We start from the raw sequence: 109411 nt of genomic DNA, 5'->3' as shown, positions 1-109411 counted from the left end.
CGTGCAACCGGGTGATCAGGGTGTCCGGATGCGCCGGATCCTGTGAGGTCACCCGCAGGTCGAGGGCGGGCGCGTCCGGCTTCCCGCGCAGCGAGGCCCGTGCGCTCCGCACGCCCTCGTAGGCGCTGACCTGACCGGCCAGCGTTTCGCCGGCCTGCCTGCCGCCGATCTCGGTGACCCCGGACGGACCGGCCTCCAGCCGCACCCGATCCAGACGGTCGAGCCGGAACTGGGCGATCAGCCAGCCGAGTCCGATGGCGCCCACCACGGCGCCCGCGGCGGCGACGGCCGGCCAGAACCAGGAGGTGGAGGCGGCGAAGGCGGAGACGGCACCGGGCAGCAGGGGCGCCCGGGCCGCGTTCGCGCCGAAGAGTCCCAGGCCGCACAGCAAGGCGGCGGCGCCCGCCGCGAGAAGGATCAGACCGAGCAGCACCAGGCCGGTCCGGTTGCCCCACGCGATGCCCCGGCCGAAGGCCCTACCTGCTGTCATGGCGCACCTCTCACCTTGGTCTTGACCGTGTAACGGCCGACCGGCGCGAGCTTGGCCAGCTCGTCCTCCACGGCGACCCGCACGCGCTCGCGCACTGCGGCCGTGTCGCGCAGGTCGGTGCCCGCGTGTACGGTCACCCGCCGCCCGCGTACCCGCGCCCGTGCCCGGCGCACCCCGTCCACCTGAGCCGCGACCGTGCCGAGCACCCGGGCCAGCATGCGCCGCGGCGTACTGATGATCATGTCGGGGTCGCCGCTGCGCAGCGCCACCAGCCGGGGCCGCCCGGGGACCGTCCCGATCAGGATGAGCAGCACGCCCACGATCGCCACCGCCCCGGCCGACGCCATGACCGCGTTGTCCTGCCAGGTCGCGGCACGCGCCCAGTCCGCCACCCGGTCGTAGGGCACGATCCGCGCCGGGTGGCCGAACAGCGCCGAGAGCGCCTGCACCGCGATCAGCAGCCCGGCGGCCAACAGGACGAGCGCGGCGATCGCCGCGGGCACCTTCCGCTTGGGACGCAGGAAGCGCGCCCCGCCCCTCCCTCGTGCGGACACGCGGGAAGCCGGTTCCGGACCTTCAGCCCCCGTGTGGAGAGTCGTCATAGCCGCTCCTCGGTTCTGACGAGCCGGACGATGTCGACGTCGACGTTCTCAACGGTGATGCCGGTCAGGTCGCCCATCCGGCTCATGAGCCGCTCGCGCGCCTCCGCCGCGACCTGAAGCAGTGGCGCCGGGTAGCGGACGGCGAGGCCGAGGCGCACGGCGGCGACGGCTCCGCTGACGGACGCCGCCACTCGCGGCGTTCCCGCGAGCCGGTCGTCGTCGGCGGCCACCTCTGTCGCGATCTTCACGAACGCGCGCTCCGAGACCGTGGTGGCGCCGTGCCCAGCCATGGCCGTCACTGCCGCCTGGCCCGAAGCCTGGGGATCTGGACGCCGCCCTCGATCATGAGCCCGACGAAGAAGCCGACGACTCCCAGGACGAGCACGATGAGGAAGGCGTTGAGGCCGCCGAAGGCGCCCACGATTCCGAGGATCGTGCCGAACACGAGCCCGACGATGGACCAAACTGGGAACTGGTTCATGATGAACCTTCCTTCCTGGCTTCTTCGGTGTCGGTGACGTCTTCGACCATCACGTCCACCCGCCTGTCGCCGGACAGCGGGCTTACGGCTTCGCGAACCTCGTCCACGATCTCGGGTATCGGCCTGCCGTACCGGACCGCCACATGAATCTCGACCGCCTCGTCGCGCAGGGACACCCCCGGCACGAATCCGCCGGGCTGATACGTGGCGACCGTCCCGAACGGACCACGGGTGAGCCCGGCGACGCCCGGACACGAGACCACCGTCTCGGCGATCCGCCCCGCGTCCGGAGCGGTCCGGGGCCGCGTGACCCCCGGGTTCGGCGGAGCCGCCGGATCGAACCGGGGGGCCGTGCGGCCCCTGCCCCTGGTCATTGGACCCGCGCACCTTCCCTCATGCCCGAGGACTCGTCCTGACTCGGCAGGTAGACGTCATCGACCGCGACGTTCACCTCGGTCACCTCGAGCCCGCACATCTGCCCGACGGCCGTCGTCACGTGTTCTCGGACCGCTGCCGCGAGGTCCGGAATGGCCACGCCGTAGTCGACGACCAGATCGATGTCCACGGCCGCCTGGCGCTCGCCGACCTCGACCGCGATGCCACGCGTGACGCCGTCCTCGCCGACGAGTCTGCCCTTGAACGCGCCGAACGCGCGGGCCGGCGCGGTGCCGAAGTCGTGGACCCCGGAGATCTCCCGGGCGGCCACGCCGGCGATCTTCGCGACGACGTCCCCCGCGATGGTGGTGCGTCCGTGGTCGTGGGCGCGATCTCGCGGGACGGGCGCACCCTGGGCAGATGGCGCATGGGTCTCCGTCATATGAATCCCCCACTTTGACCGTTTTGACGGCCTTATCGGTTTCTGGCCGCCTTCATCCCTTAGTACCCATTTCGATGAAGGAAGGGATGAAAATCAGGGTTAGGTTGCGTCATGGGCCTGCCTCGACTTGCCAAAGCGCCTTTCTCGGGTGTCCGCACCGCTGGGCCGTGTTTTTGAAGTGATCTAGGTTGTGCGGGATCAAGGGCGGACGATTCGTCGTCATGACCTGACCGATAAGGAGTGCGACGCGCTCAAGAGTTACTTCCACCCCGGGCGGACGAGGCGTGCGAACGGTCGGCGGGCGCCGAAGGGGATCGTGTGGAAGATCCGCACGAGCAGCGCCTGGCATGACGTCCCCCCGAACGGTATGGACCGTGGTGGACGCTCTACACCTGCTTCCGGCGAAGCCCTGGGCGGCGGACGGCCACCATCCTTCGACCGGGACATCAACGACAAAGTCGTGACTCCAACAGGTAATTGTCCTGTTACGGGATGACATTTACCTCTACCGTCGCCACATGTCGGCTTCCACAGTTCTGTCCAACAGCACGCGTTATCTGTCAGCGGGCGCGTACATCGATGCCGAGTTCCGAGACGCCGTCATCGACGAGCTTCTCGGCGACCGATATCGGGCCGTGGCACCGTCACATGGCCGAACCGACGCTCGCACGGTGCTGATGCACTGCCTGCGAGCCAGGCGGGTGACGCTGATCAGGGACGGAGTGATCACACTGCTGCTCGTGCTGGCACTCGGCCTTGACATCGGGACGACGCTGGGGCTGCTGATCGGCATCGTGCCGTTGGCCTTGTTGTCGCGGCGGACGGCTCGCGGCAACCCGGTTTTACGAGCACTCTTGATCATTTGGGCGGCACTGGTTGTGTTCGGCTTCATAGCCCAACTGATGATCATCCTGCTTTATCAGGCAGTAGTCACCGGCATGGGTCTCCCTCAGACAACCAGCGTAGGAGTCGTTCGGCCGGGATACGTTCTGCTGCTGTTGGCGCTCATCGTGGCGGTCTCCTACTGGGTCTTCCAGTACATCCAACTGTCCACCACCTTCGACTTCGGCCGCCCACATACGGTCCCGCAAGAGTCCATCCCCGCCGAGCGTGACTGGTACATCGACCAGGCGCAGCGAGGCAACCTAGCGCTTTACGGTGGTGAAGACCCTTTCATCGGGGCGGGGCAGCCTCACCAGACCTGGTCGATCGTGGTCGAACTCGACCGGAGGCCGCCCAATCCCGGAGCGGCGGCGGGGGAGCGCCGCAACGCCACCATCGACCCGATCGAACTGCATGCCTTCATTCGCGAGCGGTTGGAGCAGATGCGCATCGGCGTCCTGAACGAGCGGGAGAGCATCGCCAAACTCACCGTCTCCGACCATTTGACCGCGCCAGGAACGCTTCATCTGGGCATGGGAACGCATCCACTACTCGGGCCTGCCGGTATGCCGATCTTCTCGCTCGACCCGATGGCCGTCGACGCGGTCAAGCAGAATCCGCAGGGCGCTATGCGCTATTACCAGCGGGTGACCGTGGGGACTGAAGGACCTCCCATCATCTCCAGCGCGGGAGCGCTCGTCGTACCGGCCTCGGACCGCGAGATCGACATCTCGGCGTTCATTCACCTGGCCGTCGAGGGCCGCATGATGTACACCCAGTGCCTGATCACCGCGTTGCCGCCGTGCCGACGGAGTTTCCATGTGATTGACGTGCTGCCGGCGCTGTCCCCCGTTGCCGTCGTCGGCAAGGCGTTGGCGGCGTTGCGTTTGCGGCTGTTCGAGGAAGTTCTCTTCGCGCCCGTTCGTCTGGTCAAGATGGTGTTCGAGCAGAACCGCCAGCAGCGCCCCGGCCGATTTCTCGCCTACCCCTTTGGTGCCCGCGCCAGCGTCCGGGAGCTCGGGGCAGAATCCGAGCCGACGTCGTTCATGCAGGTGCTGGACATCGACAAGTACAGCAAGCTGATCTCGCAGCGGCTCAACGAGGCGGTTCTCGACTACCTGGAGGCCCGCGACATCGACACCACGTCCTATCGCCAGCAGGCGATCGTCAACTACGGCGCGTGGGTGAGCGGGGGGACGGTCAACGGACCGATCGCCGCCGGTCATCAGGCACAGGCGACTCAGCAGGGAGCTTCGTGAACAACAACTACGGCATCCACATCACGGGGGGCACCGTGTCAGGGCCGATGGCGGCGGGGCCGAACGCGAAGGCGGTGCAGGTCAATGAGCTCGCGAACCTCCTCGAGCAGCACGATCTGCCGCCGGAGGCCCAGGCTGACCTGGTCGCCGTGACCGAGGAACTGGCCCGGCCCGAGCCTGACCGGGAGATACTGCGGGCCAAGCTGGAACGACTGGGCTCCTACGCGGTGCTGGCCGAGTCGGCGGCGGCGCTGGCATCCCTGATCTTCGGTTAGCAACCGTCCCATTGTTCGGTCAACTCTTCCGGAGTCACCGACCAGATCCGTTTAGGCCGCGCACCAGTTCCGGCGAGAAACCACGAGACGATCAGACATCCGAGCGCCGGAAAGGCGAGCCGACCGGCCGCCTTCGGCGGGAGTTCCGTCAATGACCTCTTCGTCTTGGACGAATGCTCGCCCTCAGCGAAGATTCGTCCCGCGAAGTCGAGTATGTTCTCGCGCATGCCGCTGCACCCGCAGTCCCAGTTCTTCCTCGACCGTTTCCCGCCCGTCGCCGGGGCCGACCTCGACGCGCTCACCGACGACGAGGTGGCCGTGCTCCGGAACCTCGACAACAAGACCGCCGAGCGCGGGGCCCCCGTCGAGGTCTTCTCGGCCGTCGACACGACGGCCGCCGGAGTTCCCGTACGCGTCTACCGCCCCACCGGCGAGGAGTCGCTTCCCGTCGTGGTCTACCTCCACGGCGGCGGCTGGGTCTACGGCACCCTCCCCCAGCTCGATCCTCTCGGCCGCGACCTGGCCGTTCGCAGCGGGGCGGTGGTCGTGATGGCCGACTACCGGCTGGCGCCCGAGCACGTCTTCCCGGCCGCCGTCGACGACGCCTGGGCGGTCGTCCGCGACGTCTTCGACCGTCCCTCCTTCTACCACGCCGTTCCGGGCATGGTCGCCGTCGCGGGCGACAGCGCCGGGGGCAACCTGGCCGCCGTGGCCGCCTGGCTGGCCCGCGACGCCGGGTTGCCGCTCGTCCATCAGGCCCTGATCTACCCGGTCACCGACGTGGCCATGGACACCCCGAGCTACACCGAGTTCGCCCACGGCTTCGGCCTCAGCGTGACCGACATGGCATGGGTCGTCCGCAAGTACGCCCCCGGCGTCGACCCCCGCGACCCCCGCCTGTCCCCTCTCCACCTGGCCGACAAGTCGGGGCTGGCCCCCGCGACCGTCATCACCGCCGAGTACGACGTGCTCCGGGACGAGGGCCGGGCGTACGCCAAGGCGCTGGCGGACGCCGGGGTGCCGGTCGACCACCACGACTACGCGGGCGCGCTGCACGGGTTCGTCTCCTACCCGGGGTTCTTCGACGTGGCCGACGAGGCCAGGGAGCACGTCGCGCGGAACCTGCGGGCGGCCTTCAGACGTCCCTGAGCTCCCCGAGTTCCTCCGCCGTCACCGGCCGGATCTGGGCGAAGCCGCGCACCAGCACCTCTTCCGGCACGTCATGGGCGATCATCTGCATGGTCGCCCCGCCGGCCCGGCCGAGCGCCCGGGTGAAGCCGCCAGCGGTCCTGACCCACACCCCCGGCGCGGCCTGGCGGCAGGCGGCGTCCGCGTCGATCGGATATCGGGGGACCGGGTCGAGGCACATCTCCTCGGGATCGCTGGCCCCGGGATGGAGGTAGACCTCGACCTCGGTCCTCCCGTCGGGCGACGCGTAGGTCAGCGCGATCTCCCCGTCGACCGGGAAGCTGCTCGACGAGACCAGGTCGTGCCCGGGGATGACCGGCGCGACCAGCGGCACTCCGGAGGAGGCGATCATCTCCTCGAACTCGCGGTCGTACTTGAGCTCCTCCACCGGGCCGGTGGCGGCGAACCCCGCGATCAGGAGGGCGCTCACGCCGATCTTCGGCCATGGGAACCCAGGGGAGAAGAACCAGGAGACGATCAGGAAACCCAGCGCCGGATACGCCATGAGGACCGGCCACGGCACGTCATGGTCGAGCAGCACGTGCCAGTCCGCCGCAGTGGACATGAGCACATAGGCGGCGGGGAAGGCGAGCAGGCCTGCGGGCAACCACCAGGGCAGACGCGCCAGCCAGCCGAGGATCAGACCGAGCGTGAGGGGAGCCGCGAGCACCAGGACCAGGTCGCCCGAGTCTTGGTCCATCAGCGCCCACATGCTGAACGCGAACGTGGCGACCCAGATCGCCATGGCGACCAGCAGGCGTCTCCCCCATAACGGCATGCGCCTAGTCTGGCAGCGCCGTCCAATCCCGCCATAGATGTACGTCAATCACGATGAACGGCCCGGCAGGCGGAATTTCCCGATATTGCGGATATTTTGCCGTCAACGCGTCGACCGGCCATTCATCGACGACCCGGGCGGTCCCGTCCGCCCGTACCCACCACAACCTCTCCCAGTTCTCCTCGTAGTGGTCGGCGAGCACGCTCACCCGGGGATCGGCCGCGATGTTCTCCAGGCGGCGCAGCCGCCGGGTCGTCTTGGGCTTGTGGTCGACGGCGGTCACGATCACGTCGCCCTCCAGGGCGAACGTCACCGGCACCACGTGCGGGCCCGCGGTCGCCAGCCGGGCCACCCGGGCCGCCGCGAAGCGCTCACGCGGTGATGACGATCTTGCCCTGTGCGTGCCCGTTCTCGACCTCCCTCAACGCCCGGTCGGCCTGGTCGAGCGGATAGGTCGCGGTCACGTGCGGGTCGAGCACGCCGTCGGCCACCAGGTCGGCGACCGCGCCCAGCACCTCCTTGGTGCGGGCCCGCGCGACCGGCTTGCCGCCGAGGTCCCTGGCCGTGGTCTGGTCTCCGGCGGAGATCAGCTTCGAGTGGTCCTTCAGCACCGGCGCGACCTCGCGGAGCGCGTCGCCGCCGACCAGGTCGTAGATGCCGTCGACGCCCTGCGGGGCCACCGCGCGCACCCGCTCGGCGACGCCGGGGCCCGGTTCCACGTACGCCGCCCCGAGCGACTCGACGAACCCCCGTTTGGCCGGGTCGGCGGTGCCGATCACGCGCACCCCGGCGTGCCGGGCGATCTGCGCGGCGGCCGTGCCGACGCCCCCGCCGATGCCGGTGATCAGCAGGGTGCCGCCACGCGGCAGGCCGAGCTGGCGGACGCCGTCGTAGGCCGTGGCGGCGGCGACCGGCAGGGTGGCGGCGTCCTCGAACGAGACCACGTCGGGCTTGCGGGCCAGGCCGGACGCCGGGAGGACGGCGTACTCGGCGTAGCCGCCCTTCAGCGGGCTGCCGAAGACGGCCTCCCCCGGCTTGAGCCCGGTGACGCCGGGGCCGATCTCGGCGATGACCCCGGCGACCTCGTTGCCGAAGACTGCCGGGAAGTGGTCGGGGTTGACGCCCGGCCCGCGCCAGCCGGTGCGGCGCTTCCAGTCGGCCGGGTTGACCCCGGCGGCCTTGACCCTGACGACGACCTGGCCCGGTCCGGCGGTCGGTTTGGGCAGGTCGGCGAACTCCTCGACCTCGGGGCCGCCGTACTCCCGGTACACGTAGGCTTTCGGCATCTCGCCCTCCTCGGCTTACCGTTCCTGCTCCGTCGGCCGGATGAGCACCTCGTTGATCGCGACGTGCCGGGGCCGGGTCACGACGTACACGATGGCGTCGGCGATGTCCTCCGGCTGCATGCGCTCGACGTCGCCGAAGGTGCTCCTGATGCCCTCCAGCACCTCGGGCCGGTTGTGCCCGGCCAGCTCGGTCTCCACCGCGCCTGGCTCTATCAGCGAGATCCGCACGTGCTTGCGGGCGACCTCCTGCCGCAGCGCCTCGCTGAACGCGCCGACGCCGTGCTTGGTGAGGTTGTAGACGCCGCTCCCGCTGCGGGCGATGCGCCCGGCGACCGAGGAGACGTTGACCATGTCGGCCACGTAGCGGGGCCCGTCGTCGGCGGCCCTGATCAGGTGCGGCAGGGCGGCGTGCGCGCAGTAGAGCAGCCCCAGGACGTTGACCTCGACCATCCGCTGCCATTCGGAGACGGGCGCGTCCTGCGCGGGCCCGAGCAGCATGACGCCGGCGTTGTTGACCAGGGTGTCGATCCGGCCGAGCTCGGAGGCGGTGCGCTCGACGGCCGCGCGGGCCTGCGCCTCGTCGGTCACGTCGGCCTCGATGACCAGGACCCGGCCGCCGTCCTTGCCGATCCGGGCGGCCAGGTCCTCAAGACGTTCCCGCCGCCGGGCGACCACCGCGACCGCGGCGCCCTGGTGGGCGAGCGCCACAGCGGCGGCCTCCCCGATTCCGCTCGACGCCCCCGTGACCAGGGCGACCGTGCCGTCAAGGCGCATGACTTACCCCTTTCGTCCGTTCCCCAGTCTACGGACAGGGTGTTTTCCGCCCCCGCGAGCCCGGGCACAGGACGATCATGAAACTGAGTGCACGGAACGCGATCCCGGCCGAGGTCACCGGGGTCACGCGGGGCGAGGCCACCGCCAACGTCGAGTTGTCGGCGGGTGGCCTCCGGCTGGTCGCGTCGATCACCGCCGAGGCGGCCGAGGAACTCGGACTGGCGGTCGGCAGCCGGGTCACGGCGATCGTGAAGGCCTCCGACGTGATCCTGGCGACCGGCTGACGCCCCGTGGGCGGTCAGCCTCGTGAGGAGATCTGCTGCACCGCCCACCCGTTCCCGTCGGGGTCGTCGAAGAACACGAACCCGACGTTGTCGAGGGGATCGGCCACCGGATCGGGGTTCTCCCCGATCGTCTGTACGCCGGTCACCTCGACCCCTCGCTCCACCAGCAGCGCGTGCGCCTTCCGGATGTCCGGCACCACAAGCTGGAGCCCCCGCAGCGACCCCGGCGGCATCTGCGGCACCGCCCCCTTCCCGATCACGATCGAGCAGCCCGACCCGGGCGGGGTGAGCTGCACGATCCTGACGTCGTCGCCGAACGCCGTGTCGTGGTCGACGGCGAAGCCCAGCCGGTCGGCGTAGAAGGCCTTGGCCCGGTCGACGTCCGACACGGGCACGACGACCACTTCGAGGGTCCAGTTCATGCCTGTCCTTCCAACAGCAGATCGATTCTCGTGTACGCCTCCGCCATGCCCCTGGCCATCGGGTAGCGCAGCGCAGTGGCCCGGCCGGCGGGGGTGGCGTAGCGGATCGTGGTGGTGAGCAGGGTCGCGGCCCCCTCCTCGGCGAGGTCGTGGGTGATCACGGTGACCCCGGGATACGACTGCTCGTCGAAGACCTCGCTGATCGTGATCGAGACGGGCGGCTCGACGGCCCGCACCTCCCCGCGCTGCGTCATCCGCGCCCCGCCCGGCCCTTCGGAGACGAACAGGTAGGCGGCCCCCACAGCGGCCTCGAACGAACACTCCACCAGCCGCCACCCCCCCGCCCCGTACCACTGGACGAGCAGGCCGGGCACGGTGAGCGCGGCGAACACCCGGTCGCGGGGCGCGGCGAACCGGCGGGTGACCACCAGCTCCCGGTCGCCCCGGGTGACGACGTCGGTCATTCCATGCCCTTCAGCAGGGCGTCGAGCCGCTGGAAGCTCTCCTCCCAGTAGTCGCGGTAACCGGCCAGCCATTCGGTCGCCTCACGGAGCGGTTCGGCGGCCAGGCGGCAGGGCCGGCGCTGGGCGTCTCTCCCGCGGGTGATCAGGCCCGCCTTCTCCAGGACCTTGAGGTGCTTGGAGACGGCCGGCTGGCTCATCGCGAACGGGGCGGCCAGTTCGGTCACCGTGGCCTCGCCCTGCGCGAGCCGGGCCAGGATCGCCCGGCGAGTGGGGTCGGCCAGGGCGGCGAACGTGGCGTCCAGCATGGGCAGATAACCTTCCAGTTATTTAACAGGATGGTTTTATACCACTCCGTCGACGGGGCTTGCCAGGGTCGCCGCCCATGTTCTGCCGGCCGCGGTGGTGCCGGCCGCAGCGGCGACTACCGGATCAGGGCCCGCTTCCGGCCGACCGACGGCTACCAGCCGCAGCTCCTGCTGCTGATGATCTCCCCGGGAAGGGCGGCCGCCGCCGGGAGTTCCCTGTCCGCCGCCACCGCTAGATTGTGCGCCCATGTCCTGGAGATCCCTGATCTACTTCGCCCTGGCGTTCTGCGTGTCGATGGCCAACCTGGTCGCGGGCGGGGGCACGCTGACCGGGCCGCTCGCCTACGTCGACCCCGACGGCGAGTGCGCCTACACCCCGGAGGAGACGGGTACCGGGCCTTCCGCCGATCAGGTGGTGTCCGTCTCCGCCGCACCCGCGATCGTGGTGGTCGGCCTCCTCGTCCTGGCCCTGGCCACCACCCACGGCCGGGCCCGGCTCGGCCGGGTGACGGTCCGGGCGCTGGCGGGGGTGCTGCTGCTGACGGGCGGCTACGGCACCGTGACCTTCCTCGTCAATGTGATCGCCTACTCCGACTGCTACTACGGCCTGGGCGGCGACGTGAGCGAACTGGTCTACTTCGTGGCCCCGGCAGTGCCCCCGGCGGTCGCCGCGACCGCCATGTTCCTGGCCGCCGCCCGCGACGAACGGGCATGAGCGTCGCCCTGTCAGGCCCCCGAAGTGCCCCGGCAGTCACCGCCACAGCCATGTGCGTGGCCTCGACCCGCGACGAACGGTCGCGAGCGTCGTCCTGTCAGGTCCCCGCACCGGGGGTGAGCCATCTATCTCGCGCCAGCCTTCGTCGTGCCGGAACCTTAGTTCAACCCTTTGACATAAGCATCAACTGGCGGCGTGCAGCCGCAGTGGAGCGCTCGCGTCGAGGAACTCCTCCAGCACCAGCGTGGCCGCCCCCATGGCGACCGCGTCGGGGCCCAGTTCGCCCAGCACGATCGAGGTCGCGTTGTAGGGCTGGGTGAGGGAGTTCTCCCCCACCACGACGCGGATCTGGTCGAGGTGCCGTTCGCCGATCATCAGGCCGGCCCAGCCGCCGATCAGTATGCGCTCCGGGTTCAGCATGTTGATCAGGTTCGCCAGACCGGTCCCCAGGTAGGTGAGCGTCTCGTCGACGACCGGACCGCCGTCGGCGAGCACCCGGCCGAGCGCCGACGGCCAGTCGGTCGTCTGGGCCGGCACGCCAGCCCTGGCCAGCAGTCCTTCTGCCCCGATGTAGGCCTCCAGGCAGCCGCGCGAGCCGCAGCGGCACGGGCGGCCGTTCATCTCGATCTTGGTGTGGCCCCATTCTCCGGCGGAGTTGGAGGTCCCGCGCACGGCCTGGCCGTCGGCCACCACCGTGGCCCCGACGCCCGAGCCGATCAGCACGATCACCGCGTGGTCGGCCCCCCGGCCGGCCCCGAACCACAACTCGGCCTGTCCCATCGTCTTGGCGCCGTTGTCGATGAAGACGGGCAGGGAGGTGCCGGCCCGCATCAGCGCGCCCAGCGGGACGCCGTCCCAGCCGAAGGTCTTGGCGTGGATGAGCGCGTCGGAGGCGCCGCGCTCGACGATCCCGGGCACCCCGATGCCGACGCCGAGCACCTGGGCGGCGGTCACCTGGCCGTCGGCCAGCACGACGTCGATCCCGGCCAGGATCCGCCGCGCGACCAGCTCGATGTCGTGGTGGGAGGGCCGGAGGGTGTAGTCAACCCGGGCCTTCTCGGTCATCTCCAGGTCGAAGAGCTCGACCCTCACGTGGGTCTCGGCGACGTCGACGCCGATGAGGTAGGCGTACACGGGATTGACCCGGAGCAGCACCCTCGGCCGGCCGCCGTCGCTGTCGACCTGACCGGCCTCCATGAGGATCTTCTCGGTCAGAAGGTCGCCGGTCATGGTGCTGATGGTGGCCGCGCTCAGGCCGGTGAGGCCGGTCAGCTCATGTCGGCTGCGGGGTCCGCCGAAGTACAGCGTCCGCAGCAGCATGCCGCGGTTCCCCTTCCGGACGTCCCTGACCGTCTTGCGCTCCGGCCTTGCCATGGGCCTGTCCTCCCGTTTTCTGCCGACATGTTAGTTCAATGCGTGAACGAAACGGCTACCAGGCAAGTGCCGCCGCACAGGGTAGCGGGTGCCGCGTTACCAAAGCGTTTCCGACGAGGGACTGATCTTTTTTTGCGTCTTACATTATCGTCTGTTCAACCCCCCGAGAAGGAGATGGAAATGATCAGGAGAGTCACTGGGGCGGCTGCCGCAGCGGTGCTGCTCGCCGGGCTCGCCGCCTGCGGCGGCGGCTCCGAGGAGGGCGGCGCGGGCTCTGCCACGGAGTTGACCTACTGGATGTTCCAGGACCGCACCCCTCAGGCCGGCGAGGTGGTCGAGAAGATCCGCACGGACTTCGAGAAGGCCAACCCCGGGGTCAAGGTGAACATCGTCAAGATCCCCAAGGACGACTACAACACCAAGCTCGGCTCCGCCCTCGCCGGCAACACGGTCCCCGACGTCGGGATCCTCGACCAGCCCCTGGTCTCCCGCTTCGCGCAGGAGGGCACCATCAAGGAGGTCCCGGCCGGCACGCTCAACGAGGCCGACTTCTGGGAGGGCGCGCTCAACACCAACAAGGTGGGCGGCAAGCTCTACGGCTTCCCGATCGACCACACCGCGGTCGCCCTCTTCTACAACAAGGCGCTGGTCCCGACCCCGCCGAAGACGTGGGACGAGCTCAAGTCGATCAGCGCCGCGATCCACCAGAAGGACCCGAAGGTGGCCGGCATCGTGGTGCCGAAGGGCGACGGCTACGGCGCCTGGATGTGGCCGGGCGTGGTCGGCGGAGCCGGCGGCCAGATGGTCGACGAGGCGAACAAGAAGATCCTGTTCGACCAGGCGCCGGCGGTCGAGGCGCTCCAGCTCTGGGTCGACCTGCTGCCGTCCTCGCCCCGTGAGATCACCGACTCCGACCAGGCGTTCGCCAACGGCCTCGCGGGCATGATGATCTCCGGTCCGTGGGACGTCGCCACGATCAAGGACCAGTTCCCCGACCTCGACTTCAACGTCGCCCCGCTGCCGTACAAGACCACCCCGGCGGGCAACATCGGCGGCGAGAACGCGGTCGTGTTCACGAAGGGCAAGAACGAGCAGCTCGCGTGGAAGTGGCTGCAGCACCTGACCAACTCCACCAACAACACCGTGCTGGCCCAGGCCCTGGGCGGCTTCCCGGTCAACAAGGAGGCCGCCGAGCGCGACGCCGCCACCTTCGGCGAGCAGCAGCAGGCCTTCCTGGAGCAGCTCAAGGTGGCGCAGGCCCGTCCGGCCCTCCCGCAGTGGATCCAGATCAACGACGAGATCATCGCCCCGGCCCTGGAGTCGGCGCTGAGCGGCAAGATGACCGCCCAGGAGGCGCTCACCGACGCGGCCAACAAGACCCGCGCCCTGCTCGGCTGGAACAGCTAGCCCAGTCATCACGGAAGCGAGGCAACCGTGGCATCTCCGGTCGTGGCCCAGCGGCCCGCCGAGACGCCGGCCAGGCCCGGACGGCGCCGCCGTCCGGGCATCGGCAGGCGTGACCACCTGATCGGGTGGCTCCTCATCGCCCCCGCGCTGGTGTACTTCATCATCTTCCTGCTCTATCCGGCCCTGGCCGCCCTGTACTACAGCTTCACCGAGTGGGACCTGCACTCCGCGCCGATCTGGGTGGGGCTGCAGAACTACACCGACCTGTTCTTCGACGACGTGAAGTATCCGCACTTCTGGAAGTCGATCCAGGTCACCCTGCAGTACACGCTCGTCGCGGTGCCGCTGACGCTGGTGGCGGCGCTGGGCCAGGCGCTGCTGATCAACGCCATCCGGCGCGGCTCGAACCTGTTCCGGCTGCTGCTGTTCCTGCCCGTCGTGACCGCGGAGGCGGCGGTCGGCGCCATCTGGCGCTGGCTCTACGACCCGCAGTACGGCCTGGTCAACGCCGTGCTTGGCCTGGTGGGCATCCCCCGGCAGAACTGGCTGAACACCCCGGAGCTGGTCATCCCGGCGCTGGCCTTCATCGCCGCCTGGCAGTGCGGCATCTCGATGATCATCTACCTGGCCGGCCTGAAGAGCATCCCCCAGTCGATCAGGGAGGCGGCGGTCATCGACGGCGCGGGCCCGGTGCAGCGCTTCTTCAAGGTGACGGTCCCGATGCTCCGCCCGACCACGTTCTACCTCGTCGTGACCGGCATCATCGCCGCGCTCCAGGTCTTCGGGCTCGTGTACGTCATCTTCAGCGGCGGCGGCAACCGGAGCGTCACCGGCGGCCCCGAGCAGTCGGGCCTGGCCTACGTGCTGCACATCTACCTGTACGCGTTCCGCTACAACGCGATGGGCGCCGCCTGCGCGATGTCGTTCATCCTCCTGGTCTTCATCATGATCATCACGTTCGTGCAGTTCAAGTTCATGAAGCAGGAGGCGTCGTGAACCAGAAGACGGTGCGCCGCCTGCCCATCTACATCGCGCTGATCCTGCTGGCGCTGGTGTCGGTCGTCCCGTTCGTGTGGATGCTCGCGACGTCGTTCAAGAACGGCCCCGACGTCTACACCCAGGTGCCGCAGCTCCTCCCGCTGGACAAGAAGACCGGCGAGTGGAACCCCACGCTGGGGAACTACGAGTACGTCTTCACCATCAGCGGCCTGGGCACGGCGTTCTGGAACAGCGTGTGGATCACCTGCGTGCTGGTCCCGCTGAAGCTGCTGATCGACGCCCTGGCGGCCTACGCGTTCGCGCGCATCCCGTTCCCGGGCCGGGACAAGATCTTCGTCCTGATGCTGGCCGGCATGATGGTGCCGACGATCACCCTGCTGGTGCCGCGCCTGCACGTCACGCAGCTGCTCGGCGTCTACGACTCGCCGTGGGGCATCATCCTGCCCAACGTGGCCTCGGTGCTGGACATCTTCCTCATGCGCCAGTTCTTCCGCACACTTCCGGTCGAACTGGAGGAAGCCGCCCGCATCGACGGCGCGGGCCGGATGGCCATCTTCTGGCGGGTGATCCTGCCGCTGTCGAAGCCGGTGCTGGCCGTCGTGACGATCACCAGCTTCATCTTCCACTGGAACGACCTGGTGTGGCCGCTGATCGTGCTCAACAGCCCCGACCTCTACACGCTGCCGCTGGCGTTGCAGCAGCTCGCGAGCACGGAGTCGGGCCGGGCCTACTACATCATGGCGGGCGCGGCGCTCGCGGTGATCCCGGTCATGGTCGTGCTGCTGATCTTCCAGCGGCGCATCATGCAGGGCATCGCGTTCTCGGGCCTGAAGAGCTAGCGGCTTCTCAGACGTGCGGAGGGTGTCCGGCATCGGGTCGTGACCACCGAAACAGACACCCTCTCAACGCCCGTCGGACATCCGGCTCCTTTGGAACACGACATCGGCGGCCCGGCCAAGATATCCGGAAATATCCCGACGGGGCTCGTTCACGCTCCCGGGGAGACCCGGTGGAGGGTCCGGGTCGTCGAGAACCAGGGCCGGTCGATGAAACGGCCGGTTATCCGTCCCATCATGACCAGGAAGCGGTCGAACGTCTCGGCGTCGCTCAGCTCCCCCAGGAGTTCGAGCCCGCGTCCGTGGGCCGCGAACTCCTCGACCTCCACCTTGCCTCCCGGCTCAGACGGTGGGTACACGTCTCCGATGTAGTCGCCGTCTCGCAGGTAGATCAGGTGGCCGCGGTGGACGACCTCATGGAAATAGGCCTCCAGGACACGCCGCCCACCCGAACTCAACGCCTCGACGATCTCCGGCGGCACCGACCCACGGTTGACGGTGAGGACGACCGACCAGCCCGGCGCGTGCTCCCCGACCCAGACGACCAGCGTCTTCCGGCCTACGCCGGACGCCCGCATGGCCGTGGGGAAGTCGCACGGCGTGCCGGAATCCGGCTCGGCACCGAGGCGGCGGGCGATCTCGCCGACGTCTTCGGTGTCCACCCACAGGCAGTTGAACGACTCCAGACAGTGCTCCACCAGGAGGTCCCACTGGCTCTCCTCAGGAAGAGCATTCTCTGCGATCTGCATCGTCATCCTTTCACTCGTATTCGACGGAATGACGACGGTGCGGCACACCTCGTCCGGGAGAGCCGCTGCTGAGGGGTCGATGTCCGGATGGTTCAGCGGATCCTGGCACCGACCTGCGCGATCTGGCAAAACCGCAGCGGAAACTACTCGTCTAGGCCTGACGCGACAGCACGCGCGGGTCCACCTCGTACCTGAGGGCGACACCGCGCCTCAGCCGTGCCACCTCCTCCAGCGCCGTCCGCCCCAGCCGCCCGACCTCCGACCCCAGGGCCCCCGCGACGTGCGGGGTGAGCACCACGTTGGGCAGGTCCCAGAGCGGCGAGTCGGGCGCGGGGGGCTCGGGATCGGTGACGTCCAGGATCGCGGAGATCCGGCCGGTGCGGAGCTCCGCGATGAGCGCGGCCTCGTCCACGAGAGAACCCCGGGCGGTGTTGATGAGGGTCGCGCCGTCCTTGAGCGCCCGCAGGCGCTCCGCGCCGATGAGCCGGTACGTCTCCGGCGTGGCCGGGGCGTGGATCGACACCACGTCGCTGCGGCCGATCACGACGTCGAGGTCGTGGGTGACCAGGTCGTCGGCGTAGGGGTCGGCGACCAGCACCTCCAGGTCGAACGGCCGGAGCAGCTCGATGACCCGCCGGCCGACGCGGGAGGCGCCGACGACGCCGACGGTCTTGCGGTAGTTGCCGAGGTCGTTGTCCTGCGTCAGCAGGCCCAGGTCGCTACGGGCCGCGCGGTAGTCGCGGGCCAGTCGCGGCACGGCCTTGTTGGCCAGCAGGATCATCGCGAGGGTGTACTCGGCGACCGGGATCGCGTTGGCGTCGGCGGCCGAGCTGACCACGATGCCGCGCGCGAACACCTCGGGCGTGACGTGCCCCTTGATGCTCCCGGCGGCGTGCACGACGGCCTTCAGGTTCGGCGCGGCCTCCAGCGCCCCGCCGTCGAGGACGGGGCAGCCCCAGCCGGTCACCAGGATCTCCGTGCGGGCCAGCCGGGCCCGGGCCGCCGCGCTGCGGAACTCGGTCAGCGGCGGCTCGGGCAGGTCGAACAGCCGGACCGCGAGCTCCGGGTACATCGCGTAGTCGACGATCACCGCCGGGTCCATTCGGGCAGGTCGAGCGGCCCGCGCTGCACCCCGATCCACTGGCGGCGGGTGAACCCGGGCATCTGGTTCTCGGCGCCGTGCCGGGCGTGCGCGTCGTTGACGTGCACCTCCCCCGCGTTCAGCCGTTCGGCGACGGCCATGCCGCGCATCAGGTCGCGGCTGAAGACGGAGTTCATCAGCATCGGATAGCCGTTGACCAGCCCGATCGCCTCCTCCTCTGTCGCCGCGACGGTGACCGGCAGCACCGGCCCGAAGATCTCCTCGGCGAACGCCGGCATGTCCGGGGTGACCCCGGTGAGCACGGTCGGCCGGTAGAACAGCCCGTCGTAGGTCGCGCCGGTGGCGACCACCGCCCCCTTCTCGACGGAGGGCAACACGATGCGCTCGTGCACGCGGTCGCGCTGCGCCTCGCTGATCAGCGGCCCGAGGTCGACGCCGTCGAAGGGGTTCCCGACGGTCAGCGCGGCGGCCTTGCGGGTGAGCGCGGCGACGTAGGCGTCGGCGACCGGTTCGAGCACGATGTGGCGGCTCGCGCTGATGCACGTCTGCCCCTGGAACTCCAGCGACGCGATCAGCGCGCACGACGCGGCCAGTTCGACGTCGGCGTCGTCGAGCACCACGAACGCGTTGCTCCCGCCGAGCTCCAGCCGCACCGGCCGCAGGTCCCGCGCGGCCGACACCGCGATGGCCGTGCCGACCTCGCGTGACCCGGTGAAGTCGAGCAGGTCGAGCCCCCGGTGCTCGGCCAGCGCGTGCCCCGCCTCCGGCCCGTCGCCCTCGACGACGTTGAAGACGCCCGGCGGCAGCCCGGCCGCGTCGGCCGCCTCGGCCAGCACCCGCCCGCCGATGATCGGCGTCAGCTCGGCCGGCTTGAGCACGATCGTGTTCCCGAACGCCAGCCCCGGCGCGACCGCCCGCATGGCCAGATTGACCGGATAGTTCCAGGGCGTGATGATCCCGAGCACCCCGAGAGGCACCGCCCGCGACAACGACAGCTTTCCTGCCTTGTACGGCTGGAGGACGTCCCCCGCCGTCCCGCACGCCTCCACAGCGGAGATGGCGAGCTGCTTCAGCCCGGCCGACACCTCGTCGACGGCCTTGGCCCGCACTCCCCCGGTCTCCCGCATGGACAACTCGACGAGCTCGTCGTAGCGCGACCGCAGGTGGTCGGCGAACGCCGTCAGGTAGGCGGCCCTCTCTGGCGCCCCGAGGGCGGCCCATCCCGGCTGGGCCCGGCGGGCGGCCGCGACGGCCCGGTCGACGTCGGCGGCGGTGCCGAGGGCGTATCGGCCGATCTCGGCTCCGGTGGCCTTCTCGTGCACGGGAGCGGTCTCAACGGCCGGGACGAAAGCCCCATCGATGTAGTGCATAGGCTATATTCTATACTTAAGCGTATATATAAAAATAAGTATTGACAGGAGCGAGATGGCAGCGGATCGTGCGTCGATGGCCCAGCTCGTCCGGGATCTCGTCACCCCGCTCCACCCCTTCTTCAGCCCCGGCCGGGCCCGCCTGAGACTCGGCGTCAACACCGCCCACTACGACGACGCCGCCGCCGAACTGGAGGCCTTCGCCCGCCCCCTGTGGGGCCTGGCGCCCTTGGGTGAGGACCTGGACCCGTGGCGCGAGGGCCTGGCGAACGGCACCGACCCCGGCCACCCCGAATACTGGGGCGACATCGCCGAGGTCGACCAGCGCCTGGTGGAGACGGCCGCGCTCGGCTTCGCCCTCGCCCTGGCGCCCGACCGGTTGTGGGACGGCCTGAGCGGAGCCCAGCGCGACCGCGTGGCGACGTGGCTCTCCCAGGCCTTGGCCCGCTCGGGCGTGGACAACAACTGGCAGTTCTTCCCCGTCCTGGTCGGCCTGGGCCTGCGCCGTGTCGGCGTGCCCTTCGACGAGCCGCCGGTCGAGGCCCGGCTCGACCGGCTGGAGTCGTTCGCCCTGGGCCGCGGCTGGTACTCCGACGGCCCGACCGCCCAGCGGGACTACTACGTGCCGTTCGCGATGCACTACTACGGCCTCATCTACGCCGGTCTGAGCGACAACGCCCGAGCCGAGCGCTTCCGCACCCGTGCGGGGGAGTTCGCCCTCGACTTCCGCCACTGGTTCGCCGCCGACGGCGCGGCCGTGCCCTTCGGCCGGTCGATGACCTACCGGCACGCCCAGGCCGCGTTCTGGGGCGCCCTGGCCTTCGCCGGGGTCGACGCGCTGCCGTGGGGCGAGACCAAGGGCTACCTGCTCCGCCACCTGCGCTGGTGGGACGGCCGCGACGTGGCCACCCGCGACGGCGTCCTGACGATCGGCTACGCCTATCCGCAGCCGCTGCTCGCCGAGCAGTACAACGCCCCCGGGTCGCCCTACTGGGCCATGAAGGCGTTCCTGCCGCTGGCCCTGCCGGACCACCACCCGTTCTGGACCACTCCCGAAACCCCCGCGCCGATGCCCGACGGCGTCGTCCACCAGCCCGAGGCCGGCACGGCCGTGATCCGGTCGGACGAAGGCCGCCACGTGATCGTGCTGAGCACGGCGCAGCACAACATGTGGGCCCGCGGCGGCGCGGCGAAATACGCCAAGTTCGCCTACTCGACGGTCTTCGGCTTCAGCGTCCCCGCCGGAAGCCACGGCCTGGACCAGGGCGCCTTCGACAACACCCTGGCGCTGAGCGACGACGGCGTGCACTGGCGCTGCTGCGAGGTCCCGGAGTCCGTCGGCGACCTCCAGCTGCGCTGGTCCCCGTGGGACGACGTCGAGATCGAGACGTGGCTGATCCCGGGCGTAGCCGACCACCTGCGCGTCCACCGGGTCGTGTCGGCCCGCCGCCTTTTCACCGCGGAGGCCGCCTTCGCCGTGAACCGCGACACCGAAACAGGCCGTGACAGCGGCAAGGGCTACGCGTGGGCGATCTCGGACCAGGGCCTGTCCCGCATCGAGGACGTGACGGAATCCGAATGGCCGACGGGGGTCCGGCGGGAGGGGGAGGTCGTGCAGCCGCACCCCGGGACGAACGTCCTGGTGCCGCGCACGATCCTCCCCACCCTGCGGGGTGAGCACGACCCGGGCGAGTTCTGGCTGACCGGCAGGATCACCGGCTCGCCCGGTCGATGACCTCCTCGGTGGTGAGCGGCGCCCGGGGGTGGTGGCTCAGGCACAGGGGTGTCCGCACCTTCGCGAACCCCGCCCCCTCGGGGGCGACGTAGAACTGGCCGCTGCGCAGCGACCCGATGTCGTCGGCCCTGCCGCCCTTGACCCGGGCCATCTCCTTGGCCGCCTCGATCTGCACCTGCGCGTTGAGCAGCCCGTAGAACTGGGTGGCCGCGTTGCCGGGGATCCGGTTGTGCAGCCCCTTGGGCGCCTGCGTCGCGAACACCAGCCCCAGCCCGTACTTCCGGGCCTGGGAGGCGAGCGCGAGCGTGCTCTGCGTGCACACGGTGGAGGCTCCGGAGGGCGCGAAGTTCTGCGCCTCGTCCATGACGAACAACCCGCCCAGCGGCCGGTCACCCGCCGGGTTCTTCTTGATCCAGGCGAACAGCGCCATCTGCAGCTGGTTCACGAACGACTGCCGCTCGGAGTCGCTCTGCAGCCCCACGAACGAGATGACCGAGACCCGCGCCCGCTTGCCGGCTGCCGGGGTGAGCAACCGCCCGGGATCGACCGGCTGCCCCTCGCCGCCGAACAGCGGATCGTTGACCATCGCGGCCCTGAGCACCTGCGCCAGCCCATCGGCGATCTTGACCGCGCCGCTGATCCGGCTGATGTCCTCGGGAAAGTCGGCCAGCAGCCCGACGAGCCCGTTGAGCCCCCCGCTCCCGTATCTCCCGAAGTGGACGACGGCCTCCTTGAGCACCGCCCGCGCCACTTCGGCCTTGCTCGTGTTGCCCTCGGCCTTGGCCCTGGGAACCAGCGCCGCCACGGCGGCGTCGACGGCCTCGTTGAACTCGTCGACGTCGTCCCGGACACCGGCGAAGTCCGGCAGCGGCCGGAACGCCAGCGGCCGCCCCTTCTCCCGGCGCGGGGTCCAGATGACGACGTCGGTGTCGGCGATGTAGCGTGCCGCCCGCGCGGCGTCGCCGGGCCCCCAGGCGGAGGGCTCCTCGGGCCAGGCGTCACCGAGCCGGGCGAGGTCGTTGTTGGTGTCGAGCACGATCGAGGAGACGCCCTGCAACGCGCACTCTTCGATGATCCGCCTGATCAGGACGGTCTTGCCCGAGCCGGAACCGGCGAAGATCGCGGTGTGCTTCCGCAGCGCCTCCAGCTCGACCGAGACGGGCAGCCCACGCTCATAAGACCGGCCGACGACCAGGGTGGGCGCCTTGGCGGGCAGGTCCACCGGCCCGACGAGGGTCACGGGCGAGTGCCCCGAAGTGCCCGCCTCGCGGGTCGGCAGTGCGGGCGGCTCCTCAAGGATGTCGCCCTCAGGTGCTTTTGGGACGTGGTGCACCTGCGGAGCGGCCTGCGGCTCGTCGGACCAGCCTTCGAGGACGTCCCTGAGCAGCTTGATCGCGCTGGCCGGCCGCTTGAGGACCAGCCACTTGTTGAGGCTGGGCGGGTTCTGCGCCATCAGGTCACGGAGAGCGCTGAGGGTCCTCAGGTCGTCCTCGTCGACGGTGACGACCCGGCCGCCCCGGGCCCGGAAGTCGGCCAGGGCCTGCTGGGTCTTCGGCCCGGCGGCCCACGGAACGTTCCGGAGCACGATGAGCCTGCGCTTGGGCGTCTCGGCTTCGAGACCCGCCGCGATGGCCGCCCGCTTCAGCCGGGTCAGCGCCGCGTTCGGATGCTTGGCGCTGATGCCGCGGATCGCCCAGTGGATCTCGTCCTCCCTGGCCTCGTCGAGGATCTGGCGGAGCCGCGCGTGCAGGGAGGTCTTCTGGCCGAAGGTCGGGTCGACCTTGTAGGTCGTCGAGTCGTCGCCCTTCTCGATGGCCCAGGCCTGCAGCCCGGCGGCGAGCAGGCCGGGCAGGACGGCGTCCTCCTGCGTCGCGTCGAGGGCTCCGGTGACGTGGGCGGCGTCTTCCAGCAGGGCGAACTTGGTCTCGATGCCGTGGACTTCGCTGAGCGTCGTCTGTATCGCGGTGACCGGTTCGACGTGGTGCGTCTCGACCCCGTCGAACCGGAAGAGCTCTTTCACCTCGCCCCGCGCGACGCAGGCCCCGATGTGGTCGGTGAGGGCGCGGAGGATGTTCCGCGGCGTGTAGAACGGCGCTTCGGCGAACGCCTCCGGCCGGACCGGCCACGTCGGGTAGGGCGGCTCGAACCCGATGCTCTTGAAGTGCTCCGCGAGCCGCCGGATCACCAGCTCGCGGCCCACCTCGGGCGACGGGACGCGCTTCAGGACGGTGGTCTGCTCGAACCGGTCCTTGAAGCTGGCGACCGACAGTTGCCTGAGCAGGATCCACGTGTCCGGGAGGCATGACACGACCGAGAGGGTCCTGCTGGTCACCTCGCGCAGCGAGGTCAGCCCGTGGGCGATCTGCAGAGCCGTGGCCCGCGTGCGAGGGTCGACCTCGCCGTTCCCGAACAGCGCCATCGAGTTGATGAGCGGGTCGAGCTGGTCGAAGGCCATGACGCTGGGCCCGGTCATCGCGAGCAGCCGGGAGATGTCCCGGACCAGCTCCTGGGGGGTCCGGATGACCGGCCGGAATCCCCAATCCCGGCGGCTTCCGTCGAAGTCCTCCATCCCGTACATGTAGCCGTCGCCCAGGCTGGCCAGGTTGTAGTCGCTGGAGGCGAGCAGGACCAGCGCGCGAGCGGTGTCCTGCGCCTCCATGAACACCCGGGAGTCCCGCTTGTGCAGCCCCTGCAGGAACTCCTTCAGGTGTTCCTTCTCCAGAGGCTGGTTGCCGATCACGGCCTGCTGGGTCCGGCGGGGCAGTGACATCGGCTCTGTCAGGTTGCGGAGGAAGCGCTTGAGCTGGCTCTCCTCGTCGGCCCCGATCCTGGCGAGACCGTCCTGGATGGACACCAGGGCGCTCTCCCAGAAGTTGCGCGCGTCGAGCACGCTCATCAGGAAGAAGTAACCGTCGCGCCGGATGACCTGCTCGCGCAGCCAGCTCATCAGGTGCGTCTTGCCGCTGCCCGCCGTCCCTTCGAGGACGACGCCGATCGGGCTGGAGGTGCCCACGCTGAGGGCGGCGGCGTCCAGGCCCGAGGTGAGCGCCTTCGACGCCTGGGGATGCATCCCCTCGACGTGGAACGGCACCGGGTGCCACACGTCCTCGGCGCCGTTGACCGTCGAGATGATGTTCAGCGAGCTGATCGCGTACCAGTCTGTGATCATCAGCGGGCGCCGATCCGCAGCTGATGGTTCGGCTCGTTGCCGATCATGACGGCGGCGGCGTGGTCCTCGGGCGACAGGTGGCCGACGATCGCCGCGGCGAGGATGTGGACCTCGGGCGCGTTCAGCAACATCCGGCGCAGGGCGTTGTCCTGCTCGGACCGGTCGATGTCGCTCAGCAGCGGCCGCAACTTCGTCAGCGACACCCACTCCCCCACTCCGGGAGTGATCTTCGCGTAGGCCTCGCGGATGCGGTCCTCCACCTCGTCGTCCGTGCGCCCGGCCGGAGCCGCCACCGGTTCGGGCACCGACTCCACGGCGACCGGCGTCTCGGGCCTCAGCAGGGTGCGCAGGTAGAGCAACGCCAGAGTCTTGCCCGACCGCGAGGTCACCGCGACCCCCTTCTGCACCTCTTCCAGCGCCCTCTCCTCACCGTCGGGCGTGACCGAATACCAGATGGTGCCGCGCTCCCGCTTCTCCGACTCGATCAGCTTGGCGTCGACCAACCCCGCACGGTTCTTGGCGTCGAGGTCCAGGCCCCAGTTCTCCTTCAAATCCTTGTGACCCACGGCGGTGCCCAGCTCCTTGAGCACAAGGAGGGCCGCAACCTGCCGGTATGTGAGTCTTTCTTCGGACATCAACCTGCTCCTTCGTTCAGTCCGAGGCGTCGCCCCAGGAGGAATTCCTTGATCCGGCGGAGCACCGCCGGCAGATCGTCGAGCACCTGCTCGTTGGTGAAGCGCAACACGGTGAACCCGTCACGTTCCAAACGCCGGTCCCGAATTCGGTCCATCTCGGCCTTGGCCGCTGTCCGGTGCTCGGGACCGTCGAGTTCGACGACGCACTTCTCCCGCGCCCACATCAGATCCGTGCGGATCGTCACGAACAGCGAGTCGGTCGACGCGTAGGTCTGGTTCCATTCGCGCCCGTGGGCCCAGGGGCAGTCGAGCAGGGCCTTCTCCACGGCCTGCTCGACCTCGCTGTAGCGGGCGGGCTCACCACGGAGCGGCGGCACCCGGAGGACCTCGACGGGCGTCTCGGACGGCGGAAGTTCGCGGGCCAGCCGGGCGACCGCCTCCGGGACCTTCAGGTGAACGGTCTCGACCCGCTTCACCTCGGGGCCGACCAGCCAGACGCCCATCCCGCTCTGATGGGCCAGCCATTCAGATCCGGCGACCAGCACCGTCTCGCCGTGGGAGCTCAGCTTCTCCGGCACGTGGACGACGAGCGCCACCTCACAACGCCGGAAAGCGGCCCCGACGACCCGGGCCAGCCCGGCCGCGCGGACCTCCGCGGGAAACGCCCGGCTCCGTGTGGACCGGAGCCCGAGGGCGAACGGGTCCCGGTGCTGAATCGCGTGCGCGGCGAGTTCCGCCAGGAACGGTCCGAAATGACGGGTGCCTGTCGCCATGCGCATCGCGAGAACACGCGCCGCCGCCATTCCGCCGCCACCCGGGCCGTCGAGTTTCCCGCCCTCGGGCAGCCAGTCGGGAAAGAGCTTGACGGCCAGCGTCTCCAGTTCCTGGAGGATGGATCCGACCAGCTCAGGCACCGAGTCGCACTCCGCGGCCGCATACGTGACGACCGCCGGCCCGGTCTCCGGTAAAGGGTCCAGCAACAATTCCATGACATTGGCGTCAATAGTGGAATCGACTCCGGCAATGCGGAGCACCCTCCCCACCGGGAGATCGCCCCACGAGAATGGCATGCCGGTTCCCTCTGGACAGTCATCTGAAAACGTGACGCCGCAGAGGGTATAGGGCACACCGCATGATGCGCAGGAATTCCAGAGATATCACTGTTTCCGGAGTAACAAAACCATCGAAACAGTCATCCTGACAATCCATCAAATCCCGCTATATCCGAACAAATCCGGGTCGCTCCCGTACAGGAAAACCCACACCACCCCGGACCGCCATCAGATCCGACCTATGTCCGATTTCGAGGCACTCGAACGTGTACTTTGTCACGTTCCCAACGCCCAGACATCCAACCTATCTGTTGACGACAAAGACCTGTCAGCTTAATCTCGCCCTGATCACGAGCGTGGTCTCGTACAGGCAGAAGGACACGATGCAACGGTTAATCCGGGCGCTCGCCGCCGCTCTCGTCGCGGTTCTCGTCGCGGCGAACCTCCCCGCCCCGGCCTCCGCCGCCACCTGGCTCGGCACGTGGGCGGCCTCGCCCCAGAGTGGAAGCCGCGAGTTCAACAACCAGACCCTGCGCCAGATCGTCCGCACCAGCATCGGCGGGTCGGCCGTGCGGGTGCAGCTCTCCAACGCCTTCGGCACCCGTGCCATCACCGTCTCCAACGTGCACGTCGCCAGAAGGACCACCGGGTCGTCGGTCGACCCGGCCACCGACCGGACGCTGACGTTCGGCGGGCAGAGGTCGGTGACCATCCCCATCGGGGGGCTGGCCGTCAGCGACGCGGCGAGTGTGCCGGTCGCGGCCTCCTCCGACCTGGCGGTGAGTTTCCACCTGCCGTCCGCCACCGGGCCGGCGACCTATCACCAGACGGCGCTGCAGACCAGTTACATCGCGAGCGGCAACGTCGCGGGCAACGCATCAATCACGCCGACCGGGGAGACGGGAGACACCTTCGTCCTCTCGGGCGTCGACGTCGACAACGCGGCCGGGACCGGCACCGTCGTGGCGCTGGGGGCCTCGATCGTCGACGGGGTCGCCTCCAGTCACAACGCCAACCGGCGGTGGCCGAACCTGCTGTCGAACCGGCTCAACGCGTCCGGACGGACGGTCGGTGTCGTCAACCAGGGCATCAGCGGCAACCAGCTGCTCCGTGACGGCGCGGGGCAGAGCGCCATCAACCGGTTCGAGCGCGACGTGCTTAATCAGACCGGGGTGAAGTGGGTGGTCTTCGCCGACAACCCCATCAACGACGTCGGTTCGAACCGGCCCGTGCCCACGGCGCAGCAGCTCATCACCGGGGCTCAGAACCTCATCGACCGGGCGCACGCCCGGGGCATCCAGTTCATCTGCGCCACGCTCACCCCCTTCCAGGGGGCGAACTACTGGACGCAGGAAGGCGAGAACAGCCGCGCCGCCTACAACGCGTGGGTGCGCGGCGCGGGCAGCGGGTGTGACCGGGTCGTCGACTTCGACGCCGCCACGCGCGATCCCGCCAACCCGACCCGGTTCCTGCCGGCCTACGACCCGGGCGACCACCTCCACCCGAACGACGCCGGGTTCCAGGCCATGGCCGACGCGTTCGACCTCGCCTGGTTCGGGGCCACCAGCGGGACCCCGGGCATCCAGCTCCGCTCGCGCGCCAACAACCAGCTCGTCAACGCCGGGCCGACCCTGGTCGCGAACGGCAACGCGACCACGTTCGACCGCGTCGACCTGGGCAACGGCACCATCGCCCTCCGATCGCGGGCCAACAACATGTACGTCGCCGCCGAGGCCGCCGGGGCGCAGCCGCTCGTCGCCAACCGGACCGCCGTCGGGCCGTGGGAGACCTTCCAGGTGATCAACAATCCCAACGGCACGATCAGCCTCCGTGCCCAGGCCAACGGCAACCTGGTCTGCGCCGACGGCGGGGGCGCGCAGCCCCTCATCGCCAACCGGACCGCGATCGGGCCCTGGGAGCAGTTCGACGTGGTGAACGTCTGACCCCAGCGGGAACAATGCGGCCATGCGGATCATCGTGGTCAAGGGTGACATCACCGATCAGCGGGCCGACGCGATCGTCAACGCCGCCAACTCCTCATTGCTGGGAGGGGGCGGCGTCGACGGCGCGATCCACCGGAAGGGCGGCAGCGAAATTCTGGAGGCGTGCCGCAGGCTGCGGGCCTCCGCCTACGGCAAGGGGCTGCCCCCCGGGCAGGCGGTGGCCACCACGGCGGGGCGGCTTCCGGCGAAGTGGGTGATCCACACCGTCGGGCCGGTGCACAGCAGGAGCGAAGACCGGTCGAAGACGCTGGCGTCGTGTTATCGCGAGGCGCTGCGAGTGGCCGACGAGCTGGGGGCCACGACGGTCGCCTTCCCGGCGGTGTCGGCGGGCATCTACGGCTGGCCGATGGACGACGCGGCCCGGATCGCCGTCGAGACCGTCAGGGGGACCCCCACGAAGGTGGAGGAGGTGCGGTTCGTGTTGTTCACCGACGAGGCCTACGAGCACTTCCAGGCTCAGATGTGAGGGGCGATCCCGTCGACGATGGCGCGCTTGGGGCGGGCGCCCTTGATCTGGTGGACGACCTCGCCGTCGCGGTAGAGGTTCAGGGTGGGCAGGCCGATGACGTCGTAGCGCAGCGCGATCGACGGGTGCTCGTCAGCGTTGATCTTGGCGATGACGACCTTGTCGCCGTACTCGCGCTCGATCTCCTCCAGGATGGGGGAGATCATCTTGCAGGGCGGGCACCACTCGGCCCAGAAGTCGAGCAGCACCGGGCGGTCGCTGCCCAGCACGTCGCGCTCGAACGTCTCCGCGGTGACCTCGATCATGTGTTCCTCCGTAGCATCTCGTCGCGGCGGGCCATCAGGTCCCGGATCTCGGTGTCGATCTCGGCGAGCTTGCGGCGGACGACGTCGACCGACTCGGGGCAGACCCCGCCCGACTCGTTGCCGGCGCGCAGGCAGGCCACGAACGGGCGGGCGTCCTCCAGGGTGAAGCCGACGGCCATCAGCGCCCGGATCTCCTGGACGAGCCGCACGTCGGCCTCGTCGTACTCGCGGTATCCGTTGGCGCCCCGGCGGGCGGCCAGCAGGCCCTTCTCCTCGTAATGGCGCAGCGAGCGGGTGCTCACACCCGATCGCCGTGCCAGCTCACCGATCCGCATATCCGCAGGCTAAACCTTCACATCAGCGTCAGGGTCAAGCCCGGCAGAGGACTTCGCCGTGCACGATCGTCAGGAAGCCGTCGGGGTCGGCGGCCCAGGTGAGCCAGCCGTCGGCGATGCGCCGCAGATCCTCCGGCGTGGCCAGCCCCGCGTCCAGGGCCTGGCGGCCCAGCGACGACTTCACGACGCGGTCGGCCCACATGCCGCCCCAGAACGCCCGGTCGTCGGGGGTGGCGAAGGTCCAGGTGGAGGTGGACACCTCGATGTCGGCGAACCCGGCGGCGCGGGCCCACGAGAGCATCCGGCGGCCGGCGTCGGGCTCGCCGTCGTTGCGCCGGGCCACGGCGTAGTAGAGCGCGAGCCACTCGTCGAGCTCCGGCAGCGCCGGAAACCAGGTGAACGCGCCGTAGTCGCTGTCGCGGGCGGCGACCAGCCGGGCGACCCTGCCCATCTCGCGGAGCGCCCCGACCGGGTCGGCGAGGTGCTGCAGGACCTGGTGGGCGTGCGCGACGTCGAAGGCCTTGTCGCCGTACGGCAGCGCGTGCGCGTCGGCCACCTCGAAGGCGATGTTCGGCGTGCCCCGCCGCTCCGCCTCGGCGCGGGCGAGACCGAGCTCGCCGGGCCCGATCTCGGTGGCGGTGACGTGGGCGACCCGGGCCGCCAGGTCGGCGGTGATGGTGCCGGGGCCGCAGCCCACGTCGAGCAAAGTGGTGTCGGGGGTCAGGTGCGGCAGCAGGTGGGCCGCGGAGTTCTCGGCGGTGCGCCAGCGGTGGGACCGCAGCACGCTCTCATGGTGCCCATGCGTGTAGTGCATGGGCACGAGAGTAGTACCGTCTCGCGATACGAGAAGATACGTATCGAATAGTGAGACTAGAACGTCTTGCCGAGGTGGAACCCGCCGGGCAGCCGCACGGTCACGTGGCGACGCCCGTCAGGGGTGCGATAGACGTGGAAACGACGGCCCCCGTAGCTGCGGGAGACGCCGTGACGTGAAAGGTGAAAGCGCAGCGGTCCGACTTTTACCGACTTCCGGTAGTCCCATCCCATGCCCGGAGAACGAGCGGAATCGGGGGGAAAGTTCCTAGCCGAGCCAGATATAGGCCCCGAAGCGCCCGGTCTGCCCTTCGCGGCGGTATGAGTAGAGATCGCCGGATTCGATGGTGCACCGGGCGTCGTGCCGGACGTCGCCCACCCCGGCCCGGGAGAGCTGCGCCGAGATGGCCGCCCGCAGGTCGACCGACGGGGTGCCGCGCGATGTCGTGGCCCAGGCCTCGGGGACGACGGCGGCGACCTCCTCGCGCATCTCGGCGGGCACCTCGTAGCACCGCCCGCAGGCGGCCGGACCGACCAGCGCGACCATCCGGCCCGGGTCTCCCCCACGCCCGGCCATGGCCTCGACCAGGGCGGGCACCACTCCGGCGAGCGTGCCGGGCCGCCCCGAGTGGGCGGCGCCCACCAGCCGGGCGACCGGATCGGCCACCAGCACCTGGGCGCAGTCGGCGGCCAGCGAGACCAGCGCCAGCCCTTCCTCTGCGGTGAAGATCGCGTCGAGGCCGGGCGGGTCGTCGCCGAACGGCCGGTCGACGTAGGCGACCTCGCGCCCGTGGACCTGGCGCATGAGCACCACACGCGAGGGGTCGACGCCGACCTCGAGAGCGGTCATCCGCCGGTTGGCCGCGACGTTGCCGGGGTCGTCGCCGACGGCCCCGCCGAGGTTCCGGCCGCCGAACGGGGCCGGGCTCACGCCGCCACGGCGATCGGTGATCACGGCGTGTACGCCCTCGGCCAGCAGCACCCTCACACCCTACCGGTGATCACCGCGACGGCCGTGGGACCGAGGCCGAGGGCGCGGATGCCGTACATCATCTTGGCTGTGTAGACGTGGTCGAGCCGGAGGCCGTGCCGGGTCTCGAAATCACCGATGAACGCGCTCAGTTCCGGTGTGGTGCGGGCGTAGCCCCCGAAATGGAACCCGGTCTCGACGCGCCAGTTGGGTGTGACGTGGCCGAGCGCCTCGGTCTGGAGGCGGGCGACCTCGTCGTACAGGAACGAACCGCCTTTCAGCACGGAGAACCCGACGGCCGTGAACCCCGGCGGCAGCCCGGCCGCGAGGCCGGCCAGCGTGCCCCCGGTCCCGACGGGGCAGCACACCACCGCCTCCCCGAGATGGGCCAGCTCGGGCCCGATCTCCATGCACCCGCGCACCGCCTCGGCGTTCGACCCGCCCTCGGGCAGCACGCGGTGGCCGGGGAACTCCTCGCGCACGAGCCGCAGCACCTCGGGCGAGGTCTTCGCCCGGTAGCGCGTGCGGTCGAGGAACATCAGCCGCATCCCGCACGCCACCGCGAAGTCGAGCACCTCGTTCCTGACCGGCTCGCCCCGGATCACCCCGCCGGTCGGGAAGCCGAACTCGCGCCCGGCCGCCGCGACGGCCCTGATGTGGTTCGAGTAGGCCCCGCCGAAGGTCACGATCGGCTCGCCCGTGAGGTTGTACTTGAGCTTGCGCCACTTGTTGCCGGGGATGTCGGGATGCAGAAGATCGTCGCGCTTCAGCAGGACCCCGTCGGCGCGGGTGAGAGGCGAGACCACAGCGATAACCTAACGGCCATGCGGGTCGTTTCCTCCTTTGAGACCGCCTTCGGCGGCACCCCCGAGGGCGTCTGGCACGCCCCCGGCCGGGTCAACCTGATCGGCGAACACACCGACTACAACGACGGCCTGGTGCTTCCCTTCGCGGTGCCCTGGGGCGTCTCGGCGGCGGTCGCCCGGCGGTCCGACGACCGCGTGCGGGTCGTGTCGGCGCAGGCGGGCGGCGGCCCGGTCGAGGAGGTCGCCGGGTGGGCGGCCTACCCGATCGGCGTGGCCCTGACCATGCGGAAGGCCGGTCTCCCGGTCGGCGGCGCCGACATCGCGATCGACGGTGACATCCCCCGGGGCGCGGGCCTGTCGTCGAGCGCGGCCCTGGAGGTCTCGGTCGCGCTGGCGCTGAACGACCTCTACGACCTCGGCCAGAGCCCGATGGAACTGGCCCTGCTGGGGCAGCGGGCCGAGAACGAGGTCGTCGGCATGCCGTGCGGCATCATGGACCAGGCCGCCTCGGCCCTGTCGGAGGAGGGTCACGTCCTCCTGCTCGACTGCCGCTCCCTGGGCAGCCGCACGATCCCCTTCGACCTGCCCTCCCAGGGCCTCGAACTCGTCATCATCGACACCGGCGTCCACCACGAGCTGGCCGACGGCCAGTACGCCCGGCGCCGGGCCGACTGCGAGAGCGCCGCCGCGAAACTGGGCGTCGAGGCCCTGCGCGACGTCACCGACCTCGCGGCCGCCCTGTCCGGGTTGAGCGGAGACGAGCGCAAACGCACCCAGCACGTCGTGACCGAGAACCACCGCGTGGAAGCCGTCGTCGGCCTCCTGCGGGCCGGTGCGGTGGCCGAGATCGGCGCGCTGCTGAACGCCTCCCACCTGTCGCTGCGCGACCAGTTCGAGGTGAGCTGCGCCGAACTCGACGTGGCGGTCGAATCGGCGGTCAGGGGCGGCGCGCGGGGCGCCCGCATGACCGGCGGCGGCTTCGGCGGCTCCGCCATCGCCCTGGTCGCGGCCGACCGCGCCGACACGATGCGCCGGACGGTGGCGGAGGCCTACGAGGCGAAGGGCTGGCAGCCCCCCGTCTTCCGCACCGCCACGCCCTCGGCGGGAGCCCGCAGGCTCAGCTAGCGCCGCGATCCCCGGGAACCGCGCGCCGGTAGCGGTCGGCCAGCGCGCGGAGCTCCGCGACGAGCTCAGGCGGCCCGGTGACCTCGAAGTCGGCGTCGAGCAGGCCGAGATGGCAGGCCAGCGTCTGGGGCGTGTCCGAGCCGACCTCGGCCACGCAGGCGTCGTCGCCCAGGGGTTCCACCGGGACGCCGGGCGGCAGCCGCTCGCGCACGTGCCCGGCCGGCGCGCGGACCGTCACCCGCGCCCGGTACCGCCAGGTGGCGGTGGCCAGGCCGGTGGCGACATGGCCCGCCAGGTCGCCGCCGGGAGGCTCGCGCGGGGTGAACCGGGGGCCGTTCGGGCTGCGCAACCGCATGCGGTCGACCCGGAAGGTGCGCCAGTCGGACCGGGCGACGTCCCAGCCGACCAGGTACCAGCGGCCCCGGCTGTGCGCGAGCCGGTGCGGCTCGACCTCGCGGCGGCCGGCCGCCCCGTCGTGGCCGACGTAGTCGAACCGGAGCCGCTCGTGGTCGCGCGCGGCGGCCGCGATGGCGGTGAGCGTGTCGGCGTCCACGCGGGGGCCCGCCTGCGGAAGCGGGACGAGGTGCGCGCGCAGCCCGTTGACCCGGCGGCGCAGCCGGGCGGGCAACATCTGTTCGAGCTTGGTCAGGGCCCGCAGCGCCGCCTCCTCGATGCCGGTCACCGCGCCCTGGGTGGCGCCCACCCGCAGCCCGACCGCGACGGCGACCGCCTCGTCGTCGTCGAGCAGCAGCGGCGGCAGCCGCGCGCCCGACCCGAGCCGGTAGCCGCCGGTGACGCCCCTGACGCCCTCCACCGGATAGCCGAGGCCGCGCAGGCGTTCGACGTCGTTGCGCACCGTGCGCACGGTGACGCCCAGACGCTCGGCCAGTTCCGGTCCGCTCCAGTCGCGCGGCGTCTGCAGGAGGGAGAGCAGCCGCAGCAGTCGTTGTGCCGTGTCCGACATGGGATGAAGTCTGCCGCGATACAGGAACGGTATGTTCCGGTATCGATCCTAGATTTTCCGTCATGGACGACAACACCGACATCCGCCCGTTCCGCGTCGACATCCCGCAGGCCGATCTGGACGACCTGCACGACCGCCTCACCCGCGCCCGCTGGCCCCGGCGGCTCGGCGGCGCCGGCTGGGAGCGCGGCGTCCCGGTGGACCACCTCAGGGAGCTGGCGGCCTACTGGGCCGACGGGTTCGACTGGCGCGCCCAGGAGAAGGCGCTCAACGAGCACCCGCAGTTCGTCACCACGATCGACGGCCAGGACATCCACTTCCTGCACGTCCGCTCCCCCGAGCCCGGCGCGCTGCCGCTGATCCTCAGCCACGGCTGGCCGGGCTCCTTCGCCGACTTCCTGGACGTGATCGGCCCCCTGACCGATCCCCGCGCGCACGGCGGCGACCCGGCCGACGCCTTCCACGTCGTGATCCCGTCGCTGCCCGGCTTCGCGTTCTCCACCCCGGTGCGCGAACCCGGCTGGGGCGACCTGTTCCGGGTGGCCACCGCGTTCGGCGAGCTGATGCGCCGGCTCGGCTACGAGCGGTTCGCCGCGCAGGGCGGCGACATCGGGGGCGGCGTCACCACGCTGCTGCCCATGGCCGCCCCCGGCGGCGTGGTCGCCACCCACGTGAACGGCCCGTCGCCCTACCCGTTCGGCCCGCCCGTCGAGCTCGACGGCCTGTCGGACGCCGACCGGGCCCGCGCCGAGCGGTTCAACACCTTCCGCCAGGACGGCCTCGGCTACCTGCACCTGCAGGCGACCCGCCCGCAGACCGTCGCCTACGCGCTGAACGACTCGCCGATCGCACAGCTGGCCTGGATCGTGGAGAAGTTCAAGGAGTGGACCGACCCCGCCGCCGACCTGCCCGAGGACGCGGTGGGCCGCGACCGGCTGCTCACCACCGTGAGCCTGTACTGGTTCACCGGCTCCGGCGCGTCGTCGGCCGGCATCCTGTACGACGGCATGCGCGCCTACCGCGAGATGGCCGCCGCCCCGGCGGACGGCGGCCAGGCCGGGTGGCCGTCGGCCCCGTTGCCGCCGCAGGGTGTGGCGGTGTTCGCGGCGGACATGACGATCCGCGCCCTCGCCGACCCGGCGGGCGCCGTCGGCCACTGGTCGGAGTTCGACCGGGGCGGTCACTTCCCGGCGATGGAGACGCCCGAGCTGCTGGTCGGCGACCTGCGCACGTTCTTCCGCGTCGCGCGGCTCACCCAGAGATAACCGTCTTCCACGTCCGGTCGAGGAAGTTCGCGATCAGCGGCGCGATCTCCGGCAGGTACTCCTCCAGGGCGAAGTGGCCCGTCGGGTAGACGTGCAGCTCGGCGTCCGGGACGTCGCGCAGGTAGGCGTGCGCGCCCGGTTCGGGGAAGAACATGTCGTTCGCCCCCCAGGTGATCAGCATCGGCGGGCGCCGGGTGCGGAGCCACTCCTGCCACTCCGGGTAGTGGTCCAGGTTGGCGTGGTAGTTCAGCAGCAGGTCGAGCTGCGGCCGGGCCCGTTCGGGCTTGTCGAGGAAGTACTGGTCGAGCACCCAGCTGTCCGGCGAGACCAGCTGGACGTCGCCGGTGCCCGCCTCGTACTGCTTGCGGGTGACCGGGAGGGTCAGCATCTCCCGGGCCGCCTCCTCCCCCTCGTGGCCGGGCCGCAGGGCCACCAGCTTGCGCATGGCCTCGCCCAGGCCCTCCTCGTAGGCGTTGCCGTTCTGGACCACCAGGCCGGCGATGCGTTCGGGGTGGCGCAGGGCCACGCGGAAGCCGACCGGGGCGCCGTAGTCGAAGACGTACATGACGAAGTGGTCGAGGCGGAGCCGCTCGACGAAGCCCGCCATGACCTCGCCCAGCCGGTCGAAGGTCAGCGGGCTCGCCGGGACGTCGCTGTGGCCGAAGCCCGGCAGGTCGGGCGCGATCAGCCGGTAGTGGGCGCCGAGGGCGTCGACGAGCCGGCGATATTGGTGCGAGGCCGACGGGAAGCCGTGCAGCAGGAGCAGCACGGGCGACTGGTCGGTCTCGGGTACGGATTCGCGGTAGAAGACCCGGAGGCCGTCGATGTCGATGTGACGGTGCAGGGTCCGTGTGACGATCGGGAACGCCATTTCGCATCACCTCCCCACGGGCCCTACCCACTGAAGGGCGGGAACTCCGGGGGGCGTTTCTCCAGGAAGCTGGCCACGCCCTCGGCGAAGTCGGCCCGGCCGAACGACTCGGCCATCAGCTTCTCGGCCGTCGTCCGGGAGGCGTCGAGGGTCCGGTCCCAGTCGCCCCAGACCTGCTGCTTGATCACCGCCATCGAGGTGGGCGAGCTCATGGCGGCCAGCTCGCGGGCGTAGGCGGCGACCTCGCCCATGAGCGCCTCGCCCGGCACCGCGCGCAGCGCCAGGCCCAGGCCGGCCGCCTCCTCCCCCGTGAAGGTGCGGCCGGACAGCAGCAGGTCGAGCGCGCGGGCCTGGCCGACGAGCTTCGGCAGCACCCACGCCAGGCCGTATTCGGCGATGAGGCCCCGCCGGGAGAAGGCGGTCGTCCACTTCGCCTCGGCGGCCGTGAAGACCAGGTCGCAGACGAGGGCGTGCACCATGCCCAGCCCGGCGCAGGCGCCGTTCACGGCCGCGATGACCGGCTTCCCGATCGTCGTGGGCAGGGTGTTCGGCCGGGTGTCGGCGGCCCGTTCGAGCGTGCCCTCCTGGAGCGCGGTGAGCGTCTGGAAGTCGGCCCCGGCGCAAAAGCCTTTCCCGGCCCCGGTCACCACGATCACCCGCACCGCCGGGTCGGTCTCGGCCTGGGTGAGCAGGTCGAAGTAGCGTGTGCCGAGCGCCTCGGTCCAGGCGTTGAGCCGCTCGGGGCGGTTGAAGGTCAGCGTCAGGACACCGTCGGCGAGGTCGCTCAGCACCAAGTCACTCACGAATATTGTTCTACTACAGCCCCCGGTGGTGGGTGAAGGACGGCCGCAGCGCCACGTCGTCGTAGTAGCGGTGGAACACCGGCGTCAGCGCCCCCGACAGCGGCGGGACGATCCACGACCAGTCGGCCGGGCAGACCCGGCCCGAGCGCTCCTCCTTCTCAAGGTGGGTCATGAACCGCTTCGCCTCGGTGTGGTGGTCGGTCATGGTCACCCCGGCCTCGGCGAAGGAGTGCAGCACGGCCACGTTGAGCTCGACGAGCGTGTGGTCGCGCCACAGGGTGCGGTCGCTGGAGGTGTCCATGCCGAGCCGCCGGGCGATCACCGGGAGCTGGTCGTAGCGGCCGGTGTCGGCCAGGTTGCGGGCGCCGATCTCGGTCCCCATGTACCACCCGTTGAACGGCGCCGCCGGGTAGCAGACGCCGCCGATCTCCAGGCACATGTTCGAGATCGCCGGGACGGCGTGCCAGCGCAGCCCGAGCTCCCCGAACCACGGGTAGTGGGGATGGGTGATCGGCACCTCCAGGATCGCGTCGGCGGGCAGCTCCCGCATCTCCACGTGGTCCTTCACCTCGATCAGCAGCGGCAGCACGTCGAACCGGCCGCCCCGCCCCTCCCAGCCGAGCGCCGCGGCCTCCCGCGTCAGCCCCAGATGCGACGGGTCGCCCACGATCTCGCCGTCGCGCTCGTAGCCGGCGTACCGGACGAGCTGGTCGTTGCGGATCCGGGGGGCACGCTGACCAGGGCGGTCGGGGGCGAACACGGTGATCGTCGGCCGGATGCGGCCGCCGTTGGTCGCCTCGCGCAGATGGGCCACGCACTCGTCGGCGATCGCGTCGGCCGTGTCGACCTCACGCCGGTCGCGGACCCGCAGCGACTGCCAGTAGAGCCGGCCGATGCACCGGCCGCTGTTGCGCCAGGCCACACGCGCGCCGAACGTCAGTTCGTCGAGCGTGTGGGTGTAGGTGCCGGTCTGCTCGATCTCGGCCGCGATCTCCCGCAGCCGCGCCTCCACCGGCCCGGCCGAGGGCACCTCGGCATGGTGCAGCCGGACGAATTCCTCCGCCTCCCGCCAGTCGACCCCCTCACCGGTTCGTGCCTCGTCGGTTCTCTTCCACCACGTCCGCATCGCGACTTTCCCCTCGCGGATCGCCGGTGGCCGTTCCGGGCGGCGACGACGACCCTCGTTGCGGTGGCCCTCTCCCCACCGCCGGTGCGTAGTTGGTCCGCGGCGACCACGCCTGCCGTCGGGCGGCATCACGGCGCGAGCACATTTTCTGCGCTTGCACCCTGATTTGTCATCTATATCTGTGCATCTTTCGCCACAGAGCGTCAGGAGAACGGGAGTGTACGCGCACACGAAGAAGCCCCGGTCTGATCTCTCAGACCGGGGCTTCGGGCAGCTCCCGCGATAGGACTCGAACCTATAACCTGCCGGTTAACAGCCGGCTGCTCTGCCGATTGAGCTACACGGGATCGTGCGGTGCTCCGCTGCCTTGCGGCTTTCCTTGCGGCGCGGAACTAGATTAGCGCACTCGGGGGGTGCTCTGTCACATCCATTGGCGCGCCCTTTGACGGAGCCCGGTTTGGATAGATGCACACCCATTGGGTAGGGGCCGGTGTAGCGAAGCGCGGAGGTGGAAGATGCGGTACAAGGTGATGTTCGCCGCCGGGCTGGGTCTTGGATACGTCCTCGGCACCCGCGCCGGGCGTGAGCGCTACGAGCAGATCGTGCGGGCCACGAAGAGGGTGTCCGACAGCCCCGCCGTACAGGAGGCGGCCGGACTCGTGGGTGCCCGCGTGTCGAAGATGACCGTGGCGGCCAAGGACAGAGTCCCGTTCCTGCGTAGGCCTGACCCCTGGGACGGGGAGACCACAGCCGGCCCGACAGGCTGGCCGGACCCAGAGGTCAACCGGATCACCTGACAGTCGAGACGACGAAGGCCCGCCCCGCACAGGGGCGGGCCTTCGTGACGTTCAGACGCCGAGGCTGCGGCGCACCTGCTCCAGAGCCTGTTCGGCGGCGGCCAGCACGCCGGGGTCGCTGCCGTCGAGCCCGTCGTCGAACGCCAGTTCCCATTCGATGGTGTCGGTTCCGGCGAGCCGCCGGGCGATGAAGCGCACGCCCGCGTTTGTGGTGAGTTTCACATAGCGGTTGGCGACGATGGAGTTCTGCACCCTTTCCCGGATGGTTTCCGGCAAGAAGCCGGGGTCCTCGATATCCACCCGATAAACGCCGCCCGTAACCGTTGTGATGTTCATCCCGGTTTCGTCCCAGGAGGCCTTGTCGACGGTGTGCCACGGCACCCGCTCCCCGCCGGGCAGGTGCAGCGCCACGAAGGTCGCGACGGCGTAGCCGCCGGACGGCGTAGGGGCGAAACTCAGCACCCGCTCCCCCGACAGACGGGAGCGGACGTCGGCGGGCAGGCGGTTCCCGAACAGAGGCATACCTGGGAATGTACAAGCGGACGGCCCGTGTCCCGGGTCCGGGGCACGGGCCGTGTCCGGCGAAGGGTCAGTCGAGGTAGTCGCGGAGCATCTGGGCGCGCGTCGGGTGACGCAGCTTGGCGAGCGTCTTGGACTCGATCTGGCGGATGCGCTCCCGGGTCACCCCGAACTCCCGCCCGACCTCCTCCAGCGTGCGCGGATGCCCGTCGGCCAGGCCGAACCTGAGCTGGATGATGCGCTGTTCCCGCTCCGACAACGTGGCCAGGATGTCGTCGAGCTGGTCTTGCAGCATGATGAACGCGGCGGCCTCGATCGGCACCACGGCGTCGGCGTCCTCGATGAAGTCGCCGAGGTCGGAGTCTTCCTCGCCGATGGGCGACTGGAGGGAGACCGGCTCCTGGGCGATGCGCTGGATCTCGATGACCCGGTCGATCGGCAGGTCCATCTCGGCGGCGATCTCCTCGGGCGCGGGCTCGCGGCCGAGGTCCTGGTGCAACTGACGCTGCACGCGCACCAGTTTGTTGATCGTCTCCACCATGTGGACCGGAATTCGAATGGTCCGCGCCTGATCGGCGATGGCCCTCGTGATCGCCTGCCGAATCCACCACGTCGCATAAGTCGAGAACTTGTAGCCCTTGGTGTAGTCGAATTTCTCGACCGCGCGAATCAGCCCGAGATTGCCCTCTTGAATGAGATCGAGGAATAACATTCCGCGGCCGACATATCTTTTCGCGATGGAGACGACGAGCCGCAGGTTCGCCTCGATGAGGCGCTGCTTGGCGCGCACGCCCTCCCAGACGAGATCTTCGAACTCGGGCCGGGCCACCCGGATCGCGGGGCTCTCACAGAGCTTGTCCTCCGCGAAGAGGCCGGCCTCGATGGCCTTGGCGAGTTCCACCTCCTCCTCGGCGGTGAGCAGCGGAACCCGGCCGATCTCCCGCAGGTAGATCCTGACCAGGTCGCTGGTCGGCGCCCTCTTACCGACGTCTTCCTCGTCGGGCTTGGACGTCTCCTCGTCGCCTTGCGGCTCGAGGACCTCCACTCCGTTCTCGGCGAGCATGCGCACGACGCGCTCCAGCGCGTCGGCCTCAAGCCCGGATCGGTCGAGCGCGGCGGCCACGTCGTCAACCGTGACGCTCCCGCGCTCCCTTCCCTTCACGACGAGCTCGGCCACCTGGTCTACCGATGGCGGCCCGCTTGGCAGCACCGATGCACCCACGGAACACAGTCTGCGGTATAACCACAACAAAACGGCAGGCCTATTTTTGTCACCGAAGGTTAGATCCGCGTCATTACCGAATCGATATCAAACCCGTGTTTCGCCTCTGTGAGGTGCGGAAAGGAATTGATATTCACGCCCCGGCCAGACGTTCTCGCAACATGCGCCGCTGCGCTTCGAGCGCGGCCAGTTCGCCGAACATCCGGTTGTAGTCCTGAGCTTCGTCGACGGGGTTCAGGCGCTGCATCCGGGACTTCAGGGCGTCGAGCCGGCGACTCACCGTGACCTCCTGGAGCCGGGCCAGCAGCCCGACGCCATGGCGCTCCTCGCCGTTCGTCTCCACTCTCAGCGGGTCGACCGCCAGACGGGTCACGAAGGGCCTGAGTTCCTCGGAGGCCCCCGCGAGGAGCCGTTCCACCCATTCCCTCCCGCCGGCGCCCCCGGCCGCCGTACCGCCGCAGGAGACGATCAGCTCGTAGAGCGCGGCGTGTTCCGCGCGGGTGAAGGCGCCGGCGCCGAGGACGTCGAACTCGGGGCCGAGCAGCGCCGGCCGCTGGACCGCCAGTTGCAGCGCCTCGAACTCGTAGCGCTGGTGCGGGTCGAGCGGGGCCGCCTTGGCGGGCTTCTTCTCCGGCCGGGCCTCGACCGGCCGGGCGGCGATCTCGGTGACCCGTTCGACGACCAGGCGCTCGTTCATGAAGCCGAGCCAGCGGTCGAGGTCGACGGCGTACATGTGGCGCAGGGCCTTGTCCTTGATCGAGGCGACCACGGGGGCGGCGGCGTCGAGCGCCGACAGGCGGCCCTCGTTGGTGCTGGTGTCGTAGCGGCCGATCACGCTGCGGATGGCGAAGGCGAACAGCGGCTCGCGACTGGCCACCAGGTCGCGGACGGCCGCGTCGCCCTTCTGGACCCGCAGGTCGCAGGGGTCGAGCCCGTCGGGCTGCACGGCCACGAAGGTCTGGGTGACGAACTTCTGCTCGTCCTGGAAGGCCCGCAGGGCGGCCTTCTGCCCGGCCGAGTCGCCGTCGAAGGTGAAGATGACCTCACCCTGCCCCTGGTCGAACAGGATGCGGCGCAGCACCTTGATGTGGTCTTCGCCGAAGGCGGTGCCGCAGGTGGCCACGGCGGTCGGCACCCCGGCCAGGTGGAGCGCCATCACGTCGGTGTAGCCCTCGACCACGACCGCCTGCGACCGCTTGGAGATCTCGCGTTTGGCCAGGTCGATGCCGTAGAGCACCGAGCTCTTGTGGTAGATCGGGCTCTCGGGGGTGTTCAGGTACTTCGGGCCGTCGTCGGCCTCGATGAGCTTGCGGGCGCCGAAGCCGATGACGTCGCCGGTGATGTCGCGGATCGGCCAGATCAGCCGCCCGCGGAACCGGTCGATCGGCCCCCGGCGGCCCTCCCGGGCCAGCCCGCCCTTGATCAGCTCCTGGACGCTGAACCCGCGCCCCATCAGGTGACGCGACAGCGCCTCCCACTCGTTGGGGGCGTACCCCACCCCGAAGTGGTCGGCGTCGGCCCGCTCGAACCCGCGCTCCGACAGGAACCGCCGCGCGACCGCGGCCTCGGGCGAGGTCAGGTGGGAGACGTAGAACTCGGCGGCGGCCCGGTGGGCCTCGATCAGCCGCGACCGCTCCCCCTGCTGGCGGCCCGGCACGTAGCCGCCCTGCTCGTAGCGGAGCTGGACGCCCGCCCGCCCGGCCAGCCGCTCGACCGCCTCGGCGAAGGTCAGCGCGTCGATCTTCTGGAGGAAGGAGATGACGTCGCCGCCCTCGGAGCAGCCGAAGCAGTAGTACATCCCCCGCGCGGGGGTCACGTTGAACGAGGGCGACTTCTCGTCGTGGAACGGGCACAGGCCCTTGAGATTGCCGCCTCCGGCGTTGCGGAGCTGGACGTATTCGCCGATCACGTCGGCGATCGGGGAACGCTCCCTGACGAGGGCGATGTCGTCATCGCTGATCCGGCCTGCCACGCCGTGAGTCTAGTCACCCACGCCGGGCACCTCGACGTCCAGCGGCCCCACCTCGACGGGCTGCACGGGCTTGCGGGTCGGCTTCGGCCGCTCGGGCCGCTCGACGCCCTTCACCTCGGGCTTGGACGAGCAGGCGACCGAGCACGCCGGCAGCGGCCCGGTCTTCTTCCGGACCGCCTTCATCTCCTGCGCCGGAGAGTAGGTGCGGTTGCCGTTGCGCCACGCGTCGAGGTAGTCCCACGGCTCGACCATGCCGCGCCTGATCCACCACTCGTTGGCGTCGGTCTTCCAGGTCACCGCGAAGTAGAGGTTGCTGGCGGTGTCGCGGGCGTTGCCGGTGTTGCCGACCGTCCCGAGCTGCTGCCCCGCCTTCACCTTCTTCCCCGGCACGATGCCCTCGGCCACGGTGTCGAGGTGCCCGCCCAGGTAGAGCACGCCGTCGTCGCCCAGCAGGGTGACGTAACGCCCCTCGCGGTCGCCTCCCCGGTCGGTCGAGGGCACCCACCGGTTCTGCACGTTCACCTCGCGGACCGTGCCGGAGACCGGCGCCACGAAGGCGCACCCCCGGTCGGCCCAGATCGTCGTCTTGGGCAGCACGAGCAGCTTGCGCGCGTAGGAGACCTTGCAGCCCTTCACGGGGAAGGTGTAGGTGAACTTCGACAACTTCGGCGGCGGCAGCAGCACGGGCTCGTCACCCGTGGGAGGCACCGCCGCCGAGATGAACGCCGGCTCGGGCGTCGGCCCCGCGTCGTCGAGCGGCGTGCCCGTGTCGGGCGCGGCGGGCGGGTGGGTGCTGACGCCCGCGACACCCGCCGGACCGCTGCAGGCGGCGGTCAGAAAGGCCAGCACGAGGAGGGCCGAGGTCCCGGGTCGCATGATCTCCACCCTGGTGACGTTATCTGACGTGACATGACCCAACGGCCGGTTTGGACCGAAGGTGAGGTCATCCTGCCAAAGGCGTCTCGGGGTCGGCCAGTCGCTTCGGGTTGACGATGTCACCGTTTCTGATCAGTTTCTGGATGTCGCCGACCACGTCCCACACGTTGACGTTCATGCCCGCGATCACCCGGCCCTCGCGCAGCCAGAAGGCGATGAACTCCAGGTCGGAGCCGCGGATGACCAGGTCGTCGGCGCCGGTGACGTCGCCGGAGAACTCCATGCCGATCTCGAACTGGTCGGTGTAGAAGTAGGGGACGCGGTCGTAGACGACGTCCTGGCCGAGCATCGACCTGGCGGCGACCGGGCCCTGGTTGAGGGCGTTGGCCCAGTGTTCGACCCTGATCCGGCGGTTCAGCAGGGGGTTGACGGCCTCGGCGACGTCGCCGGCGGCGTAGATGTCGGGGTCGCTCGACCGGAGGGCGGCGTCCACGAGGATGCCGGTGCCGATCTCCAGGCCGGCGTCGCGGGCCAGTTCGACGTTGGGGGCCACCCCGATGCCGCCGATCACGTCGTCGGCGGGGATGGCCTCGCCGCTCTCCAGGACCACCTCGCGCACGTGGCCGTCGCCGGTCAGCCGGGCGACCTTCGCGCCGAGGCGCAGGTCGACGCCGTTGCGGCGGTGGACGCCGGCGAAGACCTCGCCCATCTCGGGGCCGAGCGCCCGGTGGAGGGGGGTCGGCTCGGGCTCGATCACGGTGACGTCGCAGCCGGCCTTGCGGGCCGCGGCGGCGGTCTCCAGGCCGATCCAGCCGCCGCCGATCACGACCACGTTGCCGCCGTGGGCGAAGGCGGCCCGGAGGGCCTGGCTGTCGGCGACCGTGCGCAGGTAGTGGACGCCGTCGAGGTCGGCCCCCTCGACGGGCAGCGGGCGCGGGGTCGCGCCGGTCGCGATCAGGAGCTTCTCGTACGCCACCCGCTCGCCCGTGCCCAGCACCACCTGGCGCGACGACCGGTCGATCGCGGTGGCGGCCGTGCCGAGGCGCAGGTCGACGTCGTGCTCGCGGTACCAGCCCTCCGGGTGGACGTACACCTTCTCCAGTTCCGTGGAGCCCTGGAGGTAGCCCTTGGACAGCGGCGGCCGTTCGTAGGGGCGTTCGTGCTCGGCGCCGAGGAGCGTGACGCCGCCCTGGTAGCCCTCCTCGCGGAGGGTGGCGGCGGCTTTGGCTCCGGCCAGGCCGGCTCCGATGATGACGAACATTCGGGCTCCTTTACGCGCTCCGGGCGGACAACATCCGGTGCATCGCGGTGGCGGACGCGTCGGTCAGCGACGCGATCTGGTCGATCACCGCCCGCAGCCGTCCGGCGTCGTCCCTGGCGTTCTCGAAGGCCGGGCGCAGGGCGGGCTGGAGGGTGTGGGGGGCGCCCAGCATGGTGAGCGAGGTGAGCTCGGCCAGCAGTTCGCGCTGCCGGGCCCGGACCGTCTGGTTGTCGGCCTCCCCGATCACGAACCGGACGGTGACGCCCTTGAGCAGGGCGCACTCCAGCCGGGTGACGTGGGGCACGACCAGGTCGGCGTCGTGGCGGCCGGCCTCGTCGAGGACGTAGGCCTCGCGGGTGGCGTCCTGGGCGCGGCGGCAGAAGCGGCCGATGAGCGTGCTCGTGAGCTGCTTGAGCGCGGCGAGGTCGGGGAAACCGCCGTCGAAGCGGCCGGGCCACAGGGGCTCGCCGATCAGGCGGGTGAAGGTCTCCTCCAGCTCGCCCAGGTCGGCGTCGGGCAGGTACCACTCCTGGGTGAGCTTGCAGACCTCCAGGCGCTCGGCCGGGTCGCGGAGCATGCTGGGGGTGACGTAGCCGCTGTGCAGGGCGTCTTCGAGGTCGTGGATCGCGTAGGCGACGTCGTCGGCCCAGTCCATGATCTGGGCCTCGAAGCTCACCGAGCCGGGCGGGGCGCCCTGCCGGACCCACTCGAAGACCGCCATGTCGTCGGGGTAGACGCAGAACTTGTCCCCGCACGAGCGGTCCCACGGGTACTTGATCGCGGCGTCGAGGGTGGCCCTGGTCAGGTTGAGGCCGGCGTTGATGCCGTCCTCGGTGATGACCTTGGCCTCCAGCCGCGAGAGCAGCCGGAGGCTCTGGGCGTTGCCCTCGAAGCCGCCCGCGCGCTCGGCGATCTGGTTCAGCGCGAACTCGCCGTTGTGGCCGAACGGCGGGTGGCCCAGGTCGTGGGCCAGGCAGGCGGTCTCGACCAGGTCGGGGTCGCGGTTCAGGGCCTTGCCCATCTCGCGGCCGATCTGGGCGCACTCCAGGGAGTGGGTCAGGCGGGTGCGCGGGCTGTGCATCATCTGGTCGACCGGCGCCACCACCTGCGTCTTGCTGGCGAGCCGGCGCAGGGCGTCGCTGTGGAGCACCCGGGCGCGGTCGCGTTCGAACGGGCTGCGTTCCGGATTCCCCGGCGGCTCGGGAACCCAGCGTGCCTCGTCGTGCTGGTCATATGGCCTCACGGCTCCCCCTTTCGTCGCGGCGAGGGAGCTAGAAGGTACCCGCAAATATCGGCCTTCACGACAAACGCGCTGGAAACATCTGATTGCCTGAGTCGCCGGGGTCTGTTACATAAGCGCCGCGCGTCCGGCTTCCAGTCGGGCCACCGGGACCCGGAACGGAGAGCACGAGACGTAGTCGAGGCCGATCTCGTGGCAGAACCGGACCGAGGCGGGGTCGCCTCCGTGCTCGCCGCAGATGCCCAGCTTGAGGCCGGGCCGGGCCCTGCGGCCCTCCTCGACGGCGACCCTCATCAGGCGGCCGACGCCGTCGCGGTCGAGCGACTCGAACGGCGAGACCCCGAAGATGCCCTTGTCGAGGTAGGTGCCGAAGAACGCCGCCTCGACGTCGTCGCGCGAGAAGCCCCACGTCATCTGGGTCAGGTCGTTGGTGCCGAAGGAGAAGAACTCGGCCGCCTCGGCGATCTGCCCGGCGGTCAGGGCCGCGCGCGGCACCTCGATCATGGTGCCGATGAGGGCGTCCACCCCGACCTCGGCGAGAATGCGGCGGGCCTCCTCACGCACGCTCTCCAGTTCCTGTACGGCCCCCACGAGCGGGATCATGATCTCCGGCTTGGCGTCGTCGGCGGCCTTGGCGGCCTCGGCGATGGCCCGCACCTGCATCGCGAACAGGCCGGGCACGACGAGCCCGAGGCGGACCCCGCGCAGGCCGAGCATCGGGTTCTGCTCGTGCAGGCGCTGCACGGCCTCCAGCAGGCGGCGGTCCTTCTTGGTGCCCTTGCCGGTGGCGACCTTGACCGACAGGTCGATGATGTCGGGCAGGAACTCGTGCAGCGGCGGGTCGATGAGCCGGATCGTCACCGGCAGGCCCTTCATGGCGGCGAACAACCCGGCGAAGTCGGCCTTCTGGAGGGGTTCCAGCGCGTCGAGGGCGGCCTGCCGCTCCTCGGCGGTCCCGGCCAGGATCAGGTCCTCGATCAGCACCCGGCGGTCGCCGAGGAACATGTGCTCGGTGCGGCACAGGCCGATGCCGCTGGCGCCGAACCGGCGGGCCCGCGCGGCGTCGTCGGGGGTGTCGGCGTTGGCGCGCACGTCCAGGCGGCGGCGGGCGTCGGCGTGCTTCATGACCAGGTCGACGGCCCGCACCAGCTCGTCGTCGGAGGGACGGCCCTCGAAGTACTCCACGACCGGGGAGGCCACCACGGGCACCTCGCCCAGGTAGACGCAGCCGGTGCCGCCGTCGATGGAGATGACGTCGCCCTCCTGGACGACGACGTCGCCGACGGTGAAACGGCCGGCCTTGGCGTCGACCTCGATCTCCTCGGCGCCGCAGACGCACGTCTTGCCCATGCCGCGGGCGACCACGGCCGCGTGGGAGGTCTTGCCGCCGCGCGAGGTCAGCACGCCCCGGGCGGCGATCATGCCGGCCAGGTCGTCGGGGTTGGTCTCGCGGCGGACCAGGATGACGTCCTGGCCCTCGGCGGCCAGCTCGGCCGCGCGGGCCGAGGAGAACACGGCCCGGCCGACGGCCGCGCCCGGGGAGGCGTTCATGCCCCGGGTCAGCACGGTGTTGCCGTGGTCGGCCGCGAAGCGGGGGAACATGAGCTGGGCGAGCTGGTCGCCGGTGACCCGCCGGACCGCCTCGTCGAGGTCGATGAGGCCCTCGTCGACGAGCTGGGTGGCGATGCAGAAGGCGGCCCCGGCGGTGCGCTTGCCCACCCGGGTCTGCAACATCCAGAGCTTGCCGCGCTCGATGGTGAACTCGATGTCGCACAGGTCGCGGTAGTGGCCTTCGAGCTTGGCCATGATGTCCATGAGCTCGGCGTAGGAGTGCGGGTCGATCTCCTGGAGGTGCTGCAGCGGGACGGTGTTGCGGATGCCCGCCACGACGTCCTCGCCCTGGGCGTTCTGCAGGTAGTCGCCGTAGACGCCCTGGTGGCCGGTGGCGGGGTCGCGGGTGAAGGCGACGCCGGTGCCCGAGTCCATGCCGAGGTTGCCGAAGACCATCGCGACCACGTTGACGGCCGTGCCGAGGTCGGCCGGGATGCGCTCCTGGCGGCGGTAGAGGATCGCGCGGGGGGCGTTCCACGAGTCGAAGACGGCCTTGATGGCCAGCTCCATCTGCTCCTTGGGGTCCTCGGGGAAGTCGCGGCCCTTCTCCCGGCGCACGATCTCCTTGTAGGTGCCGACCAGCGCCTCGAAGTCGCCGGCGGTCAGGTCGAGGTCGGTGCGGCCGGCCTTGAGCTCGTCGATGGCCTCCTCGAAGAGGTCGCCGTCGATGTCCATCACCGTCTTGCCGAACATCTGGATCAGCCGCCGGTAGGAGTCCCAGGCGAACCGTTCGCTTCCGGACTGGCGTACCAGACCCAGCACGGAACGGTCGTTCAGGCCGATGTTGAGGACGGTCTCCATCATGCCGGGCATCGAGAACTTGGCCCCCGAGCGGACCGACACGAGCAGCGGGTCGTCGGGGTCGCCGAGCTTCTTGCCCATCGCCGCCTCGAGCTTCTCGAGGTGGGTGCCGATCTCATCGGCGGGGATCGACCCGTCCGCCATGTACGACCGGCACGCGTCAGTGGTGATCGTGAAACCGGGCGGGACCGGCAGCCCGAGGTTGGTCATTTCCGCGAGATTGGCGCCCTTGCCCCCGAGGAGGCCCTTCAGGTCTTTGTTTCCTTCGGTGAAGTCATAGACGAGCTTCGGCACGACAGTCTCCTCCAGGGGCCCAATTAATCGCGGAACCACCCCGCGAGCGGGACTCTACCGATTAAGCAGAGCACGAAACCTCACGGCTGTCACACATAAGTGTTCCCGCAGGTGAGGTGGGTAGAACCGGTCTAATCCAATTCCCCCGAACGTAAAGAACGGCCGTTTTTTCACAAGACCATGATTGGTCTGAACCAATTCGTCTGCGCGCATTGTTTCGGCCCCCGCCAATTGGTAGAGACCAATGCCCTGTTATCGTGGAAACACCCTCCGACAAGATCCCGATCCGGAGGGTGACGAATGAGCCGAGCGAAGTTGGTCGTCATCGCCCTGGTGGCGATGACCGGGGTCGGCGGAGGGGGCGGCCCGGTCGACCCGGCCGGGCTGGCGTGGGCGACGTGCCCCGAGGCGCCGACGGCGCCCTTCCAGTGCGCGACGCTGACAGTGCCCCTCGACTACGCCGACCCGGGCAAGGGCACCCTCGGCCTCGCCGTGGTCCGCAGCAAGGCGACCGGGCCGAGGATCGGATCGCTGGTCCTCAACTTCGGCGGCCCCGGCGGCTCGGGGGTCACCACCCTGCTCGCCTCGGGCACCGCGTTCGCGTCCCTGAACCGGAGCTACGACCTGGTCAGCTTCGACCCCCGCGGGGTCGACCGCAGCAGCGGCATCCAGTGCCTGCCACCCAAGGAGTTCGAGGAGTTCCTGGAGGCCGAGCCGTCGCTCGACGAGACCACCGAGCGGAACCTGTCGATCGAGTTCGTGCAGGGCTGCCAGAAGAACGCCGGGCGCATCCTGCCGTACGTCGGCACCGTGAACGCCGCCAAGGACATGGAGCTGCTCCGGCAGGCCCTCGGCGACCCGAAGCTCAACTACCTGGGCTTCTCCTACGGCACCCACCTGGGCGCCACCTATGCCACGCTCTTCCCGCAGAAGACGGGCCGGATGGTGCTCGACGCGGCCCTCGACCCGACCGTCGGCCTGCTCGAACAGTCGCGGACGCAGGTGCTGGGCTTCCAGAAGGCGTACGAGAACTACCTGGCCGACTGCGAGAGGCAGGGCTGCCCGTTCGGGGGCAACGCGGCGGTGGTGCGCCTGCTCGACCAGCTCGAGAAGAAGCCGCTGGTCGTGAACGGCCGGAAGGTGACCGACGACACCGTCCGCGCGGCCATCGGCGAGGCCCTCTACAGCAAGCTGAGCTGGCCCCTGCTGACCCAGGCGCTGACCGCCGCCATCGCGGGCGACGGCACCGGCGTGCAGGTGCTGGCCGACCAGTACGCCGGCCGCCAGCCCGACGGCACGTACAACACCCTGCTGTCGTCGCTGAACGCGGTGCTCTGCGCCGACACCACCGAACGGCCGACCTTCGCGCAGGCCGAGGCGCTGGCCAGGGACCTGACCAAGGTCTCCCCGATCTTCGGCCCGGACGCCGCCAGCGCCGGCATCTGCAGCGTGTGGCCGACGCCGGGCGAGGACTCCAACAAGCGGGTGAGCTCCCGCGGCACCCAGTATCCGGTGCTGGTCGTCGGGGCGGTCAACGACCCGGCCACGCCGTTCGTGTGGGCCCCGCGGCTCACCGCGGAACTCGGCAACGCGGTGCTGCTGACGTTCCAGGGCGAGGGCCACGGGGCCTACGGCCAGACGCTGTGCGTGACCGGGATCGTGGACGCGTACCTGCTCAACGGGACGGTGCCCGCGAAGGGCACCGTCTGTCCGGCGACCTAGTCGTTGAGGTGCTGACGGAGGTAGGACTCGACCTGGTCGAGCGCGATGCGCTGCTGCGCCATCGTGTCGCGCTCGCGGATGGTCACCGCCTGGTCGTCGAGGGTGTCGAAGTCGACGGTGACGCAGAACGGGGTGCCGATCTCGTCCTGTCGGCGGTAGCGGCGGCCGATCGCGGCGGCGTCGTCGAAGTCGACGTTCCAGCGGCGGCGCAGCTGGGCGGCCAGGTCTTTGGCCTTGGGGGTGAGGTCGGCGTTGCGCGACAGCGGGAGCACCGCGACCTTGACCGGCGCGAGCCGGTGGTCGAGGCGCATGACCGTGCGCTCCTCCATCACGCCCTTGGCGTTGGGGGCCTGGTCGACCGTGTAGGCGTCGAGCAGGAACGTCAGCGTGGCGCGGTCGACGCCGGCCGCCGGCTCGATGACGTAGGGGATGTAGCGCTCGCCGCTGTCCTGCTCGAAGAACGACAGGTCGGTGCCGGAGGCCTTGCCGTGGCTCGACAGGTCGAAGTCGGTGCGGTTGGCGATGCCCTCGAGCTCGCCCCACTCGGCGCCGGTGAAGTTGAAGCGGTATTCGATGTCGACGGTCCGCTTCGAGTAGTGGGACAACTTCTCTTTGGGGTGCTCGTAGAGCCGCAGGTTGTCCTTGGAGATGCCGAGGTCGACGTACCAGCGCAGGCGCTCGTCGATCCAGTACTGGTGCCACTCCTCGTCGGTGCCGGGCTTGACGAAGAACTCCATCTCCATCTGCTCGAACTCGCGGGTGCGGAAGATGAAGTTGCCCGGGGTGATCTCGTTGCGGAACGACTTGCCCTGCTGGCCGATGCCGAACGGGATCTTCTTGCGGGCCGACTGCTGCACGTTCAGGTAGTTGATGAAGATGCCCTGCGCCGTCTCGGGACGCAGGTAGGCCAGGCCCGACTCGTCTTCGACCGGGCCGAGGTAGGTCTTCAGCAGGCCGCTGAACTGCTTGGGCTGGGTGAAGGCGCCCTTGTTGCCGCAGTTGGGGCAGGTGATGTCGGCCAGGCTCGTGGGCGGGTTGCCGTGCTTCTCGGCGTAGGCCTCTTCGAGGTGGTCGGCGCGGTAGCGCTTGTGGCAGGCCTGGCACTCGGTCAGCGGGTCGGTGAAGGTCTCGACGTGGCCGCTGGCCTGCCAGACCTCGCGGGCCAGGATGACGCACGAGTCGAGGCCGACGACGTCGTCGCGGCCCTGCACCATGGCCTTCCACCACTCGCGCTTGACGTTGTTCTTGAGCTCGACACCCAGCGGTCCGTAGTCCCAGGACGCCCGCAGACCGCCGTAGATCTCGCTGGACGGGTAGACGAGCCCGCGGCGTTTGGCGAGACTGACGATGGTGTCCATGACGTCGGCGCGACGTGCCATGAGTAGTGCTCCATCCGGCTGGGTGTCGGCGATGGGAAAACGGGAATGGCGCAAGCTTAGTGGGCTCAGCCCTTGGGATAGACCTGCTCGAACGCCCCGGGCTCGTTGATCATCAGGGTCATCAGCGGATACATGGTCATGCGGGCCGCCGACAGGGCGCGGCGGTAGAACCCGGCGCCCTCCCACTCGCTCACCAGAGCCCACAGGTTGGGCTCGTCGACCGAGCGGCCGACCTGGCCGCGCAGGAAGCCGCTCTGCGCCGAGAAGAGGTCGATCACCTCGCGGGCGTGCAGTTCGAACTCCTCGGCCCTGGCTTCGGGCACGGAATAGCGGATCACGGCCAGCATGAGCCCAAGCATGCCATCAGCCGGGGGTCTTCCACCTGCGAGTAACCTCGACGGGTGGCCAACCGTCGACCCCGCCATCCGCTCGCCCAGTCTTCGAACCAGCCGCAGAGGAAGAAGAAGGCCCCGCGGCCGCTGCCGCCCGGCGAGCAGTTCTTCACGCCCGGCGCGACCGGGCTGCGCAAGACCGTCGAGACCCGCAGCGCGCCGCTGCTCGTCTACCTCTACCAGATGCCGAAGTGGCTGCTGCCGGTCGTGCTGGTGGCCTTCTTCATCGGCGGGTTCGCCCTCCCCGACTGGCGCGGCGGCCTGTGCATGCTGCCGGTGATCGCCTTCACGGGATGGCTCGCCTACCTGTCGTGGCCCTCGCTCCGGGTGGGCGCGCGGGTGCTGCGGCTGGCGCTCCTCGCGTTCCTGCTGGCAGTGGCGGTGACACGGTTCGGAGCCCTCTAGACCGTTTTGACAATCATTTTCATTTTCTGGCACACTCTGTCGGGTGATGCCCGGAAATGTTGTGCGCTTCATCGCCGGATCCGCCCTCGTCCTGACGGCCGCCTGTGGAGGTTCCACGGCGGCCGAGACAGGCAAGCCGGTGGTGGACGCGGCGTTCTTCCCCCTGCAGTGGCTCGCCGAGAAGGTCGGCGGCCCCGACGTGACCGTCGAGGGCCTGACCAAGCCCGGGGTCGAACCCCACGACCTCGAACTCACCCCGCAGCAGGTGGCCGGGGTGGCCGAGGCCTCTCTGGTCGTGTACGTCAAGGGCGTGCAGCCCGCCGTCGACGAGGCGGTGGCCCAGCACGCCGCCGACCGGGGGTTCGACGCGGCCTCGGCCGTGCCCACCCTTGCGGCCGTCCACGACGAACACGCGGAAGAGGAGGAGCACGGCCACGAGGAGGAGGAGCTCGCCTACGACCCCCACCTCTGGCTCGACCCCTCCCGTATGGCCACGCTCGCGAACGCGCTCGGCGGGCGGCTCGCCGAGGCCGATCCGGCCCACGGGGCGGCGTACAAGGAACGGGCGAAGCAGACCGCGGCGGCGCTGACCACCCTCGACGCCGAGTTCGCCAAGGGCCTGGAGACCTGCGCCAACCGCACGATCGTCACCGCCCACACCGCGTTCGGCTACCTCGCGAACCGCTACAAGCTCGAACAGGTCGGCATCGGCGGCATCGACCCCGACGCCGAACCGTCTCCTGCCCGTTTGGCCGAGGCCGCCCGGATCGCGAAGGAGAAGAAGGTGACTACCATTTTCACCGAGGAGCTCGTCAGCCCGAAGGTCGCCGAGGTCCTCGCGAGCGAGGTCGGGGCCAAGACGGCGGTTCTCAATCCGCTGGAGAGCCCTCCCCAGGGTGGTGACTACGTCTCCGGCATGACCGCCAACCTCACCGCGCTTCGCACCGCACTCGGCTGCCAGTGACCGGAAGGCGACCCATGAGCACGGCTTTCGACATGACCGCCGGTCAGGTGACGATCGACGGCAGGAAGATCCTGCGCGGCATCGACCTGACCGTCGACGAGGGCGAGGTCGTGGCCGTGCTCGGCGCCAACGGCTCCGGCAAGTCGACCCTGGTCCGCGCCCTGCTCGGGGTCCAGCCGCTCTCCGGCGGCAGCACGCTCCTGTACGGCCGCCCGCCCGCCCGCTTCCGGGAGTGGTGGCGGATCGGCTACGTGCCCCAGCGGCTGTCGGTCGGCGGCGGCGTCCCGGCGACGGTCCGCGAGGTCGTCGCCTCGGGCCGGATCGCCCGGCAGCGGCGCGGCCGCTTCACCAGTTCGGCCGACCGCCAGGCGGTCGCGGCGGCCCTCGATGAGGTCGGCCTCTCCGGCCGCGCGGGCGACCCCGTGTCGTCGCTCTCGGGCGGCCAGCAGCAGCGGGTGCTGATCGCCCGCGCGCTGGCCGGTGAGCCCGACGCGTTCGTCCTCGACGAGCCGACCGCCGGCGTCGACGCCGGCAGCCAGCGCATGCTCGCCGACACCCTGCGCGGCCTGGTCGAACGCGGCCGGACGGTGGTCCTGGTGGCCCACGAGCTGGGCCCGCTCGAACCCCTGATCAGCAGGGCGGTCGTGCTCAACCAGGGGTGCAAGGTCCACGACGGCGCCCCGCCGACGGCCGTCGGAACCCACGCGCTGCCCGGCCACGACCACGTCCACCCCCACGAGCCGGCCCCGGCGGAGAGCCCCGTGCCGAGCTGGGTCCTGGCGCAGGAGAAGGCATGACCATCTTCCACCTCGACTTCATGCGGTACGCCCTCGTCGCCGCCGTCATGGTCGGGCTGACCGCCCCCGCCGTCGGCACGTTCATCGTGCAGCGGCGGCTGGCCCTGCTCGGCGACGGCATCGGCCACGTCGCGCTGACGGGGGTGGCGCTCGGTTTCCTCACCGGCACCGCCCCGGTCGCGACCGCCGTCGTGGTGGCCGCGCTGGGGGCCGTGGCGATCGAGATGGTCCGGGCGCGCGGCAAGACCAGCGGCGACGTCGCGCTGGCCCTGCTGTTCTACGGCGGCCTGGCCGGCGGTGTGATGATCATCTACCTGACGCCGGGCGAGAGCACCGCGTCCCTCAACTCCTACCTGTTCGGCGCGATCACCAGCGTCGACTCGACCGACCTGTGGGTCATCGCGGGCCTCGCGGTGGCCGTCCTGGCGTTGCTGGCGGTCTTCGGCCGGGAGCTCTTCGTGCTCTGCCAGGACGAGGAGGTGGCCCGGGCCAGCGGCCTGCCGGTCAGGTTCCTCGGCCTGCTCATCGCCGTGATCGCGTCGGTCACCGTGGTCGTCGCCATGCGGGCCGTCGGCCTGCTGCTCGTCAGCGCGCTTATGGTTGTGCCGGTGGCCACCTCACAGCAGCTCACCCGGAGCTTCCGGACCACCATGGCGTTGTCGATGGTCTTCGGTGTGCTCGCCACCGTGGGCGGTCTGACGTCGTCCTTCTACCTCGACGTCCCCTCGGGGGCGACGATCGTGCTGCTCGCCCTCGCCGGGTTCGCGGTCGCGCTCGGGATCGGTAGATTCGTGAGGCGGAGCCGTACAGGGGAGTCGACAGCATGAGCAGAAGCCGCGACGCGGTGCACGAGATCCTTCGCCAGAGCGCCGCGTTCCGCAGCGCGCAGGACATCTTCACCGAGATGCGCGCCGACGGCTCGAAGATCGGCCTGACCACCATCTACCGCGCCCTCCAGGCGCTCAACGACGACGGCCGGGTCGACGTCCTGCGCACCGACGACGGCGAGGCCGTCTACCGCGCCTGCGCCACCGCCGCCCACCACCACCACCTGGTCTGCCGCGGCTGCGGCCGCACGGTCGAGGTCGACGGCCCCGACGTGGAGGTGTGGGCCGAGCGGGTCGGCGCCGAACACGGCTTCACCGCCATCACCCACACCGTCGAGGTGTTCGGCACCTGCGGAGCGTGCGCGAAGGGTTAGAGTTCCTGGACACGCGACACAGGAGCTGCGATGCCGTTCAGTCACGACATGGTGCACTCTCTGGCCACTGCGGTCGATCTGGTCAACTCCCCGCCCGGCGACCTCGACGAGCTCGGCGCCCTAGTGCTCCGGCGCCAGGTGAGCGGCGTGGAGTTCGTCAACGCGACCGACCTGGCCGAGGTCCAGGCCCTCTCGGCCGCCTTCCACCAGGTCTTCACCGCCCCCGACGAGGACACGGCGGTCACCCTGCTGAACACCCTGCTGGGCCGCACCCGCATCACCCCGAGCCTGACCAGGCACGACGGCTTCGCCCTCCACGTCCACTACTTCGCGCCCGGCGCGTCGCTGGCCGAACACCTGGCCGCCGACTGCGGCGTGGCGCTGGCCCACGTGCTGGTCGAGGGCGAGGGGGAGCGCCTGCGCACCTGCTCGGCCCCCGACTGCGCGAACGTCTTCGTCGACGAGTCACGGAACCGGTCCCGGGTCTACTGCGACTCGCGCACCTGCGGCAACCGCATGCACGTCGCCGCCTACCGCGCCCGCAGACGCGCCTAGACCGGGTTCGGCACCGCCCCGCCGTAGCGGCGGTCCCGGCTGGCGTAGATCTCGCACGCCTGCCACAGGTCCCGCCGGTCGAAGTCGGGCCACAGGCGGTTCAGGAAGACCATCTCCGCGTACGCCGACTGCCAGAGCAGGAAGTTGCTGGTCCGCTGCTCCCCCGACGACCGGATGAACAGGTCGACGTCGGGGATCTCGGGCTGGTGGAGGTAGCGCGCGAAGGTCTTCTCGTTGACCTTGCCCGGCTTCACCCGCCCGGCCTGGACGTCGGCCGCCAGCTTGAGCGCGGCGTCGACGATCTCGGCCCGGCCGCCGTAGTTGACGCAGAACTGCAGCGTCAGGGTCGAGTTGGTCCTGGTCATCGCCTCGGCCTCGGTGAGCTCCTGGATGACCGACTTCCACAACCGCCCCGGACGCCCCGACCAGCGGACCCGCACCCCCATGGCGTTCAGCTCGTCGCGGCGGCGGCGGATGACGTCACGGTTGAACCCCATCAGGAACCGGACCTCGTCGGGCGACCGCTTCCAGTTCTCCGTGGAAAAGGCGTAGGCCGACAGGTAGGGGATGCCCATCTCGATGGCGCCCTCGATGACGTCGAACAGCGACGCCTCCCCCATCTCGTGACCCTTGGTGCGCGGCAGGCCGCGCTGCTTGGCCCACCGGCCGTTGCCGTCCATGACGATCGCGACGTGACGGGGGACCAGATCCGCGGGCAGGGCGGGCGGGGTGGCCCCGGAAGGGTGGGGCGACGGGGGACGAACCATGGTCCCTGAGCGTATTCGGTCCAGGACGGTCCTCGTTCCGCCTCAGTTGCGGTTGAACAGGCGCATGAGGCCGGCGATCACGGCGGTGCCGAGACCCCAGCCGAACAGGATGAGTGCCCACGCGAACCAGCGGGTGCCGTCGACGGGCTGCCAGTAGGGCTCCTGTTTCAGGTCGGCGACCGGGAGGAGCAGATCGAGGGTGTAGACGACCGGCTCGAAGTGGCGCGGCGTCTTCGGGTCGACGGCTGCGGGCGGCCAGACGGAGAAGATCGTGGCACCCGTCGCCAGCAGGGCGGCCAGCCAGATTCCCGCGAGCCACGTCCGGTAGCCGAATCCCACGGTCACCTCGGAGAACCAGCTCATGGCCCTGCCACCGGCCGTCAGAGTCCTCCGACGGCGGCGGTGACGTTCGAGCGCGACCCGGCGGGCGGCGGCCTCGTCGCCGCGGGCCCGGTACACGGCGCTGAGCTGTTCGAAAGGGTGCGGAGAGAAGCCGCCCTCGTCGCGGTCGAGCCATGTCAACCGGTCGCGGACACCGATCCCGCCGTCGTCCCTGATCGCGCCGTAGGCGCAACCCTCCAGACGGATCCGGCGCGGCCACGCGTCGCGGTCGTCTTCGATCACGCCGAACTTCGCGCCTTCGAGGTTCAGGGAATCCGGTCCCTCCGCGAACCTGACCCTGACGGCTCGCGCCTCGGCGAAGGAGAAGTCGACGCAGGAGTCTTCGGCGAAGACCGTCTTGTCAAGGTCGATGTCACCGCCGACCCGCGCTCCTGATCCGTCGAACCCGCCGTTCAGTTCGGCGCCGTGGAAATACACGTTGCGCCCGATGGCGGCGCGGGTGATGTTGACGCATTCACCGGAAGTCCCGGCTATCCGGCTGTGCTGCGCTCCGATGCCTCCGCCGATCTCCGCGGCGCGCAGATAGATCCGGCCGGTGGCACGGAATCCGCGGTCGACGAATACGCTCTCACCGACCTTCACCCGTTCGGCGTGAATCGCCGACACCTCTACCGGCCGGAAATCCGATCCGCGTGCGGTGAACAATCCGCCGACGTGCGCGCTGATCACGCGGAGCTGCCCGCAGACCAGCGAGTCGCGGACGAACAATCCCCCTTCGATCCTCGCGCGGCTGAGATAGACCGCCGTCTTTTCGCCGGGGTGCAGGTGCACCTTCGACACGCGCAGGTCGCCGCCGATCCGGGCGCCCTGCAGGTCGATCGGACCCATCACCGCGGAGCCGTCGGTGATCTCCAAGTCTCCTTGTGTACGCAGGTCAGAGCCGTACAGGAAGGCGATCCTGCAGTCGTGGAGGCGGATCGTGACGGCGGTGGCGTCGGCCAGGTTGATGCCGCCCTCGAAATCGCATCCCGTCATCGACACGGGTGCGGTGATGGCGCCCGCTTCGAGCACGAGTTCCTCGGTTATCCGGGCTCCGGTGACGCGTAATGCGGGACGCGCGCCCCGTGGAAGGTCACACGCGCCGAAAAGGACCGCGGCGATGACGTCGGCGCGTACCCGGCGGTCGAAGAGTCGCGTGAGATCGACAGGCGCTCCCACGGGAAACGCGGCGACGATCTTCTTTTCGGCGATGTTGAGATCGGCCGGCAGGAGTTCCACCGCCCGAAATGTAGCGAACTCAGGACGGCGCGAGGCCGCGTTCGACGTGTTTGAGTGACCTGATCCCGTGCTCCAGGTGCCACTGCAGGTAGGCCGCCACCAGCCCGCTGCACTCCACCCGGTTCCGGGCCTCCGAGGCGTCGGCCGCCTCCCAGTCGCCGCGCAGCAGGGCGATCATCAGTGCGATCGTCTCGGCCGCCGGGACCGCCGCGCCCGACGGGCGGCAGTTGGCGCACACCACGCCGCCGGCCACGATCGCGAACGCCCTGACCGCCTCCGCGCCGCAGCGGGCGCATTCCGACAGGGCGGGGGCGTAGCCCGCCACCGCCAGGGAGCGGAGGAAGAAGGCGTCGAGGACCAGGCGGGGTTCGTGGGAGCCGTCGACCAGGGTTCGCAGGCCGCCGACCAGCAGGAGGAACTGGCGGAGGGCGGGTTCCTTCTCGCCCAGGGTCAGGCGGTCGGCGGTTTCCAGCATGGCCGTGCCGGCCGTGTAGCGGGGGTAGTCGGAGACCAGGGGTTCGCCGTAGGGGCGGATGGTCTCGCACTGGGTGACCATGTCGAGGGAGCGGCCGGTGTGGAACTGGACGTCGACGTGGGTGAAGGGTTCGAGGCGGGCGCCGAAGCGGGACTTGGTCTTGCGGACGCCCTTGGCGACCGCTCTGACCTTGCCGGTGCGTCTGGTCAGGATCGTGATGATGCGGTCGGCCTCGCCCAGTTTGTGGGTGCGCAGGACGACGCCCTCGTCACGGTAGAGACTCACGGCGTCAGCCTACTCGGGTCACGTTTGGTGAAATTTAGGTAAGTAACCTCGTGGCGCTGTCTATACGTCCGGTAAACCTGTGGTGCGACGGGTTAACCGAAAGGTCACTAAGCTTTGGCCTCTGCGTGGGTTTCCTCCCCCCGCCGCATGAACCAGAGAAAGGGTGCCATGACCCGCGTGGTGCTGCTGGGCTCCGAAAACGGAGCGCCCCCGCTGCCGCTCACCGGCCTGCCGGGCTCCCCCATGGCCTTCCAGCGGCTGATCGACCAGGCCGCGGCTTACGACCCCGAGCCGGTCATGATCGTTCGGCCAGGTCAAGCCGCATTTTACCCGGGCGCCCGGACGGTGGAAAGCGCCGACCGGGCCGGGGACCTGCGGGCGATCGCCGAGGTGGCCGCGGGGCTGGACGAGGACCTGCTGGTCCTCCCGGCCGATTCGCTGATCCACGACGAGCTGATCTACCAGCTCGTGAAGTCCAAGCGGGGCGCCGTCGCCCTGGTCGTCCGCGAGGAGCGGGACCCCGACGCCCCCGAGCCGCCGCCCATCGAGGAGGCGGTGCCCGAGATCGGGATGAACGTACTGGAAGGGCGTCCCCAGCGGGCCCGCATCAGCAAGACGCGGGTGATCTCGCAGGGCAGCGCCTACCACCAGGTGACCCGGCCCAACGCGGCGCTGCTCGGGCCGCTGCACCTCAAGGCGAGCCAGGTCGCCAACCTGGCCGAGGCGGCCCGCGACGTGGCCGAGTTCGCCTCGCTCACCGGGCCGGAAGACGGCGTGACCGAGCTGCTGGTGCTGGGGCTGGTCCGCCGCGGCGTGTCGGTCGGCATCCGGGGCCGCCGTGACCTGTTCTACCGGCAGGTCGACGCCGGGAACGTGGACGAGGCCGTGCGGGAGTTCCTGACCTTCGACGAGGACCGGGCCCGGCTCGACAACGCCGTGAAGGGCGCCGACGGGTTCTTCACGACCTACTTCGTCAGCACGTACTCGCGGTTCATCGCGCGCTGGGCGGCGCGGCGGGGGCTGACCCCCAACCAGGTCACGCTGATCTCGATCGCGCTGGGGCTGCTGGCCGCGGGCGCGTTCGCGACCGGCGGGCGGCCCGGTTACGTCGCCGGCGGCGTGCTGATCTACTTCGCGTTCGTCTTCGACTGCGTCGACGGGCAGGTCGCCCGGTACGCCCGCAAGTTCGGCGTCCTCGGGGCCTGGCTCGACGCGACGTTCGACCGGTTCAAGGAGTACGCCGTCTTCGTCGGCCTCGCCGTCGGGGCCACGGTCTCCGGGCAGTTCGGCGACGGCGAGGAGATCTGGACGCTGGCCCTGGTCGCGCTGGCGCTCCAGTCGGTCAAGCACCTGCTCGACTTCTCCTTCGGCGCGGCCAACCGCCGCAAGCCGCCGAACCCGCTGCCGACGCTCGACCTGGCCGTGGCCGACGACCGGCCGCTGCGCGACGCCCTCGAGGTGCGCAAGGCCACCAGTGGCGGCGCGGTCAAGAACCTGCTGCGGTTGTGGACGAAGGCCGGGAAGTTCCGGACCGTCCACTGGGCCCGCAAGATGATCGTCTTCCCCATCGGCGAGCGGTTCGCCGCCATCGCCGTCGTCACCGCGTTCTTCGACCCCAGGGTCACGTTCCTGGTGCTGATCACCTGGGGCGGCATCGCGGCCACGTACACCCTGACCGGACGTCTCCTGAGGTCGATGGCATGATCACGCACCCCCAGCCCGAGCCCGAGGTCCTCGACCCCCACCTGGAGCGGCAGCGGGTGCAGACCGCGCGCCTGGTGGCCTACCGCGACGACGGCCCGCTGGTCACGCTGCTGAAGCCCCGGCTGGGCCGCGGGCTGCCGCCGGTGCCGATGACGCTGGCGGCGCTGCTGGCGATCGTCGCGCTGGCGGTGACCGGGTCGCTGACCGAGGGGCCGATGCTGCTGGTGCCCGCGGTGGTGCTGACCGTGCTGGTGCTGCCGACGGCCTCGCACGACCACCTGGGGCGGTTCGACTGGCTGACCCCGCCGCTGCTCCGGGCGGCCGAGTTCCTGACGATCATCCTGATCGGGCTGGCCTCCGGCACCCCGAAGTGGCTGCTGTTCGTGCTGCTCTACATCGTGGGCTACCACACCTACGACACCGTCTACCGGACCCGCCAGAGCATCTGGCCCCCGGCGTGGATCTTCCAGGCCGGTCTCGGCTGGGAGGTGCGGCTGCTCGTGCTCGGCGTGGGCGCCGCGATCGGCACGCTGACCTGGGTGGCGGGCGCGCTGACCCTCTACCTGGTGGTGCTGTTCTCGGTCGAGAGCGTCAACAGCTGGGTGCGGCTCGACAAGCAGTCGGCGCTGGCGGTGGCCAACGCCGAGCAGGATCTTGAGGCCAGCCCCGAGGACGCGGTCGAGGCCGCCACGGGCGACGCCGAGGCGAACTAGCCCTCGCAGGCGGACGGGCCGGTTCAGCCGCGCACCAGCGCCTTGCGCGTGGCGTAGAAGCGCCTCCCCGCCAGGTTCCACGCGAGCTTGGCGGGGGCGGGCAGGTTGCCCATGAAGTGGGCGCGTTCCTCGGGGGTGGCGTCCTCCAGGATCGCGCCCAGCACGATCAGCTGCTGCTTCAGCGAACCCGCCGACGCCTCCTTGACGCCGCGTTCGCCCATCTCGTTCCACTCGGCCACCGTGATGTGCTCGGTGACCAGTGGCAGGATGTGCGTCTCCTCCTCGCGCAGGTGCTCGTCGAGGGCCTCGTGGTGGTCGGTGAGCAGGTCGGCGAGGCGGTCGCGGGTGACCGGGTCGGCGGTGCGCTCGAACTCGGGCAGCAGGTCGCCGATCCGGCGGATGGTGTCGGCGATGTACTCGTGCTGGTGCTCCATCCGGTTGACCAGGTCGGCCTCCAGGGTGACCCGGGCGAGCAGCTTCGGCCACAGGAGGTCGTCCTCGCCGGTGTGGTGGGTGTGCAGGCCCTCGGCGTAGCCCCGGTAGTGCTCCGCCATGAGGGCGGCGCGGGCGACGTCACCGGGCCTGACCCGGCGGAACAGCTCGGGCATCATCTTCGACTCGCGCCGGAAGACCCGGTGGATCATGACCATCTCTTGGACGTAGGGGCGTTCGTTCGTCATGCGCTCCAGGGTGGGACGGGGCACTTGGAGCTGATTGGTCAGCGTCTTGAAGGGCCGCGTACCAGCGCCACCTGGCGCGCGTAGCGGCGGCGGCCCACCAGGAACCAGGCCAGCCGGGCGGCCGGGGGCAGGGTGCCGAGCAGGTGGGCCCGTTCGGCCGGGGTGGCCTCCTCCAGCAGGGCGCCGAGGAACAGCAGCAGCTTGTCGTTGGGGGTCGCGGTGGCGAACCGGGCCCCGGCGGCGGCGTACTCGGCGGCCGTGAGGTGCTCCTCGATCAGGCTCAGGATGTGTTTCTCCTCGTCGTCGAGGTGTTCGAGGAGGGCGGCCCGGTGGTCGGCGTACAGGCCGGCGAGGTGGTCGCGCAGGGCGGGGTCGGCGGTGCGCTCCCATTCGGGCAGGGCCGCGTCGATGCGGTCGAGCCCGGACTGGACGCGTTCGTGCTGGTGTTCCATGCGGATCACCAGGTCGGCCTCCAGGTCGACCCGGGCCAGCAGTTTGGGCCAGATGAGGTCGTCCTCGCCCTTGTGGTGGTGGTGCAGGCCAAGGGCGTAGTCGCGGTGGTGGGCGGCCAGGATCCGGGCGCGCGCCACGTCACCGGCGGCGACGGCGGGCACGAGTTCGGCGAGAATCCGGGACTCGCGGCGGAACACCCGGTGGACCACGAGCATGTCGTGGGTGTCGGGCCGATCGGCAGACATGATTGACTTCCCTTTCCGTCGAGGTCAGGCCCTTAATGTCCGCCATGCGGCTTGAAGGTCTCTTGGGATGTTCTGGGGGGTATAACCTGGCCGCGTGACCGTTCGTGTACGGGTGCTTGGTCCCCTCCAAGCGGACGTCGACGGGCGTTCGGTGCCCCTCGGCGGGCCACGCCAGCGCGCCGTGCTCGCCCTCCTGGTCGCCTCACGCGGAGACGTCGTCTCCGTCGACCGCATGATCGAGGACCTGTGGCGCGGGGAACCCCCGGCCAAGGCCATCGCGTCGCTCCAGTCCTATGTGGCCAACCTGCGCCGCCTGCTCGAACCCGGCCGGCCGCCGCGTGCCCCCGCCTCGGTGCTGGTGAGCGCCGCCCCCGGATACGCCGTCCGGCTCGACGCCGACGCCGTGGACGCCTGGCGGTTCGAACGTTCCGCCGCCGAGGCCCGCGCCCTGAGCGCCCGTGATCCCGCCGCCGCGCGCACGCTGCTGAGCGACGCCCTGGGCATCTGGCAGGGCCAGGCGTTCGCCGAGTTCGCCGACGAGGACTGGGCCGTCGCCGAAGCCGCCCGGCTGACCGAGGTGCGCCTGGTCGCCCAGGAACTGCTGGTCGAGACCACCCTGCGGTCGGCGCCGCCGGCGGACGCCGTACCGGCGGCCGAGATGCTGACGCGGCGCGAACCACTCCGCGAGGAGGGCTGGCGGCTGCTGGCCCTGGCCCTGTGGGGCAGCGGACGGCAGGCCGACGCGCTCGCGGCGCTGCGCCGGGCCCGCACCACCTTCGCCGACGAACTCGGGCTCGACCCCGGCCCGGCGCTGACCGACCTGGAAGACGCCGTGCTCGCGCAGCGGCTCGACCTGCTCCACGCCGCCACCCGCGTGCCCGGACCGGCCGAGACCGCGCAGGTCACGATCGCCGCGCCGCGCGCGGCCGAAAACTGGACCGATCCCACGGGCCCGCTGTTCGTCGGCCGCGACCTCGAACTGGCCGAGATCGCCGACGCCGCCGCCCGCGCCGCCGCCGGAGAGGCGGGCGTGGTGCTGATCAGCGGCGAGCCGGGGGCCGGGAAGTCGACCCTGATGGCGCGCATCGCCGACGACCTCGACCCCGCGGTCTGGCTGGTCGCGACCGGGCGCTGCCCCGAGACCGAGGGCGCGCCGCCCGCCTGGGCGTGGATCGAGGCGCTGGCGCCGCTGACCCGGACCACCCCGCTCGGCGAGCACGCCGAGGCGCTGGCCCCGCTGCTCGGCGACGCGCGCCCGCCCTCCGACGACGGCGCCGCCGGCCGGTTCCGCATGCACCGCGCCGCCTGCGCCTGGTTGCGCGCCATGACCCAGAGCACGGGTGCCCGGAAAGGGCAGGCGCTGGCGATCCTTCTCGACGACCTCCACCGGGCCGACGCCGAGACGCTCGGCCTGCTGGTCGCCGTGGCCCAGGAGCTGACCGCAGCGCGGGTGCTGCTGGTGGCCGCCTACCGGCCCTCCGACGTGACCGACGCCCAGGAGGACGCGCTGGCCGCGCTGGCCGCCCGCTCCCCCACGCGGCTCCACCTCGACGGCCTGTCCGAGGGCGACGTCGAGCGGCTCGTGACCTCGGTCTGCGGACGCGAGGTCGAGGCCGGGACCGTCGCCTGGATCGCCGAGCGCACCGGCGGGAACCCCTTCTACGTACGGGAGAGCGCCCGCCTCCTGGCCTCGGAGGGCAGCCTGGCGGGGGTGGCCCGGAGCGTTCCCGAAGGGGTGCGCGACGTCCTGCGGCGGCGGCTGGCCCGGCTGCCCGCGCCCGCCGTCACCGTGCTCCGGCTCGCCGCCGCCGTCGGCCGGGAGGCCGAGGTCGAGGTGCTGGTCGGCGCCGCCGACGCCGACGAGGACGGGGTGCTCGACGCCCTGGAGGCGGGCGTGCTGACCGGCCTGCTCACCGAGCCGTCGCCGGGCCGGGTGCGGTTCACCCACGCGCTGGTCCGCGACACCCTCTACCACGACCTCTCGCAGGTGCGCCTCACGCGCATGCACGCCCGCGTCGCCGACGCCCTGGCCGCCCTGCACCCCGACGACCACACCGCCCTGGCCCACCACTACGCCCGCGCGGGCACCTCGGCGACCGCCGAACGCGCCGTCGCCCACTCGGTCAAGGCCGCCGAACTGGCCACCCGCCGCTACGCCTACGACACCGCCACCGAACTCTACGAACAGGCGCTTGAGGCGTTCGAACGACTGCCCGCCCAGGCGATGGCCGACCGCGACGCCGCCAAGGTCGAACTGCTGGCCGCGCTGGTCCGCGCCCAGGTGCAGGACGGCGCGGTGGCGCACGCCCGGGTGACCCGCCAGAAGGCGGTGGAGATCGCCCAGGCGGCGGGCCGCGACGACCTGCTGATCGCCGCGTTCTCGTGCTGGACCGAGGCCACCCCGTGGCTCATCCGCCCCTACTCCTACGTCGACGAGCGCACCGTCGGGTTGATCACCCGGCTGCTGAGGCGGGGCGACCTCGACCCGGTCGTGCGCTGCCGTCTGCTGGAGATGGTCGTCTCCGAACTGGAGAACGAGGGCGACCCGCGCAGCGCCGCGGCCGCCGCCGAGCTGGAGGAGCTGGCCGCCACGCTCGACGACCCGGCGATGACGGCGCTGGCCCTCATCGTCCGGCTCAAGGAGACCCCGTTCGAGCTGGCGCCGCGGCGGGTCCTCGACCTGGCCGTGCGGCTGGCCGAGCTGGCCACCCGCCACGACCACCTGCTGGCCTACCGCTGGTACGGCGAGTTCGTCGCCGCCCGGGCCTGCTGGATGGTCGGTGACCTGCCCGGCATGCACGCGCACCTGAAGGCGGCCGGCGACCTCGCGGCGGCGTACCAGATGATCGAGGCGCGCGAGGTCACCAACGTCGCCCACGCGACGCTCCGCCACGTGGCCGGCGACCTCGACGGCGCCCTGGCGGCCTACGCCGCCGCCTTCGGCCTGCTGCACCGCAAGGGCTCGATCAACGCCGAGGGCGCCCACGCGCTGGCGGTCTTCTCGATCCGGCTGACCCAGGACCGGCACGGCGAGTACGCCGACATCGCCTGGGCCCTCCAGCAGGAGCACGGCGCGATCGTCAACGACCTGCTCGCGGTGGCGCTCTGCCGCGAGGGCCGCCTGAAGGAGGCCGCCGAGATCCGGACCCGGCTCGCCCCGATCCGCAAGGACTTCTACTACTCCCTCTACCTGGGCCTGCGCGCCATGGCGGCGACCCAGGTCGGCTCGCTGGAAGAGGTCAGGGAGATCCGCGAGCAACTGCTGCCGCTGCGTGACAGCTTGCCGGGCGCGGCCTCGTTGTCGGCCTCGCTGCGGCCGGTCGCCCACCTGCTGGGCGACCTGGCGGTGCGCCTGGGAGACCTCGCCGAGGCGGCCGACCACTACCGGCACGCGGCCGAGGTGGCCCGGCACCGGGGCGCGCCGCTGTGGGCGGCCGACGCGGAGAAGGCGCTGGCCGGGCTCCCGCAGGTGTGACCTTCCGGTCTCCAAGCCCACCCCAAGAGGCGGCCAAGCGGCCGGGTCCACCGTGGGGGTGTACCGATCACGAGAGGACACCCCCGATGTCACGCTTGCTCGGCCGCCTTGGTGGCGCGGCCGCCGCACATCCGTGGCGCACGCTCGCCGTCTGGCTGGTGGCGCTCGTCGCCGCGACCGGCCTGTCGATGGCGGCGGGCGGCACCACCCACGACGACTACGACGTGCCCGGCATCCCCTCCCAGGAGGGCAGCGCCTTCCTGGAGGAGCACTTCCCCGCCATGGCCGGCGCCGGGTCCCGGGTCGTCGTCCACGGCGACGGGGCGGTGCCGCCGGACCTGCTGGCCACGCTGGCCGACCGGCTCGCCGCGCTGCCCCACGTATCGCGCGTCGCCCCGCCGCGCCTGTCGCCCGACGGCGACACCGCCCTGATCGAGGTCGGCTACTCCGTCCCGGTCACCGACTTCAAGGGCTCCGAGGCCGTGGACGCCCTCACCGGCGCCGCCGCCCCCGCCGAGGAGGCCGGGTTCACGGTCGCGTTCGGCGGCGAGGTGCCGGAGAACGTCTCCGCGCCCAGCGGCACCGCCGAGGTGGTCGGCATCGTCGCCGCCCTGGTCATCCTGATCGCCGGGCTCGGCTCGCTGGTCGCGGCGGGGCTGCCGATCCTCGTCGCGCTGATGGGCCTGGGCGTCGGCACCGCGCTGGTCACCCTGCTGGCCGCGCTGACCGAGATCTCCACCATCGCCCCGACGATCGCCACGATGGTCGGCCTCGGGGTCGGCATCGACTACGCCCTGTTCCTGGTCAGCCGGCACGTCGAGGCGCTGCGGGCCGGGCTGCCGCCCGTCGAGGCGGCGGCCCACGCCACGGCGACCGCCGGGACCTCGGTGCTGATGGCGGGCCTGACCGTGCTGGTCTCGCTGTTCGGGCTGAACCTGTCCACGCTGCCGGTCTACGCGTCGTTCGCGTACGCCACCTTCGCCACCGTCGGGGCCGTCATGGTCGCCTCGGTCACGCTGGTGCCGGCGATGCTGGGCCTGGCGGGGCGGCGGGTGCTGCCGCGCAAGGAGCGCCTCGGCCTGGTGAAGCCGGTGGTGAAGGCCACGCGCACGGCCCGGTGGGCCGCGTGGGTGGGCGAGCGCCCGGTCCGGTCGGCGCTGGTCGCGGTCGTGGTGCTGCTGGCGCTGGCCGCGCCGACGCTGGGCATGCGCACCTGGCCCCAGGACGCCGGCACCCAGCCCGAGAGCACGACCACCCGGGTCGCCTACGACCTGGTCGCCGAGGAGTTCGGCCCCGGCGCGAACGGCCCGGTCGTGCTGGCCATGGACGCCTCGCTGGCCGCGGAGGTCGCCGCCCGGCTGCCCGGCGTGCCCGGCGTCAAGGCGGTGGCCCCGCCGGTCACGCAGGGCCGGGCAGCCGTGATCGCCGTCGAACCGGAGACCGGGCCGCAGGACGAGCGCACCACCGAGCTCGTCCGGCACCTGCGGGCGACCCTCCCCGACGGGGTGATGGTCACCGGGGTGGTGGCGGTGTTCGGGGACATCTCCGACCGCCTGGCCGACCGGCTCTGGGTGGTGGTCGCGTTCGTGGTGGCGCTGTCGCTGCTGCTGCTGACCGTGCTGTTCCGGGCGCCGGTCGTCGCCCTCAAGGCCGCGGTGATGAACCTGCTGTCGGTCGCGGCGGCGTACGGGGTGATCACGGCGGTGTTCCAGACCGACGCCGGGGCGGCCCTGGTCGGGCTGCCGCACGGCGGCGCGGTGTCGAGCTGGGTGCCGATCCTGATGTTCACCGTGCTGTTCGGCCTGTCGATGGACTACGAGGTCTTCCTGCTGTCCCGGATCCGGGAGGACTACCTCGCCACCGGCGACGCCAGGGGCAGCGTGATCCGGGGCCTGGCCTCGACCGGCCGGGTGATCTCCAGCGCCGCCGCGATCATGGTGGCGGTGTTCGTCGGCTTCGCGCTCGACCCCGACGTGACCGTCAAGACGACCGGGGTGGGCATGGCGGCGGCCGTGCTGATCGACGCGACGCTCGTGCGGCTGGTGCTGGTCCCGGCCACGATGGCGCTGCTCGGACGGGCCAACTGGTGGTTGCCGCGCTGGCTCGACCGGCTGCTGCCGGAGGTGCGCCACCACGACGGGGCCCCGATTGTCAGCCGGTCTAACGAATCAGTACTAATCAAAAAATAACTGCATATGCACGTGCAGGTGGCGGCTCTTGGCATTTTCCCATGAATGCCGCACTGTTTGCCAAGGGCCGCTGATGCGACAATGATGCACTGGTTAAGGAAATGCCCGACCTGTGACGTAACGCGTGTGGAGACTGTCGTGACCGCTGAACCGCACCACCCCGGCGTGCTCTCGTACTCCCGTGGTGGCCCCACGGTGCTGCGCATCCTCCTGGGCGCCCAGCTCCGGCGGCTCCGGCGGGCCAAGGGCATCTCGCCCGAAGACGCCGGTCACGTCATCCGGGCCTCCCACGCGAAGATCAGCCGCCTGGAGCTCGGCCGGGTCAGCTTCAAGGAGCGCGACGTCGCCGACCTGCTCACCCTCTACGGCGTGACCAACGCGGCCGACCGCGACGCGATGATCAACCTGGCCCGGCAGGCCAACTCGCCGGGCTGGTGGCACAAGTACAGCGACCTGCTCCCCTCCTGGTTCGAGATGTACGTCGGCCTGGAGGAGGCCGCCTCGGTGATCCGGGCCTACGAGGTCCAGTTCGTCCACGGGCTCCTCCAGACCCCCGACTACGCCCGCGCGGTCATCCTGCTCGCCAACGCCGGCGCCCCCCAGGAGGAGATCGACCGCCGCGTCGCCCTCCGCATGACCCGCCAGGCCCGCCTGCAGGGGCCCGACGCGGTCAAGTTGTGGACGGTCATCGACGAGGCCGCCCTGCGCCGCCCGCTCGGCGGCCGCGACGTGATGCGCGCCCAGATCGACCACCTGCTGGAGATGAGCGAGCACCCGAACATCACGCTCCAGATCGTGCCGTTCGAGCGCGGCGGCCACGCGGCGGCCGGCGGCCCCTTCACGATCCTGCGCTTCGACGAGCGCGAGCTGCCCGACGTGGTCTACCTCGAACAGCTCACCAGCGCCCTCTACCTGGAGAAACTCGACGAGGTGGACCGTTACATGCAGGTCATGAACAGCCTGTGCGTGGAGGCCCACCAGGCGCGGAGGACACAGGAACTCCTGACGGAGATTCGCACCTCTCTGTAATCTCCGATGCACGTGCAGATGACCTACTAGGGTGGCCCTCTGAACCGATGAGAGGGTGCGATGGGATACGTTCCGAATTCCGGCCAGCTGCGGCACGTCGTCTGGAAGAAGAGCAGTCACAGCAACCCGAACGGCAGCTGCGTGGAGTTCGCCCGCCTTCCCGACGGCACCACGGCCCTGCGCAACTCCCGCGACCCGGAGGGCCCGGCGCTGGTCTTCGGCGCCGAGGCGCTGACCGCGATGCTCACCGAGATCAAGTCGGGCCGCCTCGACCACCTGCTCGGTTAGGCGTTCTCCCGGCCGAACACGCGCGTCGCCAGGGGGAGCGCGACCGCGAGGAACAGCGCCACCCCGATCACCGCCTGCCCGACCCCTTCGGCCGACCCGGCGAAGAGTGACCGCAGGGCGTCGACGACATGGCGGAACGGGGTGGCCTGCGAGGCGGCGTCCAGCCAGCCGGGGGCGCCCTCCATGGGGAGCAGCGCTCCCGACAGCAGCAGGAGCGGCACCACCGCCGTGCCGGCGACCGGCGGGAACAACTCGTCGCCGAGCGTGAGGGCCGCCGCGTACGACAACGCCGCGAGCCCCAGCGACATGACGATCACCAGCGCGAGCCCGGCGGCCATGCCCGGGACCGAGGCCCGCAGCCCGAAGGCGACGGCGAGCGCGAGCAGGACGACCGCCTGCACCAGCAGCAGCACGGCGTCCTTCATGACCCGTCCGACCAGCAGCGCGAACCGGCTCGCGGGGGTGACCCGGAGCCGTTCGAGCACCCCGAAGCGATGGTCGAAGACGATGTTGAACCCGGTCAGCCCGCAGGTGAGCAGCGCGAGCTGCATCAGCAGGCCGGGGACCAGGACGTCCCAGGTGCCGACGCCCGACCCGGTGAACACCGGCCCGAAGAGGACCAGATAGAGCGCGGGCTGGACCACCCCGAAAACGATCACAAAAGTGTTACGGAACGTTTCGCGCAGATAATGCGCCGCCACAACAAACGCAGTCATCCGATGACCCCCTTCTTGTCACCCTGCTTTTCCGGACGTTTCCCAACGAAGATCGTTTGCGTCTCGGGGATCCGTCCGATGAAGGCGTCCGGCAAAATCCGGACACATATTTCCGCACAGAACCGGCCCTTTTTTCTCACCGGTCAGGCCGCCGCCTCCGCGGCGTCCTCCATCGGGCGGCCGGTCACCGTGAGGAAGACCTCGTCGAGGGTGGCCGCCGCGTGGTCCCGCTTGAGGTCGGCCGGCGCGCCGGAGGCCACGATGCGGCCGCCGTCGATGATCAGCACCCGGTCGCACAGGGCGTCGGCCTCGTCGAGGTAGTGGGTGCTGAGGAAGATCGTGGTCCTCAGGCCCCGGATGTACGTCCAGAGCTCGGCCCGCGCCCGGGGGTCGAGGCCGTTGGTCGGCTCGTCGAGGAACAGCACCCGAGGGGCGTGGACCAGGCCCAGCGCCAGGTCGGCCCGCCGGGCCTGGCCACCCGACAACGAGGCCGGGGTGCGTCTGTCGAAGCCGGCCAGGTCGAGCCGTTCGAGCACCTCCCCGGCCCGCCGCCGCGCCTCGCGCGCCGAGTGGCCGTGGAGCCGGGCCTGCAGCCGCAACTCCTCGCCGATCAGGGACAGGGGCGTGAACATGCCGCCCTGGGCGACGTATCCGATGGACCGGCGCACCCCCGCCGGGTCGGCGACGAGGTCGTGGCCCGCCACGGTCGCGGTGCCGGAGGTCGGCCGGAGGAGGGTGGTCAGCATACGCAGCGTGGTCGTCTTCCCGGCCCCGTTGGGCCCGAGGAAGCCGCAGATCTCGCCTTCGTGGACGTCGAGGTCGACGCCCCGCACGGCCGGGACGCCCTTGAAGGTCCTTGTCAGTGCTCTCGCTTGGATCACTTCGGTAGAGTAACCACAAATTTGGTGTCACTACAAGTTTGGTAGGATTCCCGCCATGGAGACCCTGCGTGAGCGCAAGAAGCGGGAGACCCGGCTCAAGATCTCCGACATCGCGATGGGCCTGTTCCTGCACCACGGCTTCGACAACGTGACCGTCGCCGAGGTCGCCAGAGTCGCCGACGTCTCGATCAACACGGTCTTCAACTACTTCAGGACCAAGGAGGACCTCTGCCTCGACCGCCTCGACGAGGCAGAGCAGCTCCTCGCCGTCGTGGTCCGCGACCGGCGGCCGGGCGAGACGGCCGTCGAGGCGCTCCGCCGCGACGTCCTCGACGCCCTCGACACCCGCGACTGGCGGTACGGCACCTCCGAGGGCAGCGAGCTGGTCGCCAAGATGATCAACGACGCGCCGTCGCTGGTCGCGCGCATCCGGGAACTGCACGAGCGCCGCGAGCAGATCCTCGCCGAGACCCTCGCCGACGAGGCCGGGACCGAGCCCGGCGACATCACGCCCCAGATCCTCGCCGCCGGGGTCTGCGCGGTGGTCCGCCTCACCGCCTCGTCCTACTTCGCCCGCCGCACCGCCGGCGAGACCCCGGACACGATCCTGCCCGACCTCAGGAGAGAGGTCGTCAGGGCCTTCGACCTCCTCGAACGCGCCGCTCCCGGCTTCGCCCGCGCCCCGCTTCCGGCCGGCTGAGCGCCCTCCCCCACAACCACGCCCGGCATTTCCGATATGCGCTCACGCGAACCGATCAACACCGCCGAAGACACCGCCGAAGACCAGGTGCCCGGTCCGGCCTGACGCCTCTCGTGACGGCGCGGTCCGGGCGCGACCGGTCGGCGCCGGGTGGCCGCCCCGCCGGAGGCGGCGGGCGGGGCCGGGCGGGCGGAGCCGTAACGGAGCCGGAAAGGCCGCCCGCCCGGTGCGGCCGAACGGAGAGAACAGAGGTGAGCGCGCGTCCCGCCAACGGTGGACGCGGTTTCAGGCGGTATACAGATGCTCGTGAAGCTGGACGAGCTAGACCGGGCGATCATCGGGGCCCTCGTGGACGATGCCCGGGCGACATATGCGGAAATCGGCGGCCAGGTCGGGCTGTCGGCCCCGGCGGTCAAACGACGGGTCGACCGGCTGGTTCAGCAGGGGGCCATCACCGGGTTCACCGCCCGCGTCGAACCCTCCGCCCTCGGGTGGACGACCGAGGCCTACGTCGAATTGTTCTGCCGGGGCAAGACCTCGCCAGCCGAGATCGGGCTGGCCGTCTCCCGGCACCCGGAGGTGGTGTCGGCCTGCACGGTGACCGGCGAGGCGGACGCGCTGCTGCACATCCGCGCCACCGACGTCCGGCACGTCGAGCAGGTCATCGAGCGGATCGCCGCCGAGCCGTTCGTCACCCGGACGAAAAGCGCGATCGTGCTCACCCGGCTGATCACCTGAGCAACAAATCACCGCCGAGCACCGCAAAGACGCAAGAGACCGCGTTAAGGACGCAATGTCGCCGCATTGGAGCCCAGGTCGCCTGTTCCTAGTCTGAGAGCAGTTGCCCCAGCTCACCGCCGGAGACGTGCGTGAACACACCCGCTTACGAGACGACGACCACCACCCGCGAGCGGGTGGCCACGACGCGTCACTTCCTTATGTGCCGGCCCGAATTCTTCGCCGTCACGTACGCGATCAACCCCTGGATGGATCCGGCCGCCGGGGCCAGCGCCGGGAAGGCCCTTGAGCAGTGGGACGCCCTGAAGGCCGCCTACGAGTCGCTGGGCCACCGGGTGAGCCTGATCGACCCGATCGACGGGCTGCCCGACATGGTGTTCGCCGCCAACGGCGCCCTCGTGGTCGACGCCCACGTCTACGGCGCGAAGTTCGCGCACGCCGAACGGGCCGACGAGGGACCGGCCTACGCCAAGTGGTTCGCCGAACTCGGCCTGCCGGTCAAGGAGGCCAACTTCACCAACGAGGGCGAGGGCGACTTCCTCACGCTCGACGAGGTGATCCTGGCCGGCACCGGCTTCCGGACCGACGTGGCCGCCCACATGGAGGCGCAGGAGTTCCTGGGCCGCCCGGTCGTCACGCTGCGCCTGGTCGACCCGCGGTTCTACCACCTCGACACGGCGCTGTTCCCGCTCGACGGGCACAACGTCGCCTACTACCCGGGCGCCTTCTCCGAGGGCAGCCTGCGCGTGCTGCGGCGGATGTTCCCCGACGCGATCATCGCCTCGGAGGAGGACGCGCTCGTGCTGGGGCTGAACGCCGTCTCCGACGGCAAGAATGTGATCGTCAACGCCGAGGCCACCGGGCTCAGCGCCGAGCTGGAGCGGAACGGTTACTCGGTCATCCCGGTCGACCTGTCGGAACTGCGCAAGGCCGGCGGCGGCCCCAAGTGCTGCACCCTGGAGATCCGCCTTTGAACACGCGAGACATGATCGAGCTGGCCGAGAGCCGGAGCGCGCACAACTACCACCCGCTGCCCGTGGTGATCGCCTCCGCCGAGGGCGCCTGGGTCACCGACGTCGAGGGGAGGCGTTACCTCGACTGCCTGGCCGGATACTCGTCGCTGAACTTCGGCCACGGCAACCCGGTGATCCTGGCGGCGGCCCACGCCCAGCTCGACCGGGTCACCCTGACCAGCCGCGCCTTCTTCAACGACCGGTTCGGCGCGTTCGCGGCCGGGCTGGCCGAGTTGTGCGGCAAGGACATGATCCTGCCGATGAACACCGGCGCCGAGGCCGTCGAGACCGCGATCAAGGTCGCCCGCAAGTGGGGCCACGACGTGAAGGGGATCACCGACCCCAACATCGTCGTGATGGAGGACAACTTCCACGGCCGCACCACCACGATCGTCAGCTTCTCCACGGACCCCGACGCGCACGACGGCTTCGGCCCCTACACGCCCGGGTTCCGGATCGTGAAGTACGGCTCCGCCGAGGCGATCGCCGACGCGATCGACGAGAACACCGTCGCCGTGCTGCTGGAGCCGATCCAGGGCGAGGCCGGGGTGCTGGTCCCGCCGGACGGCTACCTCCGCCAGGTCAGGGAGCTGTGCACCGAGCGCGGCGTGCTCATGATCGCCGACGAGATCCAGTCGGGCCTGGGCCGCACCGGCGACACCTTCGCCTGCGACCACGAGAACGTGGTCCCGGACATGTACGTCCTGGGCAAGGCGCTCGGCGGCGGCGTCGTCCCGGTGAGCGCGGTCGCGGCCGACGCCGGCGTGCTGGGCGTGATCAAGCCGGGTCAGCACGGGTCGACGTTCGGCGGCAACCCGCTGGCCTGCGCCGTCGGCGAGACCGTGGTCAACCTGCTGAAGACCGGCGAATACCAGGCCCGCGCCCGCGAGCTCGAATCGGTGCTGTTCGAGGGCCTGCGGGCGCTGCCGGGCGTCACCGCCGTACGCGGCCGGGGCCTGTGGGCGGGGGTCGACGTCGACCCGTCGCTGGCCACCGGCCGGCAGGTGTGCGAGCGCCTGATGGCACGCGGCGTGCTGGCCAAGGACACCCACGGGAGCACGATCAGGCTGGCCCCGCCCCTGGTGGTCGAGGCCCACGAGATCGAGTGGGCGCTGGCGCAGCTGGAGGAAGTGCTCAGCGGAAGCGAGCTGCGGGCGGCCGAAGGCCGGCCGTAGCTCGCGTTGTGAATCTGCCTCAACGAATAGGAGTGAGCTCCACCCGGGAGACCTCCTTGAGTTTCGGTGGGTCGTCGAGGACGGTCGGCGTCTCCCACCGGACCACGTGCGTGCCGTTCTCCTTGGTGAGGGTGGCCAGCGCGTTGGGGAACCAGGGGCCGTCGGTGATGCGCCACTTCACCGGCGGCCTCGGGAGCTTGGCCGTCCGGGCGATCAGGGCGCCGATCACCGTGGCCACCCCGAACTGGGCGATCACGTTGGCCAGGCGCAGGGTGCGGCTGAGCGGGTTGCGGATCGGCGAGCAGACGAGCTGGTAGATCGGCAGGCCCTTGACCCGGGCGACGTAGGAGTAGTGCACGTCGCCCGACAGCAGCATGACCGTGGTGCCCGAGCCGGCCAGCATGGTCAGCAGGCGGTCGAAGGAGCGCCGGAAGGCCGCCCAGTGTTCCAGGTCGACGGCCTGCCGGGCCCTCTCCATGAACCGGGCCACCGTCTTGCCCCAGGCCCCGTCGCACAGGGCCTCGTTCCAGGTCTCGATGTGGTGGATGCCGGCCGGGAGCAGGATCGGCACCGATGACCCGACCAGCACCCGCTCGGGCGGGTCGGCCAGCGCCTCCTCCAGCCACGCCCATTCGGTCGCGTCGAGCATCGACCGCTCGCGGGGCTCCAGGTGGCGGGCGCACCGCGAGTCGAGCATGATCAGCCGGGTGTCGCCGAAGTCGCGCGCGTAGCTCCACCGGCTGGTCGACGGGTCTTCGTCGGCCTGCTGGGCGAAGGCGTCGAGCACCGCCGCTCCGTCGCCGTCGCCCGCGCGGATCTTCGTGTAGACCTCGTCGGCGGCCCGTTCGGCCGGGGACAGGTTGCCCAGGTGCTGGTAGACCCAGTAGGCCCCGAGCCCCGCCACGACCCGGCGCGGCCACCACGGGACCTTCGCCATCTTGGCCCGCCAGTCCTTGCTGGTGTTCCAGTCGTCGCGCAGGTCGTGGTCGTCGAAGATCATGGTCGTCGGCACGGTCGACAACAACCAGCGGATCTCGGGGTCGTTCCACGCCTGCCGGTAGAGCTCGGCGTACTCCTCGAAGTCGGCGATCTCGCCGACCGGCTCCTGGTCGCCCCGGCGGGCCTTTATGTAGTCGAGCATCTCCCGGGACGGCTCGTCGGCGTACACCTGGTCGCCGAGCATGATGAGCAGGTCGGGGAGCTCGTCGTGGACGGTCAGGGCGTGCCCGAAGGCGAAGAGGGTGTCCACGCCGTGGGTGATCGTGTGGGCCGTGTCATGGGGGACGCTGGTCCGGCACGAGCCGAAGACGACCTTTTTCAGCCGGTCGACGGGACGGATGACGCTGGGGTCCATCGTCTCCAGCGGCCACACCGCCTCGTCGCCGAGGTGGATCTGGTAGGGGACGGGTTCGCTTACGGGGACGTCCACGATCGCGTAGTGGTGTCCGTGCACCGTGAAGGTGCGTTCTGTCGACTGTTCGGCGCCCGCAGTGACGGTGACCGTGCAGGGGTCGCTGGTCTCCACCCAGATGGACGCGGTCGACGCGTCGACGTGGCGGAGGAGGGGGCCGATCACTAGTTGTGCCACTCTCCTAGTGATACCGCCTATCTCGGGATGGATGCCACCAGGGCCTCGTCGATCGGCGTCGGCGTCATGCCGAAGGTCTTCTCGAAGTCGCTCGAGTCGAGCAGGAACGGCGCCTCGAACTGGTAGAGGGTCTCGCGCAGCTCCCTCATCTTCGGCGAGCCCCAGCCCATGGCGTGGAAGACCGCCTTGGGCACCCGCACCACCCTCGGCCTCCGGGCGCCCGCGAGCGCGGCCGTCCGCTCGGCGACCTCGCGGAAGGTCAGCGCCTCCGTGGTCGGCACGTGCCAGGGCCGTCCCCAGGCACGTTCGTCGGCGCCGGCGATCAGCAGGGCGCGGGCGACGTCGGGCAGGTAGGTCCAGGAGTGCGGGACGTCGGGGTCGCTCAGCACGACCACCGGCCGGTTCTCGGCGGCGGGCCGGATGACCTGCATGGTGAGGTAGGCCTCGCCGGTCGAGCCGGGCCCGAAGTAGTCGGAGCCGCGGATCTCGGTGGTCCTGATCCCGGCGGCCAGCGCCTGCTCCCACATCCGCGCCCGGACCCGCCCCTTGACGTGGGTGGCGGCCAGCGGGAGGTCCTCGGTCATGGGGCCGGTGACGGGGCCGTAGGCGTAGAGGTTGCCGAGGATCACCAGCACCGCGCCGGTCTCCCGGGCGGCGCGCAGCATCGCGGCGTGCATCGGCGGCCAGTCGGCCGGCCAGCGGTGGTAGGGCGGGTTGACGCAGTTGTAGATCACGTCGGCCCCCTCGCAGGCCCGCAGCAGCGCGTCGGCGTCCGCCGCGCTGGCGGCGACCTTCACCGCCCCCGGCGCGCCCGAGCCCGAACGGGAGACCTGGACGACCTGGTGCCCCTCGGCCAGCAGCAGCCCGGCGAGCTGACCGCCGACCTGACCGGCCCCGATGACGACGTGCCTCATTTCTCGGCCTCCTTCTTGATGGCGTGCAGGAAACGTTCGTGTCCGGCGCGCAGCTTCGCGGCCGGGTAGAGCAGCCCGGCCAGCGGCCCGGCGAGGGATTCGGAGATGGTGAGGCGGGTGCGCCCGCCGGGCAGCGGCTCGACGAGGTTGCGGTCGACCGCCCGGTAGAGCCCGAGCGCCACCCCGCTCCAGGTGAGCTCGCGGCCCTCGGTCACGACGGCGAACCGGGAACTGATCCGGACGCCGCCCAGCCGCCACCGGTACCGCTCGCCGGGGGCGGTCTCCCCCAGTTCGAGCACCCGGTGCTCGGGCCACCAGCGCTGCCAGCCGCGCAGGTCGGACAGCAGCGCCCAGACCTCGGCGGGCGTGGCGTCGATCTCCGTCGACGAGGTGTTGCGCACCGGAGCGCGCTCCTCGAAGCTCTGCAGGTCTCTCATGAGAGCAATGCTCTCTCTTCAGAGCATCGCTCGTCAAGAGCACTGCTCTCTTTTCTGTACGCCGCTCTGTTAAGCTGCGGAGATGAGCGCAGCCAAGACCGCGCGGGAGCGCGTGAGAGCCGAGATGGTCCGCGAGATCACCGACATCGCCCGCACCCACCTGGCCAGGGAGGGCGCGGCGGGGTTGTCGCTACGGGCGATCGCCCGGGAGATGGGCATGGCGTCGTCGGCGATCCACCGCTACTTCCCGACCAAGGACGACCTGCTCACCGCGCTGATCGTCGACGGCTACAACGCCCTGGGCGAGGCGGCCGAGGCGTCCCAGCGCGACCAGGACCCCGCGGCCCGCTGGCTGGCCCTCTGCCACGCCGTCCGCGACTTCGCGCTCGACCGCCCCCACGAGTACGCCCTGCTCTACGGCTCACCCGTGCCCGGATACCGGGCGCCGGCCGACACCGTCGCCCCCGCCCTGCGGGCGACCCTCGTCTGCGGCCGGATCATCGCCGACGCCGACCCGGCGCCGCCCGACTCCACCCCGCCGCCGGCCCTGCTCGGCCCCGACCTCGAGGCCCTCCGGCAGGTCATGCCGGGCGTCTCCGACGTCGCGGTCGCCCGCGCGGTCACCGCGTGGACGGCCCTGTTCGGCGCGGTCAGCTTCGAGTTGTTCGGCCAGTTCGACAACACGATCACGCACCGCCGCGAGTTCTTCGACCACGGCATGCGATCGCTCGCGAGATACCTCGGTTTGTAACACCCCGTTCACGATAAGTGACAAAACCGGTGCGATAGTGGACAGCAGGATCCGCGAAAAAACGGCGACATGCCCGCAAAACAGGGCATCGCCGTGATCCACGTTCACGACAATGGTGGACATCACCGTCAATGGCGACGGTGATCGATCCGAGAGGCACCACCACTATGACCGTCACGGACATCCCGACAGCGCCGTCGGCCCCGCTGGCCTCCGCCCAGCACCACCTCGCCGAGGCCGCCCGTTTCCTCGCCCTCGACGAGGGCCTGCACCAGATGCTCGCCACACCCCGCCGGTCACTGACCGTCTCGGTCCCGGTCCGCCGCGAAGACGGCCGGATCGACGTGATCGAGGGCTACCGGGTCCAGCACAATTTGTCGCGCGGCCCGGCCAGGGGCGGCGTGCGCTTCCATCCCGCCACCGACCTCGACGAGGTCACCGCCCTGGCCATGGGCCTGACCTGGACGTGCGCCCTGGCCGGGCTGCCCTACGGCGGCGCGAAGGGCGGCGTGGCCGTCGACCCGGCGGGGCTGACCGAGCGCGAGTTCGACCGGCTGACCCGCCGCTACACCCACGAGATCCAGCCGCTGGTGGGCCGCGACGTCCCGCTCACCTCCGCGCGGCCCGACCTGACCGAGGCGGTGGCGCTCGGCGTGCGGGTGCTGCTCGGCGCCGGCGGGGGGCGGACGGTCGCCGTCCACGGGTCCGGCGCGGTCGCGGCCATGGTCACCGCCACGCTGGCCGAGGCCCGGTTCACGGTCGTCGGCGGCGGGCTGGGCGCCGACGCCGACGTGCTCGTGCTCACCACCGGCACGGTCACCGCCCACAACGCCACCGAGATCCGGGCCGGGATGGTCGTCGAGGCCGCGAACGGCCCGGTCACCCCGGCTGCCGACCAGATCCTGGCCGGGCGGGGCTGCGTGGTCGTGCCCGACCTGCTCGGGAACGCCGGCGCCGTGATCGCCTCCCACAACGAGTGGACGGTCGGCGATCTCGGCACCCGGCTGCGCGAGCACCTGGAGCCCGCCTACCGGCAGGTCACCGCGTTGTCACGGGACAGGGGCCTGACCCTGCGCCAGGCCGCCCACGCGATCGCCGTCGGCAGGGTGGCGGACGCCTGCCAGTCGAGGAGCTGCTGACCGGCCGGGTTACCGGCCGACCTCGTCGAGGATCCGCTCGCACAGGCGGTGCGTCTCCAGCGCGTCGCCCGCGTCGAGCAGCCTGCCCTCGCCGACCGCTTCCAGGAAGGCGAGGCAGGCCCCGCGGAACCCGCGCTGGATGCCGACGGGCACCCAGTCGGGCCGCCGCCGGCGCACCTCCCCAGCCTCGGTGAAGGCGATCTCCTCGCCGAGGTCGAGCACCTTGCGCTTCTCGCCCCGGCCGATGACCTCGCAGGTCTCCTCGGTCTGGCCGCTCACCCGGGACATGATCCCGAGGGCGGTGAACCCGTCGCCGGACAGTTCGAGCACGACGTGTTCCAGCAGGCCGCCGGTCTTCCGGAACCGCACCGACGTCGTGGTGACCTCTCCTGGGGCCAGGAAGCGGAGCGTGTCGGCGACGTGGATGAAGTCGTCGTAGACCATCGTGCGCGGGTCTTCCGGCCGGGTGTGCCGGTTCTTCTGGAGGATGACCAGGTCGCGCGGGAGCTCCCGGAGGGCGAGCAGGCCGGGGGCGTACCGCCGGTTGAAGCCGACCATGAGCGGCACCCCGCGCTCGCGCGCCAGCTCCACGAGCCGTTCGGAGTCCTCCAGCCGGTAGGCGAGCGGCTTGTCGACGAAGACGGGCACGCCCGCCTCCAGCAGCTCGGTCACGATCGCCGGATGGGCCCCGGTGGCGGCGTGCACGAACGCCGCGTCGGCTCCCCCCTCGACGACCTCGGCCACCGACGTGTGCCGCCGGGTCACCCGGTAGGCGTCGCCCAGCTCGCGCAGCGTCCCGGGATTGCGGGTGCAGAACACCAGCTCGGCCCCGTCGACGGCGCTGAGCACCGGCAGGTACGCCTTCCGGGCGATGTCGCCCAGGCCGATCACCGCGATCCTCATGGCCCGAAGGTTACCGTCCGGAAACCGGCGGGCCACATGGGGGCAATGTGGCACGTGTTCACTTCCCGCCATGAGCTCCCACGCCGTGGTGATCATCGGGGGCGGGCTGGAGGGTCTGTCGATCGCCGCCGCGCTGACCGCCCGAGGGCAGCGTGACGTGCTCGTCCTGGAGCGCCGGACCACCGGCTCGGGCGGCACCGCCAAGTCGAGCGGGCTGGTCCGCTGCCACTACGAGAGCGCCACCCTGACCTCGATGGCCTGGGAGGGCATCGGCTTCTTCGAACGCCACCCCGGCCTCGGCTTCCGGCAGACCGGGCACGTCGTCGGCGTCGGCGCGGAGTCGGCCGCCGCACTGCGCGCCAACGTGGCCCGCCGCCAGGACCTCGGCATCGACGTCGCGATGGTCACCCACGACGACGTCGCGGCCCTGTGGCCGGGCCTGGAGACCAAGGACTTCGCCGCCTTCGCCTTCGAACCCCGCGGCGGCCACGGCGACCCGGTCGCGGCCTGCCGCCACTTCGCCCAGGCGGCCCAGCGCGGCGGCGCGCGCATCCTCGAACACACCAGGGTCGCCGCCCTCCTGGGCGACTCCTCCTCGATCACGGGTGTCCGCCTGGCCGACGGCCGCGTGGTCGGCGCGCGCGCCGTGATCGTCGCCGCCGGAGCCTGGACCGCCGAACTCGTGGCGCCCCTCGGGGTGGCCCTGCCCGTCGGCGCGATGCGCGAGCCCATCGTGATCGCCGCCCCCGGCGCCCCGGTCGGCCCGGTGCCGGCCTTCACCGACCTGGTCGGCATGCAGTACGTCCGCCACGAGAACAACGGCCGCCTGCTGATCGGCTCCCACACGGGCGCCGAGCTCACCACCCCCGACGGCTACCTGAACCGGGCCACCGACGTGGAGCTCGAACGCGCGGCGGCCCGGTTCACCACCCGCTTCCCGGCCTTCCCCGATGTCGTCTTCCCGCAGTCCTACGCGGCCTGCTACGACATCACGCCCGACCTGGCCCCGCTCGTCGGCCCGGCGGGGCCCGAAGGGCTCTACGTGGCGGCCGGCTTCAGCGGCCACGGCTTCGCGATCTCCCCGGCCGTCGGCCGGATCTGCGCCGAGATGGTGCTCGGCCGGTCCGCGCCCCCGCAGGACCTCTCCCCGGGCCGGTTCACGACACCGGGTCCGTGACGGCGGCGCCGTGGCGCGGCCGGTCGGCGCCGGATGCGGGGCGGACCGGCTGCTGCGGGCGGTGCCGGGGTGGGCGGAGCCGTAACGGGGAAGAAGGCGCGGGACCATGGACGGCCCCGCGCCCTCGCACTTCTAGCGGTTCGCGCGGTTGACCGCCGAGATGATCGCCTTCAGCGAGGCGGTCGTGGTGTTGGCGTCGATGCCCACGCCCCACAGGACCTGGCCGTCGATCTCGGTCTCGACGTAGGAGGCCGCCTTGGCGTCGGCGCCGCCGCTCATGGCGTGCTCGGTGTAGTCGAGGACGCGCACGTCGATGCCCACCGAGCCCAGCGCGTCGCAGAAGGCCGAGATGGGACCGTTGCCGGTGCCGTGGATCTCGCGGATCTGGCCCTCGATCCGGACGTCGGCGCTGATGGCGTCCTTGTCGTCGACGGCCGAGGTGGTGCGGTGGGCCAGCAGGCCGATGCGGCCCCACGGGTTGGCCGGGTTGGGCAGGTACTCGTCGGTGAACGCCTCCCACATCTGGGCCGGGGTCACCTCGCCGCCCTCGGCGTCGGTGCGGGCCTGGACCGCGCGCGAGAACTCGATCTGCAGCCGCCGGGGCAGGTCGAGCTGGTGGTCGGCCTTCATGATGTAGGCCACGCCGCCCTTGCCCGACTGGCTGTTGACCCGGATGACCGCCTCGTAGGTGCGGCCGATGTCCTTCGGGTCGATCGGCAGGTAGGGCACCGCCCAGGCGAACTCGTCGACCGGCACGCCCGCCGCCGCGGCGTCGCGCTCCAGGTGCTCGAAGCCCTTCTTGATCGCGTCTTGGTGGGAGCCGGAGAACGCGGTGTAGACGAGCTCGCCGCCCCACGGGTGACGCGGGTGGACGGGCAGCTGGTTGCAGTATTCGACGACCCGGCGCACCTCGTCGATGTCGGAGATGTCGACCTCGGGGTCGACGCCCTGCGAGAACAGGTTCATCCCCAGGGTCACCAGGCAGACGTTGCCGGTGCGCTCGCCGTTGCCGAACAGGCAGCCCTCGATGCGGTCGGCCCCGGCCATGTAGCCCAGCTCGGCGGCGGCGACGGCGGTGCCCCGGTCGTTGTGGGGGTGCAGCGACAACACGATCGAGTCGCGGTAGCGCAGGTTGCGGTGCATCCACTCGATCGAGTCGGCGTAGACGTTGGGCGTGGCCATCTCGACCGTCGCCGGCAGGTTGATGATCACCTTGCGGTCGGGGGTCGGCTGCCACACGTCGTTGACGGCGTCGCAGACCTCGACGGCGTACTCCAGCTCGGTGCCCGTGTAGGACTCCGGGGAGTACTCGAAGTAGATCTCGGTCTCCCCCGCCATGTCGTCGGCCAGCTTCTTGCACAACTTGGCGCCCTCGACGGCGATGGCGGTGATGCCCTCCTTGTCCAGCCCGAACACCACGCGGCGCTGCAGGGTGGAGGTGGAGTTGTAGAGGTGGACGATGGCCTGCTTGGCCCCGCGCAGCGACTCGTAGGTGCGCTCGATCAGCTCGGGCCGGGCCTGGGTCAGCACCTGGATGACGACGTCGTCGGGGATGCGCCCCTCTTCGATGATCTTGCGGACGAAGTCGTAGTCGGTCTGGGACGCGGCCGGGAACCCGACCTCGATCTCCTTGTAGCCCATCTGCACCAGCAGCTCGAACATCTTCAGCTTGCGGGTGGAGTCCATCGGGTCGATCAGGGCCTGGTTGCCGTCGCGCAGGTCGACCGCGCACCAGCGGGGGGCCTTGTCGATCACCTTCGACGGCCAGGTGCGGTCGGTCAGGGCGACGGGGGTGAAGGGCTGATAGCGCCGGAAGGGCATGGGACTGGGCTGTTGCCGGGGGTACATTTCTAGGGCTCCTCGTAGGTGGTCACATCACAGGACGTGGCCGACGCGCATGACTCGCACCGCGACGAGGGAGCCGGCCTGTTACAGGCCCTCGACGCGGCGGCTAAGGAGGAGCAGCCCGCGCAGCATAGGTCCGAGGCTACCAGAGCCCCCGGAGTGGCCTCCCCGAGAGGACCAATAGAGTGGGGATCATGCAGGACAACGAGATTCTCGGCCGCATCGGCGACCTCATCGACGAGGAGCACCAGCTCCGCGCCCGCATCTCCTCCGGGCAGGCCACCACCGACGACCGCGGCCGCATCAAGCACCTCGAAGAGTCCCTCGACCAGTGCTGGGACCTGCTCCGCCAGCGGCGGGCCCGGCGCGGCGTGGGCGAGAACCCCGACGGCGCGGTGGCCCGCCCGATCTCCGAGGTCGAGGGCTACCAGCAGTAAATCCGGTCGCTTTCGGGCGGCCTCCGGGGGTGAACTGTCCTGATGGACATCGTCCCCCTCGATTTCGCGGCCGAGCCCGGGAGGCTGGCCGAATACCACGCGCTCACGGCCGGCGTCTTCGCGCCCGGCCCGCGGATTCCCGCCCACCTGTTCCGGCTGGTGGCCGAACGCGGCTGGCGCCTGACGCCCGCCGAGACCTGGCTCGCCGTCGACGGCGGCCGGGTGATCGGCGGCGTGACGCTCCACCTGCCCGACGACGCGAACGCCCACGTGGCGCTCGTCCGGTACCTCTCGGTGGACGCCGCGCACCGCCGCCGGGGCGTGGGCAGCACGCTGCTGGCCCACGCCGCCGACCGGGCCCGCTCGCAGAAGCGCACGATGGTCCTGATCGAGCTCGCCGCCGGGAGCCCCGGCGCGGCCTTCGCGCGGGCCAAGGGGATGCGCGAGGTCGCCGCACAGGCCCGGCGGGTGCTCGACCTGACCACGTTCGCCCCGCCGGAGCGGGAGATCCCCGGCTATCGGCTGGAGTTCCTGCGCGGACGCAGCCCCGAGGCGCTGACCGGCGACATGATCACGCTCATGGAGGTCATGAACGACGCGCCCCTCGACGACCTGGCGATCAACGACGAGAGCTGGACCCCCGCCTCCATGCGGCAGATGGAGGAGGCCTGGGACCTGGCCCGCCAGGACGTCTTCACCGTCGTCGCCCGCGCCGCCGACGGCTCGCCCGCCGCCTTCACCCGCCTGTTCGCCGACATCCAGGAAGCCGACGGCTGGGGCCGGCAGACCGACACCGCCGTGCTGCGCGCCCATCGGGGCCGGGGCCTGGGCAGGTGGGTCAAGGAGGCCAACACGGCCTGGCTGAAGCGGGCCCGCCCCGACCTCACCCGCGTGATCACCTGGAACGCCGTCTCGAACGGCCCCATGGTCGCGATCAACGAGCGCCTGGGCTACCGGCTGCTCGACGTCTGGAACGAATGGGAACTGCGCGTATGACGATCGACGTCGTCCCCCTCGACTTCGACGCCTCCCCTGGGCTGGCGGCCGGCTACCACCGGGTGGCGGGCGGCCTGCACGCGCCCGGACCGCCGCTGTCACCCCGCCTGTTCCGGTTGTGGGTGGAGCGCGGCTGGCGCTCGGTGCCTTCGGAGACCCATCTGGCGGTGGCCGGCGGCGAGGTGATCGGCGGCGTGACCCTCCACCTCTTCGACCGCGACCGCCTCGGCGACGCGCTGATCCGCGTCCTGGAGGTGGCTCCCGGGCACCGGGGCCGGGGCGTCGGCTCGGCGCTGCTCGGCGTCGCCCGCGAGCGCGCCCGCGCCCACGGCCGGTCGAAGCTGGTCGTCGAGGCGAAGGACGACGGTTTCCTCGCCCGCCACGGCTTCCGCAGCGTGTACACCGAAGCCAGGCGGGTGCTCCACCGGTCACGCCAGGCCGGGGAGTCTCCCTGCCCGCCCGGCTACACCTTCGAGACGACCGTCGGCCCCACCCCGCCCGGCCGCCTGGCCGAGATGGTGCCGCTGCTGGACGCGATGAACGACGCCCCGACCGACGACCACGAGGTCGACGCCGAGCGGTGGACCACCGGCCTGATCCGCGTCTACGAGGACACCTGGGAGCCGGCCGGCCAGACCGTCTACACCACGGTCGCCCGCGCCGCCGACGGCGAGGCGGCGGCGTTCACCCGGGTCTTCGTCGACGCTGACGAGCCCGAAGGCTGGGCCCGGCAGACCGACACGGCCGTGCTCAAGAGACACCGGGGCCGCAACCTGGGATTCCACGTCAAGCTGCGGAACACCACCCGGATGTTCGCGGCCGAACCCGGCGTCGAGCGCGTGATCACCTGGAACGCGGTCTCGAACCGCCACATGATCGCCATCAACGAGCGGCTTGGCTACGAGTTCCTGGACGTGTGGCGGATCTGGGAGCTGCGCGCCTGACGGGAGAAAAAGGGGGACCCGCCGGGCCGGCCCGGACTGTGCCACCAAGTCCGGGAGAGGCCCGACGGGTCCTGACTTAGACGCTACCCTTCTTCTGGCCGTTGAGCTGCGCCGTTACTGAGAACTGTCAAGAACGGTCAGACGGCCAGCAGTTTACGGGCCTCCTCTCCCTGGAGGTCGGCGGCCGTCCCGGCGTGGACGACGTGACCTCCGTCGAGGATCAGGTAGCGATCGGCCAGCCGCATGGCCAGGTCGAGATATTGCTCCACGAGAAGCACGGCGATTCCCGAGGCGTGCAGCGTCTCGATCGCCTCTTCGATCTCGATGATGATCGACGGCTGGATGCCCTCGGTCGGCTCGTCGAGGATCAGGAGCTTCGGCTTGGTCACCAGGGCCCGCGCGATGGCGAGCTGCTGCTGCTGGCCGCCCGACAGGAAGCCGGCCCGGCGCTTCAGCAGCGGTTTGAGGCGGGGGAACACGTCGAGCGCCTCGTCGAGCGCCGACTGGGGGTTCCCCGACGCCTCCAGCGTCACCAGCAGGTTGCCGAGGACGCTGAGCTGGGGGAAGGTCTCGTGGCCCTGGGGGACGTACCCCATGCCGAGTTTGACCCTCTCGTGGGGTTTCATCTTGGTGACGTCGTGGCCCTCGAAGGTCACCGTCCCGCCGGTCGCCGGGATGACGCCCATGATCGTGTTGAGCAGGGTCGTCTTGCCGACGCCGTTGCGGCCCATGACGCAGACGAGCTGCCCCGGTTCGACGGCCAGCCCGACGCCGAAGAGCACCCGGGCACGGCCGTATCCGGCCTCCAAACTGTCAACTGACAACATCGTGTGCGGCCTCCTCGCGCGCGCGACCCAGATAGACCTCTTGTACCCGCGGATCGGCCCGCACTTCGTCGACCGAGCCCTCGATCAGGAGTTTTCCCTCGTGGAGGACGGTGACGGTGGACGCGTACCGCCGGAGGAAGTCCATGTCGTGCTCGATCACGATGACGGTGTGGTCCTTGGCGATCTCGGTGAGCAGGTCGCCGGTGCGGGCCCGTTCGTCGGCCGACATGCCCGCCACCGGCTCGTCGAGGAGCAGCAGGCGGGGTCCTTGCGCGATCAGCATGCCGATCTCCAGCCACTGCCGCTGGCCGTGCGAGAGCACCCCGGCCTTGCGGTGGGCCAGGTCGGTGAGCTGGGTCGTCTCCAGCGCCTGGGCGACCTTCTCGGTCACCCCCTTGCGCCGGGCCAGCAGCGAGACCAGCGGCCGGCGGAACGAGGCCGCCAGGTCGAGGTTCTCCAGGACGGTCAGCTCCTCGAAGACCACCGAGGTCTGGAAGGTGCGCCCGATCCCGAGCCGGACCCGCTGGTGCTCCCGCTTGCCGTTGATCACCGCGCCGTCGAAGCTGACCGTGCCGGTCGTCGGTCTGGTCAGGCCGGTGATGATGTCGATCAGGGTGGTCTTCCCGGCGCCGTTCGGGCCGATCAGGAAGCGGAGCTCGCCGTGGTCGACGGTGAAGTCGACGCCGTCGAGCGCCCGGAACCCGTCGAAGACCACCGAGACGCCGCGGACCTCCAGCAGGGCCGTCATGCCGCCACGTCCTTCCTGCGGAAGAAACCGATGATCCCCTTCGGCGCCAGGCCGATCACCAGGATGAACAGCGCGCCCTGGAGATACAGCCACGCGTCGGGCAGTTCCTCGCTGAAGTAGGTCTTGGCGTAGCCCATCAGGACCGCGCCGAGCACCGCCCCGGCGAGCGCGAACCGCCCGCCGACGGCCACCGCGACCACCAGTTCCAGCGACGGCACGACCCCCAGCAGCGCCGGCGAGATGATGCCGACGACCGGCACGAACAACGCGCCCGCGATGCCCGCCATGACCGCCGAGATGGTGAACGTGATCGTCTTCACGGTGGCCGGGTTGTAGCCGAGGAACCGCACCCGGTCCTCGCCGTCGCGCACCGCCAGGAGGAGCCGCCCGAACCGGGACCGCTGGAGCTGCCAGGCCCCGAGGAACAGGACGCCGAGCACGATCGCGACGGTGAAGTAGAGCCCGCGCTGGGTCGAGTCGGCGGCGACGTCGCGGCCGAAGAACTCGAAGAAGTTGGTCAGGCCGTTGGTGCCGCCGGTCAGCCCCTGCTGGCCGACCAGGAGGATCACCATGGCCGCCGCGAGGGCCTGGGTGAGGATCGCGAAGTAGGCGCCCCGCACCCGTTGCCGGAACACGAGCGTGCCGAGCAGCCAGGCCACCGCGCCGGGCACGACCACCACCATGGCGATGGCGAAGACGGGGTTGCGGAACGGCTCCCACAGGGCGGGCAGCGTCTCGACGCCGCTCCAGACCATGAAGTCGGGCAGGCCGTCGCCGGCGTCGTTGAGCTTGAGGTGCATGCCCATCGCGTAGCCGCCGAGGCCGAAGAACACCCCCTGCCCGAGGGTCAGCATGCCGCCCTGGCCCCAGGCCAGGCCGATGCCGAGGGCGACGATCGCGTAGGTGAGGTACTTGGCCAGCAGCCCCAGCCGGAACGGCTCCAGCACCAGCGGCATGACCACGAGCCCGATGACCGCGACGAGCGCGAAGAGGGCCGGGCCGCGCCAGTCGCGCGGTTCCTTGACGGGGGCCTCGGTGACGGGGGGCTTCTCGAGTGTGGCTGTCATGTCAGCGCCCTTGAACGGAGGACGAACAGGCCCTGCGGCCGGAACTGGAGGAAGGCGATGATCACCGCGAACACGATCACCTTGGCCAGGCTGGCGTTGGTCCAGAACTCCGCGTACGAGTTCAGCAGCCCCAGCGCGAGCGCGGCGATGACCGCGCCCCGGAGCTGCCCGAGGCCGCCCGCGACGACCACGAGGAACGCGTCGACGATGTAGTAGGTCCCGAGCGTCGGCCCGACAGGGCCGATCAGGGTCAGCGCGACCCCGGCGATCCCGGCCAGCCCCGACCCGATGAAGAAGGTCCGCTGGTCGACCCGCCCGGTGTTGATGCCGCTGGTCGCGGCGAGCTGCCGGTTCTGCATCACGGCCTGCATGCGGCGTCCCTGCGCGCTCCGGTTCATGTAGACCCAGATCGCCACGACCGAGCCCACGGCCAGCAGCAGGATGAACAGCCGGTTGTAGGGCATCGGCCCGAGCGCGCCCTGCAGCCACGTCGGCGACAGCACCTGCACGTTCGGCGCCCCGAACAGGTCCCGCGCCACCTGCTGCAGCACGAGCGAGACGCCCCAGGTCAGCAGCAGCGTGTCGAGCGGGCGCCCGTAGAAGTGCCGGATCGCCGTCCGTTCGAGGATCAGCCCCATCAGCCCGGCCACCAGGAACGCCACCGGCAGCGCCACCAGCACCGCGTTCCGGTCGGCGAAGTCCTGCAGCAGGTAGGCCGTGTACGCCCCGGCCATGATGAACTCGCCGTGGGCCATGTTGATCACGCCCATCTGCCCGAACGTGAACGTCAGCCCGAGCGCGATGAGCAGCAGGACCGCCCCGATCGACAGTCCGATCGGCAGCTGGTTGAGGATTCCCTCCACCCTGCCCCCTTTCTGGAAGTACGGTCCCGGGGCGCGCGCGGGCGCCCCGGGAGGTCGGCGTCAGGAGGCGAGGCTCCCGGCCCACGGATACGACTTCAGGTAGGGGTCGGGCTTGATCGGCTCGCCCGAGTTCCAGACCTCCTTGATCAGCCCGTCGGGCTGGATGATGCCGATGCGGGCCGTCTTGTACATGTGCTGCGTCTCGCCGTCGATGGTGACCAGGCCCTCGGGACGCTCCAGCGCGATCCCGCCGGAGGCCTTCTTCACCGCCTCGACCTCGGTGGTGCCGGCCTTCTTGACCGCCTCGGCCCAGAGGTAGACCGCGTTGTAGCCGGCCTCCATCGGGTCGGAGGTGACCTTGGCGGCGCCGTACTTGGCCTTGAAGGCGGCGACGAACTTCGTGTTCGCCGCGTTCTCGGTGGTCTGGTAGTAGTTCCACGCCACCGGGTGGCCGACGATGTTGTCGACGCCGATTCCGGTGACCTCCTCTTCGGCCACCGAAACCGAAAGGACCGGCATCGACTCGGCCGTCACGCCGGCGCTCTTCAACTGCTTGAAGAAGGCCACGTTGCTGTCGCCGTTCAACGTGTTGAAAACCGCGTCGGGCTTCGCCTGAACGACCTTGTTGGTCAATGTGGAGTATTCGGTGTGACCGAGCGGGGTGTATTCCTCGCCGAGGACCGTCATTCCGTTCGCGGCGGCGTAGGCCTTGATGATTTTGTTGGCCGTGCGCGGGAAGACGTAGTCGCTGCCGACCAGGAAGATCTTGGTCTTGCCCTGTTCCTTCAGGTAGTCGAGACCCGGGATGATCTGCTGGTTGGTGGTCGCGCCGGTGTAGAAGATGTAGGGCGAGGACTCCAGGCCCTCGTACTGGACCGGATACCAGAGCAGCGCCTTGTGGCGCTCGAAGACCGGGAGCATCGCCTTGCGCGACGCGGAGGTCCAGCCGCCGAAGACGGTGGCGACCTTGTCCTGGCTGATCAGCTTGTTGGCCTTCTCGGCGAAGGTCGGCCAGTCGGAGGCGCCGTCCTCGACCACCGGTTCGAGCTTCTTGCCGAGCACGCCGCCCGCGGCGTTGATCTCCTCGATGGCGAGCAGCTCGGCGTCGCGGACCGTGACCTCGCTGATGGCCATCGTGCCGCTCAGCGAGTGGAGCAGGCCGACCTTGATGGTGTCGCCGCCCGCCGCGGTCCCGCCACCGGTCGTGCTCTCGGTCGGCTCACCGCCACAGGCGGCCAGAGCCAGCACCAGACCCGCGCCCACCGCGGTCCGTAAGAATGCGTTGCGCAATGAATTTCCTCCTTGCCGATACGGCCCCCGCACCGACCCATCTGCCGCAAAGGTGATCGAACGCGATTTCCCGGGAAAATCGGTGAGGTTAATAGCCGATTACCGAAACTTCACTCAATCAATGAACGCGGCGGACGGCGCTATCATTGACCGAGAGCGCCGGAAAACTAGGAAACGCGTCCGTCATCGCGCGGAAACGCCATTGAAACCGATCTTTCTTAGGGTCCGGCCATGCGGCTCACCCCACACGAGCAGGAACGCCTGCTCATTCACGTAGCGGCCGGCGTCGCGCGCGACCGGATGGACCGAGGCCTGCGCCTGAACCATCCGGAGGCCACGGCGATCATCGCCTCGTTCCTGCTCGAAGGGGCCCGCGACGGCCAGTCGGTCGCCGAACTCATGGACGCGGGCCGCAAGGTCCTGCGCCGTCAGGACGTCATGGAGGGCGTGCCGGAAATGCTGGACTCCGTCCAGATCGAGGCGACCTTCCCCGACGGCACCAAGCTCGTCACCGTCCACCACCCGATCTCATGACGGTTCCCGGAGAGATCGTCCCCGGCGCCGAGCCCGTCCCGCTGAACCCGGGGCGTGAGCGGGTGACCGTGCGTGTGGTGAACACCGCCGACCGGCCCATCCAGGTGGGCTCCCACTACCATTTCGCCGCCGCCAACCCGGGGCTCGACTTCGACCGCGAGGCCGCCTGGGGCCACCGGCTCGACGTGCCGGCGGGCACCGCCGTCCGGTTCGAGCCGGGCGTCGAGCGTGACGTCACCCTGGTGCCCATCGCCGGGAAGCGGGTCGTGCCCGGCCTGCGCTCCGAATGGGCCGGCCCTCTCGACGGGAAGCCGCATGCCTGAGATCTCCCGCGCCCGCTACGCGGCGCTCTACGGCCCGACGACCGGCGACCAGATCCGGCTGGCCGACACCGACCTGTTCATCCAGGTCACCGAGGATCTCGCCATGGGCCCCGCCGGGGCCGGCGACGAGGCGGTGTTCGGCGGCGGCAAGGTGATCCGCGAGTCGATGGGCCAGGCCCGCGCCACCCGCGCCGAGGGCGCCCCCGACCTGGTCATCACCGGTGCGGTCATCCTCGACCACTGGGGCGTCGTCAAGGCCGACATCGGGGTGCGCGACGGCCGGATCGTCGCCATCGGCAAGGCCGGCAACCCCGACACGATGGACGGGGTCCACCCCGACCTGGTGATCGGGCCGTCGACCGAGATCCTGGCCGGCAACGGCAAGATCGTCACGGCCGGGGCGGTCGACTCCCACGTCCACCTGATCTGTCCCCAGATCGTCGAGGAGGCGCTGGCCAGCGGCGTCACCACCCTGGTCGGCGGCGGCACCGGCCCGGCCGAGGGCACCAAGGCGACCACCGTCACCGGGGCCTGGTACGTCGGCCGGATCCTGGAGGCGATGGACGGCATGCCCGTCAACGTCGCCCTGCTCGGCAAGGGCAACACCGTCAGCAGCGAGGCGCTGCTGGAGCAGCTCAGGGCCGGCGCGTCGGGCTTCAAGCTGCACGAGGACTGGGGCACCACCCCCGCCGCGATCGACGCCTGCCTGGCGGTCTGCGACGTGACCGGGGTGCAGGTCGCCATCCACACCGACACCCTCAACGAGGCCGGTTTCGTCGAGTCGACCCTGGCCGCGATCAACGGCCGGAGCATCCACGCCTACCACACCGAGGGCGCCGGAGGCGGGCACGCCCCCGACATCATCAAGGTCGCCGGGGAGCGCAACATCCTGCCGTCGTCGACCAACCCGACGCGGCCCCACACGGTCAACACCCACCACGAGCACCTCGACATGCTCATGGTCTGCCACCACCTGAACCCGTCGATCCCCGAGGACCTGGCCTTCGCCGAGTCCCGCATCCGCCCCTCGACGATGGCGGCCGAGGACGTCCTGCACGACATCGGCGCCATCTCCATGATCGGTTCGGACTCCCAGGCCATGGGCCGCGTCGGCGAGACGATCATCCGGACCTGGCAGACCGCCCACGTCATGAAGAAGCGCCGCGGCACGCTGGAGGGCGTGGCCGACAATCTCCGGGCCCGCCGGTACGTCGCCAAATACACCATCAACCCGGCGATCGCCCACGGCCTCGACCACGAGGTCGGCTCGGTCGAGGTCGGCAAGCTCGCCGACCTGGTGCTCTGGACCCCGGCGTTCTTCGGCGTGAAGCCCGATCTGGTGGTCAAGGGCGGCATGATCGCCTACGCCCAGATGGGCGACGCCAACGCGTCCATCCCGACCCCGCAGCCGGTCCTGCCCCGCCCGATGTTCGGCGCCTACGGCGCGGCCCCGTCCCAGACCTCGGTCCACTTCGTCGCGCCGCTGGCCCTCGAAGGCGACCTCGCCGACCGCCTGCGGGTCGACCGGCGCCTGGTCCCCGTGGCCGACGTCCGGTCCCGGGGCAAGGAGTCGATGCCCCTCAACGACGCCCTGCCCGACATCGAGGTCAACCCCGACACGTTCGCCGTGAAGGTGAACGGCGAACTGATCGAACCGGCCCCGGCCGAGGTCCTGCCCATGGCCCAGCGCTACTTCCTCTTCTAGGACGACGGCGATGGACGGACCGGCCACCGGAGCACCCGCCGTGAACGGCGCGACCCTCGGGCTGCCGCCGACACAGACGGCGGCCTCCGAAATGCCGCCGACACAGACGGCGGCTTCGGGGGTGTCGCCCACACAGGCGGCAGCCTCCGGGATGCCGCCAACACACGGTCTGGCCGGTCTTCTGCTGCTCGCCGACTCGCGGTTGCCCGCGGGCGGCCACGCCCATTCGGGCGGTGCGGAGGAGGCCTGCCGCACCGGCGCGATCTCCGGCCCCGGGGACCTGGCGCGGTTCCTCCGGGGCCGGCTCGCGACGGCGGGCCGGGTGGCGGCGGCCCTGGCGTGGTCCGCATGCGCGGCGGCCCAGGCCTTCGGCCGCCCGGACAAGGAGTTCCAGGAACCCGGCACGGGCGGGCAGGCACGCGAGGCCGAGACCGCGTGGCGGCTTCTGGACGCCGAGGCCGACGCCCGGATCGCCTCGCCCGCCCAGCGGCTGGCCGGCCGCACCCAGGGCCGCCTGCTGATCCGGACCGCCCGGAGGATCTGGCCATCCCCAGCGCTGGAGACGCTGGCCCGGGCCGTCCCCGACGGCGCCCACCACCCGATCGCCCTCGGCGTCGCCGCGCAGGCCGCCGGGTGCACTCCGGACCAGGCCGCCATGGCGGCCGCCTACACGTCCGTCACCGGTGCGGCCACGGCCGCGGTCCGGCTGCTGGGGCTCGACCCGGTGACCGTGCACCGCCTGCTGGCCGAACTCCCCTATGACTCGGTCATCGCCGAACAGCACGACTGGTCAGCGCTACCCGCGCACGCCGCCCCCGCTCTCGATCTGCTGGCCGAACAGCACCTACGTACGGAGGTAAGGCTCTTTGTCAGCTAACCACGATGACCACCACGACGCGCCCGACGGGCACGGCCGGGCGCTGCGCCTGGGCATCGGCGGCCCGGTGGGGAGCGGCAAGACCGCTCTGACCGCGGCGCTCTGCCGGAGCCTCGGCCCGTCGCTGCGCCTGGGCGTGGTGACGAACGACATCTACACGACCGAGGACGCCGACTTCCTGCGCAGGGCCGGCGTCATCGACCCCGACCGGATCATGGCCGTGCAGACGGGCTGCTGCCCGCACACCGCGATCCGCGACGACATCGCCGCCAACATCGACGCCGTCGAGACCCTGGAGGAGCGCTTCGGCCCCCTCGACCTGGTCATCGTCGAGTCGGGCGGCGACAACCTGACCGCGACGTTCAGCCGGGGCCTGGCCGACCGCCAGATCTTCGTCCTGGACGTCTCCGGCGGCGACAAGGTCCCCCGCAAGGGCGGCCCCGGCGTCACGTCGGCCGACCTGCTGGTGGTCAACAAGACCGACCTCGCCCCGATGGTCGGCGCCGACCTCACGGTCATGTCCCGCGACGCGGCGGCCGTCCGGGACGGCAAGCCGGTGCTGTTCACCTCGATCCGCGAGGACCGGGGCGCCCACTCGGTGGCCGAATGGGTGGCCGGCGTCGTCGACTCGTGGCGGCACCAGCACTCCCACAGCCACCTGTGATGACCAAAGCGCTGGTCCGGGCCCGTGCGATCCTCCGCACGGGCCTGGACGACCGGGGCCTCACCCGCATCGAGACCATGCGCTCCGACCCGCCCCTGACCCTCCGCCAGACCGCGCCGGGCGAGGTCCACCTCGTCTCCACGGGCGCCGGCCCCCTGGGCGGCGACCACCTCCGCCTCGACGTCGAGGTCGCCGAGGGCACCTCCCTGACGGTCCGCTCCATCGCCAGCACGCTGGTGCTCCCCGGCGCCGGCCGCTCCCTGATGGAGATCCACGTGTACGTGGCCTCCGGCGCCACCCTCGTCTTCGCCCCCGAGCCGACGGTCCTGGCGGCCGGCTGCGACCACCGGATGACCACGGCCGTCACCCTGGCGACCGGCGCGTCCCTGTTCTGGCGCGAGGAGATCGTCTTCGGCCGCCACGGCGAGCGGCCCGGCCGCTGCCACTCCCGCTTCGACGCGACGGCCGGCGGCCGTCCCCTGCTGCGCCAGGAGTTCGTCGTCGGCGACCCCGAGGCCGACGGCAGCCCAGCGGTGTTCGGTACCGCCCGTTGCGTCGGCAGCACCCTGATCACGACCGAAACCCCGGCGGAGGGGCCGAAAAGCGAGCCGCGGGAGGCGGAGGTCGCCGAAGGGGTGGCCGTGCTGCCCCTGGCCGGTCCCGGCACGCTGGTCTCGGCGCTCGCCGCCGACGCGGTCGAACTCCGCAAGCGGCTCTCCTGGGGAGAGAGCCGCGTGTCCGTTCAGGCGGGTTCGCCGGCGCGAGCCACCGTCGGTCTCCGGCCGCCGGCGTCTCGCTTCCCCTAGGGTGGAGAGGTGGCAACCGCACATCCCCCCAGACCGGATCGAAGCGGGACAAGCGCCTTATTGGGCCTGGCCGTCGTCGCCGCCGGGCTCGCCCTCGCCGTCACCGGCGTGCTGCCCTGGGCCGGAATAAGCGCCACCTTCGGGGTCGTCAACGCCGACCTGACCTCCGTCCACGGAACCGAGGACGGAGCCGGATGGTGGGTGATGGGGTCGGGCGTCGTCGCCGCCGGCCTAGGGGCGCTGGGCATCTCGCGCAGCCGCATCATCACCGGCCTGGCCATCCTGCCGGGTGCGGTCGCGGCGTTCTCGCTGGCCATGTTCCTGACCCGGCCCCATGGGTTCGACCGGCTCACCATGGCCATCCCGGGCCTGGTCAGGGTCGAACCCGTGATCCTCTACGGCTGGTGGGCGGGCCTGGGCGCCTCGGTCGTGCTCGCGGCGCTGGCCTGCCTGGCGCTCACGAGGCGCCGCCTGCCGGATCAGTCGTAGAAGCCGAGCCGGCGCAACTGCTTCGGGTCGCGCTGCCACTCCTTGGCGACCTTGACCCGCAGGTCGAGGTAGACGCGGCTGCCGAGCAGCGCCTCGATCTGCTTGCGCGCCCTGCTGCCCACGTCTTTCAGCCGCGAGCCGCCGGGGCCGATGACGATGGCCTTCTGGGAGTCGCGCTCGACGAACATGAAGGCGTACACGTCGAGGAGGTCGTCGCGCCCCTCGCGCGGGCCCATCTCCTCGACGACCACCGCGATCGAATGGGGCAGCTCGTCGCGCACGCCCTCCAGGGCCGCCTCGCGGATCAGCTCGGCGACCAGCACCTGCTCGGGCTCGTCGGTCAGCTCGCCGCCGGCGTAGAGGGGCGGCGACTCGGGCAGGCGCTCGATCAGCAGGTCGGCCAGCACGTCGAGCTGGTCGTCGCCCTTCGCCGACACCGGCACGATCTCGGCGAACTCGGCCAGCTGCGACACCGCGAGCAGCTGCTTGGCGACCTCCTCGCGGGAGGCCAGGTCACACTTGGTGACCACGGCGACCACGGGCGTCTTCTTGACCGCGCCGAGCTTCTCGGCGATGAACCGGTCGCCCTTCCCGATGGGCTCGTTGGCCGGGACGCAGAAGCCCAGCACGTCGACCTCGGTCAGCGTCGAGAGCACCAGGCTGTCGAGCCGCTCCCCCAGGAGGGTGCGGGGCCGGTGCAGGCCGGGGGTGTCGACGATGACGAGCTGCGCGTCGGGCCGGTGGACGATGCCGCGGATCACCCGCCGGGTCGTCTGGGGCTTGGAGGAGGTGATCGCGACCTTGGTGCCGACCAGGGCGTTCATCAGGGTCGACTTGCCCACGTTGGGCCGCCCCACGAACGCGGCGAACCCCGCGCGGAACTCAGACCCCGGCCGATCAGACATAGCGGCCTTTCAGCGAGCCGTCGGCGCCCGCGTGGAACAGGATCGCGTTGCCCAGGTCCTCCACCGCCGCCAGGTCTTCCCGCGCGGGCTCCTCGGCGTCGTTGACGAGCGCCGCGGCCTCCAGGCCCTGCGCCCCGCTCGACACCGCCGTCGCCACCGCGACCTGCACGGCGGTCAGCCGCAGCGAGGGCAGGTTCACGTCGGTCGCGACATAGGTCCGGCCGGTCTCGTCACGGACGGCGGCGCCTTCGGCGGTGCCGTTCCTGGCCCTGGCCGACCGCGCCAGGGTGAGGATCTTTTCGTCTTCAGGGTCGAGCGTCACAGGTCAAGGGTAGCGACCTTGCGGGACACCAATCGGGCCAGTTCCTCGGTCGTGCGGGCGTCGGCGCCGCTCATGCCGGAGTTCACCAGGCCGATCACCGCCCCGCCCTGGCGGACCACGACGAGGTGCATCTCGTAGGGGTAGCCGCCGACCCGCCCGACCAGGCGGCGCGCGACGCCCCCGCCTTCCAGGACCTTCTCCGACACCGCGAGCGGGGCCACGGTCAGCCGGTTGACCTCGCCGGGGGTCTGGTCGCGGGCGGTGGTGCAGGCGCGGGAGGCCTTGGCCAGCTCGTCCATCTGCTCGGCCGCCTCGCCCGAGCCGTAGAGGGCCAGCGAGACGGCGGCCGTCTGGCCGACGCCCTCGCCCAGGTAGCTGGCGGTGGTGGCGGCGGTCAGGCCCTCGCGGGCGGGCCGGCCGGCCATCAGGTTGAACAGGCGGCGGCACTCCTGGACGACCGGTTCGAACGGTTTCTCCCAGCCGGGCCGCGACCGGGTCGCGAAGCCGCGCGGGATCTCGTCGAGGTCGGCGAACAGCGCCTTGATCTTGAGGGCCTGCGGGGTGGAGCGGACGTCTCCGACGGGGGCCGAGCCGCACCCGGCGACGGCGGCGGCGAGCAGACAGCAGGCGACGGTCAGTTTCGCCACGCGCATTTTCAAGGTCCCCCCGTCGACGTCCTTCGGGCTACATTCCCGGATGGCGACGGGCCTAAAAACATCATTAGGGGGCTCTCGCCGGACGAGAGCCCCCTAATCGATGATCCCCCTCAGATCAGCCGGTGCGCCGCGAACCCCTCCCGGCGCACCGATCGACCCCTTGTTCGGCGCCCCGAACCCCTCCCGGGCGCCTTGGAAGAAGAATGCCGGGGATGACTTGCAAGTCGCTTAAAGAACGCTTGCGGAGAAACTCCCCGTCGGATGCAAGACACACCCAAGCAGGTGAGAGCATCCTTGGCACGTGACAACCGCGCCCGTCCAGCACCGACGCCTCCTGCAGGAGTACGTCGGCAGCGCCCGGCTCATGTCCCTGTCCGCCGTCGACGGCGACGGGGCACCGGCGCTCCTCCCCCTGCCCTTCCACGCGGCCTTCGCGCCCGACCGGCTCATGTTCATCGCCCACCGCGAGCGCCCTCTGGTGGCCGGCCTGGCCGCCCGGCCGAAGGTGGCGGGCTCGATCATCGCCGGCGCGGGGCGCGGCGTGACCTTCGCCGGCCTGGCGACCGCCGCCGAGTCGCCCGACCCGGTCCGGCTGGCCCCGGGCGAGCAGCTCTACCGGATCGACGTCACCGAGTGGTTACTCTTCGACGAGCACGCCTACGAGTACCGCGTCCACCCGATCAGGGCATGAGGCCGATTCACGGCTGATACACGGCCGAGGCGGGACGGCCGTCCGGTCCGCATATTCTGCATCGGACCTGTTCCTGCGTCATTGGAGATCAATGTCGGTTTCGGTGCTCCTGGTCGAGGACGACGAGGTGATCCGCAGAAGCGTCGGCATGGCCCTGGAGCGCTACGGCTACCGCGTCTCCTCCGCGGCCGACGGCCTCACCGGCCTGGAGCGCTTCCACGCCGGCGGCCACGATCTCCTCCTGCTCGACGTGATGCTGCCCGGCCTCGACGGCATCGGCCTGTGCCGCCGGGTGCGCGAGACCAGCCTGGTGCCGATCCTGATGATGTCGGCGCGCGGCGACGCCCTCGACGTGGTGTCCGGGCTGGAGGCCGGGGCCGACGACTACGTCGTCAAGCCCGCCGACACCTCCGTGCTGGTGGCCAGGATCCGGGCGCTGCTGCGCCGGGCCACCCCCGCCCCCGGCGGCACCCCCCGGCTCGTCTTCGGCGACCTGACCGTCGACCCCGAGGCGCTGGAGGTGTACGTCGCGGGCGAGCAGGTCTCCCTGGCGCCCACCGAGTTGCGGCTGCTGCTGGAGTTCGCCGCCAATCCCGGCATCGTCCTGGACCGCCAGACGCTGCTGCACAACGTCTGGGACTACGGCTGGGACGGCGACAGCCGGGTCGTCGACCTGTGCGTCCAGCGGCTGCGCCGGAAGATCGGGGCCGACCGCGTCGAGACGGTCCGCGGTTTCGGCTACAAGCTGCGGCGCTGAGATGGCCCCCTGGAGATCCCTGCGCTGGCAGATCGCCGCCCTGGTCGCGGTGGCCTCCGGCGTGGTGGCGCTGGCCGTGGGCCTACTGGTCCACCGGAGCACCCTGGAACGCTCGCTGAGCCTGGGCCGCGACCGGGCCGTGACCGCCCTGCTGACCGACTCCCCCGGCACCGCCGACCCGGGCCCGCTCCCGGCCGCGCTGGCCGCCCGGATCGGGGCGCCGGGCGCCTACGCCACCTGGTACGACGACCGCGACCCCGACGTCCCGTGGATGTGGGCGGCCACCGGAACCAGGGCCGTCAAGATCGACATGGGCGGGGACCTGCGCAACGTGCGGGCCCTCGACCGCCACATCGTGCTCGCCTCGCTGGGCGTGCTGGGCCTGGTGGTCCCCCTGGCGGCGCTGGCCGCCGAACTGCCCAACCGCCGTCTCAGGCGGGTGGCCCGCACCGCCCGCCGCGTCGCCGACGGCGACCTGGAGGCCCGCACGTCGGCCGGACGTGGCGGCGACGAGATCACCGGCATCGCCGCCGCCGTCGACACGATGGCCACGGCCCTGCACGACCGCCTGCGCGTCGAGCAGCGGTTCACCGCCGACGTCGCCCATGAGCTGCGCACGCCGCTGATGGGCCTGGTCACCTCCGCCGAGCTGCTGCCGGAGGGAGAGGCGACCGACCTGGTCCGCGACCGGGTCGGGGTGCTGCGCGTCCTCGTGGAGAACCTGCTGGAGATCTCCCGCCTGGACGCGGGCGCCGAGTCCGCCGACCGGGTGGAGGTCCCGCTGGGCCGCTTCGCCGGCGACTGCGTGCACCGCACGGGCCTGGCGGCCGAGGTGACCGTGCACGGCGACCCGGTCGCCGTGACCGACCCCCGCCGCCTCGACCGCATCCTGGCCAACCTGGTCGTCAACGCCCACCGGCACGGGAGCGCCCCCGTCGAGGTGCGGGTGGCGGACACGACGATCACCGTCCGCGACCACGGTCCCGGCTTCCCCGAATCGCTGCTGGCGGAGGGGCCGCAGCGGTTCCGGACCGGGGCGAGCGAACGCGGCCGTGGGCACGGCCTGGGGCTGACCATCGCCGCCGGGCAGGCCAGGGTCATCGGGGCCCGGATCGGCTTCGCCAACGACCCGGACGGCGGCGCCGTCGCCACCGTGCGGCTGAGCTGATACACGGCCGAGCGGCGGCTCCCGCGGCACGGACATCTGGGCCGACCAGCCTGAACGCATCGATGCGATGCCGATCAGGAACGGACGTGCACTCATGTACCGGTGGCTGGTGCCCCTGCTTTTCACCCTCACGACGGCCTGCGCCCCCGTCGGCGTGGCAGACGGATTCGTGGCCGACGGGGCGCACATCTCCCCGTTCGCCACCGGCCTGCCCGCGCTCACGAACCTGGACCCCGCGCTCCTGCGGGCCGTGCGGGAGGCCGCCCGCGACGCCGCCGCCGACGGCGTCCCGATGTTCCTGACCACCGCCTGGCGCAGCGAGCGCTACCAGCGGCGGTTGTACGAGGAGGCGATCACCAAATATGGGAGCGAGCAGGAGGCCCGCCGCTTCGTCAGCACCCCCGGCCGCTCCCGGCACGTCACCGGCGACGCCGTCGACGTCGGACCGACCGACGCCGACGACTGGCTCAACCGGCACGGCCGCGCCTACGGCCTCTGCCAGACGTACGCGAACGAGATCTGGCACTTCGAGCTGGCGACCACGCCGGGCGGCGACTGCCCCCCGATGCGGCCCGACGCGAGCAGCTGAGCCGACGCCGCGTCTCGTCGCAGGTCGGCGCGGTCAACCGGGACACGGACACGGCGGCCGACATGCTGCCCCCGGCCTGACGGCAGGCCGCTCGACCATCGCTAGTGGCGGGCCACCGCGTCGTCGTCGACCCGCCGGACCACCACAGTGCTGATGCGGTTGCGGCGCCCCGCGAGCTCGTCGGCCGTCAGCCGCAGCCCGGCCACGGTCGCCTCGGAGCCGGCGATCGGCACCCGGCCGAGGGCGTGGGCCAGCAGGCCGCCCACGGTGTCGACGTCCTCCGACTCGATCTCGGTGTCGAACAGCTCCTCCAGCTCCCACACCGCGAGGCGGGCGGTGACCCGGACCGCGCCGTCGTCGAGGTGCTCGACCCGGGGGGCCTCCTGGTCGTATTCGTCGGCGATCTCGCCGACGATCTCCTCGATGACGTCCTCGATCGTGACGAGCCCGGCGGTGCCGCCGTATTCGTCGATCACGATCGCCAGGTGGATCTGCCGGGCCTGCATGTCGCGCAGCAGGTCGTCGATGGGCTTGCTCTCCGGGACGTAGGTGGCCGGGCGCATCAGCTCCTCGACCGCGCCCTCGCCGTCGCCGGTCTCCTGGATGCGGCGGACGATGTCCTTCAGGTAGGCGATGCCGATGACGTCGTCCTCGTTCTCGCCCGTCACCGGGACCCGGGAGAAGCCGCTGCGCAGTGCCAGCGACAGCGCCTGTTCGAGGGTCTTGTGGCGTTCGATGAAGACCATGTCGGTGCGGGGCACCATGACCTCGCGCACCAGCGTGTCGCCCAGCTCGAACACCGAGTGGATCATCTCGCGCTCGTCGGGCTCGATGACCCGCCGCTCCTCGGCCAGGTCGACCAGGTCGCGCAGCTCGGCCTCGGAGGTGAACGGCCCCTCGCGGAAGCCCTTGCCGGGGGTGACCGCGTTGCCGAGCAGGATCAGCAGCGTCGGCAGCGGCCCGAAGATCCGGGTCAGCCCGTAGACGACGGGCGCGCTGGCCAGCGCGATCGGCTCGGCGTGCTGCCGCCCGAGCGTGCGCGGGGAGACGCCGACGATGACGTAGGCGATGACGATCATGGCCCCGGCCGCCGCGGCGTAGGCCTGGCCGGTGTCGCCCAGCCAGTCGATGAACAGCAGCGTGGCGATCACGGTCGCGCCCAGCTCGCAGGTCATCCGCAGGAGCAGCAACAGGTTCAGGTAGCGGGGAGGGTCGGCCACGATCGCCTGGAGGCGGTTGGCGCCGCGGCGCCCCTCCTTGACGAACTCCTCGGCGCGCACGCGCGAGATCCGGGTGAGCGCGGTCTCCGCGCTCGCGAGCAGGCCGCCGCCGATGATGAGGGCGACGGCCGAGATCAACCAGCCGTTACTCATGGTTCCTAAGGGGCTGTTTTACGCCACGACTCCAGCAGCTCGCCCTGGAGGCCGAACATCTCGGCGTGCTCCTCGGGCTCGGCGTGGTCGTAGCCCAGCAGATGGAGGATGCCGTGGGTGCACAGCAAATCGAGTTCGTCCTGCGTCGGATGGCCCGCCTCGGCGGCCTGCCGGGCCGCCACCGTCGGGCAGAGGACGACGTCGCCGAGCAGCGCCGGGTCGGGCGAGGCGTCGTCGTTGCGGCCCTGGCCGGGCCGGAGCTCGTCCATGGGGAAGGCCAGCACGTCGGTGGGGCCGGGCTCGCCCATCCACTGTTCGTGGAGGGCGGTCATCGCGGCCTCGTCGACGACCAGGATGGACAACTCGGCCAGGGAGTTGATGCCCATCTGGCCGAGGACGTGCCCGGCGAGGGCGACGAGGCGGTTCTCGTCGACCTCGGTGCCGGACTCGTTGTTGACCTCGATCGTCATCGCCGCCCCCTGGGCCGGTTGGTGCCGTTGGCGCGCGGGTCGGACGCCAGCGCGGCGTCGTAGCGGCCGTAGGCGTCGACGATCTGCCCCACCAGCTTGTGGCGGACCACGTCGGCGCTGGTCAGACGGCTGAAGTGGATGTCGTTGATGCCGTCGAGGATGTCCTGGACCACCTTGAGGCCGCTCTGGGTGCCGCCCGGCAGGTCGACCTGTGTGACGTCACCCGTGACGACGATCTTGGAGTTGAACCCCAGACGGGTCAGGAACATCTTCATCTGCTCGGGCGAGGTGTTCTGGGCCTCGTCGAGGATGATGAAGGCGTCGTTGAGGGTGCGGCCGCGCATGTAGGCCAGCGGGGCGACCTCGATCGTGCCCGCCGCCATCAGGCGCGGGATCGAGTCGGGGTCGATCATGTCGTGGAGGGCGTCGTAGAGCGGCCGCAGGTAGGGGTCGATCTTCTCGTAGAGCGTGCCGGGCAGGAAGCCCAGCCGCTCGCCGGCCTCCACGGCCGGACGGGTCAGGATGATGCGGTTGACCCGCTTCTCCTGCAGGGCCTTCACGGCCTTGGCCATCGCCAGATAGGTCTTGCCGGTTCCCGCGGGGCCGATGCCGAAGACGATCGTGTGCTTGTCGATCATGTCGACGTAGTTCTTCTGGTTGACCGTCTTCGGGCGGATCGTGCGCCCGCGTGAGGAGATGATGTCGAGCGAGAGCACCTCGGCCGGGCGGCCGTTGCTCTGGCGCAGCATGGCGATGCTGCGCTCGACCGCGTCGGGGGTCAGCTGCGCCCCCGAACGGGCCAGCTCGACCAGCTCCTCGAACAACCGGACGACCACACCGCTCTCGTCGGGGGACCCGGTGATGGTGATCTCGTTGCCCCGCACGTGGATGTCGGCCCGGAAGCTCTTCTCGATGACCCGGAGGAGCTCGTCACGCGAGCCCAGGATGCTGATCATCGCGTGCTCGTCGGGGATCACGACCTTGGCGTGGGTCTTCTGTGTTTCGCGCGTCTCGGACATGGGCGGCCTCGTCGGGCCTGCTCGCCTCCCTATTAACCGCTGTCAATGGTAGCCGTCCGCTACCCCATCTGGAGCGTCAGAGGCGCCCCGCCCAGCAGGTGGAGATGGGCGTGGAAGACGCTCTGCCCCGAGTCGGGCCCGGTGTTCAGGACCAGCCGGTAGCCGGACTCGGCGATGCCCTCGGCGACCGCGACGGCCTTGGCCGTCTTGATCACCTCGTCGGCGAGACCAGCCTCCGCCAGTTCCCCCGCGTCGCGCACGTGGTTTTTCGGTACGACCAGAACATGCGTGGGGGCATGGGGGTTGATGTCACGGAAGGCAAGTGTGGTGTCGGTCTCGTACACGACCGTCGCGGGTATCTCACGAGCCACGATTCCGCAGAACAGGCACTCATTCTTCACGTGGGAAGCCTAGCGTTGCCAATCGGTAATCCCCGGAATGTCCCGTGCAAAGATCTGCCCGGATAGGGTTTATGTGCGAGACTGCACCGTCAACCAATCCCCTGTGTCGGGCGAGGACACAACTGGGTCATGCCCCCTAATGATTCGGAAGAACGTAAACCCTCCGGCAAGGACGAGCGTCCTACTGATGTGACCACCGAGACCCTCGTGGCCGACAGGTCGCTGGGCACGGTGCCGGTCGGGTGGGATGCCGACATGGCCGTTACGGCGCTTTACAGCGCCCACTATCGGTCACTGGTGCGTCTCGCGGTGCTGCTGGTCCGCGATGTGGCCAGCGCCGAAGAAGTCGTGCAGGACGCGTTCGTCGCCATTCACGGCGCCTGGCGCAGGCTGCGCGACCCCGACAAGGCACTTGCCTACCTGCGACAGTCGGTCGTCAACCGTTCGCGCTCCGTGCTGCGCCATCGGGCCGTCGTGGAGAAGTACGCCCCCAAGGGCCTCCCCGACGCTCCGAGCGCCGAGAACGGCGCCATCGGCGAGCTTGAGCGCACCGCGGTGATCGAGGCGCTGCGCGCCCTGCCCCAGCGGCAGCGCGAGGCGCTGGTCCTGCGCTACTACGGCGACCTGTCCGAGGCCGAGATCGCCCACGCCATGGGCATCTCCAAAGGCGCGGTGAAGAGTCACACCGCAAGAGGCATGGCCTCACTACGTCAAGTGCTGGAGAAGTTCTCATGACCATCCCCCCCGACGAGCACGGCGACCTCCTCCGCCGTGCCATGCGCGCGGAGGCGGACTCGGTCGTGCCGTCTCCCGACGGACTGGAGATAATCCGTCACCGCATCGAGAACCGCGGGCTCCGCGGTCTGCTGTGGTGGCGCATAGGTGCGTCCGTGGCCGCCGCCGCCCTGGTGGCCGGAATCGTGGTCGTGTCCGTTCCCGGGATCCGCGACAACGTGGGCATCATCGACGTCAAGACCGAGCAGACGCCGGCGGGAGAGCTCCCGAGCGCCGACTCGACCGCCCAGCCGCCGCCGCCGCGCGACCAGCCCGGGATCTCGATCACCACCCAGAATCCGACCCGGCCGGCCGAGACGACGCCTCCGACGGCGACGTCCGCCCCGTCGCAGCCCGCCGCCGCGCCGCCGCCCGAGCCCTCGTCCGAGCCGTGCGTCACCCCGGAGCCGACCCCGGCCCCCGACCCGGCCACCGCGGCGAAGTGCCCGACGCAGGAGGCCAACCCGAGCTCCGGCCCCACGACCAAGCCGAACCCGGGCGGCACCAAGTCCCCGTCCAAGCCGTCTCCCACCCCGACGGCCGACGCCCCCAGCCCGACCCCGACGGGCTGCGGCGACACCTGCCCGACCTCGACGCCCGACCCCTCTCCCGCGGAGACGCCGTCGACGACGGTGGAGGTCTCGGCCCCGGCGTCCTGAGCATTTCGCGGCGGGCCTTCTCGGAACGTGCCAAGCGGCACCCCGAGAGGGTCCGCTTTCGTTTTTCGGTACGTTTCCACCAATTCGGCGACGTCGATTAATGGCGGAAATGCCGTCGAATATCCCGAAAGGGCTACCAGCGGCCGGTGCGGGCCAGCAGAACCGCCGCCGCCGCGACCCCCGCCGTCGACGTGCGCAGCACCGTCGGCCCCAGCAGCGCCGGAAGCGCCCCGGCCGCGCGGAAGCGGGTGATCTCGTCGTCGGACACGCCACCCTCAGGGCCCACGACCAGGACGATGTCGCCCTTGTCCGGCAGTTCCACCCGGGACAGCGGCTCGCTCGCCTCCTCGTGGAGGACCACGGCCAGGGCGGCCGATTCGAGCAGCGCGGCCACCTGGTTCGTGGAGGCCGGTTCCCGGACCTCGGGCAGGTGGAAGCGGCGGGCCTGCTTGCCCGCCTCACGCGCCGTCGAGCGCCAGCGGGCCAGGGACTTGGCCGCGCGGTCGCCCTTCCACTGGGTGATCGACCGGGAGGCCGACCAGGGCACGATCGTGTCGACCCCGGCCTCGGTCATCATCTCGACGGCCAGCTCGCCCCGCTCGCCCTTCGGCAACCCCTGCACGACCACCAGGCGCGGGGAGGGCGGCGGGATCTCGTACACCCGGAGGACGGTCAGGTCGAGGTGGTCCTTGCCGGCCGCATCGACGGTGCACTCGGCCACCCGCCCGGCGCCGTCGGTGACGTCGACGCGCTCGCCCGCCGTGATGCGGCGGACGGCCGCGGCGTGCCGGCCCTCGGGCCCGGCCAGGGTCAGGCGCGGGCCCGGGGTGACCTCACCCAGGAAGACGGGGACGGTCATCGGCCGTTGAAGGCGTCCTTGAGGCGGGAGAAGAAGCCCTGCTGGCCCGGGGCGAACTTGCCGGGCGGGCGCTCCTCACCCCGCAGCTGGGACAACTTCCGGAGGAGTTCCTCCTGCTCGGGGTCGAGCTTCATGGGGGTCTCGACGTTGACGTGGATCAGCAGGTCGCCCCGGCCGCTCTCGTTGAGGCGCTGGACGCCGCGCGCGTAGAGCGGGATGACCTGGCCCGACTGGGTGCCGGGGCGCACGTCGATCTGTTCGGCGCCGTCGAGGGTCTCCATGGTCAGGGAGGTGCCCAGGGCGGCGGCCGTCATGGGGATCGAGACGGTGCAGTGGAGGTCGTCGCCGCGGCGTTCGAAGGTCGGGTGGGGGCGCTCCACGATCTCCAGGAACAGGTCGCCGGGCGGGCCGCCGCCGGGGCCGACCTCGCCCTCGCCCGCGAGCTGGATGTGGGTGCCGTCTTCGACGCCCGCCGGGATGCGGACCTTGATGGTCCGGCGGGTGCGGACCCGGCCGTCGCCGGAGCACTCCTGGCAGGGGTGGCGGATGACGCTGCCGAAGCCGCCGCACTGCGGACACGGGCGCGACGTCATGACCTGGCCCAGGAACGAGCGGGTCACCTGGGAGACCTCGCCCCGGCCGTGGCACATGTCACAGGTGTCGGGGTGGGTGCCGGCCGCCGCGCCGGAGCCCTGGCAGACCTCGCAGAGGATCGCGGTGTCGACCACGAGCTCGCGGGTGGTGCCGAAGCCCGACTCGGCCAGGTCGAGCTCGACCCGGATCGTCGCGTTGCGGCCCCGGCGGGCCCGCGAACGGGGGCCGCGGGAGGCGGAGGCCGTGCCGAAGAAGGCGTCCATGATGTCGCTGAACGGGAAGCCCGCGCCGAAGCCCGCCCCGCCGCCGCCCGCGCCGCCGAAGGGGTCGCCGCCCATGTCGTGCATCTGGCGCTTCTGGGGGTCGGAGAGCACCTCGTAGGCCGCGGTGATCTCCTTGAAGCGCTCCTGCGTCGCCGGGTCGGGGTTGACGTCGGGATGCAGTTCACGTGCCAGCCGGCGGTAGGCCTTCTTGATCTCTTCCTGGCTCGCGTCGCGGCGTACGCCGAGGGTGGCGTAATAGTCCTTGGCCACTTATGACCCCGCCAGGATCTGGCCGACATAGCGCGCGACCGCGCGCACCGCACCCATCGTCACCGGATAATCCATTCGCGTCGGGCCCAGCACTCCGAGCCGGGCCAGTTCCTTGTCTCCCGAGCCGTATCCGGCGGCCACGATCGAGGTGCCGCGCAGACCGGTGTAGGGGTTCTCCGAGCCGATCCGGACGGTCAGCTCGGACAGGTCGTCGGTCTCGCCGAGGAGGCGCATCAGGACGACCTGCTCCTCCAGGGCCTCCAGCACGTCGCGCAGGCCGATGGTGAAATCGGCGGCGGCGAGGTTGGCGGCCCCGGCGAACACGATCTTCTCTTCGTGCCGTTCGACCAGGGTCTCCATGATCACCGAAAGGATCGTGGCGGCCACCGGCCGGTCTTCGGGGGACAGCCGTTCGGGCAGCGCGGCCAGGGTCTCGGGGACCTGGGCCAGCCCGCAGCCGTCGAGCGCCGTGTTGAGCACGGCGCGCAGGTGGGACACACGGTCGTCGGCGATCACCTGGGGCAGATCGACCACCCGCTGCTCGACGCGGCCGGTGTTGGTGATCAGGACCAGCATCACCCGCGTGTCGGCCAGCGGCACGATCTCCACGTGGCGGACCGTCGAACGGGTCAGGGACGGGTATTGGACGACGGCGACGTGCCGGGTCAGCTGCGCGAGCAGCCGGACCGTCCGCATGACGATCTCGTCGAGGTCGACGGCGCCGGCCAGGAACGTCTCGATCGCCCGGCGTTCGGCGCCCGAAAGGGGCTTGACCTGGGACAGCCGGTCGACGAACAGCCGGTAGCCCTTGTCGGTCGGGACGCGCCCCGCGCTGGTGTGGGGCTGGTGGATGTAGCCGCCGTCTTCGAGGGCCGCCATGTCGTTGCGGATGGTGGCCGGCGAGACTCCGAGGTTGTGCCGATCGGCCAGCGCCTTGGAACCCACGGGCTCGTTGGTGGAGACGTAGTCTTCGACGATCGCCCGCAGCACCGCCAGCTTCCGGTCGTCAAGCACGGTCTCACCTCCCTGGCACTCTGTGTTCCCGAGTGCCAAGTGTACGGCCACCGCTCCCAGGGTGCGATAACACAGCCGGGCACGGGGAGAACAAGCCGACTGCAAATACGTCGCAAGTCGCCTTTCACACAATGTCCCCTATGACCGCTCAATATGGCCAGCACTACGGCCAGCAGCCCCACCCTTACTACAGCGCCCCGCCCCCTCAGGGCCCTGTCCGCCCGAGGATCCTCTGGATCGTCCTGGCCTGGCTTCTCTTCATCGTGATGTCGGTCGCGGGGGTCTTCGCCTTCGCCGGCGGCGTCTTCTCCTCCATCTCCGACGTGGCCCCCACCACGACCTTCTCCTCCGGCGAGACCGTCAAGGTGAACCTCGACCCGGCGCAGAAGCCGGCCATCTGGGCCGCCGCCGACCAGCCGACCGACGTGCAGTGCCAGGTCACCGGGGGCAGCCCGGACGACAAGATCACCCTGTCCAAGGCGATCGGCGAGCAGACCGTCACGGTCGACGGCACCAAGTGGGAGATGTTGTTCTCGATCGGCGTCCCGTCCGCCGGTGAGTACCAGGCCGCCTGCGACGGCGAGGGCGTGCGCTTCGGCGTCGGCAAGGAGCTGCTGGCGGCGGCCGGCGGGCTGGTGGGCGGCACCGCCCTGCTGCTCGGCCTGCCCGCGCTCGGTTTCCTGATCGCCGTGCTCACCACCGTCGTCGTGCTTGTGCGGCGCTCCCGCGCCCGCCGCCGGATGATGGGGATGTACTAACGTTCGCGGCATGTACGAGCGGGACGTGCTCTCCGGAGACTGGCGGCGCCCCAAGAAGGGGACGATCCCGCAGATCCCAGCCGAGCTCG

Annotated in this window: 118 protein-coding genes and 1 tRNA gene (2 of these 119 running past the window's edge); 52 read left to right on the top strand and 67 right to left on the bottom strand. The window is 70.7% G+C overall.

Annotated features, from left to right (window positions below):
- The 6 genes from QSK34_RS01810 to QSK34_RS01785 form a co-directional block, all read right to left on the bottom strand.
- A protein-coding gene (locus tag QSK34_RS01810) for an alkaline shock response membrane anchor protein AmaP (RefSeq protein WP_285579165.1) crosses the window boundary here: on the bottom strand, positions 1-490 show its 5' portion. The gene continues 104 nt to the left of window position 1, outside the view; the window shows 490 of its 594 coding nt (coding positions 1-490); the start codon lies at positions 488-490; its stop codon lies off the left edge, out of view.
- Complete coding sequence (locus QSK34_RS01805) at positions 487-1044, bottom strand: DUF6286 domain-containing protein (protein ID WP_285579163.1); 558 nt, start codon at positions 1042-1044, stop codon at positions 487-489. The genes QSK34_RS01810 and QSK34_RS01805 overlap by 4 nt, the downstream gene beginning before the upstream one ends.
- Positions 1045-1088: 44 nt before the next feature.
- A complete protein-coding gene (locus QSK34_RS01800) occupies positions 1089-1382 on the bottom strand; it encodes a hypothetical protein (RefSeq protein ID WP_285579161.1) in 294 nt (97 codons plus the stop codon).
- A 5-nt stretch (positions 1383-1387) separates the two neighbouring features.
- Positions 1388-1573 (bottom strand): hypothetical protein, encoded by a 186-nt coding sequence (locus QSK34_RS01795; RefSeq protein WP_285579159.1) that lies wholly within the window; start codon positions 1571-1573, stop codon positions 1388-1390.
- Positions 1570-1749: an Asp23/Gls24 family envelope stress response protein gene (locus QSK34_RS01790; protein WP_285579157.1), complete on the bottom strand. Its 180-nt coding sequence runs from the start codon at positions 1747-1749 to the stop codon at positions 1570-1572. Before QSK34_RS01790 ends, QSK34_RS01795 begins: the two co-directional genes overlap by 4 nt.
- 194 nt (positions 1750-1943) lie before the next feature.
- Positions 1944-2390 carry an Asp23/Gls24 family envelope stress response protein gene (locus tag QSK34_RS01785; RefSeq protein WP_285579156.1) on the bottom strand — a complete coding sequence of 149 codons (447 nt, stop codon included), beginning with the start codon at positions 2388-2390 and terminating at the stop codon, positions 1944-1946.
- Between the two features lie 518 nt (positions 2391-2908).
- Between QSK34_RS01785 and QSK34_RS01780 the strand changes: the two genes are divergently transcribed.
- From QSK34_RS01780 to QSK34_RS01770, 3 genes are all read left to right on the top strand, one after another.
- The gene (locus QSK34_RS01780) at positions 2909-4531 is read left to right on the top strand and encodes an AbeC-like domain-containing protein (RefSeq protein ID WP_285579154.1); all 1623 of its coding nucleotides are present in this window, start codon (positions 2909-2911) and stop codon (positions 4529-4531) included.
- The gene (locus tag QSK34_RS01775) at positions 4528-4806 is read left to right on the top strand and encodes a hypothetical protein (RefSeq protein WP_285579152.1); all 279 of its coding nucleotides are present in this window, start codon (positions 4528-4530) and stop codon (positions 4804-4806) included. The genes QSK34_RS01780 and QSK34_RS01775 overlap by 4 nt, the downstream gene beginning before the upstream one ends.
- 225 nt (positions 4807-5031) lie before the next feature.
- A complete protein-coding gene (locus QSK34_RS01770) occupies positions 5032-5955 on the top strand; it encodes an alpha/beta hydrolase (RefSeq protein ID WP_285579150.1) in 924 nt (307 codons plus the stop codon).
- On the opposite strand, the gene QSK34_RS01765 is transcribed toward QSK34_RS01770, so the two are convergent.
- The 4 genes from QSK34_RS01765 to QSK34_RS01750 are packed head-to-tail and all read right to left on the bottom strand — an operon-like array spanning position 5942 to position 8832.
- On the bottom strand, positions 5942-6772 hold the full coding sequence (locus tag QSK34_RS01765) for a hypothetical protein (RefSeq protein ID WP_285579148.1): 831 nt from the start codon (positions 6770-6772) through the stop codon (positions 5942-5944). The two genes, QSK34_RS01770 and QSK34_RS01765, sit on opposite strands and share 14 nt — an antisense overlap.
- A 4-nt stretch (positions 6773-6776) precedes the next feature.
- Positions 6777-7124: a TIGR03668 family PPOX class F420-dependent oxidoreductase gene (locus tag QSK34_RS01760; protein ID WP_285579147.1), complete on the bottom strand. Its 348-nt coding sequence runs from the start codon at positions 7122-7124 to the stop codon at positions 6777-6779.
- A 19-nt stretch (positions 7125-7143) separates the two neighbouring features.
- The gene (locus QSK34_RS01755; RefSeq protein WP_161480333.1) at positions 7144-8058 is read right to left on the bottom strand and encodes an NADP-dependent oxidoreductase; all 915 of its coding nucleotides are present in this window, start codon (positions 8056-8058) and stop codon (positions 7144-7146) included.
- Between the two features lie 15 nt (positions 8059-8073).
- Complete coding sequence (locus QSK34_RS01750) at positions 8074-8832, bottom strand: SDR family NAD(P)-dependent oxidoreductase (protein ID WP_285579143.1); 759 nt, start codon at positions 8830-8832, stop codon at positions 8074-8076.
- A gap of 77 nt (positions 8833-8909) precedes the next feature.
- Between QSK34_RS01750 and QSK34_RS01745 the strand changes: the two genes are divergently transcribed.
- Positions 8910-9116 (top strand): TOBE domain-containing protein, encoded by a 207-nt coding sequence (locus QSK34_RS01745; RefSeq protein WP_161480335.1) that lies wholly within the window; start codon positions 8910-8912, stop codon positions 9114-9116.
- Between the two features lie 14 nt (positions 9117-9130).
- Here the strand turns inward: QSK34_RS01745 and QSK34_RS01740 are convergent, their stop codons facing one another.
- From QSK34_RS01740 to QSK34_RS01730, 3 genes are read right to left on the bottom strand one after another with little or no spacing between them, the layout of a single operon-like run.
- Positions 9131-9538, bottom strand: a complete 408-nt coding sequence (locus QSK34_RS01740) for a VOC family protein (RefSeq protein ID WP_285579140.1) — start codon at positions 9536-9538, stop codon at positions 9131-9133.
- On the bottom strand, positions 9535-10002 hold the full coding sequence (locus tag QSK34_RS01735) for an SRPBCC domain-containing protein (RefSeq protein ID WP_285579138.1): 468 nt from the start codon (positions 10000-10002) through the stop codon (positions 9535-9537). The genes QSK34_RS01740 and QSK34_RS01735 overlap by 4 nt, the downstream gene beginning before the upstream one ends.
- The gene (locus QSK34_RS01730; RefSeq protein ID WP_285579136.1) at positions 9999-10307 is read right to left on the bottom strand and encodes an ArsR/SmtB family transcription factor; all 309 of its coding nucleotides are present in this window, start codon (positions 10305-10307) and stop codon (positions 9999-10001) included. The genes QSK34_RS01735 and QSK34_RS01730 overlap by 4 nt, the downstream gene beginning before the upstream one ends.
- A 247-nt stretch (positions 10308-10554) precedes the next feature.
- Here QSK34_RS01730 and QSK34_RS01725 point away from each other — a divergent pair, with 247 nt between their 5' ends.
- Entirely contained in the window at positions 10555-11022 is a 468-nt protein-coding gene (locus QSK34_RS01725) for a hypothetical protein (RefSeq protein ID WP_285579134.1), read from the top strand.
- A 183-nt stretch (positions 11023-11205) separates the two neighbouring features.
- Here QSK34_RS01725 and QSK34_RS01720 read toward each other — a convergent pair whose 3' ends face one another.
- Complete coding sequence (locus QSK34_RS01720) at positions 11206-12396, bottom strand: ROK family protein (RefSeq protein WP_062352578.1); 1191 nt, start codon at positions 12394-12396, stop codon at positions 11206-11208.
- Between the two features lie 180 nt (positions 12397-12576).
- Here QSK34_RS01720 and QSK34_RS01715 point away from each other — a divergent pair, with 180 nt between their 5' ends.
- The 3 genes from QSK34_RS01715 to QSK34_RS01705 are packed head-to-tail and all read left to right on the top strand — an operon-like array spanning position 12577 to position 15641.
- Positions 12577-13803 (top strand): ABC transporter substrate-binding protein, encoded by a 1227-nt coding sequence (locus QSK34_RS01715; protein WP_161480341.1) that lies wholly within the window; start codon positions 12577-12579, stop codon positions 13801-13803.
- Between the two features lie 27 nt (positions 13804-13830).
- Positions 13831-14799, top strand: coding sequence for a carbohydrate ABC transporter permease (locus QSK34_RS01710; RefSeq protein WP_285579131.1), 969 nt, complete (start codon positions 13831-13833; stop codon positions 14797-14799).
- Complete coding sequence (locus QSK34_RS01705) at positions 14796-15641, top strand: carbohydrate ABC transporter permease (RefSeq protein WP_161480343.1); 846 nt, start codon at positions 14796-14798, stop codon at positions 15639-15641. The genes QSK34_RS01710 and QSK34_RS01705 overlap by 4 nt, the downstream gene beginning before the upstream one ends.
- A 149-nt stretch (positions 15642-15790) precedes the next feature.
- Here the strand turns inward: QSK34_RS01705 and QSK34_RS01700 are convergent, their stop codons facing one another.
- The 3 genes from QSK34_RS01700 to QSK34_RS01690 all read right to left on the bottom strand — a co-directional run bounded on the left by QSK34_RS01700 (position 15791) and on the right by QSK34_RS01690 (position 18859).
- The gene (locus QSK34_RS01700; protein ID WP_285579128.1) at positions 15791-16387 is read right to left on the bottom strand and encodes a hypothetical protein; all 597 of its coding nucleotides are present in this window, start codon (positions 16385-16387) and stop codon (positions 15791-15793) included.
- Positions 16388-16538: 151 nt separating this feature from the next.
- Positions 16539-17477: a hydroxyacid dehydrogenase gene (locus QSK34_RS01695; protein ID WP_285579126.1), complete on the bottom strand. Its 939-nt coding sequence runs from the start codon at positions 17475-17477 to the stop codon at positions 16539-16541.
- Positions 17474-18859, bottom strand: coding sequence for an aldehyde dehydrogenase family protein (locus QSK34_RS01690; RefSeq protein ID WP_285579124.1), 1386 nt, complete (start codon positions 18857-18859; stop codon positions 17474-17476). Before QSK34_RS01690 ends, QSK34_RS01695 begins: the two co-directional genes overlap by 4 nt.
- Before the next feature lie 55 nt (positions 18860-18914).
- On the opposite strand from QSK34_RS01690, the gene QSK34_RS01685 reads away from it, so the two are divergent.
- Positions 18915-20594 (top strand): DUF2264 domain-containing protein, encoded by a 1680-nt coding sequence (locus QSK34_RS01685; protein ID WP_285579122.1) that lies wholly within the window; start codon positions 18915-18917, stop codon positions 20592-20594.
- On the opposite strand, the gene QSK34_RS01680 is transcribed toward QSK34_RS01685, so the two are convergent.
- Genes QSK34_RS01680 through QSK34_RS01670 form a run of 3 tightly spaced genes read right to left on the bottom strand, consistent with a single transcriptional unit; the run spans position 20572 to position 25387 of the window.
- Entirely contained in the window at positions 20572-23763 is a 3192-nt protein-coding gene (locus tag QSK34_RS01680; protein WP_285579120.1) for an ATP-binding protein, read from the bottom strand. The two genes, QSK34_RS01685 and QSK34_RS01680, sit on opposite strands and share 23 nt — an antisense overlap.
- On the bottom strand, positions 23763-24398 hold the full coding sequence (locus tag QSK34_RS01675) for a hypothetical protein (RefSeq protein WP_285579118.1): 636 nt from the start codon (positions 24396-24398) through the stop codon (positions 23763-23765). Before QSK34_RS01675 ends, QSK34_RS01680 begins: the two co-directional genes overlap by 1 nt.
- The gene (locus tag QSK34_RS01670) at positions 24398-25387 is read right to left on the bottom strand and encodes an endonuclease domain-containing protein (protein WP_285579116.1); all 990 of its coding nucleotides are present in this window, start codon (positions 25385-25387) and stop codon (positions 24398-24400) included. Before QSK34_RS01670 ends, QSK34_RS01675 begins: the two co-directional genes overlap by 1 nt.
- Before the next feature lie 446 nt (positions 25388-25833).
- Here QSK34_RS01670 and QSK34_RS01665 point away from each other — a divergent pair, with 446 nt between their 5' ends.
- Together QSK34_RS01665 and QSK34_RS01660 are read left to right on the top strand one after the other, a co-directional pair.
- The gene (locus QSK34_RS01665; RefSeq protein WP_285579114.1) at positions 25834-27393 is read left to right on the top strand and encodes a GDSL-type esterase/lipase family protein; all 1560 of its coding nucleotides are present in this window, start codon (positions 25834-25836) and stop codon (positions 27391-27393) included.
- Positions 27394-27415: 22 nt separating this feature from the next.
- Positions 27416-27919, top strand: coding sequence for an O-acetyl-ADP-ribose deacetylase (locus QSK34_RS01660; protein ID WP_030450667.1), 504 nt, complete (start codon positions 27416-27418; stop codon positions 27917-27919).
- Here QSK34_RS01660 and trxA read toward each other — a convergent pair.
- Genes trxA through QSK34_RS01630 form a run of 6 tightly spaced genes read right to left on the bottom strand, consistent with a single transcriptional unit; the run spans position 27910 to position 31148 of the window.
- The gene (gene trxA, locus QSK34_RS01655; protein WP_285579110.1) at positions 27910-28224 is read right to left on the bottom strand and encodes a thioredoxin; all 315 of its coding nucleotides are present in this window, start codon (positions 28222-28224) and stop codon (positions 27910-27912) included. The two genes, QSK34_RS01660 and trxA, sit on opposite strands and share 10 nt — an antisense overlap.
- Positions 28221-28559: a MerR family transcriptional regulator gene (locus QSK34_RS01650; RefSeq protein ID WP_062352537.1), complete on the bottom strand. Its 339-nt coding sequence runs from the start codon at positions 28557-28559 to the stop codon at positions 28221-28223. Before QSK34_RS01650 ends, trxA begins: the two co-directional genes overlap by 4 nt.
- Before the next feature lie 34 nt (positions 28560-28593).
- Entirely contained in the window at positions 28594-29373 is a 780-nt protein-coding gene (locus QSK34_RS01645; protein WP_285579106.1) for a class I SAM-dependent methyltransferase, read from the bottom strand.
- Positions 29374-29429: 56 nt separating this feature from the next.
- Positions 29430-29606 carry a DUF4236 domain-containing protein gene (locus QSK34_RS01640; protein ID WP_285579104.1) on the bottom strand — a complete coding sequence of 59 codons (177 nt, stop codon included), beginning with the start codon at positions 29604-29606 and terminating at the stop codon, positions 29430-29432.
- A 34-nt stretch (positions 29607-29640) separates the two neighbouring features.
- The gene (locus tag QSK34_RS01635) at positions 29641-30354 is read right to left on the bottom strand and encodes a purine nucleoside phosphorylase YfiH/LACC1 family protein (protein WP_285579102.1); all 714 of its coding nucleotides are present in this window, start codon (positions 30352-30354) and stop codon (positions 29641-29643) included.
- A gap of 2 nt (positions 30355-30356) precedes the next feature.
- Positions 30357-31148 (bottom strand): 1-aminocyclopropane-1-carboxylate deaminase/D-cysteine desulfhydrase, encoded by a 792-nt coding sequence (locus tag QSK34_RS01630; RefSeq protein WP_285579100.1) that lies wholly within the window; start codon positions 31146-31148, stop codon positions 30357-30359.
- A gap of 18 nt (positions 31149-31166) precedes the next feature.
- On the opposite strand from QSK34_RS01630, the gene galK reads away from it, so the two are divergent.
- A complete protein-coding gene (gene galK / locus QSK34_RS01625) occupies positions 31167-32273 on the top strand; it encodes a galactokinase (protein ID WP_285579098.1) in 1107 nt (368 codons plus the stop codon).
- Here galK and QSK34_RS01620 read toward each other — a convergent pair.
- Entirely contained in the window at positions 32266-33237 is a 972-nt protein-coding gene (locus QSK34_RS01620; protein ID WP_285579096.1) for a helix-turn-helix transcriptional regulator, read from the bottom strand. The genes galK and QSK34_RS01620 overlap by 8 nt on opposite strands.
- Before the next feature lie 62 nt (positions 33238-33299).
- Here QSK34_RS01620 and QSK34_RS01615 point away from each other — a divergent pair, with 62 nt between their 5' ends.
- The gene (locus tag QSK34_RS01615; protein WP_285579094.1) at positions 33300-34502 is read left to right on the top strand and encodes an epoxide hydrolase family protein; all 1203 of its coding nucleotides are present in this window, start codon (positions 33300-33302) and stop codon (positions 34500-34502) included.
- Here QSK34_RS01615 and QSK34_RS01610 read toward each other — a convergent pair.
- From QSK34_RS01610 to QSK34_RS01595, 4 genes are all read right to left on the bottom strand, one after another.
- Positions 34489-35373 (bottom strand): alpha/beta fold hydrolase, encoded by an 885-nt coding sequence (locus QSK34_RS01610; RefSeq protein ID WP_285579092.1) that lies wholly within the window; start codon positions 35371-35373, stop codon positions 34489-34491. The two genes, QSK34_RS01615 and QSK34_RS01610, sit on opposite strands and share 14 nt — an antisense overlap.
- Positions 35374-35396: 23 nt before the next feature.
- Positions 35397-36176 carry an enoyl-CoA hydratase-related protein gene (locus QSK34_RS01605; protein ID WP_285579090.1) on the bottom strand — a complete coding sequence of 260 codons (780 nt, stop codon included), beginning with the start codon at positions 36174-36176 and terminating at the stop codon, positions 35397-35399.
- Between the two features lie 13 nt (positions 36177-36189).
- Positions 36190-37302: a nitric oxide synthase oxygenase gene (locus QSK34_RS01600; protein WP_285579088.1), complete on the bottom strand. Its 1113-nt coding sequence runs from the start codon at positions 37300-37302 to the stop codon at positions 36190-36192.
- Positions 37303-37576: 274 nt separating this feature from the next.
- Positions 37577-37649, bottom strand: a tRNA-Asn gene (locus tag QSK34_RS01595).
- Positions 37650-37817: 168 nt separating this feature from the next.
- On the opposite strand from QSK34_RS01595, the gene QSK34_RS01590 reads away from it, so the two are divergent.
- Positions 37818-38099: a YtxH domain-containing protein gene (locus QSK34_RS01590; protein WP_235966686.1), complete on the top strand. Its 282-nt coding sequence runs from the start codon at positions 37818-37820 to the stop codon at positions 38097-38099.
- A 51-nt stretch (positions 38100-38150) separates the two neighbouring features.
- On the opposite strand, the gene QSK34_RS01585 is transcribed toward QSK34_RS01590, so the two are convergent.
- The 7 genes from QSK34_RS01585 to ppdK all read right to left on the bottom strand — a co-directional run bounded on the left by QSK34_RS01585 (position 38151) and on the right by ppdK (position 47895).
- Positions 38151-38621, bottom strand: coding sequence for a hypothetical protein (locus tag QSK34_RS01585; protein WP_161480362.1), 471 nt, complete (start codon positions 38619-38621; stop codon positions 38151-38153).
- A gap of 67 nt (positions 38622-38688) precedes the next feature.
- Positions 38689-39795 (bottom strand): RNA polymerase sigma factor RpoD, encoded by a 1107-nt coding sequence (gene rpoD, locus QSK34_RS01580; protein ID WP_231515294.1) that lies wholly within the window; start codon positions 39793-39795, stop codon positions 38689-38691.
- A gap of 178 nt (positions 39796-39973) precedes the next feature.
- Positions 39974-41812, bottom strand: a complete 1839-nt coding sequence (gene dnaG / locus QSK34_RS01575) for a DNA primase (protein WP_161480363.1) — start codon at positions 41810-41812, stop codon at positions 39974-39976.
- Between the two features lie 9 nt (positions 41813-41821).
- Positions 41822-42688 (bottom strand): M23 family metallopeptidase, encoded by an 867-nt coding sequence (locus QSK34_RS01570; protein WP_285579084.1) that lies wholly within the window; start codon positions 42686-42688, stop codon positions 41822-41824.
- Positions 42689-42755: 67 nt separating this feature from the next.
- Positions 42756-43949, bottom strand: coding sequence for an NAD(P)/FAD-dependent oxidoreductase (locus QSK34_RS01565; protein ID WP_285579082.1), 1194 nt, complete (start codon positions 43947-43949; stop codon positions 42756-42758).
- Between the two features lie 10 nt (positions 43950-43959).
- On the bottom strand, positions 43960-45192 hold the full coding sequence (locus QSK34_RS01560; RefSeq protein ID WP_285579080.1) for a deoxyguanosinetriphosphate triphosphohydrolase: 1233 nt from the start codon (positions 45190-45192) through the stop codon (positions 43960-43962).
- Between the two features lie 105 nt (positions 45193-45297).
- Positions 45298-47895, bottom strand: a complete 2598-nt coding sequence (gene ppdK / locus QSK34_RS01555) for a pyruvate, phosphate dikinase (protein WP_285579078.1) — start codon at positions 47893-47895, stop codon at positions 45298-45300.
- Positions 47896-48195: 300 nt separating this feature from the next.
- Between ppdK and QSK34_RS01550 the strand changes: the two genes are divergently transcribed.
- Positions 48196-49617, top strand: a complete 1422-nt coding sequence (locus QSK34_RS01550; protein WP_285579076.1) for an alpha/beta hydrolase — start codon at positions 48196-48198, stop codon at positions 49615-49617.
- Here QSK34_RS01550 and QSK34_RS01545 read toward each other — a convergent pair.
- Both QSK34_RS01545 and QSK34_RS01540 read right to left on the bottom strand, forming a co-directional pair.
- Positions 49614-50996 (bottom strand): glycine--tRNA ligase, encoded by a 1383-nt coding sequence (locus tag QSK34_RS01545; protein ID WP_202610044.1) that lies wholly within the window; start codon positions 50994-50996, stop codon positions 49614-49616. The two genes, QSK34_RS01550 and QSK34_RS01545, sit on opposite strands and share 4 nt — an antisense overlap.
- Positions 50997-51061: 65 nt before the next feature.
- On the bottom strand, positions 51062-51343 hold the full coding sequence (locus QSK34_RS01540; RefSeq protein WP_030450688.1) for an antibiotic biosynthesis monooxygenase family protein: 282 nt from the start codon (positions 51341-51343) through the stop codon (positions 51062-51064).
- 54 nt (positions 51344-51397) lie between these two features.
- Between QSK34_RS01540 and QSK34_RS01535 the strand changes: the two genes are divergently transcribed.
- Genes QSK34_RS01535 through QSK34_RS01510 form a run of 6 tightly spaced genes read left to right on the top strand, consistent with a single transcriptional unit; the run spans position 51398 to position 55310 of the window.
- The gene (locus QSK34_RS01535; RefSeq protein ID WP_285579072.1) at positions 51398-51793 is read left to right on the top strand and encodes a DUF6703 family protein; all 396 of its coding nucleotides are present in this window, start codon (positions 51398-51400) and stop codon (positions 51791-51793) included.
- Between the two features lie 46 nt (positions 51794-51839).
- A complete protein-coding gene (locus QSK34_RS01530; RefSeq protein WP_285579070.1) occupies positions 51840-52757 on the top strand; it encodes a metal ABC transporter substrate-binding protein in 918 nt (305 codons plus the stop codon).
- Between the two features lie 14 nt (positions 52758-52771).
- Positions 52772-53554, top strand: coding sequence for a metal ABC transporter ATP-binding protein (locus tag QSK34_RS01525; RefSeq protein ID WP_285579068.1), 783 nt, complete (start codon positions 52772-52774; stop codon positions 53552-53554).
- Positions 53551-54381, top strand: coding sequence for a metal ABC transporter permease (locus QSK34_RS01520; RefSeq protein WP_161480372.1), 831 nt, complete (start codon positions 53551-53553; stop codon positions 54379-54381). The genes QSK34_RS01525 and QSK34_RS01520 overlap by 4 nt, the downstream gene beginning before the upstream one ends.
- A complete protein-coding gene (locus tag QSK34_RS01515) occupies positions 54378-54755 on the top strand; it encodes a Fur family transcriptional regulator (RefSeq protein ID WP_285579063.1) in 378 nt (125 codons plus the stop codon). The genes QSK34_RS01520 and QSK34_RS01515 overlap by 4 nt, the downstream gene beginning before the upstream one ends.
- A 30-nt stretch (positions 54756-54785) precedes the next feature.
- On the top strand, positions 54786-55310 hold the full coding sequence (locus tag QSK34_RS01510; RefSeq protein WP_285579061.1) for a CGNR zinc finger domain-containing protein: 525 nt from the start codon (positions 54786-54788) through the stop codon (positions 55308-55310).
- Here the strand turns inward: QSK34_RS01510 and QSK34_RS01505 are convergent.
- The 3 genes from QSK34_RS01505 to recO are packed head-to-tail and all read right to left on the bottom strand — an operon-like array spanning position 55307 to position 58457.
- The gene (locus QSK34_RS01505; protein WP_161480375.1) at positions 55307-56077 is read right to left on the bottom strand and encodes an isoprenyl transferase; all 771 of its coding nucleotides are present in this window, start codon (positions 56075-56077) and stop codon (positions 55307-55309) included. The two genes, QSK34_RS01510 and QSK34_RS01505, sit on opposite strands and share 4 nt — an antisense overlap.
- Positions 56078-56119: 42 nt before the next feature.
- The gene (locus tag QSK34_RS01500; RefSeq protein ID WP_285579058.1) at positions 56120-57697 is read right to left on the bottom strand and encodes a hypothetical protein; all 1578 of its coding nucleotides are present in this window, start codon (positions 57695-57697) and stop codon (positions 56120-56122) included.
- Between the two features lie 19 nt (positions 57698-57716).
- Complete coding sequence (recO, locus tag QSK34_RS01495; RefSeq protein ID WP_285579057.1) at positions 57717-58457, bottom strand: DNA repair protein RecO; 741 nt, start codon at positions 58455-58457, stop codon at positions 57717-57719.
- A 168-nt stretch (positions 58458-58625) separates the two neighbouring features.
- Between recO and QSK34_RS01490 the strand changes: the two genes are divergently transcribed.
- Together QSK34_RS01490 and QSK34_RS01485 are read left to right on the top strand one after the other, a co-directional pair.
- Positions 58626-60161 (top strand): CDP-alcohol phosphatidyltransferase family protein, encoded by a 1536-nt coding sequence (locus QSK34_RS01490; RefSeq protein ID WP_285579055.1) that lies wholly within the window; start codon positions 58626-58628, stop codon positions 60159-60161.
- Complete coding sequence (locus QSK34_RS01485; protein WP_285579054.1) at positions 60158-60874, top strand: DUF5941 domain-containing protein; 717 nt, start codon at positions 60158-60160, stop codon at positions 60872-60874. The genes QSK34_RS01490 and QSK34_RS01485 overlap by 4 nt, the downstream gene beginning before the upstream one ends.
- Before the next feature lie 23 nt (positions 60875-60897).
- Here QSK34_RS01485 and QSK34_RS01480 read toward each other — a convergent pair whose 3' ends face one another.
- On the bottom strand, positions 60898-61554 hold the full coding sequence (locus QSK34_RS01480; RefSeq protein ID WP_285579052.1) for a hemerythrin domain-containing protein: 657 nt from the start codon (positions 61552-61554) through the stop codon (positions 60898-60900).
- Between the two features lie 38 nt (positions 61555-61592).
- Positions 61593-62252 carry a hemerythrin domain-containing protein gene (locus tag QSK34_RS01475; protein WP_285579050.1) on the bottom strand — a complete coding sequence of 220 codons (660 nt, stop codon included), beginning with the start codon at positions 62250-62252 and terminating at the stop codon, positions 61593-61595.
- A gap of 94 nt (positions 62253-62346) precedes the next feature.
- Here QSK34_RS01475 and QSK34_RS01470 point away from each other — a divergent pair, with 94 nt between their 5' ends.
- The 4 genes from QSK34_RS01470 (at position 62347) to QSK34_RS01455 (ending at position 69233) form a co-directional block, all read left to right on the top strand.
- Positions 62347-65727, top strand: a complete 3381-nt coding sequence (locus tag QSK34_RS01470) for an ATP-binding protein (RefSeq protein ID WP_285579048.1) — start codon at positions 62347-62349, stop codon at positions 65725-65727.
- A gap of 86 nt (positions 65728-65813) precedes the next feature.
- Positions 65814-67916 (top strand): MMPL family transporter, encoded by a 2103-nt coding sequence (locus QSK34_RS01465; protein ID WP_285579046.1) that lies wholly within the window; start codon positions 65814-65816, stop codon positions 67914-67916.
- Positions 67917-68054: 138 nt separating this feature from the next.
- Positions 68055-68945: a Sco1979 family transcriptional regulator gene (locus tag QSK34_RS01460; RefSeq protein ID WP_285579045.1), complete on the top strand. Its 891-nt coding sequence runs from the start codon at positions 68055-68057 to the stop codon at positions 68943-68945.
- 60 nt (positions 68946-69005) lie between these two features.
- Positions 69006-69233, top strand: a complete 228-nt coding sequence (locus QSK34_RS01455) for a DUF397 domain-containing protein (protein WP_030450704.1) — start codon at positions 69006-69008, stop codon at positions 69231-69233.
- Here the strand turns inward: QSK34_RS01455 and QSK34_RS01450 are convergent.
- Together QSK34_RS01450 and QSK34_RS01445 are read right to left on the bottom strand one after the other, a co-directional pair.
- The gene (locus QSK34_RS01450; RefSeq protein ID WP_285579041.1) at positions 69230-69949 is read right to left on the bottom strand and encodes an ABC transporter permease; all 720 of its coding nucleotides are present in this window, start codon (positions 69947-69949) and stop codon (positions 69230-69232) included. The two genes, QSK34_RS01455 and QSK34_RS01450, sit on opposite strands and share 4 nt — an antisense overlap.
- A gap of 143 nt (positions 69950-70092) precedes the next feature.
- Complete coding sequence (locus tag QSK34_RS01445) at positions 70093-70830, bottom strand: ABC transporter ATP-binding protein (protein ID WP_285579039.1); 738 nt, start codon at positions 70828-70830, stop codon at positions 70093-70095.
- Between the two features lie 55 nt (positions 70831-70885).
- Here QSK34_RS01445 and QSK34_RS01440 point away from each other — a divergent pair, with 55 nt between their 5' ends.
- From QSK34_RS01440 to rocD, 4 genes are all read left to right on the top strand, one after another.
- The gene (locus QSK34_RS01440) at positions 70886-71530 is read left to right on the top strand and encodes a TetR/AcrR family transcriptional regulator (RefSeq protein WP_285579037.1); all 645 of its coding nucleotides are present in this window, start codon (positions 70886-70888) and stop codon (positions 71528-71530) included.
- A gap of 306 nt (positions 71531-71836) precedes the next feature.
- Positions 71837-72268: an Lrp/AsnC family transcriptional regulator gene (locus QSK34_RS01435; RefSeq protein WP_034382928.1), complete on the top strand. Its 432-nt coding sequence runs from the start codon at positions 71837-71839 to the stop codon at positions 72266-72268.
- Between the two features lie 200 nt (positions 72269-72468).
- Positions 72469-73242 carry a dimethylargininase gene (gene ddaH, locus QSK34_RS01430; RefSeq protein ID WP_285582001.1) on the top strand — a complete coding sequence of 258 codons (774 nt, stop codon included), beginning with the start codon at positions 72469-72471 and terminating at the stop codon, positions 73240-73242.
- 11 nt (positions 73243-73253) lie between these two features.
- Positions 73254-74456 carry an ornithine--oxo-acid transaminase gene (gene rocD, locus QSK34_RS01425; RefSeq protein WP_285581999.1) on the top strand — a complete coding sequence of 401 codons (1203 nt, stop codon included), beginning with the start codon at positions 73254-73256 and terminating at the stop codon, positions 74454-74456.
- 19 nt (positions 74457-74475) lie between these two features.
- Here rocD and QSK34_RS01420 read toward each other — a convergent pair whose 3' ends face one another.
- From QSK34_RS01420 to QSK34_RS01410, 3 genes are read right to left on the bottom strand one after another with little or no spacing between them, the layout of a single operon-like run.
- Entirely contained in the window at positions 74476-76044 is a 1569-nt protein-coding gene (locus tag QSK34_RS01420; protein ID WP_285579034.1) for an alkaline phosphatase D family protein, read from the bottom strand.
- Positions 76045-76061: 17 nt separating this feature from the next.
- Positions 76062-76958: an NAD-dependent epimerase/dehydratase family protein gene (locus tag QSK34_RS01415; protein WP_285579032.1), complete on the bottom strand. Its 897-nt coding sequence runs from the start codon at positions 76956-76958 to the stop codon at positions 76062-76064.
- Positions 76955-77395: an SRPBCC family protein gene (locus QSK34_RS01410; protein WP_285579030.1), complete on the bottom strand. Its 441-nt coding sequence runs from the start codon at positions 77393-77395 to the stop codon at positions 76955-76957. The genes QSK34_RS01415 and QSK34_RS01410 overlap by 4 nt, the downstream gene beginning before the upstream one ends.
- Positions 77396-77477: 82 nt before the next feature.
- Here QSK34_RS01410 and QSK34_RS01405 point away from each other — a divergent pair, with 82 nt between their 5' ends.
- Together QSK34_RS01405 and QSK34_RS01400 are read left to right on the top strand one after the other, a co-directional pair.
- Positions 77478-78146 (top strand): TetR/AcrR family transcriptional regulator, encoded by a 669-nt coding sequence (locus QSK34_RS01405; RefSeq protein ID WP_285579028.1) that lies wholly within the window; start codon positions 77478-77480, stop codon positions 78144-78146.
- Between the two features lie 140 nt (positions 78147-78286).
- Complete coding sequence (locus QSK34_RS01400) at positions 78287-79285, top strand: Glu/Leu/Phe/Val family dehydrogenase (protein WP_285579026.1); 999 nt, start codon at positions 78287-78289, stop codon at positions 79283-79285.
- Positions 79286-79294: 9 nt separating this feature from the next.
- Here QSK34_RS01400 and QSK34_RS01395 read toward each other — a convergent pair whose 3' ends face one another.
- Positions 79295-80188 carry a Gfo/Idh/MocA family protein gene (locus QSK34_RS01395; RefSeq protein WP_285579024.1) on the bottom strand — a complete coding sequence of 298 codons (894 nt, stop codon included), beginning with the start codon at positions 80186-80188 and terminating at the stop codon, positions 79295-79297.
- 70 nt (positions 80189-80258) lie between these two features.
- Here QSK34_RS01395 and QSK34_RS01390 point away from each other — a divergent pair, with 70 nt between their 5' ends.
- Complete coding sequence (locus QSK34_RS01390; protein ID WP_285579022.1) at positions 80259-81365, top strand: NAD(P)/FAD-dependent oxidoreductase; 1107 nt, start codon at positions 80259-80261, stop codon at positions 81363-81365.
- A 132-nt stretch (positions 81366-81497) separates the two neighbouring features.
- Here the strand turns inward: QSK34_RS01390 and leuA are convergent, their stop codons facing one another.
- A complete protein-coding gene (gene leuA, locus QSK34_RS01385; protein WP_285579021.1) occupies positions 81498-83213 on the bottom strand; it encodes a 2-isopropylmalate synthase in 1716 nt (571 codons plus the stop codon).
- Positions 83214-83404: 191 nt separating this feature from the next.
- On the opposite strand from leuA, the gene QSK34_RS01380 reads away from it, so the two are divergent.
- Genes QSK34_RS01380 through QSK34_RS01370 form a run of 3 tightly spaced genes read left to right on the top strand, consistent with a single transcriptional unit; the run spans position 83405 to position 85587 of the window.
- The gene (locus QSK34_RS01380; protein ID WP_030450719.1) at positions 83405-83647 is read left to right on the top strand and encodes a DUF2630 family protein; all 243 of its coding nucleotides are present in this window, start codon (positions 83405-83407) and stop codon (positions 83645-83647) included.
- A 42-nt stretch (positions 83648-83689) separates the two neighbouring features.
- Complete coding sequence (locus QSK34_RS01375) at positions 83690-84643, top strand: GNAT family N-acetyltransferase (protein ID WP_285579018.1); 954 nt, start codon at positions 83690-83692, stop codon at positions 84641-84643.
- Positions 84640-85587 carry a GNAT family N-acetyltransferase gene (locus QSK34_RS01370; RefSeq protein ID WP_285579016.1) on the top strand — a complete coding sequence of 316 codons (948 nt, stop codon included), beginning with the start codon at positions 84640-84642 and terminating at the stop codon, positions 85585-85587. Before QSK34_RS01375 ends, QSK34_RS01370 begins: the two co-directional genes overlap by 4 nt.
- A gap of 137 nt (positions 85588-85724) precedes the next feature.
- Here the strand turns inward: QSK34_RS01370 and urtE are convergent, their stop codons facing one another.
- Genes urtE through urtA form a run of 5 tightly spaced genes read right to left on the bottom strand, consistent with a single transcriptional unit; the run spans position 85725 to position 90382 of the window.
- Complete coding sequence (urtE, locus tag QSK34_RS01365; protein ID WP_062340107.1) at positions 85725-86414, bottom strand: urea ABC transporter ATP-binding subunit UrtE; 690 nt, start codon at positions 86412-86414, stop codon at positions 85725-85727.
- On the bottom strand, positions 86401-87162 hold the full coding sequence (gene urtD, locus QSK34_RS01360; RefSeq protein WP_285579013.1) for an urea ABC transporter ATP-binding protein UrtD: 762 nt from the start codon (positions 87160-87162) through the stop codon (positions 86401-86403). The genes urtE and urtD overlap by 14 nt, the downstream gene beginning before the upstream one ends.
- Positions 87159-88229 (bottom strand): urea ABC transporter permease subunit UrtC, encoded by a 1071-nt coding sequence (gene urtC, locus QSK34_RS01355; protein WP_285579011.1) that lies wholly within the window; start codon positions 88227-88229, stop codon positions 87159-87161. Before urtC ends, urtD begins: the two co-directional genes overlap by 4 nt.
- Positions 88226-89092 (bottom strand): urea ABC transporter permease subunit UrtB, encoded by an 867-nt coding sequence (gene urtB / locus QSK34_RS01350; protein ID WP_161480398.1) that lies wholly within the window; start codon positions 89090-89092, stop codon positions 88226-88228. Before urtB ends, urtC begins: the two co-directional genes overlap by 4 nt.
- Before the next feature lie 60 nt (positions 89093-89152).
- Positions 89153-90382 carry an urea ABC transporter substrate-binding protein gene (gene urtA, locus QSK34_RS01345; protein ID WP_285579008.1) on the bottom strand — a complete coding sequence of 410 codons (1230 nt, stop codon included), beginning with the start codon at positions 90380-90382 and terminating at the stop codon, positions 89153-89155.
- Between the two features lie 231 nt (positions 90383-90613).
- Here urtA and QSK34_RS01340 point away from each other — a divergent pair, with 231 nt between their 5' ends.
- The 7 genes from QSK34_RS01340 to QSK34_RS01310 are packed head-to-tail and all read left to right on the top strand — an operon-like array spanning position 90614 to position 95780.
- Entirely contained in the window at positions 90614-90916 is a 303-nt protein-coding gene (locus QSK34_RS01340; protein ID WP_030450727.1) for an urease subunit gamma, read from the top strand.
- Positions 90913-91239, top strand: a complete 327-nt coding sequence (locus tag QSK34_RS01335; protein ID WP_353051359.1) for an urease subunit beta — start codon at positions 90913-90915, stop codon at positions 91237-91239. The genes QSK34_RS01340 and QSK34_RS01335 overlap by 4 nt, the downstream gene beginning before the upstream one ends.
- A complete protein-coding gene (locus tag QSK34_RS01330) occupies positions 91232-92944 on the top strand; it encodes an urease subunit alpha (protein WP_285579005.1) in 1713 nt (570 codons plus the stop codon). The genes QSK34_RS01335 and QSK34_RS01330 overlap by 8 nt, the downstream gene beginning before the upstream one ends.
- A gap of 10 nt (positions 92945-92954) precedes the next feature.
- The gene (locus QSK34_RS01325; RefSeq protein WP_285579003.1) at positions 92955-93821 is read left to right on the top strand and encodes an urease accessory protein UreF; all 867 of its coding nucleotides are present in this window, start codon (positions 92955-92957) and stop codon (positions 93819-93821) included.
- A complete protein-coding gene (gene ureG, locus QSK34_RS01320) occupies positions 93811-94485 on the top strand; it encodes an urease accessory protein UreG (RefSeq protein WP_285579001.1) in 675 nt (224 codons plus the stop codon). The genes QSK34_RS01325 and ureG overlap by 11 nt, the downstream gene beginning before the upstream one ends.
- Complete coding sequence (locus QSK34_RS01315) at positions 94485-95291, top strand: urease accessory protein UreD (RefSeq protein ID WP_285578999.1); 807 nt, start codon at positions 94485-94487, stop codon at positions 95289-95291. The genes ureG and QSK34_RS01315 overlap by 1 nt, the downstream gene beginning before the upstream one ends.
- 60 nt (positions 95292-95351) lie before the next feature.
- Complete coding sequence (locus tag QSK34_RS01310; RefSeq protein WP_285578997.1) at positions 95352-95780, top strand: hypothetical protein; 429 nt, start codon at positions 95352-95354, stop codon at positions 95778-95780.
- Here QSK34_RS01310 and era read toward each other — a convergent pair.
- The 3 genes from era to QSK34_RS01295 are packed head-to-tail and all read right to left on the bottom strand — an operon-like array spanning position 95771 to position 97660.
- Positions 95771-96685 carry a GTPase Era gene (gene era / locus QSK34_RS01305; protein ID WP_161480401.1) on the bottom strand — a complete coding sequence of 305 codons (915 nt, stop codon included), beginning with the start codon at positions 96683-96685 and terminating at the stop codon, positions 95771-95773. The two genes, QSK34_RS01310 and era, sit on opposite strands and share 10 nt — an antisense overlap.
- Positions 96678-97007, bottom strand: a complete 330-nt coding sequence (locus QSK34_RS01300; RefSeq protein ID WP_161480402.1) for a cytidine deaminase-like protein — start codon at positions 97005-97007, stop codon at positions 96678-96680. Before QSK34_RS01300 ends, era begins: the two co-directional genes overlap by 8 nt.
- On the bottom strand, positions 97004-97660 hold the full coding sequence (locus QSK34_RS01295) for a hypothetical protein (protein ID WP_285578993.1): 657 nt from the start codon (positions 97658-97660) through the stop codon (positions 97004-97006). Before QSK34_RS01295 ends, QSK34_RS01300 begins: the two co-directional genes overlap by 4 nt.
- Before the next feature lie 304 nt (positions 97661-97964).
- Between QSK34_RS01295 and QSK34_RS01290 the strand changes: the two genes are divergently transcribed.
- The 4 genes from QSK34_RS01290 (at position 97965) to QSK34_RS01275 (ending at position 100868) form a co-directional block, all read left to right on the top strand.
- A complete protein-coding gene (locus tag QSK34_RS01290; protein ID WP_156045169.1) occupies positions 97965-98354 on the top strand; it encodes a pyridoxamine 5'-phosphate oxidase family protein in 390 nt (129 codons plus the stop codon).
- A 91-nt stretch (positions 98355-98445) separates the two neighbouring features.
- Complete coding sequence (cseB, locus tag QSK34_RS01285) at positions 98446-99111, top strand: two-component system response regulator CseB (protein ID WP_285578988.1); 666 nt, start codon at positions 98446-98448, stop codon at positions 99109-99111.
- 1 nt (position 99112) lies between these two features.
- Complete coding sequence (locus QSK34_RS01280) at positions 99113-100279, top strand: sensor histidine kinase (RefSeq protein ID WP_285578987.1); 1167 nt, start codon at positions 99113-99115, stop codon at positions 100277-100279.
- A 94-nt stretch (positions 100280-100373) separates the two neighbouring features.
- On the top strand, positions 100374-100868 hold the full coding sequence (locus QSK34_RS01275; RefSeq protein ID WP_285578984.1) for a M15 family metallopeptidase: 495 nt from the start codon (positions 100374-100376) through the stop codon (positions 100866-100868).
- Positions 100869-100969: 101 nt separating this feature from the next.
- Here the strand turns inward: QSK34_RS01275 and QSK34_RS01270 are convergent, their stop codons facing one another.
- The 4 genes from QSK34_RS01270 to QSK34_RS01255 are packed head-to-tail and all read right to left on the bottom strand — an operon-like array spanning position 100970 to position 104131.
- A complete protein-coding gene (locus tag QSK34_RS01270) occupies positions 100970-102241 on the bottom strand; it encodes a hemolysin family protein (RefSeq protein ID WP_161480407.1) in 1272 nt (423 codons plus the stop codon).
- A gap of 5 nt (positions 102242-102246) precedes the next feature.
- Positions 102247-102711, bottom strand: coding sequence for an rRNA maturation RNase YbeY (gene ybeY, locus QSK34_RS01265; RefSeq protein ID WP_062340126.1), 465 nt, complete (start codon positions 102709-102711; stop codon positions 102247-102249).
- Positions 102708-103730, bottom strand: a complete 1023-nt coding sequence (locus QSK34_RS01260) for a PhoH family protein (RefSeq protein WP_030450743.1) — start codon at positions 103728-103730, stop codon at positions 102708-102710. The genes ybeY and QSK34_RS01260 overlap by 4 nt, the downstream gene beginning before the upstream one ends.
- A gap of 59 nt (positions 103731-103789) precedes the next feature.
- Positions 103790-104131 (bottom strand): histidine triad nucleotide-binding protein, encoded by a 342-nt coding sequence (locus tag QSK34_RS01255; RefSeq protein WP_285578977.1) that lies wholly within the window; start codon positions 104129-104131, stop codon positions 103790-103792.
- Positions 104132-104386: 255 nt separating this feature from the next.
- On the opposite strand from QSK34_RS01255, the gene QSK34_RS01250 reads away from it, so the two are divergent.
- Together QSK34_RS01250 and QSK34_RS01245 are read left to right on the top strand one after the other, a co-directional pair.
- Positions 104387-104866, top strand: a complete 480-nt coding sequence (locus QSK34_RS01250; protein ID WP_051759275.1) for a SigE family RNA polymerase sigma factor — start codon at positions 104387-104389, stop codon at positions 104864-104866.
- Complete coding sequence (locus QSK34_RS01245; RefSeq protein WP_285578976.1) at positions 104863-105564, top strand: hypothetical protein; 702 nt, start codon at positions 104863-104865, stop codon at positions 105562-105564. The genes QSK34_RS01250 and QSK34_RS01245 overlap by 4 nt, the downstream gene beginning before the upstream one ends.
- 133 nt (positions 105565-105697) lie before the next feature.
- On the opposite strand, the gene QSK34_RS01240 is transcribed toward QSK34_RS01245, so the two are convergent.
- From QSK34_RS01240 to hrcA, 3 genes are read right to left on the bottom strand one after another with little or no spacing between them, the layout of a single operon-like run.
- On the bottom strand, positions 105698-106423 hold the full coding sequence (locus QSK34_RS01240; RefSeq protein ID WP_285578974.1) for a 16S rRNA (uracil(1498)-N(3))-methyltransferase: 726 nt from the start codon (positions 106421-106423) through the stop codon (positions 105698-105700).
- On the bottom strand, positions 106420-107550 hold the full coding sequence (dnaJ, locus tag QSK34_RS01235; RefSeq protein ID WP_285578972.1) for a molecular chaperone DnaJ: 1131 nt from the start codon (positions 107548-107550) through the stop codon (positions 106420-106422). Before dnaJ ends, QSK34_RS01240 begins: the two co-directional genes overlap by 4 nt.
- Positions 107551-108564, bottom strand: coding sequence for a heat-inducible transcriptional repressor HrcA (gene hrcA / locus QSK34_RS01230; RefSeq protein WP_161480410.1), 1014 nt, complete (start codon positions 108562-108564; stop codon positions 107551-107553).
- Between the two features lie 140 nt (positions 108565-108704).
- On the opposite strand from hrcA, the gene QSK34_RS01225 reads away from it, so the two are divergent.
- Both QSK34_RS01225 and QSK34_RS01220 read left to right on the top strand, forming a co-directional pair.
- Positions 108705-109322, top strand: coding sequence for a hypothetical protein (locus tag QSK34_RS01225; RefSeq protein WP_285578969.1), 618 nt, complete (start codon positions 108705-108707; stop codon positions 109320-109322).
- Positions 109323-109332: 10 nt separating this feature from the next.
- Positions 109333-109411 carry the beginning of a DUF3097 domain-containing protein gene (locus tag QSK34_RS01220; RefSeq protein ID WP_285578968.1) on the top strand. 728 nt of this gene lie beyond the right edge of the window, so 79 of the gene's 807 nt are visible here — the first part of the coding sequence; its start codon is at positions 109333-109335; its stop codon lies off the right edge, out of view.

The organism is Herbidospora sp. NBRC 101105 (assembly GCF_030269205.1).
In the GTDB taxonomy this organism is placed as follows: Bacteria; Actinomycetota; Actinomycetes; order Streptosporangiales; family Streptosporangiaceae; genus Herbidospora; species Herbidospora solisilvae.
Note: the sequence above shows the minus strand (reverse complement) of the source record. Positions and strands in the feature narration are given on the sequence as shown.

Bases quoted from the DNA above. Each gene is read 5' to 3' on its own strand.
- QSK34_RS01650 (WP_062352537.1), bottom strand. From the start codon at position 28,559: ATGCGGATCGGTGAGCTGGCACGGCGATCGGGTGTGAGCACCCGCTCG.
- QSK34_RS01590 (WP_235966686.1), top strand. From the start codon at position 37,818: ATGCGGTACAAGGTGATGTTCGCCGCCGGGCTGGGTCTTGGATACGTC.
- QSK34_RS01395 (WP_285579024.1), bottom strand. From the start codon at position 80,188: ATGAGGATCGCGGTGATCGGCCTGGGCGACATCGCCCGGAAGGCGTAC.
- QSK34_RS01515 (WP_285579063.1), top strand. From the start codon at position 54,378: ATGAGCAGAAGCCGCGACGCGGTGCACGAGATCCTTCGCCAGAGCGCC.
- QSK34_RS01610 (WP_285579092.1), bottom strand. From the start codon at position 35,373: ATGGCGTTCCCGATCGTCACACGGACCCTGCACCGTCACATCGACATC.
- urtC (WP_285579011.1), bottom strand. From the start codon at position 88,229: ATGACAGCCACACTCGAGAAGCCCCCCGTCACCGAGGCCCCCGTCAAG.
- QSK34_RS01505 (WP_161480375.1), bottom strand. From the start codon at position 56,077: ATGGTTCGTCCCCCGTCGCCCCACCCTTCCGGGGCCACCCCGCCCGCC.
- QSK34_RS01745 (WP_161480335.1), top strand. From the start codon at position 8,910: ATGAAACTGAGTGCACGGAACGCGATCCCGGCCGAGGTCACCGGGGTC.
- QSK34_RS01730 (WP_285579136.1), bottom strand. From the start codon at position 10,307: ATGCTGGACGCCACGTTCGCCGCCCTGGCCGACCCCACTCGCCGGGCG.
- ybeY (WP_062340126.1), bottom strand. From the start codon at position 102,711: ATGACGATCGAGGTCAACAACGAGTCCGGCACCGAGGTCGACGAGAAC.
- QSK34_RS01340 (WP_030450727.1), top strand. From the start codon at position 90,614: ATGCGGCTCACCCCACACGAGCAGGAACGCCTGCTCATTCACGTAGCG.
- QSK34_RS01715 (WP_161480341.1), top strand. From the start codon at position 12,577: ATGATCAGGAGAGTCACTGGGGCGGCTGCCGCAGCGGTGCTGCTCGCC.
- QSK34_RS01325 (WP_285579003.1), top strand. From the start codon at position 92,955: ATGGACGGACCGGCCACCGGAGCACCCGCCGTGAACGGCGCGACCCTC.
- QSK34_RS01525 (WP_285579068.1), top strand. From the start codon at position 52,772: ATGAGCACGGCTTTCGACATGACCGCCGGTCAGGTGACGATCGACGGC.
- QSK34_RS01690 (WP_285579124.1), bottom strand. From the start codon at position 18,859: ATGCACTACATCGATGGGGCTTTCGTCCCGGCCGTTGAGACCGCTCCC.
- QSK34_RS01615 (WP_285579094.1), top strand. From the start codon at position 33,300: ATGGACGACAACACCGACATCCGCCCGTTCCGCGTCGACATCCCGCAG.
- QSK34_RS01475 (WP_285579050.1), bottom strand. From the start codon at position 62,252: ATGTCTGCCGATCGGCCCGACACCCACGACATGCTCGTGGTCCACCGG.
- QSK34_RS01680 (WP_285579120.1), bottom strand. From the start codon at position 23,763: ATGATCACAGACTGGTACGCGATCAGCTCGCTGAACATCATCTCGACG.
- QSK34_RS01520 (WP_161480372.1), top strand. From the start codon at position 53,551: ATGACCATCTTCCACCTCGACTTCATGCGGTACGCCCTCGTCGCCGCC.
- QSK34_RS01570 (WP_285579084.1), bottom strand. From the start codon at position 42,688: ATGCGACCCGGGACCTCGGCCCTCCTCGTGCTGGCCTTTCTGACCGCC.
- QSK34_RS01275 (WP_285578984.1), top strand. From the start codon at position 100,374: ATGTACCGGTGGCTGGTGCCCCTGCTTTTCACCCTCACGACGGCCTGC.
- QSK34_RS01510 (WP_285579061.1), top strand. From the start codon at position 54,786: ATGCCGTTCAGTCACGACATGGTGCACTCTCTGGCCACTGCGGTCGAT.
- QSK34_RS01700 (WP_285579128.1), bottom strand. From the start codon at position 16,387: ATGCAGATCGCAGAGAATGCTCTTCCTGAGGAGAGCCAGTGGGACCTC.
- QSK34_RS01670 (WP_285579116.1), bottom strand. From the start codon at position 25,387: ATGGAATTGTTGCTGGACCCTTTACCGGAGACCGGGCCGGCGGTCGTC.
- QSK34_RS01740 (WP_285579140.1), bottom strand. From the start codon at position 9,538: ATGAACTGGACCCTCGAAGTGGTCGTCGTGCCCGTGTCGGACGTCGAC.
- QSK34_RS01440 (WP_285579037.1), top strand. From the start codon at position 70,886: ATGGAGACCCTGCGTGAGCGCAAGAAGCGGGAGACCCGGCTCAAGATC.
- QSK34_RS01485 (WP_285579054.1), top strand. From the start codon at position 60,158: ATGATCACGCACCCCCAGCCCGAGCCCGAGGTCCTCGACCCCCACCTG.
- QSK34_RS01720 (WP_062352578.1), bottom strand. From the start codon at position 12,396: ATGGCAAGGCCGGAGCGCAAGACGGTCAGGGACGTCCGGAAGGGGAAC.
- QSK34_RS01665 (WP_285579114.1), top strand. From the start codon at position 25,834: ATGCAACGGTTAATCCGGGCGCTCGCCGCCGCTCTCGTCGCGGTTCTC.
- QSK34_RS01725 (WP_285579134.1), top strand. From the start codon at position 10,555: ATGTCCTGGAGATCCCTGATCTACTTCGCCCTGGCGTTCTGCGTGTCG.
- QSK34_RS01370 (WP_285579016.1), top strand. From the start codon at position 84,640: ATGACGATCGACGTCGTCCCCCTCGACTTCGACGCCTCCCCTGGGCTG.
- QSK34_RS01225 (WP_285578969.1), top strand. From the start codon at position 108,705: ATGACCGCTCAATATGGCCAGCACTACGGCCAGCAGCCCCACCCTTAC.
- QSK34_RS01280 (WP_285578987.1), top strand. From the start codon at position 99,113: ATGGCCCCCTGGAGATCCCTGCGCTGGCAGATCGCCGCCCTGGTCGCG.
- QSK34_RS01335 (WP_353051359.1), top strand. From the start codon at position 90,913: ATGACGGTTCCCGGAGAGATCGTCCCCGGCGCCGAGCCCGTCCCGCTG.
- leuA (WP_285579021.1), bottom strand. From the start codon at position 83,213: ATGTACCCCCGGCAACAGCCCAGTCCCATGCCCTTCCGGCGCTATCAG.
- QSK34_RS01410 (WP_285579030.1), bottom strand. From the start codon at position 77,395: ATGAGAGACCTGCAGAGCTTCGAGGAGCGCGCTCCGGTGCGCAACACC.
- QSK34_RS01250 (WP_051759275.1), top strand. From the start codon at position 104,387: ATGGCCGTTACGGCGCTTTACAGCGCCCACTATCGGTCACTGGTGCGT.
- era (WP_161480401.1), bottom strand. From the start codon at position 96,685: ATGTCTGATCGGCCGGGGTCTGAGTTCCGCGCGGGGTTCGCCGCGTTC.
- QSK34_RS01755 (WP_161480333.1), bottom strand. From the start codon at position 8,058: ATGCCGAAAGCCTACGTGTACCGGGAGTACGGCGGCCCCGAGGTCGAG.
- QSK34_RS01270 (WP_161480407.1), bottom strand. From the start codon at position 102,241: ATGAGTAACGGCTGGTTGATCTCGGCCGTCGCCCTCATCATCGGCGGC.
- ddaH (WP_285582001.1), top strand. From the start codon at position 72,469: ATGTGCCGGCCCGAATTCTTCGCCGTCACGTACGCGATCAACCCCTGG.
- trxA (WP_285579110.1), bottom strand. From the start codon at position 28,224: ATGATCGAGGTCACCGCGGAGACGTTCGAGCGCGACGTGCTGGGCAGC.
- rocD (WP_285581999.1), top strand. From the start codon at position 73,254: ATGATCGAGCTGGCCGAGAGCCGGAGCGCGCACAACTACCACCCGCTG.
- QSK34_RS01330 (WP_285579005.1), top strand. From the start codon at position 91,232: ATGCCTGAGATCTCCCGCGCCCGCTACGCGGCGCTCTACGGCCCGACG.
- QSK34_RS01685 (WP_285579122.1), top strand. From the start codon at position 18,915: ATGGCAGCGGATCGTGCGTCGATGGCCCAGCTCGTCCGGGATCTCGTC.
- QSK34_RS01620 (WP_285579096.1), bottom strand. From the start codon at position 33,237: ATGTCGGACACGGCACAACGACTGCTGCGGCTGCTCTCCCTCCTGCAG.
- QSK34_RS01735 (WP_285579138.1), bottom strand. From the start codon at position 10,002: ATGACCGACGTCGTCACCCGGGGCGACCGGGAGCTGGTGGTCACCCGC.
- QSK34_RS01600 (WP_285579088.1), bottom strand. From the start codon at position 37,302: ATGCGGACGTGGTGGAAGAGAACCGACGAGGCACGAACCGGTGAGGGG.
- QSK34_RS01585 (WP_161480362.1), bottom strand. From the start codon at position 38,621: ATGCCTCTGTTCGGGAACCGCCTGCCCGCCGACGTCCGCTCCCGTCTG.
- QSK34_RS01545 (WP_202610044.1), bottom strand. From the start codon at position 50,996: ATGGCACGTCGCGCCGACGTCATGGACACCATCGTCAGTCTCGCCAAA.
- QSK34_RS01490 (WP_285579055.1), top strand. From the start codon at position 58,626: ATGACCCGCGTGGTGCTGCTGGGCTCCGAAAACGGAGCGCCCCCGCTG.
- QSK34_RS01750 (WP_285579143.1), bottom strand. From the start codon at position 8,832: ATGCGCCTTGACGGCACGGTCGCCCTGGTCACGGGGGCGTCGAGCGGA.
- cseB (WP_285578988.1), top strand. From the start codon at position 98,446: ATGTCGGTTTCGGTGCTCCTGGTCGAGGACGACGAGGTGATCCGCAGA.
- QSK34_RS01660 (WP_030450667.1), top strand. From the start codon at position 27,416: ATGCGGATCATCGTGGTCAAGGGTGACATCACCGATCAGCGGGCCGAC.
- QSK34_RS01645 (WP_285579106.1), bottom strand. From the start codon at position 29,373: ATGCACTACACGCATGGGCACCATGAGAGCGTGCTGCGGTCCCACCGC.
- QSK34_RS01785 (WP_285579156.1), bottom strand. From the start codon at position 2,390: ATGACGGAGACCCATGCGCCATCTGCCCAGGGTGCGCCCGTCCCGCGA.
- QSK34_RS01450 (WP_285579041.1), bottom strand. From the start codon at position 69,949: ATGACTGCGTTTGTTGTGGCGGCGCATTATCTGCGCGAAACGTTCCGT.
- QSK34_RS01415 (WP_285579032.1), bottom strand. From the start codon at position 76,958: ATGAGGCACGTCGTCATCGGGGCCGGTCAGGTCGGCGGTCAGCTCGCC.
- QSK34_RS01315 (WP_285578999.1), top strand. From the start codon at position 94,485: ATGACCAAAGCGCTGGTCCGGGCCCGTGCGATCCTCCGCACGGGCCTG.
- QSK34_RS01765 (WP_285579148.1), bottom strand. From the start codon at position 6,772: ATGCCGTTATGGGGGAGACGCCTGCTGGTCGCCATGGCGATCTGGGTC.
- QSK34_RS01565 (WP_285579082.1), bottom strand. From the start codon at position 43,949: ATGTTCGTCATCATCGGAGCCGGCCTGGCCGGAGCCAAAGCCGCCGCC.
- QSK34_RS01770 (WP_285579150.1), top strand. From the start codon at position 5,032: ATGCCGCTGCACCCGCAGTCCCAGTTCTTCCTCGACCGTTTCCCGCCC.
- urtD (WP_285579013.1), bottom strand. From the start codon at position 87,162: ATGACGGCCCTGCTGGAGGTCCGCGGCGTCTCGGTGGTCTTCGACGGG.
- QSK34_RS01780 (WP_285579154.1), top strand. From the start codon at position 2,909: ATGTCGGCTTCCACAGTTCTGTCCAACAGCACGCGTTATCTGTCAGCG.
- QSK34_RS01405 (WP_285579028.1), top strand. From the start codon at position 77,478: ATGAGCGCAGCCAAGACCGCGCGGGAGCGCGTGAGAGCCGAGATGGTC.
- QSK34_RS01800 (WP_285579161.1), bottom strand. From the start codon at position 1,382: ATGGCTGGGCACGGCGCCACCACGGTCTCGGAGCGCGCGTTCGTGAAG.
- QSK34_RS01455 (WP_030450704.1), top strand. From the start codon at position 69,006: ATGGGATACGTTCCGAATTCCGGCCAGCTGCGGCACGTCGTCTGGAAG.
- QSK34_RS01240 (WP_285578974.1), bottom strand. From the start codon at position 106,423: ATGACCGTCCCCGTCTTCCTGGGTGAGGTCACCCCGGGCCCGCGCCTG.
- QSK34_RS01675 (WP_285579118.1), bottom strand. From the start codon at position 24,398: ATGTCCGAAGAAAGACTCACATACCGGCAGGTTGCGGCCCTCCTTGTG.
- urtE (WP_062340107.1), bottom strand. From the start codon at position 86,414: ATGTTGTCAGTTGACAGTTTGGAGGCCGGATACGGCCGTGCCCGGGTG.
- QSK34_RS01480 (WP_285579052.1), bottom strand. From the start codon at position 61,554: ATGACGAACGAACGCCCCTACGTCCAAGAGATGGTCATGATCCACCGG.
- QSK34_RS01540 (WP_030450688.1), bottom strand. From the start codon at position 51,343: ATGCTGGCCGTGATCCGCTATTCCGTGCCCGAAGCCAGGGCCGAGGAG.
- QSK34_RS01375 (WP_285579018.1), top strand. From the start codon at position 83,690: ATGGACATCGTCCCCCTCGATTTCGCGGCCGAGCCCGGGAGGCTGGCC.
- QSK34_RS01390 (WP_285579022.1), top strand. From the start codon at position 80,259: ATGAGCTCCCACGCCGTGGTGATCATCGGGGGCGGGCTGGAGGGTCTG.
- QSK34_RS01245 (WP_285578976.1), top strand. From the start codon at position 104,863: ATGACCATCCCCCCCGACGAGCACGGCGACCTCCTCCGCCGTGCCATG.
- QSK34_RS01530 (WP_285579070.1), top strand. From the start codon at position 51,840: ATGCCCGGAAATGTTGTGCGCTTCATCGCCGGATCCGCCCTCGTCCTG.
- QSK34_RS01295 (WP_285578993.1), bottom strand. From the start codon at position 97,660: ATGCGCGTGGCGAAACTGACCGTCGCCTGCTGTCTGCTCGCCGCCGCC.
- QSK34_RS01465 (WP_285579046.1), top strand. From the start codon at position 65,814: ATGTCACGCTTGCTCGGCCGCCTTGGTGGCGCGGCCGCCGCACATCCG.
- galK (WP_285579098.1), top strand. From the start codon at position 31,167: ATGCGGGTCGTTTCCTCCTTTGAGACCGCCTTCGGCGGCACCCCCGAG.
- QSK34_RS01550 (WP_285579076.1), top strand. From the start codon at position 48,196: ATGAGCCGAGCGAAGTTGGTCGTCATCGCCCTGGTGGCGATGACCGGG.
- QSK34_RS01640 (WP_285579104.1), bottom strand. From the start codon at position 29,606: ATGGGATGGGACTACCGGAAGTCGGTAAAAGTCGGACCGCTGCGCTTT.
- QSK34_RS01380 (WP_030450719.1), top strand. From the start codon at position 83,405: ATGCAGGACAACGAGATTCTCGGCCGCATCGGCGACCTCATCGACGAG.
- QSK34_RS01795 (WP_285579159.1), bottom strand. From the start codon at position 1,573: ATGAACCAGTTCCCAGTTTGGTCCATCGTCGGGCTCGTGTTCGGCACG.
- QSK34_RS01260 (WP_030450743.1), bottom strand. From the start codon at position 103,730: ATGTCCGAGACGCGCGAAACACAGAAGACCCACGCCAAGGTCGTGATC.